This is a genomic window from Kineococcus halophytocola, assembly GCF_041276425.1.
GTDB lineage: Bacteria > Actinomycetota > Actinomycetes > Actinomycetales > Kineococcaceae > Kineococcus > Kineococcus halophytocola.
In genome coordinates this window covers 1-115,343 of sequence record NZ_JBGFTU010000015.1, presented here as the reverse complement: position 1 = coordinate 115,343, position 115,343 = coordinate 1, and the positions used below count along the sequence as shown (strand labels likewise).

Here is a 115,343-nt window from a genome sequence, read left to right as displayed (position 1 = left end):
CACCGCCCGCGCCCGCTGGAGCGTTCCCGGCCAGGACCACCCGGTCGGCCGGGCCGGGGCCGGGCCCGGCTGGACGGGCGCTCGTGCCCGTGCTGCGGTCCCGGCCCGGCGGGCTCAGGTCGTGCTGACCCGGTGGGACCCGGCGGTCAGTTCCCGGTCGTCCTCCCCGGGCAGGCGCAGCACCGCGGTGGTCCCCGCCGGGACCTCCACGTCGACCACCAGGCCCGCTGCCTCCTGCTCCCAGCGCACCGCCAGCCGTCCGTGCGGGGTCCGCAGGGACCCGCGCGCCCAGGTGAGGCCACCGCCGGGCTGCGGGGCGACCAGGGCGCGGCGGTAGCCCGGTTCCAGCGGGGACACCCCGGCCACGACCCGGTGCATCCAGTCCGCGACCGCGCCCAGGGCGTAGTGGTTGAAGCTCGTCATCTGCCCCGGGTTGATGGACCCGTCGGGCAGCATCGAGTCCCAGCGTTCCCAGACCGTCGTGGCGCCCATCGTCACCGGGTACAGCCACGAGGGGCACTCCCGCTCGGTCAGCAGCCGGTAGGCCGCGTCGAGGTGGCCGGTGCCCGACAGCGCCCCGGTGACGTAGGGGGTCCCGGCGAAACCGGTGGAGACGCGGTACCCGGCCTCCTCCACGATCCGGGCCAGCCGCCGCCCGGCCCACTCCCGCCGGTCCCCGGTCAGGAGCCCGAACTCGATGGCGAGGGCGTAGACGGTGGCGCAGTCGGAGCGCACGAGGCCCTGCTCGTCGACGTAGTGCTCCAGGAACGCGGTGCGGACGCGGGCGGCGTCGGCCTCGAAGCGTTCCGCGTCGGCCGCCTCCCCCAGGACGCGGGCGGCGTCGGCGACGGTGCGCAGCGAGCGGAACAGGCAGGCGGTGGCGACGACGCCCTTGTCGGCCTTGGCGTCGGCGGGACGGTCCGGCGGGGCGTCGGGGTCGAGCCAGTCGCCGAACTGGAACACGGTGTCCCACAACCCCTGCGGGGACAGCAGGGTCAGGACCCGTTCGACGTGGGCGGTCATCGCCGGGTAGTGCTCGGCGAGCAGTTCGCGCCGGCCGTAGGCCTCCCACAGCGCCCACGGCAGCCACACCGCGACGTCGGACCAGACGGCGGTGCTGTCGGGGTCGGGGAACGCCCCGATCGGGGGGACGTACTTCAGGACGTCGGGGACGACGAAGGCGACGAGGCCGTCGCGGGCGGCCTGCTCGGCGGCCAGGTCCCGCATCCAGTCGCGCAGGAAGTCCTCCACGTCGTACAGGTACGCCGCGGTGGGGCCGAACACGGCGAGGTCGCCGGTCCAGCCGAGCCGTTCGTCGCGCTGGGGGCAGTCGGTGGGGACGTCGAGGAAGTTCCCCTTCGTCCCCCACACCACGTTGCGGTGCAACTGGTTCAGCATGTCGTCGGAGCACTCGAACTCACCGGTGCGGTCCAGCTCGGAGTGCACGACGACGGCGTGCAGGTCCTGCGCGCGCAGTTCCCCGGGCCAGCCGTCGACCTCGGCGTAGCGGAACCCGTGGAAGGTGAACGTGGGTTCGAACGTGTCGAGACCGCCGGAGAGGGTGAACGTGTCGGTGGCCGCCGCGGTGCGCAGCGGGCGCACCCCCAGTTCCCCGGCCTCCAGCACCTCGGCGTGGCGCAGGGTGATGACCCGCCCCGCCTCGCCCTGCACGGTGAACCGCAGCCACCCGACGAGGTTCTGCCCGAAGTCCACCAGCGTCCGGCCCGACGGGGACGTCCACACCCGCTGGGCGGGCAGCACCTCCTGGCGGCGCACGGGGGGCCCGACGTGCTCGGTGAGCAGCGCGGTGTCGAACTCCAGCGCCCGCACCCCGCCCCAGCCCTCGGCGGCGCCGTCCCGGTCCGCCCACCGCGGGTCCAGACGGCGGGCGTCGACGTCCTGCCCGTCGTAGAGGTCGTTGGCGGTGACCGCGGAGGCGTGCGACTGCCACGCCTCGTCGGTGACGACGGTCTGGACGTGCCCGTCGGCGAACGTCACCTCCAGCTGCGCGAACCCGCCGAGGTCGGCGCCGTAGAACGCGCGCCCCCCGGTCCAGCCGAGCCGGCCGCGGAACCACCCGTTGCCCAGGGCCAGGCCCAGGACGTGCTCGGGACCGCCGGCCAGCGCGGCCGTGACGTCGTGGGTGCGGTAGCGCAGGCGCCACTCGAAACTGCTCCACCCCGGGCTGAGGACGTCCTCGGAGACGGCCCGCCCGTCGAGGAACGTCTCCACGACGCCCTGGGCGGTGACGTGCAGGACGGCGCCGGTGACCTCGCCGTGCCCGTCGTCGAGGGTGAAGCGCCGCCGCAGCAGCGGGGCGCCGTCGCGGTCGGCGTCGCCGTCCGCGGCGATCATGGTGGCCTGCCAGGTGGGCACGGTTCCTCCGGGGATGGGTCTCAGGCCGGCTGCAGCGCGGCGGCGGCAGCCGGGGTGGCGGGCACGTCCGGGACCGCGAAGCGGTGGTGCCCGGCGCCGACCTCGACGACGGGACGACCGGGCAGGTCGACGGTGGCGGTGACCCCCAGCGGGACGTCGACGTCGACGAGGAGTTCACCCCCGCGCCGGTGCCAGGCGACCGCGGCCGGGCCGTGGGGGGTCTCGTGGCGGGCCGAGGCGGCGGTGAGGTCCGCACCGGGGCGGGGCCGCACCAGCAGCCGCCGGTACCCGGGCGCGGCCGGGGCGAGCCCGGCCACGGTGCGGTGCATCCAGTCCGCGATCGACCCGAGCGCGTAGTGGTTGAAGCTCGTCATGTGCCCGGGGTTCACGGTGCCGTCGGGCAGCAGCGAGTCCCACCGCTCCCACGTCGTCGTGGCCCCCATCGCCACCTGGTACAGCCACGAGGGGCAGCCGGTCTCGGTGAGCAGCGCGTGGGCGGTGGCGTCGTGGCCGGTGCCGGTGAGGGCGTCGGCGACGAGGTTCACCCCGGCGAAACCGGTGGCGACGCGGTTGCCGTCCTCGGCGACGAGGTCGGCCAGCCGGCGCCCGGCGGCCTCGCGCTGCGGGCCGTCGAGCAGGTCGAACGCGAGGGCCAGGGCGTAGGCGGTCTGGGCGTCGCTGGACATCCGGCCGTCGGGGTGGACGTGCGCGCGGACGAACGCCTCGCGCACCTCGTCCGCCAGTCGGCCGTAGCGGGCCGCGTCGGCCTCCTCCCCCAGCACCTGCGCGATCCGGGCCAGGGTGCGCGCGGAGTGCGCGAAGTAGGCCGTCGCCACGAGGTAGCGGTCGGTGCGGGCCGCGGCCGGCTCCTCCGGCGGGGCCGCGGGGTCGAGCCAGTCCCCGAGCTGCACGCCGGTGTCCCACAACCGGGTCGGCCCGGCGAGGCGTTCGACGAGGTCGACCCAGGCGCGGGCGGACGCGTACTGGCGACGCAGGACGCCGGTGTCGCCGTACCGCTCGTGCAGCACCGCGGGCAGCAGCACCGCGACGTCGCCCCACACCGCGCCGGGCTGCGGGGGGTCCCAGAACTCCGCGGGGATCATCGGCACGTACCAGGGGACGGTGCCGTCGGGCAGCTGCTCGCAGGCCACGTCGTCCAGCCAGCTCGCCAGGAAACCCCCCACGTCGTACAGGAACGAGGCGGTGGGGCCGAACACCTGCACGTCCCCGGTCCAGCCCAGCCGCTCGTCGCGCTGGGGGCAGTCGGTGGGCACGTCGGCGAAGTTCGAGCGCATGGACCACACGACGTTCTCGTGCAGGCGGTTCAGCCGCTCGTCGGAGCAGGTGAACCAGCCGGTGCGCTCCAGGTCCGAGTGCACGACGCGCGCGACGACGTCCCCCTCGCCCAGCCGCCCGGGCCAGCCGGTGACCTCGACGTAGCGGAACCCGTGCGTGGTGAAGCGCGGTTCCCACTCCTCCCCGGCCGGGTCCCCGGACAGGACGTAGGTGTCGGTCGCGCGGGCGCGCTGCAAGGGGCGGGTGCACAGCTCCCCGTCCTGCAGGACCTCGGCGTGGCGCAGCCGGACGCGGTCCCCGGCGCTGCCGCGCACGCGGATGCGCACCCGCCCGGCGAGGTTCTGCCCGAAGTCCAGGACCGTCGCCCCCGAGGGGGTGGTGAGCACCGTGACCGGCGGCAGTTCCCGGGTGCAGCGCACCGGCGGTCCCTGCGCGGCCACCAGGGTCGCCGGGTCGCGCTCGTACGCGCGGACCCCGGCCCAGGCGGAGTCGTCGAACCCGGCGCGGGAGAACCCCGGGACCGCGAGCCGGGCGTCGAAGTCCTCGCCGTCGTAGAGGCTGGCGGCGGTGATCGGGCCGTGCGCGGCGCGCCAGGTGCCCCCGTCGGCCCCCTCACCGGGGTGCGTGGTGACGACCACGCGCCGGCCGTCGGCCAGGTCGACCTCCAGCTGGGCCAGGAGGGCGGTGCGGGTGCCGTAGAGGTCGTGGTTGCCGCCGTGGGTGCCGTAGCGGCCCCGGTACCAGCCGTCGGCCAGCCACGCCCCGAGGGCGTTCGCCCCCTCGCGCAGGTGCGCGGTGACGTCGTGGGTGCGGTGGCGCAGCCGGTGGTGGTAGCTGGTCCAGCCCGGGGCCAGGACCTCGTCGCCGACGCGGGCGCCGTTGACCTCGACCTCGTGGACGCCGTGGGCGGTGACGTGCAGGCGCGCGCGGACCACGGGGGCGGGCAGGTGGAACTCCCGGCGCAGCAGCGCGGGACGGTGGTCGGTGCCGGGTTCGGCGTCCCAGTCCGGGCCGACGGGGACGGCGGTCCAGTCCCCGGGGTGCAGCAGCCCGGTCTCGACCTCCAACGGGGCGCTCCAGGCGGTGGGTTCGGCGTGGTCCTCGCTCCAGGCGCGGACCTGCACGCGGACCCGTTCGCGGGAGGCGAGGTCGGGGGCCGGCCAGGGCACCAGGACGTTGTCGCCGGAACCGGTGCGCCCGCTGGTCCAGGTGCGCGGCACGGTGCCGGGGACGGCGGGGACGGTGCTGACGCGCACCTCGTGGTCGGTCTGCCGCCACGCGGGGACGGTCGCGCCGGTGGGCCGGGCGGTCCAGGACAGGCGGGGGCGGGCGGTCCCCAGGCCGAGCGCGGGCCGGCCGTGCTCGGCGCGCAGGTCGGTGAGGGTGACGTCGGGGCGGTGGGGCACGGGGAGTCCGTTCACGGGGTCCGGGTCAACCCTTGACCGCGCCGGAGGTCATGCCGGCGACGATCTGGCGGTTGAAGAACAGGTACAGCAGCAGCGGGGGGATGGTGATGAGCAGGATGTCCATGAACAGCAGGTTGTAGGAGGACACGTTCTGGCTCTGGAAGTTGAACAGCGTCAGCTGGACGGTGGCCCCGGCGTCGCCGGGCAGGAAGTACAGCGGGGTCTGGAAGTCGTTGAACACCGTCACCGACTGCACGAGCACCACCGTCACCAGGACGGGGCGCAGCAGCGGCAGCACGATGCGGAAGAACAGCCGCAGCGGCCCGGCGCCGTCCAGGACCGCCGCCTCGTCGAGCTCGCGGGGGATGGTGGAGATGAACGCCCGGAACAGCAGGACCGTGAAGGACAACCCGAAGGCGACCTCGACGAGGATCAGCCCGGGCATGGTGCCGAACAACCCCATGCGCTGCAGGACCCAGATGGTGGGGACGACCGCGGGCGGCATGACGAGCCCGGCCAGGACGAGGAAGTTCACCAGCCCGGTCACGCGGGACTTCCGGCGCTGCAGGACGAAGGCGACCATCGCGCCGAAGACGACCATGATCGTCACGCTGGCCACGGTCAGGACGATGGAGTTGATGAACGCGATGACCAGCAGGTAGTCGCGGGTCTGGACGACCTCGACGAGGTTCTGCCACACCTGCGGCTCGCGCGGCCAGGCGAAGCGGAACTCCCCGGCCTGCCGGGCGTCCATCGCCGCGACGAGCACGATGAACGCGAAGGGGACGACGAACACGACGAGGCTGACGGCGATCGCCAGGCCGCCGACGCCGTAGCGGTACAGGGCGGCGCGGGGACCGCCGACGCGACCACCCCCGCGGCGCACCGGGGCCGCCCCCGCGTCGGGGCGGGAGGAGACGGTGGCGCTCACAGGTCAACCTCCTTGCGGGCCAGCAACCGGGTCAGGGGGAAGACGATCGCGATGACGGCGATGAACAGGATGACGTTGCCGGCGGTGGACAGGCCGTAGAACCCGGCCTGGTACTGCTTGTAGATCACGCTGGCGATGACGTCGGAGGTGAACCCCGGGCCGCCCCCGGTCATGGCCCAGATGAGGTCGAAGGACCGCAGGCCACCGATGAGGGACAGCGTGACGACGGTGGACGTCGCCGGCCACGACAGCGGGAACACGACGTTGCGGAACAGCGTCCACGGCCCCGCGCCGTCCACCTTGGCCGCCTCGTAGTACTCCTTGGGGATGGAGACGATGCCGGCCATGTAGATCAGCGTCGCCAGCCCCACGCCCTTCCAGACGTCGACCATGGCGACGGAGAACAGCGCCAGCGAGGGGTCGGTCAGCCAGCCGGGCCCGTCGATGCCGACGACGCCCAGGGCGGCATTGATGGCCCCCTTGGAGGGGTTCATCAGCACCTGGAACGTGATGCCGACCCCGACGCTGGAGACCAGCACGGGGAAGAACACCACGGCCCGCAGGAACCCGCGCCCGACGATCTGGCTGGTCAGCAGCATCCCCAGCGCCAGGCCGAGGACGACCTTGGCGCCGGAGGTGATCGCGGCGTAGACGAACGTGTTGACGAACCCCTTGGTCAGCGCGGGTTCGGAGAAGAACTGGACGAAGTTCTCGAAGCCGGTGAACTCCGAGGTGAAGATCGTCCAGCGCGTCATGCTGAAGTACAGCGCCAGCAGCGTCGGGACGAGGAACAGCACCCCGTAGACGATCGCGGCCGGCAGGTAGAACCAGCCCGGGTAGGGGCTGCGGCCGCGACGGCGGGCGGGCGGGGTCGAGGCCCGGGTGGGGGGTGCGGACGTCGTGGCGGCCACGGTGTTCACCTTCCTGGACGGGGTCGGGCTCGGGTCACCAGCCGTCGAGGCCGAGCTGGCGGGCCTGCTTCTCCACGTCCTGGTCGTACAGGGCGGCGCCGTCCTGCGCGGAGCGGATGCCCGAGCCGACCTCGACGAGGATCTGCTCCAGCGCCGGGCCCTTGATCGGGGACAGGTACTCCAGCGCCGGGGACTGCGCGCCGGCCTCGAAGTAGGCGTTGACGTCCTTGGTGATCTGCGGGACGTCGTCGGGCAGGTCGCAGCCGTCGACGAGGTAGGGGCCGGTGGGGATGGACTCCTCGGACTGGATGTCGCAGGCGTCCGCGGTGGTCAGGTAGGCGAGGAACTGCTTGGCCGCGTCGAGCTTCTCCCCGGTCGTCGACTTCGGCACGTAGACCCCGCCGGGGAACCAGGCGGTGAGGCCGTTGGTGGCCGGGTCGTCCCCGGGCAGGGCGAAGAAGCCGATGTCGTCGATCTTCTCGGGGGCGACGCTGAGGATGGTGGCGACGTTCGTCGACAGCAGGGGGTAGTGGGCGCCCTCGCCGGCGGCGAGGGTGCGGATGCCGTCCTCGACCTTGGCCGAGGCGTAGTCGGCGTTCTGGAAGCCCAGGTCGTGGACCTGCTGGGTGTGCTCGAAACCCTTGATCGCGGCCGGGTCGGTGGCGTACTTGGCCTCGCCCGCGGTGTAGTCCTCGGCGAAGGAGGGGTTGGCCGCGGCGACGTTGTGGAAGTCGCCGAGGACGAGCAGCTGGGACGTCCACGTCTCGCCGTAGGTCTGGATGACGGGGGCGATGCCGGCGGCCTTGATCTGCTCGTTGTTGGCGGTGAACTCCGCCCACGTCTTCGGCACCTGCAGCCCGAGCTGGTCGTACACGGCGCGGTTGTAGAGGACGCCGCCGCCGAACGCGGTGCCCATCGGCACCCCGTACACGTCGTCGCCGACGCTGACCTGGGGGTCGAAGCTGTCGTCGACGTCGTCGAGGAAGTCCTCCCCGGTCAGCGGGGTGAGGGTCGTGGCGGGGGCGAGCTGCTGGAACAGCGAGCCGCTGTTGTAGGCGAAGAGGTCGGCCATGCTGCCGGTCTGCAGGCGCGTCTTGACGAGGTTGTCGCCCTCGCCGCCCTGCGGACGGGTCTGCACCTCGACGCGGACGTCGGACTGGGAGCCGTTGAACGCCTCGGCGAGGGCCTCGGCGGTGGAGACCGTCTGGGGGGCGTTGTCGACCAGGTACGAGATGGTGGTGGCGTCGCCGTCACCACCGTCGGAGGACCCGAGGCTGCCCGCGCTGCAGGCGGTCAGCACGAGGGGGGTCAGGCTGAGGGCGGCCAGGACACGGAGGGTGCGGGGCGTACGGCCGGTGCGGTGGGCCACGGGGGTCTCCTCGTCGAGACGGTCACGGGTGGGTCGGGCTATTGAGTGAGACGCTTCATTTACGCGTTGGTGGAAACGTACGAGCTGTCGCCCGGGACGTCAACCCCCGCGCGGGCGGGGTCGACGGGATCAGCGCGGGGCGCGCCCGGCGCTGCTCTCGCGCACCAGCAGCGAGGGCTGCACGACCACCCGGCGGTGGACGTGGTCGATCCCCTCCTCGACCTCCGCGGCGAGCAGCCGGACGGCCGCCGCCCCCATCTCCTCGCCCTCCAGGCGCACCGTCGTCAGCGGGACCGCCCCGCCCCAGGCGCGCGCGTCGTGGTCGCAGCCCATGACGGCGATGTCCTCGGGCACCGACAGGCCGGCCCCCTGCAGGGCCTCGACGACGGAGACGCCGAGGATGTCGGTGACTGCGACCAGGGCGTCCGGGCGCCGCCGCGCGGGCAGGGCCAGGACCTCCTCGACCACGTGGTCGCCGTGGTTCTCCCCCACGCCCTCGGTGTCCAGCTCGACCAGGTCCACCCCCCGGCCCGCCTCGCGCACGGCCCGGCGGACCCCGGCCTGCCGCTCGCGCACCGGCTGCAGGTCGTTCAGCTCGCTGACCCACGCCAGCCGGCGCCGCCCCAGGTCGATCATGTGCCGGGCGGCCAGGTACCCGACGCGCTCGTTGTCCACCAGGACCGTGCAGCAGTCCTGACGGCCGTCGTCGTAGTTGACGACGACCAGCGGCGTCCCGTGCCGGCGGACCCGCTGGATCCCCGCGAACGGGTCGCTCAGCGGCGCCAGCACCACCCCCCGCACCCGGGCGCTCTCGAACAGGTCCAGGTGCGCGTCCTGCTGGGCGTCGTCGCGGTCGCTGTTGGTGACCAGCAGGCTCTCGCGGCGGGCGGCGGCCTCGCGCTGGGCCCCGCGGGCGATGTCCACGAACAACGTGTTGCCCAGGTCGACGACCACGAGCCCGATGGTCCGGCTCTCCCCCCCGGCCAGGGACCGGGCGTTGGCGTTGGGCGTGAAACCCAGCTGCTCGATGGCGGCCCGGACCCGGGCCAGCGTGGCCGGGCGGACCTGCTCGGGGTGGTTGAGGGCGTTGGAGACGGTGCCCACCGAGACCCCCGCCACGGTGGCGACCTGCACCATGCTCGGGTTCGTGCGCGCCGGGCGGTTCTCCGCCCGGGAGAACCCGAGCTGCTCGATCGCGGCGTGGACCTTGGCCAGCGTCGCCGGCCGCACCCGGTGGGGGTGGTTCAGGGCGTTGGAGACGGTGCCCACCGAAACCCCCGCCGAGGCGGCCACCTCCACCATGCTCGGTGAACCGTCCCGGCCGCGCGCCGTCCTCATCGATGCCACCGGCGGATCCTATTCACGCTCGGGCCCCGGTGCGGCGCGGAACTCACCCGTTCCAGGCGTTGACCCACAGAAACCGCACAAACTACAGTCCAGCGTGCAATGAAGCGCTCCATCAAAAGTTCTCGACGGAGAGGACGTCATGCCCCGCCCCACCCCCCACCACGCCCACAGCCAGAGCCGGAGCCGGAGCCGGAGCCGGAGCCGGAGCCGGAGGATCGCGACGACGGCGGCCACGACGCTGGCCCTGCTCGCCCCCCTGGTCACCGCCGGCCCCGCGGCCGCGGCCCCGGGCACCCCCACCGCCGCCGCCTGCCGCGACGTCCCGTGGATGGACCGGACCCGCAGCCCCGAGCAGCGGGCCGCGGCGCTGCTGGCCGTCAGCAGTCAGCACCAGAAGTACCGCTGGCTCGTGGAGCAACCCGCGAACAGCCCGCAGCAGACCGACTTCCAGGGTGTGCGCTACCCGGCGCAACTGCCCTGCACCCCCACCGTCGTCTACACCGACGGGCCCGAAGGGGTCCGCAACGTCACCGGCGTCACGGCGTTCCCCGCCGCCATCGCCTCGGCCGCCACCTGGGACGAACGGCTCGTCTACGACAAGCACGTCGCGCAGGCCGACGAGGCGTTCGGCAAGGGCCGGAACGTCATCCTGGCCCCGGGCCTGTCCGGGGGCCGCACACCGCTGGCCGGGCGCACCCCCGAGTACCTGGGCGAGGACCCCGTGCTGTCCGGCGTCCTCGGGGCGGCCGGTGTGCGCGGCATCGAGGCCGAGGGCCGCGTCCTGGCCGACCTCAAGCACTACGTCGCCAACGAGCAGGAGCTCGACCGCGAGGAGAGTTCCTCCAACGTCGACGAGCGGACGCTGCGCCAGATCTACGACCTGCCCTTCGAGATCGCGGTGCGCCGCGGTGACCCCGAGAGCGTCATGTGCTCGTTCAACCAGGTCAACGGCGTCCACGCCTGCGAGGACGAACGCCTGACCACCGTCCTGAAGGACGAGTTCGGGATGCGCGGGTACGTGATGTCCGACTTCGGTTCGGTCCACTCCACGGCCGCCTCCCTGATGAACGGTCTCGACCAGGAGCTGAACCGCCCCGTGTGGTTCACCCCCTACCTGCTCGACGAGGCGCTGACCCGGGGCCAGATCACCCAGGCCCGCGTCGACGAGGCCGCCACCCGGGTGGTCACGGCCTACATCCGTGGCGGGTTGTTCGACAACCCGCTCCCGGCACGGCCCCGGGCGGACGTCTCGCCCCGGGCGCACACGGACATCGCCCGCCGCACCGCCGAGCAGGGCAGCGTCCTGCTCGCCAACGACGGCATCCTGCCCCTGCGACCCGAGCGGGGGCAGAGGATCGCCGTCATCGGCGCCACCGCCTCGGCCCGCGACACCGGCGGGCTCAGCGCGGCCGACGCCTGCGGCATGCCGCTGCCCGCCCGGTTCGGCGGGAACTCCACCATGGCGTGCGAGAACCTCGTCGCCGCCGACACCGCTCTGCGCGACCGGGCCCGCCGGGCGGGGGCCTCCGTCACGTTCACCGACGGCTCCGACACGGCCGAGGCGGCCGCGGCCGCCGCCGCGGCCGACGTCACCGTCGTGTTCGGCTACCAGCGCGCCGGGGAGTTCGCCGACGTCCCCGACCTGCGGCTGGACGCCGACGGGGACGCGCTGGTCGAGGCGGTGGCGCGGGCGAACCCGAACACCGTCGTCGTCCTCCAGACGGGTACCGCCGTCGAGATGCCGTGGCTCCCCGACGTGCGTGCCGTGCTGGAGACCTGGTACGCCGGGGAGCAGCAGGGCCCCGCGATCGCCTCGCTGCTGTTCGGCGACGCGAACCCCTCCGGCAAACTGCCGATGACGTTCCCGAAGTCCCTGGCCGACACCCCGACGAACACCCCCGAGCAGTACCCCGGGGTCTTCGCCGACGGCAGCACCGAACGCCGCGAGGGTTCCACCGAGATCCGGCAGGTCGACTACTCCGAGGGCCTGCAGGTCGGCCACCGCTGGTACGAGGCGCAGGGGATCGAACCGCTGTTCCCGTTCGGGCACGGCCTGTCCTACACGAGTTTCGAGTACGGCGACCTCGAGGTGGTCCCCGCCGCCGGCGGGGCGCGGGACGGGATGACGCTGCGGTTCGCGCTGCGCAACACCGGTGAGGTGGACGGCACCGAGGTCGCCCAGGCCTACCTGTCGCTGCCCGACGCCGCGGGTGAACCGTTCCGGCGTCTCGTGGGCTGGCAGCGCGTGGGGCTGGACGCCGGCGAGGAACGCACCGTCGAGATCCAGCTCAGCGCGGCCGACGTCGCCGACCTGCACCTGCTGGAGCACTTCGACGTGCGCACCGGGACGTGGGTCACGACCCCCGGGACCCACCGCCTCGACGTCGGTGGTTCGCTGCGGACGAGCACCTCGGCGGAGTTCGAGCTGCGCTGAGACCGCCCGGGCACCTGCCGCGGCAGGTGCCCGGGAGCGCCGGTGCGCGGGCCTCAGGAACCCGTCCGGGCCGCCGATGGGACCGCGTGCGGGTACCGGACCTCGAGACGCTGCGCCCCGGGGACTTCGTCAAGGTCCGCGGGAACGCCAACCCCCAGCACACCGGCGGGCGCGCCGTGGTCGTCGCCGTCCACCGCGAACCCGGCCCGCCCTGGCGGGTCGTGGCCCTGGACCTGCGCTACTCCGCGCGCGGGGCCGCCGTGCGCGTCGAGCTGTCCGGCGGCGGGGAACTGGCCCGCTGGGAGACGCCGTGGGCCCCCGAACGCGACGTCGAGCACGACGCGCACCGCGAGCTGATCTCCCCCGGCATCGCCCACGTCGCCTCCCGCGGTTCCCGGCGACGCCTCGTGGTGGCCGGGCTCGCGGCCCTCGTCGCGGTCGGGGCGCTGGCCACCTGGGAGCAGCAGCGGACGCCCCCGAACCCCGTCGTCGTGCAGCGGGCGCTGCAGGAGGGCGTGCGCGGCACGGGCACCGCGAGCGGGACGCCGTCGCCCGCGCCGACCGCGACGAGCACCCGGGTGGCGGCCTCGGCGACGGTCGTGGCGTGGTCGGCCGGACCGGTCCCGGTCGTGGCGGGCCCGGACGGGACCACCGGGCCCACCCCGCTCGCCGGGGTCGTCGCCGCGCCGGGCTGCCGCGAGGCGTTCGTGCGGGACCTGTTCACCCACCTGCCCACCGGTCAGCGCGTGGACGTGGCCGGCGCGGGCTGGTTCCGCACCGACGACGGCCTGGACGTCAACGAGGAACTCGTCCGGACCGGTGTCGCGGTGCCGGACCCGGCCTCGGCGGGGACGACCCCGGCCGACGCCGAGCACCTGCGCACGGTTCAGGACCTGGCGGCCGGCGCCCCCGCCTGCTGAGCGGCGACCTCGGCCAGCGCGGCCTCCACCCGGTCCACGACCGCGGCCGGGGAGAACCGCTCCTGCACGTGCCCGCGCGCGCGGGCGGCGAGCGCGGGACGCAGGTCCAGCCCGCGCAGGACGGCCGCGGCGAGGTCGGCCGGGGCCGTGGAGGCGGCGACGGTGCGGGCGTCCAGGGACCCCGCGACCTCGGGGTTGGCACCCACCGGCGTGGCCACGACGGGCAGCCCGCTGGCGAACGCCTCCACGGTGACCATGCCGAAACCCTCCATCTGCAGCGTCGGCAGCACGAACAGGTCCGCCGAGCGGTACAGCGCGGGCAGGTCCTCCTCGGCGACGAACCCGGGGAAGTCCACCGGCAGCCCGAGCCGGTCGGCGCGCTCGCGCAGCTCCCCGGCGAGGTACCCCGTGCCGCCGACGACGAGCCGCGCCCCGGGGTGGCGGTCCACGACGGCGCCGAAGGCGTCGAGCAGGTTCTCCAGCCCCATCCGCCGCACGAGCCGGCGCACGGTCAGCACGAGCGGGTCACCGCGCAGCCCCAGCCGTTCCCGCTCGCCCGGCCCCGGGGAGAACCGGTCCAGGTCGACGGCCAGGGGGACGACGTCCACGCGCGCGGAGGCGGTGGGGTGGACCTGCTGCAGCAACCGGCGCACGTACCAGCTCGTCGTCAGCGTCCGGGCCGTCCCGTTCACGGCGACGAGTTCGGCCCGCCGGGTCAGGTCGGCCACGACCCGCCCCGCCAGGCCGCCGGCGGCCCGGACCACCGGGTACTTCCCGCCCGCGGCGTCCAGCCCGACCTCCAGGGAGGCGGGGGCGTGGAACCGGAACACCGTGCGCCCGCCCAGCCCGGCCCGCACGGCCGCCGCGGCGTGGAACGCGGAGTGCACGTACAGCGCGTCGAAGCGTTCGCGGGCCACGAGGGAGCGCAACCAGCCCGGAACCCGCGTCAGGGTCGCGGCCGGGTGGGCGTAGTAGGCCCGGCTGCCGCGCGCCGGGGCGGGGTGGCGCAGCAGCCGGTAGGAACCGCGGTCCTCCACGAGCGGGGCACCGGCGTCGTGGCGCCGGGTCAGGAGGGTGACCTCGTGCCCGCGCCGGGCCAGTTCCCCGACCTCGACGAGCACGGAGCTGGCCACCCCGCCGCGGTGCTCGGGCGGGGTTCCGTCGGTGATCACGAGCAGGCGCACGCCCCGAGCCTGCCAGACGCCCCGCCCGGGCCCGGCCCGTGCGCACCGGGGCTCAGCCGGTCCCGGCCCCCGCCGTGCCCGGCACGTGCGGCAGCTCGAACCGCGGCGTCGTCCCGACCCGCTCGAACCCCAGCAGCGCCGCCCCGACGCGCCCGGCCTGCGCACCCCAGCGGGCCGTCCGCAACGGCGGCGGGGACCGCCACGCCAGCAGCGACCGCAGGTCCGCCGCCAACGGGTCCAGCAGCACCGCGCCCGCACGGGAGACCCCGCCGCCCAGGACGATCTCGGCCGGGTCCAGGAGCATCGTCACCCCCTGCAGCCCCAGCGCCAGGGCGCCCACCGCGTCCGCCCACACCGCGTCGGCGTCCGCGTCGGCGTCCGCGTCGCGCCCCACGCGGGCCACGACCTCGGCCGTCGAGCCGGCCCGCCCGCCCCGGGCGCGGTAGCGGCGCAGCACCGCCCCGGCGGCCGCGTACGCCTCCACGCACCCGCGCTGACCGCACGGGCAGGGTTCCCCGTCGGGGTGGACGACGACGTGCCCGAACTCCCCCGCGGCCCCCGAGACCCCGCTGACCGCCGTGCCCCGCACGACGAGGGCGGCGGAGATCCCCGTCCCGATGGGCACGAAGACGAAGCTGTCGCGCGCCCCCGAGGCGAGCTGCTCGGCCCGTCCCGCCGCGCGGGCGTCGTGCCCGACCGCGACGGGCAGACCGGTCGCCTCCTCCAGCAGCGCGCGCAGCCCCAGGTCGCGCCAGCCGAGGTTGGAGGCGTGCACGACGGTGCCGCTCGCCTCGTCCACCGTCCCGGGGGTGCCGACGCCGACGGCCACGGGCCGGTGCGGGCCGGCCAGCTCGGCCAGCTCGGCCAGCAGGGCCAGCAGGTTGTCCAGCGCGCCCCGCCCGTCGAGGGCGGTCGGGCGCTCGCGCCGGACCAGCGCGCGGCCGTGGACGTCGACCACCGCCCCCTTCAGACCGGTCCCGCCGACGTCGACGGCCAGCACGACGCTCACGCGACCCCTCCTCCGACGACCGCTCCCGTGACCCGGGGCCGCACCGCCGCGGGCGGGTGGCGCCTCGACCCTAGCCGGGCGGGCCGGGCGGGGGTCTAGACGGAACCGCCGGGCGGGTGGAGCCTGTGGGCCGAACGGGGGACGGGCGTTCCTGCTCCCGGTGCCGGGAGCCGAAGGACACCAGGTGACGAACGGACCCACGATCCACGACGTCCTGCGCGAGAGGGCCGTCCACAGCGTCTTCCAGCCGATCGTCGACCTCGACTCCGGGGCGGTCGTCGCCTACGAGGCGCTCGCGCGCGGCCCGGTGGGCCCGTTGCAGCGCCCGGACCAGTTGTTCGCCGCCGCGCGCGCGGAGTCCGTCCTGTCCGAGCTCGACCACGCCTGCCGGGCCGCGGCCCTGCGCGGGGCGCTGGAGCACGACGTCGTGGCGCCGCTGACGCTGTTCGTCAACGTCGAACCGGAGATCCTCGACGCGGCCCCCCTGACCGAGCTCATGGCCCTGGCCGACGGCGCCCCCACCGGGTTGCGCGTCGTCGTGGAGATGACCGAGCGCGCCCTGGCCGCCCGCCCGGCCGAACTGCTGCGGACCGTCACCCGCGTGCGCGAACTGGGCTGGGCCATCGCCCTGGACGACGTGGGCGCCGACGCCATGTCGCTGGCGTTCATGCCGCTGCTGCGCCCGGACGTGGTCAAGCTGGACCTGCGGCTGGTGCAGGACCGGCCCGGTCCCGCCGTCGCGCAGATCATGAACGCGGTCAACGCCTACGCCCAGGAGAGCGGGGCCCTGGTCCTGGCCGAGGGCATCGAGGACGAGGGGCACCTGCTGGCCGCGCGCGCCCTGGGGGCGCAACTGGGGCAGGGCTGGCTGTTCGGCCGCCCCTCGGCACCCCCGCCGCCGGCCGCGGTCGTGGCCGAGCTCGCGCTGCCCGCCCCCGCCGCGGTCGCCACCGCCGACCCCACCTCGCCGTTCAGCCTGCTGCCCGTCGGGACGCGGTTGCGCCGGGCGCCCAAGGCGCTGCTCATCGAGCTGAGCAAGCAGCTCGAACGCGAGGCCATGCGCCTGGGCGACACGTGCGTCGTCGCCTCGACGTTCCAGGAGGCCCGGCACTTCACCCCGGCCACCCGCAGCCGCTACCGCGACCTGGCCGACCGCGTCGGTTTCGTGTGCGCGCTCGGGGAGGACCTGTCCGAGACCCCGCTGCCCGGGGTCCGGGGCGCCGCGCTGGACCCCCGCGACCCCGTCCGCGGCGAGTGGGACCTCGTCGTGCTGGCCCCGCACTTCGCCGCGGCGCTGCTGGCCCGCGACCTCGGGGACAACGGACCCGAGCGAGAACGCACGTTCGAGTACGCCCTGACGTACGAGCGGGCCACCGTGGCGGCGGCCGCCCAGTCGCTGCTGTCCCGGGTGGCCCCGCGCACCCCCGACCACGACGTCTCCCCCGCGACCGCGGGGACCGACGCGAGCACCGACGCGGGCACCACGGGTCGCGGGACCGTCCGGCCGCGCCCGGTCCCGCGGCCGGCCGGGGCCGTCGCGGCGGGGTCGGCGGAGGCGTTGCTGCAACGTGCCCTGGGGGCGACGAACAGCGGCATCTCCATCGCCGACATGCTGCGCCCGGACCACCCGCTGGTCTACGTGAACTCCGCGTTCGAGAACCTGTCGGGCCTGCGCGCCGAGGACGTCCTGGGCCGCAACTGCCGGGTGCTGCAGGGCCCGGAGACCGACCAGGTGACGGTGAACGGGATCCGCGCCTCGCTGCAGGCCGGTCAGGAGTGGCGCGGGGTGCTGCTGAACTACCGCGGCCCCGGGCGCGAACCGTGGTGGAACGAGGTCTACCTCGCCCCCGTCGTGGACGCGACCGGCCGCGTCGTGCAGTACATCGGCATCCAGAACGACGTCACCGCCCGCGTCCGGGCCGAGCAGGAGCTGGACCTCGAACGCGAACGTTCCCGCCGGCACCTGCGGCGCATCGAGGAGTTCGCCTACACCGACCCGCTGACGGGGTTGGCGAACCGGCGCCGCACCGAACCCCTGGTCGAGGCGGCGCTGCGCAGCCGGGACACGCGGACGGCGCTGCTGTTCTGCGACCTCGACGAGTTCAAGGTCGTCAACGACGAACTCGGCCACGCCGCCGGCGACGACCTGCTCGTGGAGGTGGCCCGGCGGTTGCGCCAGGCCACCCCGGCCGACGCGGTCCTCGCGCGCCTGGGCGGGGACGAGTTCATCGTCGCCCTGCCCGGTCTGCACCCCGACGAGGCCCCCGACGTCGCCGCCGCCACGGTGGCCGCCCTCGCCGCCCGCGTCGCCGACCCGGTCGACCTGCACGGCGTGCAGCTCTCCCTGGGCGTCAGCACCGGGATCGCCGTGTCCGGCAGGGACGGGGCGACGTTCGAGGAACTCCTGCGGCACGCCGACCACGCGATGTACCGGGTCAAGCGGGGGCGGGTCGTGGTCTGAGTCTGCCTCCTCGTCGTCGGGTGCGGACGGACCCGGGGTGCGGGAGGGTTCTGCGGTCAGTTCCGCGGCCGCAGGCTCAGCACGTCACCGGGCTGGCACTGCAGGGCGTCGCACACCGCGGTCAGGGTGCTGAAACGCACCGCCCGGGCCCGGTCGTTCTTCAGCACCGACAGGTTCACGACCGTGACCCCCGCGCGTTCGGCCAGTTCGACCAGGGTCATCCCGCGCTCGCGCAGCAGCTCGTCCAGGTGGCAGACCACGCGGTGCGGGTCCTCGCCCACCTGATCGGCCCCCTCTGCCGCGCCCGTCCTGCGGTTCCTCACACCAACCCGTCCACCTCGTGCTCCAGGCGTTCCGCGTGCCGGAACGCCTCGGCCAGCAGCAGCAGCGCCACCACGACGGCCGCGACGGGCAGCAGGGGGAACTGCAGGTCCGGGACCGCCAGGGCGGGCGGGTTCCCCAGGCGGTCGAGCACCAGCCGGCTCGCGAGGCGGGGCAGCAGCGGGTGCAGCACCGCGGCGACCAGGACCGTGACCGCCATCGCCGCGAACCGGCGGGAGTTCCGCCGCGCGAAGGGTCTCGGCCCGGCCAGGGAGGTCAGGACCGGTTGCAGCAGGACGGAGACGGCGACCGCGGCCAGCCCCAGGACGAGCCGGTCGCCGCGGGAGAGGAACTGCTCCAGCCGGGTCGAACCCCACGAGGACACCGTGAAGGTCGCGGCGTCGTCGCGGGCGGTGACCCAGATCCCCTCCCCCGCGCCGGCGGGCACCACGTCGTCCAGGCGGCGGCTGCGGTCGGTGAGAGCGAAACCACCGGCCTCGGCCCCCGGGGTGGTCGCGGTGACCGCAACCGGTACCCGCACCGTCGCCGGCGCCTGGGTCGCCGCACCGATGGAGTACGCGAGACCGGACACGAGGAGGTAGAGGCAGACGGCGTGGACGACCCAGCCGAGCAGGCGCAGGGTGGGAGGACGGACGTAGGCCCGGCCCGGCGCGGACGACGGGGTGGGCGACGGGGTGGACGACGACACGTGGCCTCCCGGTGAGGTGCGCACCACCACGCGGTTGCCGGTGGTCAGCCCAGCATGGCATGTCGACAGTCGATAGGTTCGACGTCGGCGGTGACGGGTGTCCCGGTGGCTCCTCGAGGGCTTCCCGAGGGTTACGGTGCCGGGGTGGCCTCGAACCCGCAGACTCCGGTGACCCTGGTGTTCAGGGCGGACTTCGGCGCCGACCCGCTGTGGCGGCACGTCGCCGGACGCGGGCCGGGCATGGTCCGGCTCGACCGGCTGCCGCTGTCCGCGCAGCTCACGGCCGACGTGCGGGCCTGGGCGCGTCGCCACGACGAGCTGCAGGACCCGCCCAACCCCGTCCGCGGCACCCCGGCGGAGCTGGGCGAGTGGGTCAGGACGGGGTCGGAACTCCTCGTCCGGCTGCGTGCCGAGCTGGGACCGCGGTTCGAGGTGGTCGACGGGCGCGGCGGGAGCGGTCACACCGGCACCTACTGACACTTTCATCAAACAGGAGATACGCTCAGTTTTATGAAAGTGTCAGCACCGGCGTTGCTGCCGATCCTGCGCTCGGACGCGGTCGGGGAGATCCTCGCCCGCCTCTACTTGATGCCCGAGCACCGCTGGACCCTCAACGCTCTCGCCGAGCAGGCCGGGGTCTCCCTCCCCACCCTGACCCGGGAAGCGGACCGGATGGTCGCGGCCGGGCTGGTCCTGGAGGAACGCGTCGGGCGGACTCGTCAGTTGCGGTGCAACCGGGCGGCGCGGACCTTCGAGCCACTGCACCGGCTGATGAGCCTCACCTACGGCCCTGTTCCCGTCCTGGAGTCGGAGCTGTCCGGGCTGGCCGGAGTGGCACGGGCCTACGTCTACGGTTCCTGGGCCGCGCGCCACCAGGGCGTGGAAGGCCCTGAACCTGCCGACATCGACGTCCTCGTCGTCGGCGACCCAGACCAGGATGAGGTGTTCGACGCTGGGGAGCGGGCCCGGGTCCGGCTGCTGCGGGAGGTGAACGTCCGCACCGTCACGACGCAGTCGTGGGAGCGGGCCCGACCCCGCGCTGGGACCACTCCTGGGGCGCGCGTGGATCAGGCAGGTGCCGGCCCGGATGACGGTGACCCGTTCCTGCGCCACGTCCTGGCCAACCCCCTGGTGCCTCTCGACCTCGACGCACCCACCACCCATCACGCGGTCGCCTCCCCGCACGGAGCCGGCCAGGAGGAGTGAGTTCATGTCCTGGGACAAGGGCCGCGACCGCATCGACGAACTCGTCGCCCAGCGCGAACTGCAACGGGTGACCCCCTCCAGGCCGGCCGCTCTGCTGCTCATCGAGCAGGCCCGTCGGCACCTGCGTTCCGCAGCCCAGGTCTGCGACACCGATCCGCAGGGTGCTTACGTGTTGGCCTACGACGCAACGCGCAAGGCCATGGCCGCGGTCTACGAGGCCCAGGGGCTGCGCGCTACCAGCACCGGCGGCCACGTGGTTCTCCACGAAGCCGCTCTCGCACAGTTCGAGCCGCCGTTGGGACACTTGTTCAAGCCGTTCAACCGCATGCGGGTCCGCCGCCACCAGGTCGAGTACGCCTCGACCGAGAACCCTGAGGTCACGCCGGAGGAGGTGCGTCGGGACCTGACCAAGGCGCGGGCGCTCATCGAGGATTTCGCCCTGAAGGCCATCGACCTGGTGTCATCATGACGGTCACAGCGGTGTGACGCGCAGGAGCTCACGTCGGGGTGCGTCGAGCCGACGACGCAGCCGAACCAGATCGACGACGGCTCCCCTGACGGCACCGGCGAGTTCTCGACCCCGCGACCTCACCCGCCGGAACCCACCCGCTGGAACCCACCCGCCGGAACCCACCCGCCGGAACCCACCCGAGAGTGCGCAGCGACGCCCCGCCGCCCCCGGGGACGTGGATCGGGTGGCGGCCCCGGCCCGCCGGGTAGTGTCGACGGGTGTTCGGCACCACGAGCCACGTGATCGTCCTCGTCGGGGCGGTCCTGCTCATCGCCCACGTCGTGGTCGGCGCGCTCCGCCGCCGGCGTCGGGGCGAGAAACCGCGGACGGTCCCCGACGTGCTGGTCGTGATCGCCATGACGCTCACCGCCGCGGTCCAGGTCTCCGCCCTCACCTGACGGCCCCTCCCGCTCCGGCGACGGGGTCCGTCCTCGTCCCCGGCCACCACGGCGACCGGGGCGAGGCCGGTCCGGCACCGGTGCCCGGCACGAGAACCGCCGGACCGGTGAGTCCTGCCCCGTCGGCGGGTCCACCCCGTGACGACGCCCCCCGGACCGGAGGCCCCCGTGCTCGACACCCACCCCACCGCGGCCGCCCTGTGGGCGGCCACCCACGCCGAACGCGCCGCCCTCGCCGACGACCTCGCGGCCCTGACCGACCGGCAGTGGGCCACGGCGTCCCTGTGCGCCCGGTGGTCCGTCGAGGACGTCGTGGCCCACCTCAGCGCCGCGGCCGCCACCGGGAGGGTGCGCTGGATCACCAGCGTGGCGCGGGCCCGCTTCCGTCCCGACGTCCACAACGACCGCAGGCTGGCCGAGCAGCGCGGCGCCGGCCCCGCCGGGACCCTTGCCCGGTTCCGCACCCTGGTCCCCAGCACCACCGCCCCGCTGGGACCGGTCGCGGCGTGGCTGGGTGAGGTCGTCGTGCACGCCCAGGACGTCCGGCGCCCCCTCGGCCTGACCGCCGCGCCGCCGGTCCCCGTGGTCACCGCGGTGGCCCGCCTCTACGCCGCCCGCGACGTCGCCGTCGACAGCCGCACCGCGGCGGCGGGACTGTCCCTGCGGGCGAGCGACGGTCCCTTCACCGCCGGTGAGGGGCCGGAGGTCAGCGGGACGACCCTGGCGCTGGTCATGGCGATGGCCGGGCGCGGGGCGTTCTGCGACGAGCTGAGCGGCCCGGGCGCGCGGGTCCTGCGGGAGCGGGCCACCCGGGTGTGAACCCCCGCCGTCAGCCGACCCCGGCCACCTCGCGCGACCGGGCCGCCGGTGCGGCCAGCCGGTGGCGCACGACGACCAGCAGCAGCACGACGACCAGCAGCAGCACGACCCCGGTGCCCCCGACCAGCGAGGCGGCCTGGACGACCAGGGCGAACGGGCCGCCGACCCCGACCCAGCTCACCAGGTGCGTCACGGTCGCCACCGTGACGGCGGTCGCCACCGCCGCCGAGACGGCGACGACGCCCACCCAGCGCCTCGCGCCGGGGTCGAGGGGCCCGCAGTCCCTGCGGCCCCCGAGCACGGCCAGCAGCTTCCACACCCCGACCAGCGCGGCCTGCACGCACGCCAGGACCACGACCGCGGCGACCGCGTACGGCACCGCCAGGTGGGCCAGGTCCGGGGACGCCCGCGCCGCCTCGGTCGCGGCGAGGGGGACGTAGAGGACCTGACCGGCCAGCGCCCCCACGCCGAGGAGGACCAGGCACAGGCGCAGGGCGAGGACGACGGGACCGATCACCCACCGATCGTCGTCCGGTGCCCGCCGCGGGACAACGGGTCCCGGGGGGAGGTTCTGTCGACGGTGCGTGAGGCTCCCACCCGGTTCCGTCACCGGGGCGGGCAGCGCCACCCGGAGACGTCCCGCTGCCCGGCCGCGTCGTCCCCGGCCGACACGACCGTCCCGTCCGCGCGCACCCCCACCGTGTGGGCGGCGCCGGCGGCGACGGCCACGACGTCGCGCCAGTCCCGCACACCGCACTGGCCGTGGTCGTCCGCACCGGTGGCGAGGACACGACCGTCGGCGGTCACCGCGACGGTGTGCCGGCTGCCCGCCGCCACGGCGACCACGTCCCGCCACCCCTGCACCTCGCAGGCGCCGGAACCGCCCCACCCGACGGCGAGCAGCGTCCCGTCCGACCGCAGCCCCACCGTGTGCAGGTACCCCGCCGCGACGTCCACCAGGGCGCGCCACTCCTGGACCGAGCACGCACCGGACCGGTTCACCCCGGCCGCGAGCGCCGTGCCGTCGGCGCGGGCACCGACGGTGTGCCAGTCCCCGGCCGAGACCGCGACCACCTCCCGCCAGCCCGCCACGTCGCAGGCCCCCTCGGCGGTGCGCCCGACGGCGTGGACGCGCCCGTCCTGGCGCAGCCCGAGCGAGCGGCGCCAGCCCGCGGCCACCCCCACGACGTCGCGCCAGCCGGTGACCCCGCACTGCCCGTCGTCGTTCCAGCCGGTGGCGAGCACCGTCCCGTCCGAGCGCAGCCCCAGGGAGTGCGAGCGGCCGGTGTTCCGGGCGGCGTGCACGCCACCGGCGGCGACGGCCACGACGTCGCGCCAGCCGTGGACGGCGCACTCACCGGCGCTGCCCCCACCCGTGGCCGCCACCGTCCCGTCGGCCAGCGCGGCCAGGGAGTGGCGCCGGCCGCACGCCACCGGAACTGCGGAGGACCTGCCCCGCACGACCCACCTCCGACCCGGTCCGCACCCGTCGGCGGGGAGGCTCAGTGCGCCTTCAGCACCGCCGCGACCTCCGGGATCGCCTCGACGTACCCGTCGAGGAGTTTGCGGCCCACGGTCACCGAGTCGACGAGCGGGTGCAGGCTGAACGCCTGCAGCGCCTCGCGCCGGTCCCCGGTCAGGGCCGCGGCGATGGTGTGCCGCTCGACGGCCTTGACCTGCTGCATCAGGCCGAGCTGGTGCAGGTTCGGGGCGGTGGTGGTGAGCGGGTGGACGCCGTTGGCGTCCACCGTCGTCGGGACCTCGACGACCGCGTCGTCGGGCAGGGCGGCGATGGTCCCGCGGTTCCTGACGTTGAGGATCATCGTGGACCGCTCGTTGCGGGTGATGGCCGCCATCACGCCGAGGGCTACCCCGGCGTACCCCTGGTGCGAGGGGTCGGTCTCGACCTGGTCGACGTGGGCGGGTTTGCCCTGCTCCCCGCCCTTGGCCTCGGCCATGTAGCTGGCGCTGCGCGCGGTCACGGTCTCGCGCCAGAACTCCGCCGCCCGCTCGCCCTGGGCGCGGACCTGGCGGTAGAAGTCGTCCTGGGTGGCGACGAGGAACTCCCCCCGGGTCTTGCCGGAGTCGAGGATGCCCCGCACGGCGTCGCGGTTGAAGTAGTAGTAGTACAGGTACTCGTTCGGGATGAGCCCCATGGTGCGCAACCACTCGGGGCCGAAGACGATCCCCTCCTCCAGCACCGACAGCTTCTCGTCGTCGGCCAGCAGGCGCGGCAAGACGTCGACGCCGTCGTGCAGGACCCGGCGCATCCACCCCAGGTGGTTCAGGCCGACGTAGTCCATCTGCACGCGGGTGTGGTCGAGCCCGAGGACCCCGGCGACGCGCCGGCCCAGGCCGGAGGGGGTGTCGCAGATGCCCAGGACCCGGTCGCCCAGGACGCTCTGCATGGCCTCGGTGATGATGCCGGCGGGGTTGGTGAAGTTCAGGAACCAGGCGTTCGGGGCGAGTTCGCGCACCTTGTGAGCGATGTCCACCATGAACGGCACCGTGCGCAGGGCGTAGGCCAGCCCACCGGGGCCGGTCGTCTCCTGGCCGAGGACGTCCAGGTCGAGGGCGACCCGCTCGTCGCAGCAGCGCGCGCTCAGGCCGCCGACCCGGACGGCGGCGAAGATGAAGTCGCTGCCGGCCAGGGCCTGTTCGAGGGAGGTGGTGGGCACCAGCCGGGGCGCGTCGGGGAACTGCGCCGCCAGCTGGGTCAGCACCATCACCATGCCGTCGAGGCGGTCCCGGTCGGTGTCGTAGAGGGCGACCTCCTCGACCCGGGGGTTCCCCTGGTCGCGCAGCAGGGCCTGGTAGACGTAGGGGGTGCGGAAACCGCCACCGCCGAGGATGCAGAGTTTCACGTGATGATCACCTTCCCGCCGGCGTCGCGGCAGCGTTGGAGTGGGACCGGGTCGGCACCCTCGGTCGTGACGAGCACGTCGACGTCGTCGACGGAACACAGGCGCTGGGACCCCGTGCCGGGGAACTTCGTCTCGGTGGCCAGCAGGACGACCTTCTCGGCGGCCTCGATCATGGCGCGCTTGATCGGTTCCTCGACCGCCATGTTGTCCACGACGCGGCCGTTGTTCCGGACCCCCGTGCAGCTGAGCAAGACGAGGTCCGCGTTGAGGTCGCTGAGCATCTGACTGGTCGCCGAGCCGACCAGCGACTGGTAGTTGCGGCGCACGACGCCGCCGAGCAACACCAACCGGACGGCGTCGTCGTCGCGCAGGACGTCGAAGACGGCCAGGTTGGAGGTGATGACCGTGATGTCGCGGCCGCGCAGCGCCTCGGCCACGAGCACAGTGGTCGTCCCGATGTCCAGGATGACCACGTCCCCGTCGTGGACGAGGGTGGCCGCGGCGGCGGCGACGCGTTCCTTCAGGGGCCGGTCCACCGGGGAGACGAGGTCGAACGGGAGCTCGACCGTCGCGTCCGGCGCCCCGGGACCCGCCATGCGGGCGAGGTCGGCCGTGGTCTGCCTGTCCGGCGCCATGGCCCCCCCGTGGGTGCGCAGGAGTTCCCCGTCCTTGTTCAGCACCTGCAGGTCGCGCCGGATCGTGGACTGGCTGACCGCCATGCGCTCGGCGAGGTCCCGCACGCTCGTCGCACCCTCGTGGTGGATCGCCTGGAGGATGCGCCGGCGCCGCTCAGCGGAGATCACCCGCCCACCGTACGACAGGTGCGCGTGATTGACCAGGTTCGCGCAGAAGTGCGCAGCGAGCCGAGAAAGATCCGGTGAATTCTCGACAGCTCTTGCGCGGCTCTGCGCGAAATGCTCATACTCGGCGGATCGTGAGCGCCGCCGCCGATCGGGGCGCGAAACCCACCGCGACCCCCGCCGACCGACCAGGAGCGCCCGTGCCACCCAGCGTCCCCGCCCCCACCGGGCCCGCCGCCCCGACCGGCGCCGAAACCGGCGTCGAGACCGACGTCGTGTTCGGGGGGACCGTGTTCTGCGACCTGGTCATGTCGGGGACCCCGCTGCCCGGGCCCGGCGAGGAGGTCTTCGCCGACGGTTTCGCGCTGGTCCCCGGCGGCACCGCCAACCGGGCCGTGGCCACCGCGCGGCTGGGGATGCGGACGGGGATCTCGGCGGTCCTGGGCGACGACGTCCTCGGTGAGCACGTGCGCACCGTCCTGGACCGCGAGCCGGGCCTGGACCTGCGCTGGTTGCAGCGCGCCCCGGGACGGCAGACCCCGGTCACCGTCGCGGTGACCAACGAGCACGACCGCGGGTTCATCACCTACGAGGAGGACGGGACGGGCGTCCCGCAGCAGTGGCCGGGCGCCCTGCCCAGTGCCCGCGCCGCCCACGTCGGCATCGCCCGCCCGCTCCCGGGCTGGGTCGGGCGGTTGCGCGCCGCGGGGACCACGGTCTTCGGCGGTGTGGGCTGGGACGGGACCGGCACCTGGTCCCCGCAGGTCCTGCGTCACGCCGAGGAGGTCGACGTCTTCGTGCTGAACGACCTGGAGGCGCTGAACTACACCCGGACCGGTTCGGTGGAGGAGGCCGCCCGGGTCCTGACCCGGCACGTCCGCACGGTGGTCATCACCCAGGGCCGCGACGGGGTGACCGCCCTCGACGCCGGCGCCGAGGGGGCCGCGTCCCTGGTGCGCGTCCCGGCCGTCCCCGTCCGCGCCGTGGACCCCACCGGGGCCGGCGACGTCTTCACGGCGGGGTTGATGACCGGGACCGTCCTGGGCTGGGACCTGCGGACCCGGGTGGCGTTCGCCGGCCTGGCCGCCACCTCCTCGGTGCGCTCCCTGGGCGGTTCCCTCAGCGCCCCCCGGCCCGGGGAGCTCCTGGAGTTCCTCGCCGAGACCGCGCCCGAGGGCGACTGGTCCACCGTCCGCGACTGGCTGCAGGGGACCGCGACCCTCCAGCCGACCTGACCCCGCACCCCGTCCTGCCCGCGCGAGCCGCGCACCGCGGACCGCAGCCCACCTCGACCTCAGGAGACCTCGTGACCGTCAACGGAGAACTGGCACTCCCCCGCCGCGGCGTCCTCGCCCTGGCCCTCGGCTCCACCGCCCTGGTCGCCGCCGCGTGCGCGCCGGGCGGTTCCGGCGGGTCCGCCCCCGCCCCGACGAACTCCGAGCCGGTGTCGACCGACGCCGCCTCGCTGGGCGAGGTCACCCTCACGGTGTGGGACCAGAACACCGACACCGGCATCAACGACGCGCAGACCGAGCTCAACGCGCAGTTCATGGCGGCCTACCCGAACATCACGATCAACCGGGTCTCGCGGTCCTTCGCCGACCTCAAGACGACCCTGAAGCTGGCGCTGTCCGGCGACGACGCCCCCGACGTGGTGCAGGCCAACCAGGGGTACCCGGACATGGGCGCGTTCGTGGAGGCCGGTCTGCTGCTGCCCGTCGACGACTGGGCCGAGGCCTACGGCTGGACCGAGCGCTACCCCGAGGACCTGCTGAGCCTGAACACGTTCAGCGCCGACGGCAAGACCTGGCGCGAGGGGAACCTCTACGGCGTCTCCCAGACCGGGGAGATCGTCGGCCTCTACTACGACAAGCAGCAGTTGTCCCAGGCCGGGCTGTCGGCCCCCGTGACCTTCCAGGACTTCGAGGCGGCGCTGCCGGTGCTGCAGGCGGCGGGTCTGCAGCCGATGCAGTACGGCGACGCGGACAAGAGCCCCGGCATCCACCTGTTCGGCGCGACCCTGTCGGCCATCGCCGGTGAGGAGAAGGCCGGCGACCTGGTCAGCGGCAAGGGCGGGGCCTGGACCGACCCGGCGCCGCTGGAGGCCGCGACGAAGCTGTCGCAGTGGGCGGCCCAGCGGTACCTGCCCGAGGGGCACAACGGGGTCAGCAAGGCCCAGGCGGTGACGAACTTCTCCCAGGGCCAGGGCGCGTTCCTGTTCCAGGGCACCTGGCAGCAGGCGATCCTGCAGCAGGCCATGGGCGACCGGGTGGGTTTCGTCGCGCTGTCCGGGGTCGACGACAAGCCCGAGACCCTCGGCGGGGTCGGGCTGGCGTGGGCGATCACCTCCAAGACGGCCAACGCCAACGCCGCGGCCGCCTACATCGAGTTCATCACCAACGCCGCCGCCAGCCAGGTGCTCGTCGACACGGGGAACCTGCCCGTCGTCCTGCCCGAGGGGTACACCGCCCCCGAGGGCACCCTGGCCGGTGACATCGTCGGCCAGTGGCGCGAGGTCAGCACCGGGGGCGGTCTGGTCCCCTACCTCGACTACGCGACGCCGACCTTCTACGACACGCTGACGGCGGGGGTGCAGCAGCTCACCGGTGGCCAGTTCACCCCGGAGCAGTTCACCGAGTCGTTGCAGGAGGACTACGCCGACTTCCTCGAGACCCGCTGATGTCGCCGGCCCCCACCCCGAGCCGGGCCGCGGAACGCACCGGGGCCCGGCCGGTGCCGGCGGCGGTGCCCTCCCGGCCCCGGCGGCAGTGGAAGGCGTTCCTCTACCTCGCCCCGGCGCTGGTGGTCCTGACCGCCTTCATCCTCGTGCCCCTGGCCCAGGGGGCCTGGTACTCCCTGTACGACTGGAACGGGCTGACCGCCGGGTCGTGGGTGGGGGCCCAGAACTACGTCGACATCGTGACCGACCGGGACCTGCGGGCCGCGTTCGGGCACGCCCTGGTCCTCATCCTGTTCTTCGCGGTCCTGCCCGTCACCGTCGCGCTGTTCCTGACCGCCGTCATGTCCCGGGCCCCGCGTCTGCGCGGGCTGGGGTTCTTCCGCGTCGTGCTGTTCCTGCCCCAGGTCATCGCCTCGGTCGTGGTGGCGACCTCGTGGCTGGCGATCTACGCCCCGGACGGGTTGCTGAACCAGCTGCTGCGGGCGGTCGGCCTGGACCTGGTGACCCGGGCCTGGCTGGGGGACTTCTCCACCGCCCTGCCGGCGGTCGGGTTCGTCGGCACCTGGGTCGGGACGGGGCTGTGCCTGGTGCTGTTCCTGTCCGGGGTGGGCCAGATCGACCCGGAGCTGTTCGAGGCCGCGCGCCTGGACGGGGCCGGTCTGCTGCGGGAGTTCTTCTCCATCACCCTGCCCCAGTTGCGCGGGCAGATCACCGTGGCGCTGACCCTGACGGTCGTCGCGGCCCTGAAGAGCTTCGACCTGGTCTACGTCACCACCCGGGGTGGCCCCGGGGACTCCACGACGGTGCCGTCCTACCTCGCCTACGAACGGGCGTTCCAGACGAACCAGGTGGGCTCGGCCTGCGCGATCGGCCTGTCCCTGGCCGTCGTGATCGTCCTGGTCACCGTCCTCATCTCCAAGCTGCAGCCGCGGGAGTCCTGACATGCGCATCAGCCGGTTCGAGGCAGGGGTCAACTACACCCTGCTGGGGGTGTTCGCGATCTTCGCCCTCACGCCCCTGGTGGGGGTCCTGCTCACGGCCCTGACCCCGGTGGCGGAGGCGCGCAGCGGTTTCGGGCTGCCCTCGACCCTGGCCCTGGGGAACTTCGGCGAGGCGTGGCAACGGGGGCACTTCGGCGACTACATGCTCAACAGCGTCGCCGTGACCCTCGGGGTGGTGGCCCTGACCATCGTCCTGTCCGTGCTGGCCGGCTACGCCTTCGCCACCATGCGCTTCCCCGGCCGCACGGTCCTGTTCTACGTCATGCTGCTGGGGCTGATGCTGCCGGTGGAGGCGTTCGTCATCCCCCTCTACTACGACCTGCGCGGGGTCGGGCTGACGAACACGTACTGGGCGCTGCTGCTGCCCCAGACCGCGCAGTCGCTGGCCTTCGGCGTGTTCTGGATGCGCAACTACTTCCTGAGCTTCCCCACCAGCGTCCTGGAGGCCGGCCGGGTCGACGGGGCGACCGACCGGGCGCTGCTGTGGCGGGTGCTGGTCCCCAGCGCCGGGCCCGCGATGATGACGATGGGGCTGCTGGTGGGGATGTGGACCTGGAACGAGTTCCTCCTGCCCCTCATCATGATCTCCGGGGAGGGGCTGCGGACGGCGCCCCTGGGCCTGGCCTTCTTCCAGGGCCAGCACGCCACCGAGCAGTCGCTGCTGGCCGCCGCGGCGACCATCGTGGCCCTGCCCATCGTCGTGGTGTACCTGTTCCTGCAGCGCCGGTTCATCGCCGGGATGCTCGGGGGCGCCGTCAAGGGGTGACCCCACCCCGAGCCCGGACCCCCGCGAAACCCTCCAGACCCCGGACCAGTCAGGAAGTCGCACCCGTGGAAGTCGTCGTCGTCCCCTCCGCCGAGCAGGTCGCCTCCCTGGCGGCCGACGCCGTCTGCCGGTTGCTGCAGGGCGCACCCGGTGCCGTCCTGGGCCTGGCCACCGGGTCCTCCCCGCTGGCCCTGTACGCCGAGCTCATCGCCCGGCACCGCCGCGGGGAGGTGAGCTTCGCCCGGGCCCGGGCGTTCACCCTCGACGAGTACGTGGGGCTGCCCGCCGGGCACCCGGAGAGCTACCGCGAGGTGATCCGCCGGGAGCTGGAGGACCACGTCGACTTCGGGCCCGGTGCGGTCCGCGGGCCGGACGGCACCGCCGCGGACCTGGACCGGGCGTGCCGGGAGTACGAGCAGGCCATCCGGGCCGCGGGCGGGGTCGACCTGCAGGTGCTGGGCATCGGGACCGACGGGCACGTGGCGTTCAACGAGCCGGGTTCGTCGCTGACCTCGCTGACCCGACCCAAGGCGCTGGCGCAGCAGACGCGCACCGACAACGCGCGCTTCTTCGGCGGCCGGGTCCAGGAGGTCCCGTCGCTCTGCCTGACGCAGGGGCTGGGGACCATCGGCCGGGCCGGGCACCTCGTCCTGCTGGCCTGCGGGCAGCAGAAGGCGCAGGCCGTGGCCGCCACGGTCGAGGGTCCGCTGTCGGCCTCGTGCCCGGCGTCGGTGCTGCAACTGCACCCGCACGCCACCGTCCTGCTCGACCCCGCGGCCGCCTCGGCGTTGCGGCACCGCGGGTACTACGACCTGGCGTGGGCGAACAAACCCGCCGGGCAGGGGTTGTGAGCGCGCACCGCTGACCCGGCCGCCGGGTCAGGCCGCACCCCCGAGCCCCACGACGTCGAGCACCGCGTCCAGCGTGGCCACGGCCTCGGCGGGGTCGATGCGGGCGAGGACGAACGCGCTGACCACGGCCGAGGTGCACACCGTCGCCACCTGCTGCGGCGCTGCGACCCCGGCCGCGACCGCGCCCCGGAGCAGGGCCGCGTGCAGTTCGGTGCGGTACTCGTGCACGACCTGCGCGACGGCCTCGTCCCGGCCCACCGGGGCGGTCGCGGCGTTCAGCAGGAGGCACCCGGACTGCACCACCGCCGGCCGGTCGTCGGCCAGCGCCCCGCGCACCCCCCGCAGGTAGTCCTCCAGCGCCCCGGGGGCGACGTCGGGCCCGCGCAGGGGCCGCAGCCGGGGCCGAACGACGTCCTCCAGGTAGCTGTCCACGGCCGCGTCGAACAGGCCCCGCTTGCTGCCGAAGGCGTGGTAGAGGCTGGAGCGGCGGACGCCGGTGGCCTCCTCCAGGTCGGGCACGGAGACGTCCTCGTACCCGCGGTCCCAGAAGAGGGTGCGTGCCGCCCGCACGACGGTGGCGGTCTCGAAGGTCTGCGCCCGGCCCATGCCCGTGAGTATAGTGGAACGGTCATCACACAAAAGGTCGTCGGCCCCGGCGGGGAACCCGCAGGAGGAACGACCGATGCAACGACCGAGAGGAAGTCCCGTGCCCACCAGCACCCAGGTCCAGCTCGTCTCCCGCCCGACCGGCTGGCCGACCCCGGAGAACTTCCGCACCGTGCAGGTCGAGCTGCCCGACCTGGGCGAGGGCGAGGTGCGCGTGCAGAACGAGTTCGTCTCCGTCGACCCGTACATGCGCGGGCGCATGAACGACGCCAAGAGCTACGTCCCCCCGTACGCGCTGGGCGAGACCATGACCGGCGGGGCCGTCGGCCGCGTCGTCGCCACCACCAGCGAGGACCTGCCCGAGGGCACCCTCGTCGTGCACAACCTCGGCTGGCGCGACGTCGCCCAGGGCCCGGCCGCGGAGTTCCGCGCCGTGCCCGAGGTCCCCGGCGCCCCGAACTCCGTGCACCTGGGCATCCTCGGCATGACGGGCCTGACCGCCTACGCCGGTCTCGTCGACGTCGCCCACCTGCAGGAGGGCGACACCGTCTTCGTCTCCGGCGCCGCCGGTGCCGTCGGCACCGCGGTCGGGCAGATCGCCCGCCTCCTCGGCGCGGGCCGCGTCGTCGGCTCGGCCGGGTCGGCCGAGAAGGTCGAGCTGCTGACGTCGAAGTACGGCTACGACGCGGCCGTGAACTACAAGGACGCCCCGATCCGCGAGCAGCTCCCGACCGTCGTCCCCGACGGCGTCGACGTGTTCTTCGACAACGTCGGCGGCGACCACCTCGCCGCGGCGATCGACACCTTCAACCCGCACGGTCGCGCCGCGCTGTGCGGGGCGATCTCGGCCTACAACAGCACCGAGCGCCCGGCCGGCCCGGAGAACATGTTCCAGCTCGTCGCCAAGAAGCTCACGCTGCGCGGGTTCATCGTCGGCGACCACGCCCACCTCGCCGGTGAGTTCCGCGAGCGCATGACCGGCTGGTTCGCCGAGGGGAAGGTCGTCTTCGACGAGACCGTCGTGGACGGGATCGAGAACTCCGTCGAGGCGTTCCTGTCGATGATGCGCGGGGCGAACACCGGCAAGATGGTCGTCCGCCTCTGACGCACCGACCGGGCAGGACGGCGCCGCCCCGCCCGGGGTGGCGCCGTCCTCGCGCGTCAGGGCGTGTGCAGGTGCTCGACGGCGATCGTGACGACGACGCGCGAACCGCACGAGCCGCCGAACCCCGGGTAGGGCCGGCCGAGGTAGCGCTGCGACAACCCGTCGAGGTGCTCGTCCGCGCCGTCGGTGGTCGTCGAGACCACCCGGCCCCGCACGGCCCACGACCGCATCGGGTTCGCCGGGTCGGCGATCCCGACGGCCACCCGCGGGTCTCGGGCGATGTTGCGCGCCTTCTGGTGGGTCTCGACGGTGTTGACGACGACGTGCTCGCCGTCGGTGTCCACCCACGTCTGGCTGACCTGCGGCGAACCGTCCGGCATGAGCGTGGTGACGAAGCAGGTCGCGCGGCCGCGCAGGACCTCGAGCAGGTCGGCGGGGAGTTCGGCGGGACGGGTCACGGGGTTCCTCCGGTGGTGGTGGTGGGCGGGTGGCCGAAGAGGACCTCGACCACGTCGTCGGTGGGGGCGGGACCGGGCAGGTCGGCGTGGCGCAGACCGGCCAGGGCGATGGCGAGCGCCCGTCGCCACAGGTCGGGGGCGTGCTCGCGGGAGGCGTCCAGGACGCTGCCGACCATGCGGTGGACGGCGACGAGGTCGGCGGGGGTGAGCCCGGCGGGCACCTGCCCGGCGTCGGCGGCGCGGGCGAGCAGCCCCCGCACGACGGGGGTCACGTGCTCGTGGGCGCGGCGCACGACGGCGGCGGACCCCGCGTCCCCGCGCATGGCCATCCCCAGGGCGGGGGTGGCCTCCTCGAGCTGGAGCTGGCGCTCGAAGAAGCCGACGAGCCCGCGCCAGGGGTCCTCGTCGGCGGCCGCGTCGTCGGCGAGCGCGCAGACGGCGTCGATGTGCTCGCCGAACACGGCGTCGAACAGGTCCTGCCGGTCGGGGAAGCGGCGGTAGACGGTGCCGATGCCCATGCCGGCCTCGCGGGCCACCTCCTCGTAGGAGACGCCGAGACCGTTGCGGGACATCAGGTCCGTGGCGCACTCGACGAGGCGGCGGCGGTTGCGTTCGGCGTCGCGGCGCAGGGGTCGCTCGGTGGGTGGCACGTCGGCACCGTACCTAAGCGGAAGCCTTCTTCTCAAGTTGAGGATTTCTTCCGCTTGTGGTGCGCTGCCGCCACGACCACCACCACCGACACCGCGGTCGCACCCCACCCGATCGAGGTCCCGGAGTCCGCGCTGGAGGACCTGCGGGCACGACTGGCCGCGACCCGCTGGCCCCGCCCGGAGACCGCACCCGGCCAGGGACCGCGCCTGCGGGCGCTGCAGGACCTCTGCGCGTACTGGGCGGAGGGGTACGACCGGCGACGCTGCGAACGCGACCTGAACTCCCTCGGCAGTTCCCGCACCGTCCTGGACGGCACGGGGATCCACCTGCTGCACGTCCGCTCCCCCGAACCCGGCGCGCGACCGCTGCTGCTGTGCCACGGCTGGCCGGGGTCCGTGCTGGAGTTCCGGCGGATGATCGGGCCGCTCACCGACCCCGTCGCGCACGGCGGCCGCGCGCAGGACGCCGTCCACGTCGTCGTCCCCTCGATGCCCGGTTTCGGCTTCTCCGACGCCCCGAGCGGGACGGGGTGGGGCGTGCAGCGGATCGCCGACGCCTGGATCAGCCTCGTGCACCGCCTGGGCTGCCGGGACGGCTGGTTCGCCCAGGGCGGGGACTGGGGTGCGGCCGTCGTCGACGCCATCGGCCGCACCCCCGACTCCGGTTGCGCCGCAGTGCACTTCAACCTCCCGATGGTCTTCCCCACCGAGGCCGAGGTCGAGGCCGCCACCGAGGACGAGCAGCGGGTGCTGGGGCGGGCCCGGCTGTACGCCACCGAGCAGGACGGCTGCGCGCGCGTCCAGGCCACCCGCCCGCAGACCGTCGGGTACGCCCTGGCCGACTCCCCCGTCGCGCTCGCCGCATGGGTCCTCACGCTCTTCGAGGACGTGACCGACCGCCGGGAACGACCCGCCGCCGGCGGCCCCGGTCCGACACCGGCGGGTTCCAGCGTGTTCCCCGCCGAGGCCGTGCAGGCCTCCCGCCGCTGGGTCGAGCGCCGCTGCGCGACCGTCCTGCACCACGCCCACCTCGACCGCGGCGGGCACTTCGCCGCCCTGGAGCAGCCGGACCTGCTCACCGAGGAGGTCCGGGCGACGTTCCGCGGCCTCCGGCTCGGCTGAGACGACGCGCCGGCCAGGGCCACCGAGCACCCGCGGGCCGGGTGTGGTGTGCTCGGGACGGACGATCGGCAGGAACGGGACCGGGAGATCGGGATGGACGGTGAGCGGTCGGTCTGGCGGGACCTGGCGGACTTCGCCGTCCGGCTGAGCGCGGCCGCCACCCTCGAGGACGTCCTGCGCGCCCTGACCGACCACGGCCTGCGCATCCTCGGCTCGGCCGGCTGCGGGCTGGTCACCCGCGCCGAGGACGGCGGCTGGGAACTGGTGCTGGCCACCTCCTTCAGCGGCGAGCTGCGCTCCCGCTTCGCCCATGAACCCCACGACAGCCCGCTGCCGGCCTGCCGGGCCGCGCGCGAGGGGCGCACGTTCCTCGTCCCCGACCGCGAGGCCGCCCACGCCGTGCACCCGCGGATGGCCGACGTCGTCGACGCCACCGGACGCGCCCGGTGGGCCCTGCTGCCCCTGCGGGTGGCCGAGGAGACGTACGGGTCGCTGGCCGTCTCGTGGGTCGCGCCGGGCCCGTTCGGGGACGAGGAGGAGGAACTGCTCGCGGTGTTCGCCGCGCACTGCGCCCCGTCCCTGCACCGCGTCGTGTCCCGCCACCGCCAGGACCGGGCCACGGCCCACGTCGTCGGGCTGGCCCGGGCGCTGCAGCGGGGGGTGCTGTCCCGGCTGCCCGCCGTCGAGGGCCTGGACCTCGCCGTGGACTACCGGCCCGTGCGGACCGGGGCCTCCATCGGGGGCGACTGGTACGACGTCTTCACCCGGGCCCGCGGCGACCTGCTGCTCGCCGTCGGCGACGTCGCCGGGCACGACGCGCGCGCCGCGGCCGCGATGACCCGGCTGCGCACCATGCTGCGCGCCCTGGCCTGGGACAGCGACGACGGCCCGGCGCGGCTGCTGGACCGGCTCGACGCCGCGGTCGCCGCGCTCGAACCCGACGCGCTCGCCACCGCCGTGCTCGTCAGCGCGACCGTCGTGCCCGGCGGGGGCCTGGACGTGCGGTGGGCCAACGCCGGGCACCCGCCCCCGCTGGTGCGCCACCCCGACGGGCACGTGGAGGTGCTGCGCGAGGACGGCGGCGACGACCTGCTGCTGGGGGTGGACGCCTCGCAGGCCCGCACCGAGCACCGCACCGTGCTGGACGGCGGGAGCCTGCTGGCCCTGGTCACCGACGGCGTCGTGGAGGACCGCGAGTCCGACCCCGAGCAGGCGCTGCTGGCCTTCGGGCACACCCTGCAGGACCCCCGCCGCACCGGTGTGCAGGAGCAGTGCGAGCGCCTCGGTCAGGTCCGCGACCCGGACGTCGAGGACGACCGGACGATCCTGCTCGCCGGCGTCGGGCACACCCCCCTGCCCGCACCCGACGGCCCCGCCGACCTCCCACCGGTCGAGGCCGTCGCCAGCTCCCGCGTCGTCGTGCTGCCCTGCGCGCCGGGGTCCTCGGCCGCCGCCCGCCGCGTCGTGCGGGTGCTGGCCGGCGGCGACGGCTGGGACGAGGACGCCGTCGACACCGCCGAACTGCTCGTCAGCGAGCTCGTCACGAACGCCGTGACCCACGGGCGCAGCGACATCCGGTTGCAGGCGGCGAGCTCACCGGACCGGCTGCTGGTGGAGGTGGGTGACGAGAACGACCGGTTGCCCGAGGTGCTGCCGGCCGACGCCGGCGCCCTGTCCGGGCGCGGGCTGCACCTGGTCCAGGCCGCCGCGCACGCCTGGGGGGCCCACCCGGTCGACGGCACCGGGGTCACCGGCACGGGGACGGGCAAGGTCGTGTGGTTCGCCCTGCACCGCGAGGCCCCCGGCCCCTGAGGATCCGCGCCCACCCGGTCAAGGACGGGCCGGGGCGCGCCGATGCTGTGGCGTGGCCGGTCGAGCGCGTGGGGTTCCCGAGGTGGCGACACCTGGGCTCATGGCGTACACCACCGGCGCCTTCTACGTGACCGGCGGGACGGCCGCGGCCCTGACGACGACGGGCTCCTGGCCCCACCCGGACCCGCGCACGACCGCGGTCCTGGTGCTCGCGGCGATCGCGGTGACGGCCGGCGCGGCGCTCCTGCGCTGGGGGCGGTCGCTGCCGCACGGCGCCTACCACCCGGTCGTGGTGCAGGGGGCACTCCTGGTGGCCACCGCCGTCGTCCTCAGCCGCGACGACGTCACCGCGCTCGCGATCGCGGGCATCTTCGTGTTCTGCGCCATCGACAACCTCTACTTCTTCGCCCGCCGCGCCGCGCTGGCCCACACCGCGCTGCTGCTCGCGGCCGTCGCCGGAAGCCTGCTGTGGCGGCAGATCGACCCGGGGGTGGTCGGGGCGGTCATGATCGTGCAGGTCGCCGTCGTCGCGGTCATCGGCCGGCTCGTCCAGCGCGCCGCGCACGGGACGCGCGACGGCCTGACCGACCTGCTCAACCGCCGGGGACTGGACGAACGGGTCGAGGAACGCGTGGAGGGCGCGCACCGCGCCGGGGCCCCCCTGGCGGTCGCGCTCATCGACATCGACCACTTCAAGCAGGTCAACGACCTCGGCGGGCACGCGGCGGGCGACGAACTGCTCGTCGACCTCGCCGGGCGCCTGTCCGCGCGCCTGCACGCCCTCGTCCCGGCCGCGGCCCTGGCCCGGCACGGGGGCGACGAGTTCGCCGTCGTGCTGCCCGGCACCGACCTGGACGGCGCGCAGGACGTCGCCCAGGCGCTGCGGGCCGAGGCCGCCCCGACGGGGTTGTCCATCGGGGTCGCCCAGCTGCGCGCCGGGGAGGACCCCGCGACCCTCATGCGCCGCGCCGACTCCGCGCTGTACGAGGCCAAGGCCGCCGGCCGGGGCCGGGTCGCGGTGGCCGGGGGCGTGGACGAGGGCCTGCTGGAGGACCTGCGCACGGCGCTGCGCGAGGGGACCCTGCAGGCCGTCCTGCAACCCGTCGTCGTGCCCGGCGCCGGGCCGGGGGCCACGCGCCTGGTGGGGGTGGAGGCCCTGGCCCGCTGGACCCACCCCGTGCGCGGCCCGGTCTCCCCCGCGGTGTTCATCCCGCTGGCCGAGGCCAACGACCTCATCGCCGACCTGGACCGGGTGGTGATCCGCCGGGCCTGCGCCGACGCCGTCGAGCTGCGGCGGGCCGTCGGCCAGGACCTGTTCCTCACCGTCAACGCCTCCGGGCGCCACCTCGTCGACCCCGACTTCCTGCAGGACCTGCTGGCCACCGCCACCGAGACGGGCTGGCCCCTGTCCGGGCTGGTCGTGGAGGTCACCGAGAGCACCGTGGAGTCCGCCTCGGACGCGACCCGCGACACCCTGGAGGAACTGCGCGCCGTGGGCGTGCGGGTCGCCATCGACGACTTCGGGACGGGCTACTCCGCGCTGAGCCAGCTCGACACGATGCCCGCCGACTTCCTCAAGCTCGACGCGCACTTCACCGCCCAGCTCACCGTCAGCGACCGCCGTCGCGCCCTGCTCGCGGGGCTGCTGCGGATGTCGACCGACCTGGGCCTCGTGGTGATCGCCGAGGGCGTGGAGACCGGCGAGCAGGAACAGGCGCTGCTGGCGCTGGGCTGCCCGCTGGCCCAGGGGTACTGGTACCAGCGGCCGCAGCCCGTCGCCGACCTCGTGCGGGCCCTGCACCCGGACACCCCGGTGGTCCGCAGCGCCTGAGGGCCCGCGTCCACCGGGTCGTCCGGGGCGTCAGGCCGCCTGCGGGGCGTGCCCGGCCGGGACGACCTCGGCGGGCACCGGCGGGGGCGGCGGGGTGCCGTCCCCGAACGGGCGCCCGCCCATCTCCTCGCGGCCGTGCGGTTCCAGCCAGCCGGACAGGTCTGGGCCGGCGGGGACGACGCCCGTGGGGTTGATGTCGCGGTGCACGACGTAGTAGTGCGCCTTGATGTGCTCCACGTCGATCGTGTCCCCGAAACCCGGGGTCTGGTACAGGTCGCGGAAGTAGGCCGACAGCACCGGCATCTCCGACAGCTTCTGCCGGTTGCACTTGAAGTGCCCGTGGTAGACGGGGTCGAACCGGGCCAGCGTCGTGAACAGCCGCACGTCGGCCTCGGTGATGGTGTCCCCCACGAGGTAGCGCTGGGTGGACAGGCGCTCGGACAACGCGTCGAGGCGGGCGAACAACCGGTCGTACGCCTTCTCGTAGGCCTCCTGCGTCCCGGCGAAACCCGCCCGGTAGACGCCGTTGTTGACGTCGCGGAACACGTCGCGGTTGACGGCGTCGATCTCGGCGCGCAGGTGCTCGGGGTAGAGCTGCGGGGCCCCCTCGCGGTGGAACCGCGTCCACTCCAGCGACAGGTCGATCGTCATCTGCGGGAAGTCGTTGGTGACGACCTGACCGGTGGGGACGTCGACGATCGCGGGGACCGTGATCCCCCGGTCGTAGTCCGGGACGCGCGCTAAGAACGCCTCCTGCAACCGTTCGATGCCCAGGACCGGGTCACGGCCGTCGGGGTCGAGGTCGAACGTCCACGAGCGTTCGTCGTGGGTCGGGCCGCACACGCCCATCGACAGCGCGTCCTCCAGGCCGAGCAGGCGGCGCACGATGATCGCCCGGTTCGCCCAGGGGCAGGCCCGGCTGACGATCAGTCGGTACCGGCCCGCCTCGACGGGCCAGCCGTCGCGACCGTCCGCGGTGATGCGCGTCTCCAGGTAGCGCTGGTCCCGGCGGAAGTCCCCCGTCGGGTTCACGTACCCCGAGCCTCCCCCGGAATTCGATCCCTCGCTCGCCACCGTCCGGCCTCCCCACCGGCCGGACGGGCGCCGGCCTTCTCCAACACTCAAGCAGGTGCCGGGGCGGGCCGCACGCCGTCACCGGCGGCGGGCGGGCTCACTCCGTGGCGTCGTCCTCGAGCAGTTCGACGGCGGCGTGGGCGCGGTTGAAGAAGTCCACCGACACGATGACCGCGGCCTCGGTCCCGCCGCGCGTCACCACGAGCGGTTTGCGCAGGACACCGTCGATGACGTCGGACAGGTCCACCTCGGTCTCGTCGGCGTGCGGGTAGATGGCCGACGCCGGGTCCTCGGCCGCGTCGCGGCGGAACTCGGCCACCCGTTCCCGGGCCTCGGCGTACTCGGCGGCGATGTCAGCGCTGGTGTCCTCAGTCGTGGGCCCGCTCACCGCTGCACCTCCTCGGGGAGCAGGTTCGACGGGACGGCGTCCTGAGAACCCGGGAGTTCGCAGGACAGGCGGCGTTCGGCGTCCATGGGCCAACGCTAGTCCAGCCCCCCGGCCGGTGCACCACCGGCCGGGACCGTCCGGGATCAGTCCTGGGCGATGGCCCGCCCGAGGGAGGCGTAGGCGGCCGCCGGCACGGACGGCTCGCCGCCGAAGACCACCCCGGTGGTCAGCGGCTTGGCCGCGTTCAGCCCCGCCAGGGCCGAGCGGGCGGCCGGCGCCAGGTCCGGACCGGACGTGAGCAGCAGCGGGCCGCCCAGGAGCCCGACCGCCGCGGAGCCGACGAGGGCGTCGGGCCAGTTGTCCCCGGTCGCCACGCCGACGACCTTCGTACCGCCGGCGGCTGCGGTGAAGCGCCCGGCGACGAGGGCAGCGGTGTCGAAGCGGTCGACCCCGACGATCGCGCGCGCCGCGCTGCCGCCGTCGGCGGGCAGCGCCGTGGCGGCCGCCGCGGCGGCACCGCCGACGGGCACCACGCGCGTGGCGCCGGGGTCCTTCGCCTGCAGGGCCGCCTTCGTGGCCGCCGGCAGGGTCGCGCCGTCGGTGAGCAGGACGACCCCCCCGGTGCGCGCCGCGAGCGCGGACACGGCCAGCCCGTCGGGGAAGTTCACCCCGCTCGCCAGGTAGATCGGCGCGGTGTCCGTACCGGGCGCGCGGGCGGCGACCTCCTCGGCGATGCGGGCCGCCGTCTCGTAGCGGTCCTCACCGGCGATCCGCTTCACCGTGAAGTTCGGCGAGAGCGCCGTGAGGGCGTTCTCGACGGCCGTCGACACCGTGCCGCTGCCGCCGAGGACGTAGATCGTGCCGCCGGGGGCGAGCACGCGCGAGATCTCGGTCCCCGTCGTCGCGGTCAGCTTGTCGGACTCGGTGAGCAGCAGGGGCGCCGCCGCCGCCGACGCCAGCCGGGCCCCGGCGAGGGCGTCGGCGTACTTCGTCGACGCGGACACCACGACGGAACCGGCCGAAGCCGGCGTCGGGAACAGCGCCTTGGAGGAACCCACCGACGTCTCGATGCGGTCCTTGCCGGACAACCGGCTCCGCGGGACGTCGAGGACGGGTTTGCGGACGGTCGCGTACGGGGTCACGGCCGCCGAGGCCGGGGAGTCCGTCCCGGTGCCGAAGGAGTTCTTCGCGGCGACCGTGAACGTGTACTTCGACCCGTTCGCCAGGCCCGTGAGGACCTGGGTGGTGGCCTGGGTCGCGGCGAACGTCACCGGGGTTCCGGGGACGCCGTCCTGGACGGGGGTGACGACGTACCCGGTGACGGGGCTGGGCGTGGCGCCCGCGGTCGCGGCGACGGAGGTGGCGGGTTTCCAGGTGACGACGGCCCTGCCGTCGCCGGCGACCGCGGTCGGGGCGGCGGGAGCGGCCGGCAACGCCCCCACGGTGAGGGTGATGACCTGGTCGTCGTGCCCGCTGGCGTTCGTGGCGCGCAGCGTGAACGTGACGTTGCCCGCAGCGGTGGGGGTTCCGGACAGGACCCCGGTCCCGGAGGCCACCGTCAGCCAGCTCGGGGCGTCGCTGAGCAGGGACCAGGTCGGGGCGGGCGTCCCGCTGGCCTTCGCCGCGTAGGTCCAGAGCTGCTTGACGGCGCCGGTCGCCACGGGTGCGGACGTGAACCGCGGGGCCGCCGGGTCGGCGGTGGAGGTCAGGACCTTGACCTGCGGCGTGACGCCGTCGTCGGCGACCCACAGGGAACCGGAGGCGTCGGTCGCGACGGCCGTGGGGACGTCGAACGTCCCACCCCCGGTGGAGAGGGTGCCGACCACGCCGGCGGGGCTGATCGTGCGGATCGACTTCGCGACCGGATCCGCCGCGTAGACCGTGCCGTTGCGGTCGACGGCCAGGGAGGTCGGGGTCCTGCCCCCGGCCCCGAGCGACCCGAGCACGGCGAGCCTGCCGTCGGCCGTCACCTTCCCGACCGTGCGGTTGCCGGAGTCGGCGACGTAGAGGTTCCCCACCGCGTCGAGGGCCACGGCGGCCGGGGCGTTGAGCGGGACCTTGTTGGCGTCCCCGGCGATCGCCGCGCCCGCGAAACCCGTTCCGGCGACGACGGAGATCGTGCCGCTGCCGGCGGTGACCTTCTCGACCTGGTTGTTCCCGGCGTCGGCGATGAAGACGTTGCCGGCCGCGTCCACGGCGACCCCGGTCGGGTCCTTCAGCGGCGAGTCCACGGCGGGCCTGCCGACGGCGGCCGGCCCCTCGGTCCCGGAGCCGGCCACGGGGCTGAGGGTGGAACCGCTCAGCTTGAGCACCCGGTCCAGGCCGGGGTCGGCGATGTAGAGGGAGCCGTCGGGACCGAACGCCAGCCCTGCGGGGTGGGACAGCTTCCCGGCCGTCGCGTCCACGACGGTGGCCGCGCCGGATGCGTCGATCGTCTTCACGGTGCCGTCACCGGCGTCGGAGAAGACCACCGTGCCGTCGGCGGCGACGGCCACACCGGTGGCCCGGGCCACCGCGCCGGACGTCACCAGGTCGGCCACGGCGTAGGCGTAGCCGGCAGGGGCCGCGTGCGCGGACACCCCACCGGCGACGATCCCGACCGGCAGGGACATCGCGAGCAGCCAGGTGGCGGGACGGCGGAACCGGGAGCCGGGACGGCGCGGGGCGGAGGTCACGTCTGGTCCATCGGCGCGGGCGGCGCGGAGGTGAAGGCGGAGGTGGGTCCCCGGGTCAGGGGGTGCGGGCGCCGTAGATCGTCCGCAGCCAGACGGTGAGCAGCACCTCGACCGCGTCGTCGGCGGCCAGGCCGGGGCGTTCCCCGGCGAACGCGGAGTGCAGGACGCGCTCGTTCATCCAGTTCAGGGCGACGGCCAGGTCCCGCGCCGGGGGGCCGTCGGGGGCGTGGCCGCGGGCCCGTTCGGCCTCGATCTCGGCCGCGGTCTCGGCCACGAACCGTTCCATCACCCCGTTCCACACCTCGCGGACGGCGGCGCTGGTGGCGCGGGCCTCGGCCGCGGCCAGCGTCACCGCGAGGTGGGAGCGGAAGGGCTGGGCGATGGCGCCGATGACGTGGCGCCAGCGGTCCTCCACCCCGGGGGCCGGGGCGGTGACGGCCTCGTCGCGGCGGGCGCGGGCCTCGGCCACGACGCGGTCCAGCAGCGCCAGCAGGACCGCTTCCTTGGACGGGAAGTAGAAGTAGAACGTGGGCCGGGACAGGCCCGCGCCGCGGGCGAGGTCGTCGACGGAGACGTCCGCGTAGGACCGCTCCCCCAGCAGCCGTTCGGCCGTGTCGAGGATGGCGCGCTCGCGCTCGTCGCCCCGGGGCCGGGACGTGCGGCGCCCCCGGGCGACGGCGGTCGACTCGCTCACCGGTCCGACTGTAGTGCGCGGGCCGCTGCGTCGACACCCTGTTGACAGACTCGACACCGCGTTGAACAGTGGTCGTCGTGGACAGCGACGCAGCGACCGAGCACCTCGACGTCCTCGTGGTGGGGGCGGGCCTGTCCGGCGTCGGAGCCGCCTGCCAGCTCGTGCGGCGCCGCCCCGGCAGCACGTTCGCCGTCCTGGAAGCGCGCGGCGCCACCGGCGGCACGTGGGACCTGTTCCGCTACCCCGGCGTCCGGTCGGACTCGGACATGTACACCCTCGGGTACTCCTTCCGGCCCTGGCGCGGCGGCCAGGCCATCGCCGACGGCGCCTCGATCCGGCAGTACGTGCAGGACACCGCCCGCGAGTTCGGCGTGGACGAGCGCACCCGGTTCCACCACCGCGTCGTCTCCGCGGAGTTCTCGACCGCCACGGCCCGCTGGACGGTCCGCGTCGAACGCCCCGCGGCCGGCGGGGGGACCGAGACGGTCACGATGACGTGCGGTTTCCTCCTGAGCTGCACCGGCTACTACCGCTACGACGCGGGGTACTCCCCGCAGTTCCCCGGCCTGGAGGAGTTCACCGGCGCCGGTGGCCGGGTCGTCCACCCCCAGCACTGGCCCACCGACCTCGACACGCACGGGAAGCGGGTCGTCGTCATCGGCAGCGGCGCCACCGCCGTCACCCTCGTGCCGAACCTGGCCCGCGAGGCCGCGCACGTGACGATGCTGCAACGCTCCCCGAGCTGGGTGCTCGCCCTGTCCTCCCGCGACCACCTCGCCGACCGGTTGCGCGGCAAGGTCCCCGAGGGGATCTCCTACCCGCTGGTGCGGGCCAAGCACGTCGCCCTGGCCACCGCCACCTACCAGTTCAGCCGCCGCCGCCCGCAGGCCGCGCGCCGCTGGCTGCGCGCCAAGGTGGCCGAGAAGCTGCCCGCCGGGTTCGACGTCGACCGCCACTTCACCCCCCGCTACGACCCGTGGGACCAGCGCGTCTGCTTCGTCCCCGACGGCGACCTGTTCCGCGCGCTGCGCTCGCAGGCGGCCTCGGTGGTCACCGACGGGATCGACACGTTCACCCCCCGCGGGATCCGGCTCACCTCCGGCGCCGAGCTGGACGCCGACGTGGTCGTCACCGCCACCGGCCTGGACCTGCTGTTCCTCGGCGGCGTGGACCTCGCCGTCGACGGGGAACGGATCGACCCGGCGCAGTCGGTCGTCTACCGGGGGATGATGCTGTCCGGGGTGCCGAACTTCGCCTTCGCCCTCGGGTACACGAACGCCTCCTGGACGCTGAAGGTCGACCTGGTGACCGAGCACGTCTGCCGGCTGCTCGCCCTCATGGACCGGCGCGGCCACCGCGTCGTGCGGCCGGGAACCCCCACCGACCCCGCCCGCCGCCCGCTCATCGACCTCGACGCCGGGTACGTGCGCCGCGCCGCCGGGCGCCTGCCGCAGCAGGGGGCCGCGAGCCCGTGGCGGTTGCGGCAGAACTACCCCGCGGACCGGTGGACGCTGAAGCACCGCCGGGTCGCCGACCGCGCCCTGGAGTTCTCGTGACCCTCCCCCGCCCCCTCGCCGAACCCCGGTCCACCCTGCTGGGCAACGGGATGCGCGTCCGGTACCGCGTCCAGGGCGAGGGCGACCCGGTGCTCCTGCTGCACGGGATCGGGTGCAGCCTGGAGGACTTCGACGAGCAGGTGGAGCTGCTGTCGGGCCGGTACCGGTGCTGGGCGGTCGACCTCGCCGGGTTCGGCGGCAGCGACCCGATGCCGGTCCCGGGCACCGTCGGCCGCCTCGGCGCCTTCGTCGCCGCGTTCACCGACGCGGTGGGCCTGGACGTCCCCGCGCACGTCGTCGGGAACTCCCTCGGCGGGGCCGTCGCGCTGCGGTTCACCGCCGACCACCCCGGCCGGGTCCGCACCCTCACCCTCGCAGACCCCGCCGGTTTCGGTCGCGACGTGACCGTGGCCCTGCGCGCGATCACCGTGCCGTTCCTGGCCCGGCGCCTGCTGGAACCCAGCGCGGAGTCCGCCCGCCGCACGCTGCGGGCGGTGTTCCACGACGGCGACCTCGTCACCGCCGAGCGGGTCGCGCTGGCCGAGCGGCTGAGCCGCCGCCCGCACGCAGCGCGCGTCATGCACGAGACCGCCCGCTCGCTGGGAACCCCGTTCGGGGTGCGGCGGCGCTGGCGCCGGGAGCTGCTGCGCGCGGCCGCCGCGAACCCCGTCCCGACCCTCGTCGTGTGGGGTGAGCAGGACGAGATCCTGCCCGCCACCCACCTGCACGCCGCCCGGCGCGCGCTCCCGCACGCGCGGACCCACCTGTTCGCCGCCACCGGTCACATGCCGCAGATCGAGCGCGCCGGTGAGTTCGCCGACCTGGTGCAGCAGTTCTGGACCGAGACCACCACGAGCCGCCCCGGAGAAAACCCGTGACCCCCACCGCCCTGCCCACGACGCTGCCCACGACGCCGCCCCGGACGATGCGCGCCCAGCGCCTGCACGTCCCGACGAGGACGATGAACGTCGAGGAGGTCCCCGTCCCCCAGCCGGGCCCCGGGGAGGTCCTGATCGACGTCGCCTACTGCGGGATCTGCCACTCCGACCTGGGCCTGCTCGACGGCAGTTTCACCGACCCCCGCGGACCGGAGACCATCACCCAGGGCCACGAGGCGTCCGGGACGATCGCCGCCCTCGGGCCCGGTGTCACCGGCTGGGCCGTCGGGGACCGCGTCGTCCCTGCCGCCGGGCGCCCCTGCCTGCGCTGCGATCGCTGCCGCCGCGGTGACCTCGTGAACTGCGACGACCTCATGCTCATGGCCTTCGCCTACGACGGCGCGTGGGCCGAGTACACGATCGCCCAGGCCGGCGGGCTGACCCGCGTGCCCGACGGGGTACCCCTGGACCAGGCCGCCCTGCTCGCCGACGCCGTCTCCACCCCCTTCGGCGCCGTCGTGCACACCGCCGCCGTCCGCCCCGGCGAGGCCGTCGGGGTGTGGGGCGTCGGCGGTGTCGGCACCCACCTCGTGCAGCTCGCCCGCCTCGTCGGCGCGGTCCCCGTCGTCGCCGTCGACCTCGACCCGGCCGTGCGCGAGCGCGCCCTCGCCGTCGGCGCCGACCTCGCCCTCGACCCGGCCGACCCGGACCTGCGCGGCAAGATCGCCGAGGCCACCGACGGGCACCTCCTCGACGTCGCGTTCGACGCCGTCGGGCTCAAGGCCACGTTCGAGCAGGGCCTGGCGATGCTCGCCCCCCGCGGTCGCGTCGTCGGCGTCGGACTGTCCGGGCAGGAGATCTCCCTCGGGACGTCGCTGGCGTTCAACCTGTCCCGCAAGCAGGCCCTGGGTCACCTCGGGTACCGCAACTCCGACATCGGGACCCTCGCGAAGCTGCTAGCGGCGGGGCGGCTGGACCTGTCGCGGTCGGTCAGCGCCGTCGTGCCGCTGGAGGACGTGCAGGAGGGCATCCGCCGACTGCACGAGCGGGACGGAAACCCCGTGCGGGTGCTCGTGCAGCCCTGACCGGCACCGCGACGCGGGTCGACCCCGCCGCACGGCGGGGGCCGAACGGGTCCCGCACCCCCCGGGCGGCGGACGCGGACCGGGTCCGCACGTCCGTAACGTCGTGGGGTGCTCGAGAGAACCGGCGCTGCGCCGACCCCTGACGCCGGCCCCGCGTCCCGGCCCGCCCCGCGCCCCGGTGCCTCGCGCCTGCACGGCCTCGACCTCGCCCGGGGCCTGGCCGTGCTGGGGATGTTCGCCGCCCACACGGCCATGCCCCCGGACCTCACCCTCGCCGACCCCACCACGTGGGCCGGTGTCGTCAACGGGCGCTCGGCGATCCTGTTCGCCACCCTGGCCGGGGTCTCCCTCGCCCTGATGAGCGGGCGCACCACCCCGCCGCGGGGAGCAGGACTGGCCACGGCCCGCCGGCGCGTCCTGGTCCGCGCCGCGTGCCTGCTCGTCCTGGGCGGTCTCGTGCAGTTCCTCGTGACGGGCGTCGCGGTGATCCTGGAGTTCTACGCCCTCCTCCTGGCCGCCTCGGTGGTGGTGCTGCACTGGCGGGCGCGGCGGTTGTTCCTGCTCGCCGCGGGTCTGGCCGTGCTCACGCCCCCGGTGCGCGCGGCGCTGGTGGGCCTGGAGTCGGCCGGGTTGCTGGGCAGCGGCGGGGTGCTCGGTCAGCTCACCGTGTCCGGGACCTACCCGGCACTGGTGTGGTCGGCGTTCGTCGTCGCCGGTCTCGGCGTGGGCCGGCTGGACCTGACCCGCGCCCGGGTGGGGGCGGGACTGGCGGTGAGCGGTGTCCTGCTCGCGGTGGCCGGGTACGGCGGTTCGTGGCTCATCGCCCCCGTCGCGGGGACACCGGGTCCCGACGGGCCCGGCCTCCCCGGCTCGGCCCCCTACGAGTCGAGCCTGTACCTCGACCCCGGGGACGGGTCCACACAACTCCCCGGGAGTTCCCCCACCGAGGTGCCCGGAGCCGAGGCCGACCTGGACGGCATGGTCTGTTCCGGTGCACCGTCGATCGGCTGGTCCTGCTACGACCCGCTCCCCGGCCCCGCAGCGGACGAGGACGTCGCCGACGTAGCGCCCGAGAAGGCGCCCGAGAACCTGTGGGCCGCGAACTGGGCGGCGGTGCGCAGCAGCCTGGACCTGTGGACGTTCACCACCAGTTCCCCGCACAGCAGCACGACGTTCGAGGTCGTGGGGTCCGGGGGCGTGGCCCTCACGGTGATCGCCGCCTGCCTGGGCCTGGTCCGGTTGCTCGGCCGGCTGCGCTGGCTCGTGCGTCCCCTGACGGCCGTGGGGTCGATGCCGCTCACCGCGTACTGCGGGCACCTCCTCGCCCTCGCCGTCGTCGGGGTCGTGGGCACCGGGGAGGAGTTCGCCGCCTTCGAGGAATCGTCCTTCGGCACCGGCGTCTCGTGGACGCAGTGGTACCTGTTCGCCGCCGTCACGCTGGTGCTGTGCACCGTGTGGGCGCGGGTGCTGGGGCGGGGACCGCTGGAGCGCCTCGTGGCGTGGGTGGTCCGCCGTGCCGTCGCCGAGCGGCCGGTGGCCTGAGCGGCCCCGGAACCCGCTGCGCACCGGGGTGGGTCGGGCCCGGGTGGTCGTCGCGGTTCACCGGGACGGGTCAGAACCCCTCGTCGGGACGTAGAAGAAACCCGCGCCGCGCCGCACGGCCCGCCCGGGCGCGAGGACCCCGTCGGCCTCGAGGTCCTTGAGCACCCGCTGGAGGTTGGTCGGGTGGGCGCCCACGATCCCGGACAGCTCGCTCGAACCGATGCGTCCGCGGTGCTCGGCCCAGGAACGGGCGACGGCCGAGCGGGTGGGGTGACGGCGCTTCGGGGCACCGGCGCGCTGGTCGCGGTCGGCCAGGACCGCGAGCGCGTCGGTGGTGACCGTCCAGGCCGGCGGGGCGTCGGCGGGGGTCCCCTCCACGCGCCCCACGAGGACGGCGCCACCCACACGCACGGTTTCCAACTGCAGCAGCACGTCCTCGGCTTCGGCCGCGGACCGTTGGATGAGCGGGGCCGTGCTCCTGGCACCGGTCCACCAGTGCTCGAGGAGGTGACGCAGGACCAGCAGGGTGTTCAGGTCGTCGGCGGTGCGGGCGGGGTCCATCCTCGCCAGGAACGTCATCCGCCCCTCGTCCAGGCGCGTGCCCAGGAGGACGGCACGGACGAGAGGACCGGCGACCTCCTCGATCGAGGGGGCGGGGTAGCCCAGGCGCACCATGTCCCCGACCATCCGGTCGACGCCGATCCCCTCCAGTTCGGCCACCCGCAGGCGCATGAGCAGGTCGACCAGCGCGCGGTTCCGCGGCTGTGAGGGGTGGGTGATGGTGTTGCTGCTGGTGACCCCACCGATGAAACCGCCCGGTGAGGTGACGACGAGGCGGGACCCGATGTGCTCGACGTGCACGGGGTCGGCGGTCGACCAGTCGCGGTGCGCCGCACCGTTGACCAACGCCTCTCGGGCCGCTCGTGGCGGTAGGGCCCTGACCTGGCGGCTCACGAGCCCCATCGGCAGGTGGCGGACCGGGTTCGCCGCCTCGATCGCCCGGTCGACCTCGTGGAGTTCTTCGAGCAGACCCCGGCCCGCCTCCCGGATGCGCTGCAAGCTGCCCCCGCCGGTCACCTCCCGCCGGACGTGGTCGACGCCGGCCACGTCCCGGCCGACGAAGGCGATGACCCCCGCGTTCGTCAGGGTGCCGTCCGGGGTGACCACCCCAGGCGACGCAGCAGGTCCCCGTCGGTGGCCGTCGCGAGGTCGAGCCCCTTCTCCTCTCCGGCGGCGAGGAGGACGTCCCGGGCTCGCTGCAGGGCGGTGCTGCGGGCCGCGGTGACCGGCACCCCGGAGTCCTGCGCCGACCAGTCCCACCCGTTGCGGCGTCGGCGCAGGTCCTCCCACCGCGTGGCGTCGACCTCGACGCAGCTGTCTCCGACCCTGTGGTGGTACTCGTGCTCGAAGGGGATCGGGTGAACGGCCTCGGGGCTGCGCACGAGCAGCAGGCGGACCCCGCGGCAGGTGACGGGGGTGACGTCCACCGTCAGCCGCCGGTCGGTGAGGTCGTGGATCCGGCGCCGCAGCCACTGCTCGTCGAGCTCGGTGCCGATGAGGGTCCCGTCGTCGGCGACCCCCACGATGAGGGCGCCTCCGCCGGGGGTGTTGGCCATGCACGTCGCCTCCGCCGCCAGGACCCGTGCCGCCGTCGCGTTCTCCGGCGTCCCCGGGAGGATGCTGCGCCCCTGGCGCCGCCCGGCCTCCTCCTCGAGGTCGACGTGCAGCGACTCCAGACCGTGGACGGGGCCGGACGCCCGGTCCAGCACGTCCAGGACGCGGCGGACCTCGTCGGCGACCGGGTCGGGACCGCAGGAAAGTGTCGTCGTGGCCTCTCCACCCGCGCGATCACACTTTTCCGCCCATGAAGGGTGACTGCGGTGGTCGTGGCGCCACCGGCACACTTTCCGGCGCGGGGAGCCGACGCGGGGTCAGTTCGGCTGCGCCGCCCCCACGAAGTAGCGGTCGGCCGGCTGCCGCCGGTCCAGCTCAGCGCGCGTCGCGGCGGGCGTCGTCGTGCGCTGCGTCAGCAGCAGCGGCGCCCCGGTCGCGGCGGCGAAGGGGCCCGCGGCGAGGGCGTCGGGGAAGTCGTCGCCCACGGCCAGCACGACGTGCGTGCTCGTGGGGAAGAACCGGCGACCCACCGCGACCGAGGTCGCGTAGCGGTCCGGGCCGGCGAGTCGCTCGAACGTCGCGTCTTGGAACCCCAGGGCCCTGACCTGGTCGAGGACGGCGCCCGAGACGGCGTTCTCGTCGCCGAGGACGACGAAGCGGCTCGGCCGCAGCGGCAGGACGTCGTCGGTGAGCGCGGAGCGGACCGGGTCGGGCAGGCCGTCGGGACGCACGAGCAGCACGGGGGCGCCGATGCTCCCGGCCGCCGCCGCCCCGGACAGGGCGTCGGGGAAGTTCTCCCCCGTGGCGAGGAAGACGGTGTCGGGGTCGTCGAACAGGATCTGCGCGGCGACGGCCGAGGTGTCGTAGCGGTCCTCCCCGGCGAACCGCAGGACGGTGTGGCCCAGCCGTTCCAGGGTCGTCTGGACCTCGGTGCTGACCGAGGGGGTGCCGCCGACGACGTAGACGGCGGCGGAACGGCGGGCCGCGAGCTCGTCGAGGGTCGACGGCGGCAGCGCGTACCGGCCGGTGAGCAGGACCCGGCTCTGGTCGGCGCCCGCGGCCGCCGCGGCGGCGAGGGCGTCGGGGAAGTTCTCCCCCGTGGCCAGGAAGACGGGCGCGTACCGCGACCCCTCGAAGGCCCGGGAGACGGCCACGGCCGTCTCGTACCGGTCGGCCCCGGCCAGGCGCCCGTCCACGGCCTGGGCGGCCGGGGCGGTGGCCAGGGCCAGGACGGTGGACGCGGCGAGGGCGGTGATCAGGCGGCGGTGCACGTGGTCTCCTCGGGTCGGGCGGCGGGTTGCAGCCTGGCACCCTCCTGTGGATCCGGCGAGGAGAACGGGGTGAGCCCGCCGGGCGGGTCCGCCCGACGGTGGCCCGGTTCGGCGCTGACCCGTTCCCCCCGAGGGTTGTCATCAAAGTATCCGGGACGTATCTTAAAGAGAACGAACCGGTGCGAGGCAGGGACCTCCCCGGGAGGGTCCCCGACCCGGCCGCGGAGCGGAGGAGCAGCGTGTGGGCGTCGTCGTCGCCGCAGGTCCGCCGACCGACGTCGGACGAGGGCCGGCGCGGCGCGGGTGCCGCGCCGGCCGCCCGCAGGTACCGGCCGGGAGCCGTCCCGGCCGTGAAGGTGCGATGGGAAGGAAAGCGCTATGCGCGCACAGGACGTCCGGCTCGAACCCCAGCTCATCGAGCGGCTGCGCGAACGCAGTACCGAGTTGATCCGTCACGCGGACCTGTGGACCGGTGAAGTCGTCGCCGCACCCGCCGAACGGGCCGCGCTGGAGCGTCTGGCCGACCGCCTGGCCAACACCTACCCGTACGGCGACGCGCGCTACGTCGGACAGATCCTCAAACCACCGCACCCCGTGGCCTGGGCCGCCTACGCCACCACGATGCTGCTGAACCCCAACAACCACGCCCTCGACGGTGGGCCCGCCACGGCCGCTCTGGAGAAGGAAGCCGTGGCTCAGGTCGCCGAGATGTTCGGCTACCCCGCCCACCTGGGGCACCTGACGTCCTCGGGCACCCTGGCCAACCTCGAGGCCCTGTGGATCGCCCGGGAACTGCACCCCGGCAAGGTCGTCCTGTCCAGCGAGGCGGCGCACTACACGCACTCGCGCATGTGCGCCATCATCGGCGCCCCGCACGAGAAGGTCGCCCAGGACGCCTTCGGTCGCCTCGACGTCGTCGCCCTGGAGGACCGACTGGTCCGCGGTGACGTCGGCACCGTCGTGGCGACGCTGGGCACCACCGGCATGGGGGCCCTGGACCCCGTCCACCTCATCGCCGACCTGTGTGAGAAGTACGGCGTCCGGCTGCACGTCGACGGTGCCTACGGTGGCTTCCACACGCTGCTGGCCGCCGACCCGGCCCTCGTCGATCCCGCCCCGTTCCGCGCCCTGCCACGTGCGGACTCGATCGTCGTCGACCCGCACAAGCACGGCCTGCAGCCCTACGGCTGCGGCTGCGTGGTGTTCCGCGACCCCTCGGTCGGGCAGCTGTACTCCCACGACTCGCCCTACACCTACTTCACCTCCGACGACCTGCACCTGGGCGAGATCAGCATCGAGTGCTCGCGCGCCGGCGCGTCGGCCGCCGCGTTCTGGACGACGCTGCAGGCTCTGCCGCTGACCCGGTCCGGCCTCGGTGCCGGCCTGGCCGAACAGCGCGAGGCGACGCTGCGGATCACCGCGAGCCTGCGTGCCTCCACGGTCCTCGACGTCGCCGTCACCCCTGATCTCGACATCGTGTGCCCCTTCCCGCGGGCCGCAACCACCTCGGAGGTGAGCCGGCTCTCCCAGGCGGTCTTCGACGCAGCGGCCCAGGAGGGGTGGCACCTGGCCGAACTGCGGGTCTCCAGCCGATGGCTGGCCCGTCAGCACCCGGACCTGACGGTCGACTCCGAGGACACGGTCATCCTGCGCTGCTGCGTCATGAAACCCGAACACGCCCAGGTCGCCGACGCGTTCGTCGCCACCCTGGAACGCGCCGCGTCATCCGCGGTGTGAGCTCCGCGGTGCGGGTCGGCGCGACGTCCCCCTGACCGGACGGGATCGTTCGGGCTGTCCCGCACCGCCCTCGTGGTCCTGGCCGCGCCCACCGCGGCCGACGCACCGGTGGCGCGACGGCACGTCTGGTGGATGACGGCGGCGTGGCGGTGGACAGGGCTTCGGGCGAGCCGGATCGGCTGCACAGCAGATCGACCCGTCGGTGACCAGTCCGGCCGGTCCAGCCCGCGTGGCGGGCTCGCACCGGCCCCCTCCTCTTCCGACAGCGGGAGCCGTCTGCGCGGTGGAACGCGCAGACGTGGCCGGCCGCCCCGGTCGAGGACGATCGTCGGGGTTTCTCCTACCCGCTGAGGGCACCGGCGAGCAGTCGGGGAAACGTGTGGACGATCCACACCCGGGCCGGCTCGTCACCGATGGTCCTCCAGACGTGCGGGCGGTCCACCGGGTAGCTGGCGTAGTCACCCGGCTCGAGCTTCACCTCTTCCCCCACGGGCCCCACCACGATCGACCCGCTGCGCAGCATGACGTGCTCACGCGTACCTTGACCGTGCGAGACCGAGGTCTTGGAGATGCCGGGGTAGAAGCTCTGGTCGTGGATCTCGATGATCCCCGCCGGCAGCAGGCGACTGGTGACGATGAAACCTCGAGACTCGTCGTCGGTGACGTCCTGCCCCTCACCGGCGCGCACCAGTTCGACGAGCGGCTCGGTGGGTAGGGCGATCAACTGCTCGATCGTGATCGACAGGCTCTCGGCGATGGCCGCGAGCGTGTCCAGGGTCGGGTTGGTGCGCCCGCGCTCCACCTTGTAGAGGGTCGCCTTGGCCACCCCTGACCGTTCGGCGAGCTGGGACAGGGACAGTCCCTCGACCTCGCGAAAGCGTTGGAGGTTGTTCGCCACTGCCCTGGCGCGATCCACCGTGGTCATCCCCTCCTCGACGTCGGGTGCACGCCGGATCGTTCGACGGCCTCCGTCGACCGGGTGGCACGGGGTCACGTCGTCGCACCCATCATGGACCACGAAGTCCCGGGACCGTGGGACCCGTTGGCGGAGAGGTCGACGATCTGCCCGTGGACGACGTCGAGGCAACTGGCGCAATCTCTCGACAACCACCCGATCGTGTCGCACAATGAACACGCCGTCTACCGAAGGAGACGGCCTTGGACCCTCTCAACGTCGTGATCGGGGACTGGAACAGTGCGTCCACACAGTGCCGGAGGCGGCCCCGCGGCCGAGACCCCCTCCACCGTGCGGGCCGGCCGGACAAGCCGGTCGATGTCTTCACGACGTTCGACGTCGGTCTGGGCACCGGAGCCGGACGATCGTCCGACCCGGTGCTGCGGACCGAGCAGCGCGAGCCGTGGGAGCAGGACCACGGTCCACCTCGCTCCTGAGAGGTTCGGGGTGGCTCAGCCCGTCCGGCCGCCCGCTCTCGGCGGGGACCCGACGTTCCGGCGGTGCCGGGAGGCCGGCGGAGTCACGGCGGGCGACCACGGTGCGCGGCACCCCCTCGGCTGGTGCGCGAACCGTCGTCGGCGTGCACGGCCCGGGAGCGATGGACGGGACCCGCCGGGGGGGGTGGGCACCGTCGGCCCTCCGGAGGGGTTGCGGAGTGGAACCCGGACACCACCCGCATCACCGCCCGGAGCCTCGTGGTCGTCGAGTCCACCACCCCGTTCGACGAGCAGCGCGCGAACGTCGACCCAGCGGTCGCCGATCCGGTGCACCAGCCGCTCGGCCGCACGGGCTGGCCGCGCTCAGCTGTCAGCGGGAGAACTCCCCTCGGCCACGGCCACCGCCTCGTGCATCCACGACGGTCGCCGGTCCACCAGACGGGTCTCCGGGACGATCTGCGTGGAGGAGCGCCCCGCACCAGGCGTCTGCGACATGGCGTCGAGGATGCGCTGGAGATCCCGGGTCGAACGTGCCGCCGCCCACGCGCCCAGCCGTCCGCTCGATTCGCTGACTCCGATCCCCGGGTCCTCCGTGAGGATTTCGGCGATCTGCGCGTCCAAGCGATCCACCCCGCGAGACCAGCAACATGTTCGGTCGCGTCCCGCGACGAGATAGCTACTCGCACAACCCGTCAGACGGGAACTGTGCGCGTTGACCGCGCCGAACTCGACCTCTAACCTCGCCGCACACCGGTGGCGTCACGTTCCCGCAGCGATGCGAGCAGGATTCGCGGTGTACCCACCGACCCCCGAAAGTCACCGACGACACAGGACGGGTGAACAGATGACGAGACAGGACGTGGCCTCGAAAGAGCCGGGAACGCCCGACCTGCAACGGGTTCTGACCCGTGGGCAGATGTCCATGATGGCGCTGGGCAGCGCGATCGGCGCAGGGCTGTTCGTGGGCTCGGGCCAATCGATCGCCACGGCCGGCCCCGCGGTGCTCGTCTCGTACGCGGTCGCCGGTCTGCTCGCGGTCCTGGTGATGGGAATGCTCGCCGAGATGGCGGCGGCCGAGCCGGCCAGCGGAGCGTTCTCCGTCTTCACCGAGAGAGCCCTGGGGCAGATCCCTGGGGCGACCATCGGTTGGCTCTACTGGGTGCAGTTGATCGTGGTGGTCGCGGCCGAGGCGACAGGCGCCGCATCGATCACGACCGCGCTGGTCCCGGGCGTCCCGCAATGGGTGTGGGTGCTGGTCTTCGTGGCCGGCGTGTCCGTGCTGAACCTCCTCGACGTCCGAGGCTTCGGACGTTTCGAGTTCTGGCTCGCCATCGTCAAGGTCGCCGCGATCGTCGCCTTCCTCGTCGTCGGCGTCCTCATCCTGTGCGGGGTCTTCCCGAGCGTGCCGTCCCCCGGTCTGCGCCACCTGGTCTCGGCCGGCGGATTCGCACCCGCCGGTATCGGCGGGATCTCGGCGGCGATCCTCGTGGTCGTCTTCGCCTTCGGGGGTATCGAGATCGTGGCCATCGCCGCAGCGGAGTCCGACGACCCGGCGCAGAACGTCCGCCGTGCGGTCACGAGCGTCTTGTGGCGCATCCTCGTCTTCTACATCGGGAGCATCGCCCTCATCGTCGCGGTCCTGCCCTGGAACGATCCTGCCGTCGCCGCCGGGCCGTTCGCCGCGGTGCTGAACCTCGTCGGCCTGCCCGGAGCGGACACCGTCTTGTCCATCGTCATCGTGCTCGCGCTGTTGTCCGCGTTGAACGCAACCCTCTACGGCGCTTCGCGGATGATCTTCTCGCTGGGCGAACGCGGCTACGCACCGCGGTCGGTCAACCGCATCGGGGCCAACGGGACACCGCGTGTGGCGGTGCTGGCGTCGGTCAGTTTCGGTTTCGTCACGGTTCTCCTCAACTTCGCCTTTCCGGGGTCGGTGCTTCCTGCACTGCTCAACGTCGTCGGATCGACGCTCCTCGTCACCTGGGGCGCGATCGCGGTGTCCCAGATCGTGCTCCGTCGCCGAGCCGACCGGGCCGGAACCCCGTCGCCGGCGCGGTTGCCCGGTTTCCCGGTCGTCTCGATCCTCGCGCTCGTCCTGATCGCGGGGATCGTCGCGCTGACGATGGGAGACGCAGGAGCGCGGGTGCAGCTGCTGGAGACGTTGGCCCTGACCCTGGTGCTGGTCATCGTCCTGCGCCTGTTCGTCCCACGCCGAGCACCGCGACCCGACGACTCGACCGGTGCCGCCGAGACGACGACCCTCGCCGGCGAATCTCCTCGGTCGTGAGGACCAGGTCGCGCCGGTCGGCGCCGACCGGTGTGACCGTTCGCGGTGCGACCACGGCCAGGTACGGTCACGACCAGGTACGGCCACGACCAGACGTCCGCTCCCCCCGGGGAGCGAGCACGAGCGGTACCTGCCGGCGGTGCTTCTCGGACGTGGTCGCCGTCCTGGCTCATCGGGGAACGGCAGCCGTCCCGTCGCGGTTCCCTCCCCCTGGGAGCCGGACCGCAGCAGACTCCGGTCGGCTCCTCCCCGTTCCGGTCCTTCGATGACATCGCTCCCGACCGGTGGGGCCGTCGCCTCGTCGGGCGTGCCGAGCGCCGCCGCGCGGACGACGACGGTTTCGACGGCCCGCCGGTCGACGGAGCCGACCCTCCTGCTGGGGGTTCGCGACGACCTCCGGCAAGGAGCCCTGCGGGCACTGCTGCTCGCAGGGAACCCACTCCGCGGGAAACGCGCGATCGACGTGCTCGCGGAGGTGCCGACCGCCACCGGCACGTGGCGGACAGCGGCTCGTTCCCACGCTCTGCGGGAGGCGGAGGTGCGACGGACGGCGCCGGCTCCCGACCACGACCAGGTGGAGGCGGCGCGGGAGGTCCGGTACGGGCTCAGCTCTCCGGCACCGGCTCCCCCTCGACGTCACCCGCCGCGACGGCGACGAAGTGCGCGGCACGACCGCGGCCGGGCCCCCGGCGCACGGTGTCCGACGCGTCGGCCAGGACCGACAGGGACTTCGACGCGTTGGCCTGCCACGTGCCGGTCAACCTGGCCACGTCCCCGGAGGTGACCCGGTCGTGGGCACCCAACCACTCGTGGGCCACACGGCGCACGGTGTCCAGCCCGCTGCGGCGGTACCACAGGACGTCTCCGTTCTCCGCGTGCCCGAAGCGGCCGGCGCGGACCACCTCGAGGAGCCCGTCGGCCAGGACGGTGGTGTCCCGGAAACCCTGGAAGACGGGGAGGTCGCCGACCCTGCACTCCGTGACGACCTGCAGCGTCACCCGCGCGGCGTCCACCGACTGCTGCAGCACGGCCGCGGCGCGCTCGAGCGTCAGGAACGGGTGCCGCAGGAGCGCGTCCAGCAGGACGGCCACCCGGACGTCCCGGCGCCGGACCAGCGGTTCGACGGCGGCGAGCACCTCCGGCAGGACCGGGACGAGCGGTTTCCCGGGCAACGTCGTCCGCACGGCAGGACCAGGCCGTTCCTCCAGGACGGGAGCGTGGTGCCCCCCGGCCAGCATCGTCTGGTACATCCGCGGCACACCGACCCCCTGCCGGTCCACCAGGCGCAGCGCCTGGAACAGATCGGCGAGGGCCGGGTAGCGCGGGTGCCGGGTCGTCAACGCGTTGGTCGGGTTCACCCCGCCGGTGAAACCGCCGGGACTGGTGACTTCCAGGGTGTCGTCCGCGTCGATCCACCGGACCGTGGTCGCGCCTGCGTGGAACCAGTCACGATGCGTCAACCCGTTGAGAACCGCTTCTCGCACCGCGCGCGGGGGCAGAGCTCTGCGGGCCTCTTCCACCAGACCTCGGCTCACGGGCCGGACGTCGTTCATGGCGTCCAGGCGCGCCTCGACCTCGCGGAGACCTTCCAGGAGACTCGATCCGGGGACGGGTACGTGGGCAGCGGTCACATCGCCACCGGCGACGTCCAGCCGGGACAGTTCCAGGCAGGCGCGGGGCTGGGGACACAGGACGACGACCCCCGCCTGGCTGAGCGAACCGTCGGGGCGCAGGACACCGATCCGCGTCAGCAGCGCTTCACCGTCGAGGTCCGCCGCTTCCGTGTCGCCGCCTTCCACGAGGTAGGCGCGCACAGCCGTCAGGGCCGACTCCCTGACGTCGGCGAGGCGGCGGGACGTGACCGCTGCCATCGGGTCGACCCCGATGCGCGCGGCGCGTCGGGTCCACCACTCGGCCCGGTCCACGGTGACGCAACGGTCTCCGACCCGCCAGCGCAGGCGGTGGTCGCTGTCCTCCACCGGTCCGTCGGCCTCGCCGACGAGCAGCAGGAGCACCCGCACCCCCCGCACGGAGCGTTCCTCGACCACGGGGGCGACACCGGTCAGCACATGCAGGCGTTGACGCAGGAAGTCCGCGTCCAGGGCGGTCCCGAGCAGGTCGTGGGTCTTGTCGTCGACCCCCAGCACCACGGCACCCCCACCCGGGGTGTTGGCGAAGCAACGGACCTCGGCGGCCAGGTGCTTCTCCGCCTGGGGGTTCCTCGCCTGCCCGGGTTGCACGTCACCGTGCTCGTCGCGCCGCCCGGCCTCCTCCTTCAGGTCGACCGCCTGCGACTCCCACTGCGGGGGCGCCTCCCCCCGCGCGAGGGCTGTCAGGACTGCTTCGGCGTGCTCCCGCGTGCGACGTCGAGCCTCCACCGGGTCGGGAATCATCGCCGTCACCTCGACCTGCCCTTCGACCTATAAGATTGCCGACAAGCCAATCTTATACTTCGTACCCGTGGATGCGGCCCTCACGAAGCTTGGTCAGCACGACGCCGGTCATGGCGATCGGCGCCCCCGTCACCCGGCCCCCGAGGAGGCGTTCCGTGCACCCCGCCGCCACCACGGCGGGAGGACCGATCGGGATCGTTGCCCACCAGCCGACGCCCCCGGTCGTCACCGATCTGCAGCCACCGCAGGTGGCGTGATCGAAGTGGAGGCGCCGATCGCGTCGTCGGCGGGGAGGACCGGGGACGTCCACCCGCCCACGCTGAACGTGGTCTCGTCCCTGAGCATCACGACCTCCGGGCCCACCGGGTTCGGCAGCGTGACGTAGACGGCGCCCCCTCACGAGTGACCTCCCGCCCGGCGACCACCGTGAGCGCAGCCTCCCGCTCGCCGTGCACAGATGCGTGCCGCGCGCTTGGCGACAACCCCGGCCAGCAGCAGCACCCCCACCGCCGCCGACAGGCTGCGGTGCACGAAGAGCACGGGGACCCAGGAGTGGTTGCTCAGCACGTAGCACCAGGCCGGGACCACGAGGGCTGGCGGGGCGATCGCCGCGATCGCAACGACGGGTCGGGCGGCCCCTGGAGCGGGGGATCAGCCCGTTGCTCCAAGGACGAAACGGAGGCTACGCTCCAATTGTAAAGCGATTTACTGTAAATGCGTTTACACCACGGAGGTCGCGTGTCACTGCCCCGCCCCGACGACTTGTTCGACCGGGTGCCGCAGTGGGAGGCGCTCTCCACCCTCGTCGGCCCGCCGCGACACCGGACCGGGCTGCGCCTCGGCATCGTCTCCGGCCGTCGTCGGCACGGCAAGAGCTACCTCCTGCGCCGCCTGGTCGCCGCCACCGACGGGCTCTACCACCAGGCCCGCGAACTGGACAAGGCCCCTGCGCTCGACGTCTTCGCCCGGGACGTGGCCGACCACCTCGGCTACGACCCCGCCGCCGTGCGGTTCGACTCCTGGGAGACGGCCCTCCGGGTGGCCCTGGGCCTGTCGCGCCCCGACGCACGAAGACGCCGGCGCCCGGGCGCCGACGTCCTCGTCATCGACGAACTCCCCTACCTCCTGGCCCACTCCCCCGAGATCCCCTCCGTGCTGCAACTCCTGCACGACGAGGTCGCCGACGACCCGCAGGCCCCGACCCCCACCGTCATCGTCTGCGGGTCGGCGCTGTCGGTGATGAACACCCTGCTCACCGGTTCCCAGCCGCTGCGCGGGCGCGCACAGCTGGAGCTGACGACCCCACCGTTCGACTTCCGGGACTCTCGCGCCTACTGGGGGATCGAGGACCCGCAGGTCGCCTTCGAACTCGACGCCGTCCTCGGTGGCACTCCCGGGTACCGCGCCCTGGTGACCGAACCACCGCCACCGCACCTCGACGACTGGGTGGCCTGGCTGGGCCGCACGGTGCTGAACCCGGCGTCGGCCCTGTTCAACGAGAAGTCGTTCCTCCTGCGCGAGGACCCGCGCAACCTCGACCGCAACCCCTACACCTCGATCGTGCAGGCGGTAGCCGACGGACGCCGTTCGCCCACCGCGATCGGTGCTGCTGTGAGCCGGGACCTCAACACGCTGCGGCACCCGCTGACCGTCCTGGAGAACGCGGGGTTCCTCGTCCGCACCGACGACGTCCTCACGGCCCGACGCCCGTCCTTCTTCCTCGCCGACCCCATCGTGCGTTTCACCCAGGTCGTCGTCGAACCCCACCGCGCCCTCCTGGAGGAGGGAGACACCACGACAGCCTGGGCCGCCGCCGCTCCCGGGTACTCGGCACAGGTGCTCGGGCCCCACTTCGAGCACCTGGCCCGGACGTGGACGGCCCGGTACTCCGCAGACCGTTGGGGCACACCGGTCGGGGAGGTCGGCCCTGCGGTCCTGAACGACCCCGCCGGGCGGACCCGGCACGAGATCGATGTCCTCGCCCTCGCCCGCGGACACCGGCGCCACGACCCGAACGCGCCCGTCATCGTCCTGGGAGAGGCGACGTCGACCCGGCGGCCCCGCACGAGCGCCGACCTGGACCGCCTGGACGCCCTGCGCGGTCTGCTGGCCCGGTCAGGTCGGAACGTCGAGCGGACGCAGCTGGCCCTGTTCAGCCGGGCCGGTTTCGAGGTCAACCTGGTGCAGGCATCGGCGCACCGCGCGGACGTCCACCTGATCGACCTGACCGAGTTGTACGACGGCAGGTCGTGAACCACCGCTGAGCCGGTGCACGTCCTGGCGCCGATCATCGACCGTGCTCGCCTGCACCCGCAGTCGACGGTGGACGTGTTCGACCGGGGGGGACGCGCAGTGGTCGATCGACAGAACCACCAGCCTTCCCCCCCACCACGGCACCTGCTGCGCCAAGGCCGTCGACAGGACCTGCGCGGTGCGGGCGGGGAGCGTGCCGGGTTCGACGAGCAGGACGGGACCTTCGCGCGGAGGACGACCGGGGAGGCGGTGAGGGCGTCGGCGGCGACCGCGGACCCGTACAGGTCGCCACGGACGAGGGCCGCCGTGCCGTAGCGGGTGGTCTCGCCGAGTCGGCCGCCGGCGTCGAACGGCGAGGTCTGCGCCGCCCCGGTGGCGAGGAGGGACGGGCCGACGAGGGCGGCCAGGGCGCCGCCGAGGCGCACGCGGGTGGTGGACACGGGGTTCCCCGTCGACTGCTGCTCCGGTGAGCATCGGCACCAGCCGTCAGGAGTTGAGGTGACACCGGGCCGGTGGACCGGCCACGACACCCGCGCCTGACGGACGAGACCTGCGCCCTGCCCCCGGTAGCGTGACCGGGCCATGACACGGACCCGACGACTGCTGACCGTCCTCGTCGTGCTCGCCGGAGCCTTCGTGTTCCTCTGGCGTCTCGGTGTGGAGTCCTCCACCGGTGACGAACTCGTCTACCGCGACGCGGGGGTGGCCTACGTCCACGGCGACTTCCGGGCCAACCTGGAACACCCGCCGCTGGCGAAGTTCCTCATCGGTCTGGGACACCTGGCGTTCGGTGGGTCCCTCACCGCGGACCGGCTGCCGTCGGCGCTCATGGGGCTGGCCACCGGCGGGGTGCTGTTCTGCGTCGCGCGGCGCATCGGGGGTCCGTGGGCCGGGCTGACCGCCATGCTGCTCTGGTACTTCCTGCCGCTGCACCCCGGCGTGGTCGAGGCGCACGTCGGGCGACAGGCCACGCTGGAGATGCCGTTGCTGTTCTTCACCGCCTGCGCGGTCTGGGCCGCCCAAGTCGTTGCCGCACAACCGTCCTGGTGGCGGTGGGCGGTCTTCGGGGCGGCTGTCGGCGCCGCGACGGCGACGAAGCTCACCGGGGCGAGCGTGGCCGTCGTCGTGCTCGCCGCGTGGGCGGCGCACCCCCGCAAGGTCGGCGGGGCCCTGCTCGCCGGGGTGACGGCCGTGGTGGTGTTCCTGGCCACGTACCTGCCGTTCGGCGCCGAGGCCCCGGACGCGGTGCGGACCGTCGTGCAGTGGCAGCTCGACCACGCCGGCCGCGGTGCCGTGCAGCACATCGCCGGGCAGAACCACCTGTTCCCGCCGTGGTGGTCGGCCTGGTGGTTCCAGTCCCGCTACCTCGGGTGGGCAGCCCTGGTCGCGCTGTGGACCAGTGCGCTGCTCGGGGCCGCGCTGGTCCGACGGGTGTCCACCGCCGTCGTCGCGACCGCCGTCGTCGGGTTCACCGTCGCCGTCGTCGTCTCACCACTGAAACTGCCGCAGTACCACGACGTCCTCGCGCCCCCGCTCGTCGCGCTGGCCGCCGTGGGGCTGACGCGGCTGGTCACCTCCCGCGCCTGGCCCGTGGCCGCGGTCCTCGCACTCCCCCTGGTCGTGGCGTGCGCCGGTCAGCTCGGGACGGTGGCCACGACCCGGACCGCGGACTACGCCCTGCTCGCCCCAAACCTGCGGGACCTGCCCGCCGGGACGACCGTGGTGTCGTGGGCCGACACCGGCACCCTCCAACGCGCCGCGCCACAGGTGACGGTGGTCGGACCGGGCGCGGTCGACTGCTCCGCGGCCCTCGTCGTGGACCCCACCATCGCGAACCGCATCCCGGGCGCGGACCTCGACGGGTGGCTGCGGCAGTGCGGCGGCACCGTCGAACGGTTCGACCGGCTGGAACTCGTGCGGCCCGTTAATCGTTGACGCAGCCCCTCTTCCGCACCGACGGCGGGCTCCCCTCCGCCCCGGCGCCCAAACCGGCCCCGGCACCGCCTTGCCACCACGACCGCCGCGCCCCGACCAGCTTGAGGGTGCCGCCGTTGCTGACTGACGACCTCGACCGCCCGCTGGGCCACGAAGAAGAGGTCACCTCGATCGCCAGCGACGCCGCTCCTGTGATGGCGTCGGTGGATCCGGCGACACTCACCACACCGGACCTCGCAGAACCGTCACGGGACCGAGGCGCTCATCGAGAGGCCGGAATCGCGCAGACGAGAGATCCACCGCCACCCCGGGCTGCGCGATGATACCGAGGTCGTGCGCACCGGCGCCGAGGTCGGCGCGTCCGGGTTCCGGCAGGTGGAGCCGAACCGGCAGAAGCAGGCGGACGTCAGGAGGACGACGTGGGGGTGATGGCACCGTCCGGTGCGACGAGATCACCGGGCGGGCGGTGATCCCCTCGATCAGTCAGCGTGACGGCTCGCAGTCGCGTTCTCATCGGACGAACACCGAACCAGAACTGGTCCTCGAGCGTCGAGCTACGCATCGTCGCGACAGCGGCGACACGCATCGTCCTCCACCTGCTCGACGGTGATCCCGCGGCGAGGAAGCTCTGCCGTGAGGTGCGCCAGGACGTGTGGGGTCCGCAGCGGCTCATCACTTCCGACGACCGTGGTGACGTCACCTCGGCGATTCCACACCGCGAGCGCCGCAGCCCCCGTGTACGACGTCGAGTAGCGCACCCCGTCAGCCCGTCGGCGCAGCGGTTGGTCCTCGTAGAGAGCGCGAGCCCACTCCTGGGTCAGCCCGCGCGGGACGTGACCGCTGCCGATCTGCGGAAGGGCCCCGACGAGGAGGGCCGATCCCGGACCGGCGAGGTCGAGGAGGTGCAGGGGACGCAGTGGTCGCACCCGCGCGACCCGCCACCGACTGCACAACAGAGCTTCCTCCGTCTCGCCGAAGACTTCGCAAGCCCCGGTGACGATGTCTCGCGCGACGTACAGGACGTGGCGGTCGGGATCGACACGCGCTTTGCCCACCGGGTCGGGGCGGTGGTGGTCGAAGCGGTTCGTCGGACCGTAGTCCTTGAACGCATCGGCTGCCGCCGTGAAGCGGTCACGGTGGTAAACACGGCTCCACGTCCAAACGCGCGTACCGGGACGGTACGACCACACGAACTCCCGGCCACCCGAGAGGGGACGATCCGGCCGCTTGAGCGGTCGGGCCATCAGTCGCGGCTCACCGGTCCCGATGCTCCTTGCAGTGCCGCTGCTTCCTGCACGACCCTGTCGACCTCGCCACGACGCAGCAGCTCGGCCGGGCTGTTGCCGTCGAAGGCCGCGGACCGCCGCTCCACCCATCGGGACAGGGCGACGACGCTACCTGGAAAGACGCGGATGAGATCTGCGAGACCGGGCAGGATCGGGTCAGCGGCTTCGAGGTTGAACTGCCACATGGGCAGCCACCACTCCCCGCCGCGGCGCAGCCCGATCAGCCGGCCGGTCGCCAGTCCTCGTTCGAGGTCGTGCGCCGGTGCGCCGATCTCGGCGGCTACTTTCGCCAGCGGCAGGGAACCCCGCTCGACCTGTCGCCGACGCTCTGCTTTCAAGACGAAGTTGGTGACCGCCCCCTCGACGACCGCGTCGACCGAGGTACGTCCGTGGCCGCCGCGGACGGGCACACTGCGCTGGCTGGACTCCAGGAGATCGAGGAGTTTCCGCGTCTCGCTGGCGCTCAAACCGGTACTGAAGGTCTGCGCCAGTTTCCAAGCGGAAGCATTCGGCGCGCCGGGGGCGCTCACGGAGGTTGTCGCCGGCTTACGCAGGGCCACAGTGCCTCGCGTACCCCGACCAACGCCCGCGACGGGACGACGGCGGGTTCGTTGGGGACGAGCCGATGCAGAGTTCACCACTCCAAGTGTAGGCGCGTCATCCCTCACGACAAGCTGCAAATGCGTGGTCTCTCGGTCACCCGGAGTCACATCGCTGCTCTCCACCGAACACGTTCGAGCAAAGTCGCCGCACATGCGAGCCCGGGCGGCCCTCCCGGAGGAAGGCCGCCCGAGCACGTGTCACTGCGTGACGTTCGTGACCGGCGCCTTGTCGATCGGGGCAACGAGAACTCCGTTCACCCCGATCAGCAGAGAGTCGCCACCATAGGTCGTCGTCACCATTTGACCGCTGCCCACCTCGGACCCCATCGGCACGGTGATGACGAGCGTCTTCGCGTCACCACCCCACGCTGTGGCCAAACCGCCGATGGACGATGCACCGTCGACGTAGATGCCGAAGTCGCTGCCGTCCGGCGCGTTCCCGGCCTGGTCGAGGTCAGCGTCGAAGACGAGAGTCAGTTCCCGTCCGTCAATGGTTGCGGAGGTGAGCGAGGGCGCGGTCCTGACGATGTTCTCGGGCGCCGACGTCGGTGCCGACGTCTGCCCGTTCTGGGTCGAGGACACCCGGTAGGTGTACGTCCCCGCAACAGCCGGAGCATCGAAAGTGATGGTCCCCGCGTTGTCCACGTAGTTACGTCCGTTCAGTGCGACGGGGTTGAACCCAGCACCGTTCCAGGATTCTTCGACGCGGGCGGTCGACCCGGCCGGAACGCCCGCCACGGTCACGGTGACCGTCCTTGCGCTCAAGCTCGCCGACGCGCTCGCCGGAGCAACCGGAGCGATCGGGATGGTCGGCGCCGCCGTCACGCTGGACGACGTCTGCCCGTTCTGCGACGTCTGGACGGAGTAGGTGTACACGCCGGGGGTCGTGGGGGCCGTGAAGGAGACAGCTCCCGTTCCGGAATTGACCGCGTAGGCGCGGGTGCCGGTACTCACGACTGCAGCCACTCCACTACCCAGTCGCTCAGACACCACCAGCGAGGCGCCTGCGGGGAGGCTGGTCGGCGTGACCGTGATGGTGCCGGCGTTGTTGGTGACGGTAGCTCCGCCCACCACACCCGGCAGGACGGTGACCGCTCCACTGGCTCCCGTGGGAGCCGAGACCTGCGTCGTCAGACCCGACCTGACCTGGTAGGAGTACACCCCGGGGGTGGTGGGACGGTCGAAGGTCACCGAACCGCCGACGCTGGAGTACTGCGTCTGGATGCCGCGGCCGGTCACCTCGGTGTAGGGGCCGCCGTCACGCGATTCGAAGACCTGCAACGTGGTCCCACCGACGGCGGTCACGACAGCCACGGACACCGTGCCTGCGCCGGTCCCGTTGTCCGTCACCAAGCCGCTCACGGGCGCCACGGGAGATGTGGGCGCGGGATTCGACGGCGTCGAGCTCCCGCCGGCCGAGCTCCGCGCGGTTTCCACGGCCGCGGGAGCGATCGACGTCGAGTCACCGTAGACGGAGGCCAGGGTGAGGGTAGCGGCGTTGTTCTTGAGGTACTGGTCCGTGCCCGCCCCGAGACTGGTGGCCGATTCGGTCAGTAGCAGGGGGAACCCGGAGCGGCCGGCGGCCGGACCCGCCACGAGAGCGTCGATCCTGAAGCCGTTGGCGATCGCGACGCCGACCTTGTTGAACCCGGCGTTCGCGGCGACCGCGGAGTTGGCGATGGCCGCCGCGGTGAGGGTGCGGTCCGCGCCCGCGAGGCGCTGGCTGGCCCCGCCCGCGGCGGTCGTAGCCTGCTGCACGACAGTGTCGCTGACCGCGTTGGCGTTGCCGACAGCGTAGACGTTCTGGAAACCGTTTGAGGCGAGTGCGTCACGGGTGACCGTCGGGAGACTTCCGGTCGCCGTCAGGAGGATCGGGACCTTCGCCCGGAAGGCGACCGGCGAGGCGGCGAGCGCGTCGGCGGCGACCGCGGTGCCGTACACGTCACCACGGGCCAGGAAGACCGAAGTGGGCTTGGCGGAACCCGCCGGGCGGGCCGCTAGGGCGGCGGCCGCGACCTTCGCCGCCGTGTCGTAGCGGTCGACACCGGCGATGCGCTCGCTCGTGGTCCGGCCTGCGGTGAGCTGGGTGAACGTCTGGGCGCTCACGGAGTTCGCGTCACCGAGGACGATCACTTCGGACGGGTTGAGCTGGGCGATGGCCTGTGCGGTGGCCTCCGGCACGCGGTTCGTCTCCGTCAGGAGGACGGGCGCGTCCTTGACGCCGGCCAGGTACGAAGCGGCCAGCGCGTCGATGCCGTTGCCGGCCCCGTTGACGACGATGACGCTGCGGGCCGAGGACCAGTTCTTCGTCGCCGTTAACGCCGCTGTGGCGTAACGGTCGGCACCACCCGTGCGCGCCGCAGCGGCACCAGGGTCGAACCCCGGAGCGGCAACAGCAGCCGTTGCGCCGGCAGTGGAGAGCCCGACCAGGAGGGCGATACCTGCCCCGAGACGCTTGGTCGCCCTCGTGCGCCGTTTGCGATCCATCACCACACCACTTCCTTCGACGATGTTGTCATTGAGTTCAGGTCGGCGAACCTCGACGGCACTGGTGGCCATCCGGCCAGCGAGACAGCAGGGCACGCAGTGCCCGGACGAAGAAGCGGCACCGCCGTGGTTAGGCGGTGCCGCTTCTCTCATGTCGTGCGACTCAGATCAGACGCGAGCCTTCGGGGCGGAGCCGTTGGAGACCAACCCAGTCACACCGTTGGTGGTGTTCTGGTAGGTCACCAGGTAGTCACCGGCCGGGAGGTTGGCGGCCGTCGAGCCACCGGGCGTCGTGACGAGGTTCGTGACACCCGTCGCGTCGTTGGCAGTACCCGTGGTCACGGTGGCGTACGCCTGGACCACACCGTTCGCGTTGTAGACACGGATGAGGTTCGACCCAGCGGGCAGGTTGTTCGTCCCACTGCCCGGCACCGCGATGTCGATGGTGGTGGGCGTGATGGTGATCGCCGAAGCGGGGACCGCCGCGGGGGCGGTTCCAGCGATGGTGCGGTCACCACTACCGGCGACGTTCCAGTTGCCGGTCGCGTTGCCGATGCCCGTCGCCGTCAGGACCTCCACACCCGAGGCGTTACCGCCGGTGAGGACCAGCGGACCGGCACCCGAGGTGACCTGCGGGCTGGCGGTGAGGTTCACGGTGAGCAGGGTGCCCGCCGCGTTCGTCGTCGCCGTGGCGTTGCTGTTGCTGATCGTCGCGGCGTTGTTCGCGCCGTCGATCAAGTTGATCGCCCAGGTCGAGCCCACGGTGACGGCCTGGTCGAAGGTGACCGTGACGACGTCGCCGGAGTCGAGGCGCCCGTTCGCGTTGCCGTCGTTGTAGGCGATGCTCGACGAGCGAGGGGTGGTGGCTGCCGCGACCGGGTCAGTCACCAGCTCAGTCGTCGGGGTGAACGCGCTGCCTTCCTGACCAGACGAATCCACCGAAGTCACCGCGTAGAAGTAACGCGTGGCGGCAGTGAGGCCGTTGTCGGTGAAGGTGACCGCCGCACCGTTGGTAGCGTTCGGGGTCGCGTCGTTGACCGAACCCACCCTTGTGTAGGACGAGAGGGCGGTCGGCGCCGTGTTGGGCGTAGCCGTAGTGGGAACGGCGGCGCGGTACACGTTGTACGAAGCCACCGACGTCGTGGTGGAGTCCGAGATGGACACCACGGCCGAGGTCGTAGACGGAGTGCCCTTGGCGGCGGTCACGGTGGCGGGCGCCACCGGGGCGAGGTCGGTCAGGATGAAGTTGCTGGCACCCGTGGTGCTGTAGCTACCAGCAATCGCGTCACCCGCAGAGATGCGCTCGAGGAAGTCACCCTGCGAGGTGTTGATGATGTTGGTGGCCGTAGGAGCCGTGTTCAGGTCCCGCTGGAAGGTGTCTCCAGTCTTCCAGCGGAACACCCGGGCGTCATTCCCTGAACCAGCCACGAAGTACCCAGCGGTCTTGTCTACCGCAGTAATACCGAGGGGCGAGGTACCACCAAAGTTGCCTGCCTCAGCGGCGGTCGGCAGCCAGGTGATCTGCCCACCCACGCCATAAGCCTCGCTGGCGATACCCGCACTCGAGACCGAGAGAGTGGCGTTGTTGTCAGCCGCGCTGAACACCACCGGGACGGCCGAGCCGGCGGTGTCGCTGGTGACCGTGAAGGTGACGGACCCGTTGACCGGGGTGATGTTCGAAGCGGTCTTACCACTGGTGTTACCGACACCGTTCACGACGGTGATCGCACCGACGGCGGACGGAGACAGAGTGGCGGTGGAGGCACCGGATGCCACAGCGAAGGTGCCGTCAGCACGGACGGACTCCGGAGTCACGAGGGCGAGGTTCACACGGTCAGTCCCGAGGCCGCTCACCGTGTACTGGGTGACACCAGCGTTGTTGTTGTTCTCGGAGATCGTCTTGATCTGCGGACCGGTCGGGGCGAACGTGTACCGCTGGTTGGTGTTGGTAGACCCACCGTCGGCAGCCGTCGTGGCCGCAGTGGCGATCGTCGGCGTCACGCTGTTGGCGTCACCGAAGACCCACGCCCGGGTCAGCGTCGAGGCGTTGGCCCGCAGGTAGGACTCGGTGCCGACGCCCAGGCCGACGGTGCCCTCGGTCAGCAGGATCGGGGACCCGGCGCGACCGGCGACCGGGCCGGCCGCCAGGGCGTCGATGCGGAAGCCGTTGGCGAGAGCGGCACCGGTGCGGTTGAAGCCGAAGTCGGCCTCGTTGGCGATCGCGGCCGCGGTGGCGGTGCGGTCCGAGCCCTGGATGCGCTCGATGTCGGTGACGCTGGCCAGGTTGTCGACCTGGGTGTAGACCGCGTCCGAGACGGCGTTCGAGTTGCCCAGGACGTAGACCTTGGTGACACCGGCGGTGTTCAGCGCGGCCAGCGTCTCGGCGGGCAGCGAGTCCTGGTTGGTCAGCAGGACCGGGATCCGGTTCTTGAACGCGGCCGGGCCGGCAGCGAGGGCGTCGGCGGCGACCTGGCCGGCGCCGTACTGGTCACCACGGGCGAGGAAGACCGTCTTGGGCGGGGTCACACCGGCCTCGGTCATGACGTCGACCGCGGTGGCGAAACGGTTCGGGCCGTCGATGCGCTGACCGGTCTTGGAGCCGACCAGGGAGGAGTACGTGCTGGCCGAGACCGCGTTCGTGTCACCGAGGACGATGACGGTCGACGGGTTCAGCGACGCGATGGCGGCGGCCGTCTGGGACGGCACCGAGTCGCGCTGCGTCAGCAGGATCGGAGCGTCCTTGACGCCCGCGAGGTACGAGGCGGCGAGGGCGTCGATGCCGGTGACCTCACCGTTGGCGACGATGACGGTGGACGAGGTGGTCCAGCCGGCCAGCGCGGCCTTGGCGGCGGTGTCGTAGCGGTCGACGCCCGCGAGGCGAGCCGAAGCGGAAGAAGGATCGAAGCCAGCTGCAGCCTGGGCCGGCATGGCGGCGAGGCCAAGGCCGGACAGACCAACAAGAGCCGCGACGCCGGCCCCGATACCACGCCGGCGCAACCGGGAGGTTGCTGCGGTCACGATTGCCTCCAAGGCATGTGAAAGTGATGTTCCCCCCCGTGAGGGGCCGGCCCGATTTCGAGCCTGCGACACCCGCCGCTCCACTACTCAGCGGAGTGACTCGGTGACAGATCTGAACGTACACGAGAGTCACACCAGCAACACGGGGAGTAACGGAAGATCTCGCAGGCCGGCGGCGTGTCGAGTGGCGCAGATGGCCCGTGACCTGCGGTTTTACGTCTCAGGGCCGTTTGTCACATTTTGGTAACGGGCAGCATCGCCCGAGTGACTGGCCCCGAGTAACCCGTCTGGAGTAGTCACACAGGATGGGGTCACCATCCCCGTACGGGCCATGACGGTCTGTGACTCATGTGGGTGACCCGGTTCGGGCCACCCCCGGGTAGCTCCAACGGGTGGTCGTCGCTGGGTGTGACGGAGACGATCACGGGACGGCTCCCTCCCCGCCGGACTCCCACGGGCCCCCCCGGACCCCTCCCAGCCCCCTCCCGGCCCCCGTAGGCCCGGCGTCACGCGGTCGGCCCATCCAGCCGCCCGGCTCACGGCCCGATGCCTGCCCCATGACGTCTCCCCGGCACGCGTGGCGTGCGGCCCTGTCGGCCGTCGTGCTCGCCGTGTCCGTGCCGCTGGTCGCGACCGCGGTCGCGCGGTGGGACGAGGGGCGGCCGGTGACCCTGGCGGCGGGCCTGGGCTGGCTCGTCGTGTGCGTGCTCCTGCCCCTCGTCGTGCGCAAGGGCTCCCGGCCCGGCGTCACCCGCTTCACCACCGCGGCCACCGTCTGGGGGGCCGGGACCGTCCTGGCCGGCGCCTTCCCCGCCGCCACCGCCGGGCCGCTGCCCTTCCCGCTCCTGGCCCACGCGGCCTCCCTCACCGGGCTCGCGGCCGTCTCGGCCCTGCAACTGCGCAGCGCGCGGGTCGCCGGGGACGACCAGCCCCTCGCCGTCGAGGTCGCCCTGTTCGGCACCGTCACGGCCGCCCTGAGCTGGGACGCCCTGGCCCGCACCGGCCACGGCGGCGACGGCTGGTGGGCCCTCGGCGTCTGCCTCCTGCTCGTCGTGGCCGCCTTCGTCGCCGCCTCCGCCGTCGTCCTGGCCGTCGAGCACGCCAGCCTGCGCCTGGCCTGCGCCGGCCTGGGCCTGGGCGCCGCCGCCACCGCGCTCACCGCCGTCACCGCCCCCACCTCACCGCACACCGCCGACGTCGCCGTCGTCGCGGCCGTCGTCGGCGGGCTGGTACTGCTCACCTTCCAGCCCCGCGGCGGGCACGTCCGCCACGGCGGCACCGCGGTGACCCACGCCACCCGGCGCCTGCGGGTGGCCGTCGTCGTGCCCGGGGTCGCCGTCCTGGCCGACATCGCCCTGGACATCGCCTCCCCCCGCGCCGACGGGGTGCTCTCGGCCTTCTTCGGCGCCGCCATCGTCGCCGCCGCGCTGCGCCAGGCCGCCACCGCCCGCGCCATCGACCGCACCCGCCGCACGCTGTCCTTCCAGGCCCGCCACGACCACCTCACCGGCCTGCGCAACCGCACCGCCCTGGCCGACGCCCTGCTCGCCCCCGACCGCGTCCAGTCCCTCGTCATCCTCGAGCTCAGCGGCCTGGACGACGTCACCGACGTCCTCGGCGTCGGCGTCGGCGAGGACGTCCTGCGCGCGGCCGCCGCCAACCTGCGCCAGCACGTCACCGGCCTCGGCGGCACCACCTACCGCGTCCGCCACGACGAGTTCGCGCTGCTGCTGCCCGGCAGCCCCGAGGAGACCGTCCGGCACCTGCCGCACGTCTTCGACGCCGTCGCCGCCGCCCCCCTGCAGGTCCCCGGGGCCGGCCGCTTCCCCGTCGCCGCCGTCGCCGGGGTCGCCCGCGTCGAGCCCGGCGCCCGCGCCGCCGCCGACGCGACCCTGCCCCTCGTGCACGCCGACCTCGCCCTGCGCGACGCGCGCACCCACCCCGGGATGCTCGGCTGGTCGGTGTACTCCGGCACCGTCGCCGCCCAGCACGCCCGCCGCCTGCTCGTCCGCGAGCGCCTGACCGCGGCCGTCGCCGAGGGCTGCATCGACGTCCACTTCCAGCCGATCGTCGACTTCGCCACCGGCCGGGTCGTGAAGTTCGAGGCCCTGGCCCGCTGGGACGACCGCGAGCTCGGGCGGGTCTCCCCCGTGGAGTTCGTCACCGTCGCGGAGGAGTCCAACCTCGTCGTGGCGCTCGGGGAGCACGTGCTGCGCCGGGCCGTCGGCACCGCCCACGCCGCCGGGGTGTTCGACGCCGGTGCCCGCCTGGCCGTCAACGTCTCCGTCGTGCAGCTGCAGTCCCCCGGTTTCGCCGACGTCGTGCGCGAGATCCTCACCGACTACCGCATCCCGGCGCACCTGCTGACCCTGGAACTGACCGAGTCGGTGTTCCTGGACCCCGACTCCCCCGCCGAGCGCGTCGTCACCGACCTGGCCCGGCTGGGCTGCCAGATCGCCATCGACGACTTCGGCACGGGCTACTCGGCGTTCGGCTACCTGGACCGGCTGCCCGTGCACGTCCTGAAGATCGACCGCTCCCTGACGCAGTCCCTCACCGGGGAGGGCAACGGCCGTTCCGTCGTGACCGCCGTCGTCGACCTCGCCAACCGCCTGGGCCTGACCGTCGTCGTGGAGGGCGTGGAGACCGAGCAGGAGGCCGCGATCTGCCGGTCCATGCGCGCGGGCCTGGGCCAGGGGTGGCTGTACTCGGCGGCGGTCACCTCCGACCGGATCGTCGACGAGCTCGACCGCGAGTACCCCGTCTCCCCCGAAGCGGTGCGCTGAGGGTCACCAGACGTCCCCGGAACGCCACTCGCACACCAGGTCCTGCTCCACGTCCCACGTCCGGTCGGGGTCCAGGACGCGGACCCCGCCGTCCTCCTCCTCGGGCGTGCGCCGCACCCCCTCGACCGTGAGCACCGACAGCGGACCGCGCCAGACCCGCCACCCCCGCCGCTCGTAGAGGGGCGCGCCCTCCGCGGAGGCGGCGAGGAACCCGGCGCCGTGCCCGGCGAGGACGACCCGTTCCAGCTCCCCCATCACCGCCGAGCCCAGCCCGCGCCGGCGGTGCGAGACCGCGACGGCGACGTTCTCCACGTACCCCACGGGCAGCGCGCGGCCCCCGAGGAGGAACTGGCGCCGCACCACCGCCCCGTGCCCCACGAGCACGCCGCCGTCGTGGACCAGGACGTGCCAGCCGCCGAGGCCGTGCTCGAAGTCGGTGTCGTCGTACCCGCCCTCGTGGTCGGCGAAGACGGTGTCCAGCAGGGCGCGCAGCTCGGCGCGGTCGGCGGCGGACAGGTCGGCGGTGTGGCGGGCGGTGAGGATGGTCACGCAGGACAGGGTGGCGGGACCGGTACGTCCCGACCCACTCGTTTCCTGTGAGCGGGTCGGAACGTACCGGTCAGCGGACGACCCGCCACGTCCGCGGCCCTGGCCGCTCCAGGCCCCGTCGCCGGGCATCGAGCAGCCGCCACACCGTGCGGCGCACGTGCGCCGGCCGCACGTCGAGGGAGGTGAAGCGCACCACGACCAGTCCGTTGCGCTCCAGACCCTCCTGGCGCACGTGGTCCACGGTGGACACCTCGAGGGCGAGGTGGTCCCGGCCGTCGAACTCCGCGACGACACCCGCCTCCTCGTCCAGGAGGTCCGGACGGCCGAGGTGGTGACCCGCCAGGTCCACGACACGGTGGTTGACCAGCGGGACCGGCAGGCCGGCGTCGAACCGCCAGAGCATCCGCAGCTCGGTCTCCTTCGGGGACCGCACACCCGCCGCGGCCAGGGCCGCCGCCTCCCGGGCGACGGGCGTCCCCCGCAACCGCGGTCGTTCCTCGAGGTGGGCCAGCAGCGCCGGTCCCGTCGTCGCCCCGGCGGCCCACAGGGCGTCGACCGCGACGACCCCGCGCCGCGGGGATCCCGAGAGGCGGGCCAGGTCCAGGGCCGTGCGCACCGCGCTCGTCACCGGCACACCGAAGACCTCGGCGACGTCGTCGTCCCGCAGGTCCGACCGCACCACCCGCAGGCCGGGCCGGGCGCGCACCCGCCTCGTCCCGGGGACGCAGACGAGGACGGGGAGCTCCGCGGCACCGGCACGCCCGTCGAGGCAGCGAGCGCCGTGGAGCCAGGCCGCGGCCCACCCGCCGACGACGCCGTCCGGCGGCAGGAGGGGGACGACGTCGCGGATGCGCCGCAGGACCCCCGGCGGCACGGTGGCGTCGGCGTGGACACCGCGGAAGGGCCGGCGCACCGCCTGGGACCGCAGCCGGCTGTCGCTGACCCCGAGCCTGCGGAGGTCACCCCGACGCATCGCCGCGCCGGTCAGGACGTCCGGTACCTCACTGCGCACCGCGGCAGGGTGCCCCAGGGGACCGCGGTCACGCTCCGTCCCTGTGGAGGACGACGGACCGGTACGTCCCGACCCTCGGCCGAGCCGGCGACGGGTCGGGACGTACCGGTCCAGGAGCCGTCAGCGGCGGGTGTCCTCCACCACGAACCCGCGGTCCAGCCCGTAGTCGGACAGGTAGTCGCGCACCGCGCGGATCTGGGTGGACCCGACGCCGTCGACGCTGAGCAGGATCTCGGTCACCTCGCGGCGGAACTCGCGCAGCGAGACGGGGCGCTGCTGGTTGGCCGAGGCGGGGCGGCGCTGCTCCGGCGGCGGGCCGCTGCGGCGGGACTCCACGCGCACGTCGGAGGCCTTCGGGCCGCGCTCGCCCTCCCCGAGGGTGAACTCCACGACCGCGCCGTCCAGGGGGCCGTCGTCGGTGCCGCCCACGACGTCCTTGAAGTGGAAGAAGACGTCGTCGGACGCCTCGGGGCTCCGGATGAAGCCGAACCCGCGCTCCTCGTCGTACGAACGGACCTTGCCCTTGGCCACTGCACCCACCACTTCCAGCTCTACGAGACCGTGCGGGTCCATCCTCCCGCACCCCGGGAGTGCTCGGGTCCACGTCAAGTCCGCGGCGGCGGACGCCGACACCTGCACCATGCCCTCCCCGCTCGCCCCGACGCGCCCCACCGCGGGCCGCGTCGTCGGCGGGCTGGGGCTGCTGGCGCTCGCCGCCGCGCTGACGGTCCTGACCCTGCACCTGCCCGGCCCCGTGCACGGCCCGCTCGCGGTGACCGGGACCGCCGCCGTGGCCGTCACCGCCCTGGTCCTCCTCCTGCTGCCCGGGGGCTGCAACTCCGGCGCGTACGTGGGGGCCGCGACGCTGTGGGGGCTGGGGGCCGTGACCGCGGGGCTGTTCCCCACCACCTCCCTCGGCCCGTTCCCGCTGCCGCCGCTGGCCTTCGCCGCCGGGCAGGTCGGGCTGCTCGTGGTGCTGCTGCAGCTGCTGGTGCGCGCCCGCGCCGGCAGCGACGACCCCCCGCTCGTCGTGGACGCCCTCATGCTCGGCAGCGCCCTGGCCACGGCCGGCTGGGACGCCTTCGCGCGCACGGGGCACCACGGGCCGGCGGGCTGGCAGGCCGCCGTCGTGGCCGTCCTCGTCGTCAGCTCCGTCGTGACGTGCTCGGGCATCGCCCTGGCCGTCGAGCAGCCGCGGTTGCGCCGGGCGGCCGCGGGCCTGGCGGTCGCCGGGGTGGGGACGGCGCTGGCCGCGGTGTGCTTCCACCACGACGCGCTCACGGCGTCCGTGGCGTGCGGGGCCGCGGCCGCCGGCGGGGCCGTGGGCATGCTGCACCTGCCCCGCACCGGTGTCGTGCGGCACGGCGGGCAGGCCGCCGAGCGGGCCGCCCGGCGCCTGGAGACCGCCTCCCTGGTGCCCGGCCCGATCCTGCTCGTGGACCTCGTGCTGCTGGTGATCGACCCGCGCGCCGACTCGGTCCTGTACGGGTTCTACGTCACCGTCCTGGTGACGTTCACCGTCCGGCACGCCGCGACGGCGCGCTCGATCGACCGGACCACGACCCAGCTCACGTTCCAGGCCCTGCACGACGACCTCACCGGGCTGGGCAACCGCGGGCTGCTCGAACGCACCCTCACCGAACCCGACCGCGCCGCCTGCCTGGTGCGGGTCCAGCTCGTCGGTCTGGAGGACGTCAACGACGTCCTGGGCGTCGGCGCCGGGGACGCCGTCATCGCGGCCGCGGCCCGGGAGGTCGGGGCCGTCGCCGCCGACCTCGGCGGCGACGCGTTCCGCACCGCCGGCGACGAGATCACCGTCGTGCTGCCCGGGGCGAGCGACCAGGTCGTGCGGCACGCCGGGCGCGTCGTGGCGGCCGTGGGGGCCGCCCCGGCGGCGGTGCCCGGGGCGGGCGGGTTCACCCTGTCCGCCGTCGCCGGCCTGGCGAGCTGCCCGTTCGGGGACGACTACGACGGGTCCGACGCGATGAAACCCTTCGTGCACGCCGAGATCGCCCTGCGCGAGGCCCGGTCCCTGGGCCCGGGGTCGGTCTCGGTGTACTCCGGGGCCGTGGCCGCCGGGCACGCCCGCCGCACCCTGCTGCGCGAGCGGTTGTCCCTGGCCATCCGCGAGGGCACCGTCGACGTGCACTTCCAGCCGGTCGTCTCCTTCACCACCGGCCGCGTCGCCAAGTTCGAGGCCCTGGCCCGCTGGGAGGACCCCGTCCTGGGCCGGATCTCCCCCGTGGAGTTCATCGCCGTCGCCGAGGAGTCCAACCTCGTCGTGGCCCTCGGCGAGCACGTCCTGCGCACCGCGGTCCACTGCGCCGCCGAGGCCGGGGTGTTCTCGGCCGGCGTCGGGCTGGCCGTGAACGTCTCCGTCGTGCAGCTGCAGGCCCCGGGGTTCGCCGGCACCGTCGTGGAACTCCTCGACCGGTACCGCCTCGCCCCGCACCTGCTGACCCTGGAACTCACCGAGTCGGTGTTCCTCGACGAGGACTCCCCCGCCGAGCGCGTCGTCACCGACCTCGTCCGGCTCGGCTGCCGCATCGCCATCGACGACTTCGGCACGGGGTACTCCGCGTTCGGCTACCTCGGCCGGCTGCCCGTGCACGTCCTGAAGATCGACCGGTCCCTGACCCGGTCCCTCACCGACGACGCCACCGGCCAGTCGGTCGTCACGTGCGTGGTCGACCTGGCCACCCGCCTCGGGCTGACCGTCGTCGTGGAGGGCGTGGAAACCGAGCAGCAGGCCGCGATCTGCCGGTCCATCTCCGCCCCGCTGGGCCAGGGCTGGCTGTACTCCCCCGCCGTCCCGCGCGGGCTCCTCGGCGAGCAGCTGGCCCGCGTGCACCCCGTGCCGGACGCCGTCGCCGCCGAACGCTGACGGGCCGGACGTCGAAAACCCGCCCCGCCGGGGCTGTTCCCCGGGCCCGGGGGTGCCGATGAGCACAGGGTGAACCCGCACACCGCCGTCGCCGGGGCCCGTGCCGCGCTGCCGGTCCGGAGCCTGGTGTTCGCGACCCTGTACGCCGCAGCGCTCCTCCTGGGCCGGCTGACCACGGTGGACGGCACCGGCCTGGTGCTGGTGTGGCCGGCCGCGGGCGTGGCGGCCACCTGGATGTCCCGGGGCCGGCACCGCTGGTTCGACGCCGCCCTCCTCGTCGCCGCGACCGTCGCCGTCGACGCGGCCGTGTCCGGCACCGGCCCGCTGCTGGCGGGTTTCCTCCTGGCCGACCTGGGCCAGGTCCTCGTCCTGGTGACCCTGCTGCGCCGCTGGTACACCCCGCAGGAGGGGTTGAGCACGCGGCAGCTGGCCGTCCTGCTCGGGACCACCGCCGTGGCCTGCACCGTCGGCGCGGTCGCGGCGACCCTGGCCGTCGTCGCCGCCGACGGCGACCCGAGCTGGCTCGGCTCGGCCCTGTGGTTCACCCGCAACGCCGCCGGCATCATGCTGCTCGACCCGATCCTGCAACGCCTGGAGGCCCGCGCCCGGATCGGCTGGCCGGAGACCGGACGCGGCCGGGTGGAACTCGCGGCCGCCGTCGCGACGTCCTGCGTGGCCTACGCCCTGGTGTTCTGGGGCCCGGCCGGTCTGCCCGTGTCGTTCCTGCCGCTGGCCCCGACGATCTGGCTGGCCCTGCGGTTCGACACCAACGTGGTCGTGGGCACCACGCTGACCGTGACCTCGATCGCGGCCCTGGGGACCTTCCACGGCACCGGCCCCTTCGCCGACATCACCGACGACGCCGTGCGCACCCTCGTGGTGCAGGTGCACGCCGGGTTCGTCGCCGCCCTCGGGATGATGCTGGCCGTCGGCCGCGACGAGCGGAACCAGCTCCTGGCCCGGCTCTCGACCGCGACCGCGCAGGCCCAGCGGGCCCGCACCGAGGCCGAGCGCAGCGCCCGGTTCTCCGACGCCGTGCTCGCCAGCGTCGGGTCCGGCATCGTCGTCTCCGACCCCGACGGCCGCCTCCTGCTGTTCAACGACACCGCCCGCGCCTGGCACGGGCTGGAGGCCGACGACAGCCTCGACCCGGCCCTGCACGCCGACAACTACCACCTCTACGGGCCCGACGGCACGACCCCGCTGGCGGCCGCGCAGATCCCGCTGCTGCGCACCCTCGCCGAGGGCGCCGTCAGCGGCGCCGAGATCGTCATCTCCCGTCCCGGGGCCGGCGCGGTGCCCGTCGCGTGCAGCGGCCGCACCGTCACCGACGAGGACGGCACCGTCCTGGGAGCGGTCGTGGCCATGCACGACCTGACCGAGGTGCGCGCCCGCGAGGCCCAGCTCGCCCGCGCCAACGCCCAGCTCGGGCTGCACGCCGCCCGCGTCGAACGGCTCGCGGTCGCCTCCCGCGCCGTCCTGACCGCCGAGGACCCCCGGCAGGCCGTCTGCGAGGCGGCCGTCGAGATCGCCGGCGCCCAGGCCGTGTTCCTGGCCCAGCCCACCGGGGAGGGCCGGCTCGTCGCGACGGCGAGCACCGGGCTGTCCGCGGACTTCCACCTCGACCTCGACGTGCACCGGGACACGAGCCTGACGCTGACCAGCTACCGGTCCGGCGAACCGCTGTTCGTCCCCGACGTCGCCGCGCACCCGCTGGCGAGCCCGCTCCGGGTGGCCACCGGCCGGCAGGTCTCCGGGGCCTGGCAGCCCGTCGCCGACGCCGACGGCGGGGTCGTGGGCGTCCTGTGCGTCATCTGGCGCGAGCGCGTGGACCACCTCGACCCGACCACCGCGGCCGTCCTGGCCGGGCTCGCGGCGGAGGCCTCGCACGCGTTCACCCGCGCCGACCTCCTGCACCGCCTGGCCCAGGCCGCCGACCACGACCCCCTGACCGGGGCCGTCAACCGGCGCCGGTGGGACGACCTGGCGCGCCAGGAGATCGCGCGCGCCACCCGCGCGCGCACCCCGCTGACCTTCGCCCTGCTCGACCTGGACCACTTCAAGCGCTACAACGACACCCGCGGCCACCTCGCCGGGGACGACCTGCTGCGCGCCTTCACCAAAGCGGCTGCGGCGCACCTGAGGGAGGTCGACACCCTGGCCCGCTGGGGCGGGGAGGAGTTCGCCGTCATGCTGCCGGACTGCACCGCCGAGGACGCCGTCGCCGTCGTGGACCGCATCCGCGCCGCGGTCCCGGACGGGCAGACCTGCACCGTCGGGGTGTGCCAGTGGGCGCCGGGCCTGGACGCCCTCACCGTCGTCGCGGCCGCCGACCGCGCCCTGTACACCGGCAAGGCCACGCGCAACACCACCGTCGTCGGCACGGCCGAACCGGTGACGCCACCCGCCGGCGCCTTCAGTCTCTAGAAATCCCGCCCGAGGACATGGTCATGCGTCGTGCGTGGCTGGGGTACCTGCTGGTGGGGACGGCCCTCACCGCCTGGTGCGTGAGCCTGCCCGTGGGTCTGACGCGGGCCGTCGTCTACGAGGTCGTGCCCCTGTCGGCGGCGCTCGCCCTCGTCGTCGGCGTCCTCGTCCACCGCCCCCCGGACCGGCTGCCCTGGTTCCTGCTGGCCGCCGGTCAGCTGTGCTCCGCGGCCGGGGACCTGGTCTACTCCTGGCTCCAGGTCGGGCTGGGCGTCGAGCCCTACCCCTCGGTCGCCGACCTCTGGTACCTGGCGGCCTACCCGCTGCAGGCCGCCGCGCTCGTGCTGTTCACCCGGGGACGTCGCCTCGACCGCGCGGGCCGTCTCGACGTGGCCCTGGTGACCGTGGCGATGGCCCTGCCGCTGTGGATCTTCCTCGTCGAACCCGCCCTGGACGCCGCCACCACCCCGCTGCTGCACCGCGCGGCCGACCTGTCCTACCCGTTGGCCGACCTCGTCCTGCTCGTCCTGCTCGTCCGGCTCGGGGCGCTCGCCGGGGGGTACAACCGCTCCTCGCGCCTGCTGGCCGCGGGCGCGATCGTCCTGCCGGTCGCGGACGTGACCTTCGCGCTCGCCGGCAGCGGGGGCGGGCTGCTCGTCCTGAACGCGGCCTGCTGGCTGCTGGCCTACCTGCTCTGGGGTGCCGCGGGGCTGCACCCGTCGATGCGCGAGGTCGCCGACCCCGCCGTCCGGCCCGACCCCACGGGCCGCCGGCGCCTGGCGCTGGTCGTGCTGGCCATGCTCGCGGTGCCCGGGGTCCTCGCGCTGCAGGCGGCCGGGCTGACCGGACAGCACCTGCTCGACACCGCGCTGGCGGCGCTGCTGATCATCGCCCTGGGCACCACCCGCACCCAGCTCGCCATCACGTCCGCGCTGCGGTGGGCGCGGCGCTCGGAACGGCTGCGCGCGGAGGTGGAGCACCGGGCCGCGCACGACGCGCTCACGGCGCTGCCCAACCGGGTCACCGCGCTGGACCTGCTGCGCCAGGCCCAGGAACGGGCCGGGCGCAGCGGCGCCACCACCGGTGTCCTCGTCGTGGACGTCGACCGCCTCGCCCACGTCAACGACACCCACGGCGACGAGGTCGGCGACGGCGTGCTGCGCGCGGTCGCCCGGGAGCTGGAGCGCGTCGCGGGCCCGCGCGACCGGGTGGGGCGCCTGGGCGGTGACGAGTTCGTCGTCGTCGTCGAGGACGTCGAGGACGACAGCGCGCTGGCCCGCGTCGCCGGGCGGCTGTCCCGCTTCCCCGTGGCCACCGCCGGGCACGAGCTGGACCTCACGTGCAGCGTCGGCGTCGCCGTCCAGACCGCCGACCGCCGCACGGGGGCCGCCGACCTGCTGCACGAGGCGGTGACGGCCGCCGCCCGCGCCAAGGCCGCCGGCGGGTCGCGCACCTGGTTCTTCGACGACGCCCTGCGCACCGAGCTCAGCGCGCAGGCCGAGCTGGAGGACGCCGTGCGGGCCGGGCTCGGCGCCGGGCAGTTCTGCCTGCACTACCAGCCCGTGGTGGACCTGGGCTCGGGGTGCACGACGGGCTTCGAGGCGCTCATCCGCTGGCAGCGGCCCGGCCACGGCCCGGTCCGGCCGGACGACTTCATCCCCGTCGCCGAGCGCAGCGACCTGATCTGCGACGTCGGCCGGTGGGTGCTGGGCGAGGCCGCGGGCCAGCTCGCCCGGTGGCGCGCCGAGGGCACCGTGGGGCTGGACGTGCGCGTCGCGGTCAACCTGTCCGGCCGGCACCTGGCGCAGGCCACGCTCGTGGCGGACGTGGCGCAGGCGCTGGCGGTCAGCGGACTGCCCGCGAGCGCCCTGATCGTGGAAGCCACCGAGACGGTCGCCCTGGACAGCACCGCGGTCCTGCCGAACCTGCACGCGCTGCGCGACCTCGGGGTCGGCCTGAGCCTGGACGACTACGGGACCGGGTACACGTCCATCGAGCAGTTCCGCACGCTGCCGCTGGACACCCTGAAGATCGACCGCAGCTTCCTGGCCTCCGAGGCCCCGCAGGACGAGGCCCTCGTGGGGCTGATGGTCCACGCGGCGCACACGTTCGGGCTCGGGGTCGTGGCCGAGGGCGTGGAGCGTCCCGAGCAGGTCGCGCTGCTGCGTTCCCTGGGCTGCGACCGGGCCCAGGGCTACCTGTTCTCCCGGCCGGTGCCGGCCGGGGAGGTCGGGGCGCTGCTGGGGCGGGGGGCCGTGGGGGTGTGAGGCGGGCCGGACCGGACCAGACCGAGTCAGGTCGGATCGGACCGGGTCGGGTCGGACCGGGTCAGAGCGGGGTGGGGACGGGGGCCCGGGTGACGAGGCGCTCGCGCAGGAACGTCTGCAGGTTGGCCCCGAGCGGGTCGCCGGGCTGGGCCTTCTCGGGGTCGTCCAGACCGCGCTCGCGGCGCGAGATCGTCGGACCGTCACGGCGCAGCGACTCCAGCAGCCGCCGGGAGTACGTGCCGGACAGCAGGCAGTGCACCGCTTCGGCGCGCAGGGTGTCGTCGAGGCCGTCGAGCCACTCGTCGTGCGAGGCGATCACGTGAACAGTGTGCCCTGCCCGCGTTCACACGGACGACACCCGTCGGACTCCTCGCCCGGACATCACCCGGTGTGACGAAGCCTTGACACGGGAATCACCCGAACGGCCCGGCCGGGGGCCGGGTGGTCACGCAGCGCACCGTCCGGCGACCGGCGGCGACGGTCGCGGGGGCACCCCCGTCCGGCTAGGCTCGGGGTGATGGACGGGACGAGCGCGGCCGTGGCCGGTGGGGTCCTCGGCGACGGCCTGCCCCAGGTGCTGCACGGCCAGCCCGGGGCGGTCCTGCTCGTGCGGGTCGAGGACGCGACGGTGCTGTTCGCCAACCCGCTGGCCGAGCAGCTCGCCCCCGGGGTCCGGCTGCCCTGCCCGATCGACGAGTGGTCCCGTCGCGCCGGTCTGCAGAGCTCCGACGGCGACGACATCAGCGACCCGGCCAACGACGCCTCCCCCCTGTCGCGCATCGCCCACGGCGAGCCGGTCCACGGCGAACGCGTCACCGCGGCCCGCTCCTCGGACATGTCCCACGAGCGCGAGGCGCTGTGGGTCATCGGCCTGCCGCTGACCGACGCCCCCGTCGACGCGCTGACCAGCCTGGCCCTGGTGGCGCTGCTGCCGCTGCGCGAGACCGGCATGGTCCACGACGCCCAGCAGTCCGCCGAGCGGCTGCACTCCCGGGCCGTCCTGGCCAGCGACCTGTCCTTCACGATCTCCGACCCCACCCAGCCCGACAACCCGCTGGTGTGGGTCAACCCCGCGTTCGAGAAGGTCACCGGGTACGGCCGGGAGGTGCTCGGGAGCAACTGCCGCTTCCTGCAGGGCCCGGAGACCGACCGCGAGGCCGTCCGCCGCATCCGCACGGCGCTGCAGACCGGGGACACCGTCACCGAGCTGCTGCTGAACTACCGCAAGGACGGGACCGCGTTCTGGAACGAGGTCGTCATCTCCCCCGTGCGCGATGCGGACGGGCACGTCACCCACTTCGTCGGCGTCCAGTCCGACGTCACCCTGCGGGTCCAGGCCGAACGCGAACGCGACGAGGCCCTGGCCGTGGCCCGCGACGTCCGGCGCCGGCTGGAGTTCCTGTCCGGGGTCACCGACCAGCTCTCGCAGGTGCTCGACCCCGACGCCGCCCAGGACCTGCTGCCCTCCCTCGTCGTCCCCGAGTTCGCCGAGTGGGCGTTCGCGACGCTGCTGGACACCACCGGCCGCACCCGGCACATCCGCGCCTCGCACGCCAACCCCGACCGCGCCGGCGACGCGGCGCGGTTCCAGGAGCTGCGCGACGGCCTCGCCGACGACTCCATCTCCATGCGGGTCCTGCGCGGTGACCTCGGGCCCACGCTCGTCTCGATCGAGGACGACCACGCCGAGACCGTGACCACCACCCGCGAGACCGCCGACGTGCTGCGCCGGCTCGGCCTGGGCAGCGCCGTCGTCGTGCCGCTGCGGGCCCGCGGGGCCGTCACCGGGTCCCTGACCCTGCTGTCCGGCCCGGACCGGCCCCCGTTCACGGTCGACGACCTCGCCACCGCCACCGACCTCGGCGCCCGCGCCGGTCTGGCCCTGGAGAACGCGCGCCTGTACGCCCAGCAGCGGACGTCCTCGGAGACGTTGCAGCGCAGCCTGCTGACGCCGCCGACGCCGTCACCGGGGTTGTCCATCGCCACGCGCTACCACCCGGCGGCCGAGGCCGCGCAGGTCGGCGGGGACTGGTACGACGCGTTCACCCAGCCGGACGGGTCGACCGTCGTCGTCATCGGCGACGTCATGGGCCACGACGTCCTCGCGGCCGCCGCCATGGGCCAGTTGCGCACCCTGGTGCGGGCCCTGGCCTACGACCGCTCGGCCCAGCCGGCCGAGGTCGTGCGGCGCCTGGACGAGCTCCTGGAGGGCCTGGGCGTCACCACGCTCGCCACGGCCGTGGTGCTGCAGGTCGACGCCGGTCCCGGCCCGCGCCGGGTCCGCTGGTGCACCGCCGGGCACCTGCCGCCCGTCGTCGTCGGCCCCGGCGGGGAGGTCCGGGTGCTGCAGGGCGAGGGCATCGTGCTCGGCCTGGGCTCGGGCCAGCAGCGCGACCAGCACGAGGACACCCTGGACCCCGGGGCGCTCCTGCTGCTCTACACCGACGGGCTCGTCGAACGCCGCGACCGGCCGATGGAGGACCGCCTGGCCGAGCTGCGGTCGGTGGTGGGCGACCTCGCCGGCCTCGACGTCGAGGACGTCAGCGACGCCCTGCTGGAGCGGATGCTGCCCGAGGGCAGCGACGACGACGTGGCGACCGTCGCCGTGCGGGTCGGCTGACCCGGCGGGTCACCCGCCCAGGTCGCACCAGACCGTCTTGCCGGGCCGCTGTCCGGACCCGCCCCGGCGCACGCCCCAGTCGGCGGCCAAGGCCGCCACCAGCCCGACCCCCCGGCCGGACTCGGCCGACGGCTCCGGGGAGGTGCACCGGGGCAGCGCGGGACTGCCGTCGCTGACCTCCAGGTGCAGGACGCCGCCACGGCAGTCGACGTGGGCGCGCACCGGCGGGGCACCGTGCTCGACCGCGTTGACGGCCAGCTCCGAGACCGCCAGCAGCGCCTGGTCCAGGACGTCACCGCCGTGCTCGGGACAGGAGCGGTCGCGCAGGAAGGTCCTGGCCCGGCGGGCGGCGCTCAGGTCCGCGGGCAGGTCCAGGTCGGCTCCCGCACTGTTCTCGCACACCAGACCATCGTGCGGCTCCGGCGCCCCGACCGCGTCTGGTAGAAGGCGCAACGACCCCGGACGGCGGCGGCGCAGGCGCCGGGTTAGCGTGGTGGCCCGGCGCAACGGAGCGCATGTCCCCCACCGACCACCCCCAGGGAGATGACGTGCCCACCACCGTCAAGGCCTACGCCGCCACGTCCGCCACCGAACCGCTCACCCCGTTCGAGGTCGAACGCCGCGACGTCGGGCCCAAGGACGTCCGGATCGACATCAAGTTCGCCGGCATCTGCCACTCCGACATCCACACCGCCCGCAGCGAGTGGGGCCCGGCGACCTACCCCGTCGTCGTCGGCCACGAGATCGCCGGGACCGTCGCCGAGGTCGGCTCGGAGGTCACGAAGTTCTCCGTCGGCGACCGGGTCGGCGTCGGCTGCATGGTCGACTCCTGCGGGGAGTGCAAGAACTGCCTCGCCGGTGACGAGCAGTTCTGCGTCGAGGGCAACGTCGGCACGTACAACAGCGTCGGCAAGGACGGCGAGCCGACCCACGGCGGGTACTCCCAGGCCATCGTCGTCACCGAGGGTTTCGTCTGCTCGATCCCCGAGGGCATCGACCTCGACGTCGCCGCACCCCTGCTGTGCGCGGGCATCACCACCTACTCCCCGCTGAAGCAGTGGGGCGCGGGCCCGGGCAAGAAGGTCGCCGTCATCGGCCTCGGCGGGCTCGGCCACATGGCCGTCAAGCTCGCGCACGCCATGGGCGCGGAGGTGACCGTGCTGTCGCAGTCGCTGAAGAAGCAGGAGGACGGTCTGCGCCTGGGCGCCGACCACTACTACGCGACGTCCGACCCGGACACCTTCCAGGCCCTGCGCGGGCAGTTCGACCTCATCGTCAACACCGTCAGCGCGATGCTCGACTTCGACGCCTACCTCTCGCTGCTCGACGTGCGCGGCGCGATGGTGAACGTGGGCCTGCCCGAGGAACCGCTGTCGCTGCGGATGTTCTCGGTCGTGGTGGGCAACAAGAGCTTCGCCGGCTCGAACATCGGCGGGATCGCCCAGACCCAGGAGATGCTGGACTTCTGCGCCGAGCACGGCATCGGTTCCGAGGTCGAGGTCATCGCCGCGGACAAGGTGAACGAGGCCTACGAGCGCGTCCTGGCCTCCGACGTGCGGTACCGGTTCGTCATCGACATCGCGACGCTCTGAGGACCCGCCCGCCTGACCGCTCCCTCCGGGGGCGGTCAGGTGGGCGCGGACGTAGCGTCGTGCGCATGGACATCGGCATCGTCGGCGCCGGCAACATCGGCGGAAACCTCACCCGCGCGTTCACGCGCCTCGGCCACACCGTCAAGGTCGCGAACTCCCGGGGCCCGGAAACCCTGGCCGACCTCGCGCAGGAGACGGGGGCGACCGCGGTCACCGCCCAGGACGCCCCGCGCGGGGTGGACCTCGTCGTCGTGACGATCCCGCAGAGCCGGGTCCCCGACCTGCCCGCCACCCTGCTGGACCCGCTGCCCGACGGCGCGGTCGTCGTCGACACCGGCAACTACTACCCGCGGGAGCGCGACGGCCGCATCGACGCCCTCGAGGACGGGACGCCGGAGACGGTGTGGACCGCGCAGCACCTGGACCCCCGCGGCCGGCTGCACTGGGTCAAGGCGTTCAACGGGATCACGGCCGAGCACCTGCTGACCGCGGGCCGTCAGGACGGCGACCTGGAACGGCGTGCCCTGCCGATCGCGGGCGACGACGCCGGGGCCAAGGACGTGGTGTCCGGCCTGGTGCGCGAGATGGGTTTCGACGTCGTGGACGCCGGGCCGCTCGCGGAGTCCTGGCGCCAGCAGCCGGGCACCCCCGTCTACGGCGCCGAAGCCGGTGTCGAGGGGATCACGCAGGCCCTGGCCGACGCCCCGTCGCAGCGGCCCGCGCAGTTCCGCGCCTGAACCACCCGGTCGCAGCAGCCCTCGCCGTCGCGGGGGGCAGGCCCGGGCGATCGCCCCTACGGTGAGCGCGTGAGTACCGACATCCGGCGCGTCGTCGTCGTCCTGAACCCCAACAGCACGGGTGACGGCCCCGCGAACGCCGAACGGCTGCGCGCGGACCTGGACGGGGTGGTGCGCGTCGACCTGGTCGAGACCGAGTACGCGGGCCACGCCGAGGAGATCGCCCGGGACACCGTGCGCGAGGACGGCGGGACCCTCGTCGTGTCGGCCAGCGGCGACGGCGGGTACCACGAGGTCGTCAACGGCGTCGTCACCGCCGGCCGGGGGCTGGCCGCGGTCCTGCCCTCCGGCAACGCCAATGACCACGCCTCCGCGACGCAGGACCGTCCCCTGGCCCAGGCGGTCCGCGACGTCGTGGCGGGGGCGCCGACGACGCGCATCGACCTGCTGCAGGTCACCGGTGGGGGCCGGTCCCGGGTCGCGCACTCCTACGCCGGGGTCGGGATCACCCCCGTGGCCGCCGCCGCCCTCAACGAGCACGACCTCGACGCGGTCAAGGAGTCCTTCCTCGTCGTGCGCGCGTTCTGGCGCTACCGGCCCATGACGATCACGCACGAGGGCCGCCAGATCGACCTGGACAGCCTGGTGTTCGCCAACATCGACCGGATGGCGAAGTACGCCCAGCTCTCGGAGGAGTCCGCGCCCGACGACGGCCGGTACGAGACGCTGCTCATCCCGCACCGCAGCAAGCTGCGGCTGCTGGCCGACTTCACCCGCGTCCTGCGCGGCAAGCACCCGGTGACGTCCCGGGCCGAACCCTTCGAGTTCCTCACCCACTCCCCCATGCCCCTGCAGCTGGACGGGGAGGTCTTCCACGTCGACGGCGGGGTGGACGTCACGGTGCGCTGCCTGCCGCTGGCCCTGCGCACGGTCGCCTGAGCCCGGGGCGGCCCCTCAGCCCAGGAACGCGCGCAGGAGCTCGGCGGTCCGCGCCCGGAACTGCGCGGGGTAGCCGTGCCGGGCACCGTCGAGGACCACGAGCTCGGCGCCGGGGACGCGGCCGGCGAGCAGGCGGCCGTTCGCGGGCGGGGTCAGGCGGTCGTCCCCGCCGTGCACGACGAGCGTGCGGGCGGCGATGCGCGGCAGCAGGTCCCAGCCGTCGTGACCGGTGCTGGCGCCGTGGTGCGCGCGCCGCACCGACGGGGAGCCGGTCGGGGCGAACCGGGCCGCGGTCCCGGGGTGGCGGGCCGACCACCCCGGGGTGAAGAACAGGTCGGCCAGCCCCTGCCGGCCCGCGGGCGAGGCCGCGTGCCGCAGGGTGCGGGCGACGTCGGCCTCGCAGCGGACCTCGTGCGCCCCACCGGGTCCGCTCGCCCCGAGCACCAGCCGGTCGACGCGGTCGGGGAACCGGGCCGCGAGCACCTGCGCGACGCGCCCGCCCATCGAGAACCCGTGGACGTGCGCCCGCGCCACCCCGAGCGCGTCGAGGACGGCCACGGCGTCGGCCGCGAACGTGGCCGTCGTCCAGCCGCCCGGGCCGGGGCCGCCGGTGCTGCCTCCCGTCCCGCGGGTGTGGACGACGACGACGCGGAACGCCCCGGCGAGGTCGGCGGCCGTGCCCGTGGCGGTCTCCGGGCCCAGGCTCTGACCCGCCAGGAGCAGGACGGTGGGGCCGGTGCCGGTCACGTCGGCCGCCACCTGCACGGCACCGTCCGCACCGAGGGGGTCGACGGGCACGAGGACGCGGTCGCGGGCTCCGGGCGGCACCGCCCGACCGTACCTACCGCCTCGCGCCCACGGACCCGCGGTGGGACCGCTTCACCCCGTACATGCGGGCGTCGGCCGCGGCCAGCAGCGCCTCGACGACGGCGGGCACGACGTCCGCGCCGGCGGGCCGGTCCGCGGCGAGTGCCCGCGGCTCCTCCCGGACCGCGCCGATGCTGGCCGAGGCCTGCACGACCGCCCCCCCGAGGGTGAACGGTTCCGCGAGCGCGGCCCGCAGCCGCTGCACGACGGCCTCCGGGGGCACCTGCGGGTCGGTGACGAGGACGGCGAACTCGTCCCCGCCCCAGCGGGCGGCACAGTCCTGCTCCCGCACGCACGCCAGCAACCGGGCCGCGACACCGCGCAGCAGGTCGTCACCGGCCGCGTGCCCGAGGGTGTCGTTGACGGCCTTGAACCGGTCGAGGTCGACGAAGGCGACGACGAGGGCGTCCCCGGTGCCGAGGGCGTCGCGGACCGCCTCGGCCGTCCGCTCGGAGAACCGGCGCCGGTTCTCCAGGCCTGTGAGCGGGTCGACGTGGGCCAGCAGGTCGAGCTGGTGGCGCTGCCGCTCGGTCGTCAGCAGCAGGCGCCGGTGCTCGTCGAGGGCGAGGAACTGCCGGCCCACGCCGAGGACGACCATGGCCAGCAGCGCCACGAGGACGAACCGGTCCGACGTCGCCCACAGCCGGATCGCCCCGAGGACCGTCGCCGGGCCCAGCGCCAGGTAGGGGACCAGCCAGCTCACCGACCCGGTGGCCGGGGGCCGCGACGACGACGGGCGGCCCGAGGACTGGCGCGAGCCGATCGCGAAGACGCCGAAGGCGACGATCCAGGCGTAGTCGGCCACCCCGCCGGTTTGGTAGCCCGCCGTGGCCAGGAACCCGTACGCGTGGACGACGTCACCGACGGTCTGCGAGGTCGCCGCCAGCAGGCACAGGACCCCGACCCGGGAGAGCCCGAGCCGCGCCGTCTGGATGAGCGTCGTGGTGAGGAAGACCACGTCCAGCAGCGGGGAGGCCAGCGGCACGACGAGGTCGGCCGAGAGGAGGGAGGAGTGCCGCACGGCCTCACCGAGCCAGCCGACCCACAGGACGGTCAGCAGCGCGGTGCCCAGCAGCAGGCCGTCCAGGAGGGTCGCCAGGCCGACGTGGGACCGCGTGCGCCCCCACAGGTGGACCATCCCCGCGGTGACGAAGGTCACCGAGAACCCCAGGAAGGGCACGTCGGCCCACGTGGTGGCGTCCTGGATCAGCCCGAGGACGTCCTGCCCGGTGGAGACGAGCTGGCCCGCGCCCCACGACCCGCAGGCCGTCGCCAGCAGTCCCCAGCTGCGACGCGGCCACCCCGCCGGGGCCCGCCGCCACGCCGACCAGCCGAGCAACCCCGCCGCCAGGAACGCCACCGCGGCCTCCCCCAGCCCGAAGATCAGGAGCGAGGCGGTCGTGCCGCGGCCCAGGAGGGACTGGGCGAGGGCCAGACCGGCCAGGACGGCGACGAGGACGGCGACGTCCGCGCCGAGGCGACCGGTCGCCCTCAGCGCGTCCCACCCCCGTCTCGACCAGGTCCGCACGTCCTGGTCATCGTCACCGCGGCGGGGTGACTGGACGGTCCCTCACCCGCCGGCGGCGGGCTCTCACCCGTCCGGCGGCACGGGCGGGCCTCAGTCGCGGTCGGTCTCGTCCCGGTCGGTCTCGTCCTGGGCGGTCTCGGGGACGTCGGCGGCGCCGGGCGGGCGCATGAGGCCCAGCAGCGGCGCCGTGGTCAGCCGCTGCCGGACGAGGGCCGCGGAGACCAGCAGGACGACCAGGCCCAGGAGGGCCAGCGGCCAGGAGTTCGCCAGCAGCGCACCGGCGAGCAGCACCAGCACCACCACGACGGGCACGACCAGCGGCACGCGGTTGTACCAGCGCGGTTGCAGGACGGCGGCGGCGTACCACCACGCGACGGCCGCGACCCGCTCGTCGGGGTGGCGCCGGCCCTGCCGGGCCAGGGCGATGGCGTCCTGGCGGTCCTCCCGGGGCAGCGTGTGGAAGGCGCGCAGCGCCGTCGCCCGCCGCTGGGGGGTCAGCTCGGGCCCCACGACCGCGCTCATCGTCCTGCTCCTCGCTCCTGGTCCTCCCGGAGCGTGGCGTCCGGGGGTGGCGGAGGGCATGGGATTCGAACCCATGAGGAAGGAGTGGGTACCTCCCTAGCGGTTTTCAAGACCGCCGCCTTCAACCACTCGGCCAGCCCTCCCGGCCGCGCCCGGTCCCCGCGGGGTCCGGGCGCGGGCACCAGTCTGCCAGCTCCCCCGCCCGCCCCGGCCGGCCCGCCGCACGGGGTGGGGTAGCGTCGGGCGACCCGTCCGCCGATCACCCGAGCGAGTTCCCGTTGGCCGAAGCCCTGCGCTGCGTCGTCGTCCTGCCCACGTACGACGAGGCCGACAACATCACCGGCATGCTCGAGCGGATCCTGGGGTCGGCCGTCGCCCCCGACGTGCTGGTCGTGGACGACTCCTCCCCCGACGGCACCGGCGCCCTCGTCGAGCAGGCCGCGGCGCGCTACCCGCAGGGCCGCGTCCGGTTGCTGACCCGCACGACGAAGGACGGCCTCGGCGCCGCCTACCGGGCCGGTTTCGCGCACGCCCTGGCCACCGGCGACCACGACGTCGTCGTGCAGATGGACGCCGACGGCTCGCACCCCGTGGAGGCGCTGGAGCGGATGCTGGCCGAGATCGCCGCCGGCGCCGACCTCGTCCTCGGCGCCCGGTACGTGCCCGGCGGCGCCCTCGACGACGCCTGGCCCTGGTACCGCAAAGCGCTCTCGCGCGGGGCGAACGTGTACGCCCGGGTCCTGCTGCACGCCCCCGTGGCCGACCTCACCGGCGGGTTCAAGGCCTGGCGCGCGGACCTGCTGCGCCGCCTGGACCTGTCGGAGCTGACGGCGGCGGGGTACGCGTTCCAGATCCAGACGACGCTGGCCGCGCTGCAGCAGGGTGCGACGGTGCGCGAGGTGCCGATCCTGTTCACCGAGCGCACGCACGGCACGTCGAAGATGTCGAAGGCGATCATCCGCGAGGCGATGGTCGCGGTGCTGCGGATGCGCCGGCACGGCCCCACCGGCCGTCCCTGACCCGTCACCCCCCGTCTCCCACCCCTCCCTCCGGCGTCACCGCCCCCCGCCCCCGTGTCCGTGTCGTTGACGCGAAGCGCCGATAGGTTCGGCGCGTCGCGTCAACGACACGTCCAACCGGGCGCCCGGCGCGGCGGTCAGGAGGGCGCGGCGGGGGCGGACAGGTTCACCATCCAGTGGATCCCGTAGCGGTCGACGAGGGCGCCGTACTCGTCGCCCCACATCTGCGGCTCCAGCGGCGTCTCCACCGTCCCGCCCTCGGCGAGGGCGGTGAAGGCCGGGCGCAGGACGTCGCCGTCGTCGCCGGTGAGGGCGACGGTGATGCTGGAGCCGGGGGTGAGGTCCATGCCGGGCGGGACGTCGGAGCCCATGAGCCACCACCCCTGCGGCGTCGTGAGCTGGGAGTGCATGACGAGTTCGGGGTCGACGCCGGGTGGGGCGCCGAACTCGCCGAACGTCGTGAGGTCGAGGGTGCCGCCGAGGACGTCGCGGTAGAAGGTCATCGCCTCCCTCGCCTGGCCGCGGAAGCTGAGGTAGGGCGTCAGGTGCGTGGACACGGCTTCCTCCTGGGACGGTCCGAGCCGGATGCCGGAACGGTAGTGCGGCCCGCGGCCGGGGACCAGACCCGGACCACCCGGAACTGCGCACAGTCACCGATGCTCACTGTGACCTGTTCGTGATTGTGCGGGCCCGGTCGTTCTGGAAAGGTCGAGGAGACAGCAGTGTCACGAGCAGGACGCACCGTTCCCGCGCGGTGCGACCCTCGGCCCGCGGAACGGCCGCGCGCGACACGACGAGCGAGGACGGCACGGCCGCGGGAGGTCCACCGGTGCGAGGTCACGGGCAGGACGACGACGCCGTCGCCCAGCTCCTGGACCTGGCGCGGGACGTCTTCGGGACCCCGGTCGCGGCCCTCACCCGCGCCACGCGCACCACCCCCCACCACGTCGAGCAGACCAGCAGCGTCCTGGACCCGCACACCACCGTCCGGTTGCTGGCCGACACCGACCTGGCCACCGCCCCGCTGACCGTCGACGTCGTCCGGCCCGACGGCGTCCCCGGTGGCCGGCTCGTGGGCGTCGGCGCGCCCGAGGACGCCCGGCCCGGTCTCGCCTCCCGCCAGCTCGAGGCGTTGCACGTGGTGGCGGCGCTGGTCGCCGGGGTGCTGCACCACCGGGACCGCCGCCGCGCCGAGCGGGACGACCGGCTCGCCTCCCTCGACGCCTTCGTCGCCGGCACCGGCCGCAGCACCGTCCTGCAGCCCATCGTCGACCTGCGCACGGGCGCGACGGCCGGGGCGGAGGCGCTGAGCCGGTTCACCGGGCCGGAGGGGGCACCGCGCCGGCCCGGGCAGGTGTTCACCGACGCCCGCACCTCCGGCGTCGGGGTCCAGCTGGAGCAGGCGGCGATCGCCTCGGCCCTGCCGCTGCTGCGCACCGTCCCCACCGGGGCCTACCTCAGCGTCAACGCCTCCGCCGAGGCGCTGCTGGACACCACCACCCACGACCTGCTGCTGTCCGCGGCCACCGACCGCCTCGTGGTGGAGATCACCGAGCACGACCCCGTCGAGGACTACGACGCGCTCACCGGGGTGACCGCGCGGCTGCGCCGGCACGGGGTCCGCATCGCCGTCGACGACGCGGGAGCGGGGTTCGCCAGCCTGCAGCACGTCCTGCACCTGAACCCGGACATCGTCAAGCTCGACATCGCCTTCGTCCGCGGCATCGACGCCGACCCCGCACGCCGGGCCGTGGCCCGGGCCCTGGTGGGGTTCGCCTCCGAGCTCGGTTCGACGATGGTGGCCGAGGGCGTGGAACGGCCCGACGAGCTGGCCGTGCTCGGCGAGCTCGGCGTCGACTGCGGGCAGGGGTACCTGCTGGGTCGGCCGGCCGTCGCCCCGGTGTGGGGCGGTGGCCCGGGGGCGACGACGGCCGTCGTCACCGGTTGAGCGGCCCCGGGGACGACGAGGACCCCCCGCCCGCGGGGGCGAGGGGTCCTGCAGGACGTGCGCGTCAGAACGTGACGATGCTCAGCGCGCCCTTGCCGTAGCGGGCCACCGTGACCGCGAGGTCCAGGCGGCTGCCCGTGCGGGTCGCCCAGTCGGCCACGTCGGGGCGCAGGGCCTCGCCGGGGACGTAGGACGCGTACAGCTTCAGGTGCGCGGCACCCTCGACGTTGAACAGGGACGCCATGATGTTGAGGACCTCGCGCGAGTTCACCGCGAGGTTCTCCGGCAGTTCCTTGTCGTCGATGGCGTCCTCGCTGGCCCCGGGGGGCAGCAGGCCGATCGCGGCACCGGCGTGGGCGGCCAGCGCGAAGTCGAAGACCACGACGGCCTTGGACTTCAGGTGGTCGTCCACGTAGAGCCCGACGAGGGAGCCGGGCTTGCCGCCGACGGGCAGCGGACGCCCGTCGGACAGGTCGACGTCACGGTTCAGCAGGTCCGAGAGCAGGTTGCGGATCGCCAGGTTCGACGGCAACGGGTTGACGTCGAACTTCACCTCGCCCTGCGCCACCGACGTCTCGACGGCGCCGGAACCGGCGTCACCGCCGAGGACGGGGGCCAGGGCCGCGGCGAACGCCTCGGGGGTGAAGGGCTTGGCGATGAGGAACAGGGCGCCGGCGGCCGCCGCCTTCTCCCGCATCTCCTCCGACCCCTCCGAGGTCACGAAGCCGAACGGCACGTCCAGGCCCGAACCGCGCAGGTTCTGCAGCATCTCGATGCCGGTGGCCTCGGGCATGTTCCAGTCGGACAGGACGATGTCCGGGTTCTCCTTGCGGACCGCGTCGAAACCCTCCTTGCCGTTCTCGGCCTGGACCACCTCGACCCAGTCGTACCCGGCCTGGCGCAGCGTGCGGATGACGATCTGCCGCATCACGCGGCTGTCGTCGACCACGAGGGCCTTCACGTCCTCAACCCCCCACGTTCTCGGGACCGTTGCCGCCGGCCAGCCACACCTCGAACGTCAGCCACTGACCCTGCCAGTTGGCGTCCAGCCGGGCCGCGAGGCGATCGGAGGCGCCGTGCAGCGGCTTGGCGGTCGAGACGACGGGCAGGCCCAGGGGCCCGGCGTCGGGGACGAGGGCCTTGATGTTGCCGCCGACGATGTTGGCGACCTCGCCGAGGGAGTCGTAGACGTCCTCGTCGGTCAGCTCGCCGTCGTCCTGCAGCAGGGCGGCGGCCAGCGGCAGACCGAGGGCGCGCTCGACGCTGACGGTCACGATGCCGGGACGGGCCCCGGAGATCGTCACCGAGGCGGCGAGGATGTCGCCCTCGATGTCGTGCTGGTCGAACGACGGGAGCAGGAACTCGGTGTGCGCGAAGTACGACGCCCACATCGCGTCGACGATCTGGCCCAGGGCCTCGTCCTCGACGTAGTCGGTGGGTTCGTCGTAGAACTCCTCGACCAGTTCGGTCATGCCTGAGCCCCTTCCGGCAGCAGGCCGAGCAGGGAGAGCTTCTCCTCCAGCGACTCGACCGTGAACGGCTTGATGAGGTACTCGTGGGCGCCGGCGGCCAGCGCCCGGACGATCTGCCCGTGCTCGGCCTCCGTCGTCACCATCATGAGCGTGAGCGCGCGGTAGTCGCGGTTCGCCCGGACCTGGGTGACGAACGTGAGCCCGTCCATCACCGGCATGTTCCAGTCGACCGTCGCGAGGTCGGGCAGCGGGCCCGACTCGAGGACCTTCAGCGCCTCGGCGCCGTCGGCCGCCTCGACCGTCTCGTACCCGAGCTTGCGCAGTGCACCAGCGATGATCTTCCGCATGGCGCGGGAGTCATCCACGACCAGAGCCTTCATGCCTGACCTCCGTTCTTGGGACGGTGGACCGAAACCCGTCCGATGAGTTCGCGGTCCCAGTTCTCATCGACGCCCAGCGTCGTTTCTGCACCCCCGAGGAACATGTATCCCCCGGGCTTGAGCACCTTGCGCACGCGGGACAGGATGTCGCGCTTGGTCTCGAGGTCGAAGTAGATGAGCACGTTCCGCAGGAACACCACGTCGAACTGGCCCAGGGCCGCGTACGAGCTCGTGAGGTTCAGCTGCTGGAAGCGGACCATCCGCTTGATGTCGTCGTTCACCTGCCACTGCGTCCCGACGCGCGTGAAGTGGCGCACGAGCATCGGGGCCGGTAGCCCGCGGTTCATATCCAACTGCGAGTACCGGCCGGCCTTGGCCTTCTCCAGCACCTCGCTGGACAGGTCGGTGCCGATGATCTCGGCCCGCCACCCCTCGGCGATCAGGCTGTCCTGCAGCGAGATCGCCAGGCTGTAGGCCTCCTGGCCGGTGGAGCTGGCCGCCGACCAGATGCGCAGGGACCGCGTCGCGGCCCGCGCCTGCTTCAGCGTGGGGACCACCGACGTCGAGAACGCCTGGAACGGGGCGCCGTCGCGGAACCACGACGTCTCGTTCGTGGTGAGCGCCTCGACGATCGCGGTCTGCGCGCGGCGGTCGGGGCGCAACCGGATGCCGTCGACGTAGGCGGAGACGTCGCTGGCTCCAGCGGCCCGTGCCAGCGGCACGAGCCGGGACTCCACGAGGTACTCCTTGCCCTTCTCGAGGACGATCGCACTCTCCTTGCGCACCAGGGTGCAGACCCAGTCGAAGGCTGTGGTCGTGAGTGCCATGTCACCACCTGCCTTGGGAGGGACGGGCCGCGGGGGCGGCCGGACGGAACGCCGGCGGACGGGCCGGCGGGAGGGGACTGGTGCGGGTGGAGCTGGGGGTGGTTCCGAGGGTGGATCTGGGGGTGGTGCCCGCCGGGGTGGCGGTGGTGCCGAGCCCGGGCCGGACACCCGGCCCGAGCCGGCGCTGGATCGCGTCGGCGATGGACCCCAGGGGCAGGACCTCGTCGGCGATGCCCTCGCGGGTCACGGCTCCGGGCATGCCCCACACGACCGAGGTGGCCTCGTCCTGGGCCAGGACCTGCCCCCCGGCGGCGGCCACGGCCTTGCAGCCGAGCTTGCCGTCCGACCCCATGCCCGTGAGGATCACGGCCAGCAGTTCCCCGCCGTAGGCGGCGACGGCCGAGCGGACCATCACGTCGACGGCGGGTCTGCAGAAGTTCTCGGCAGGTCCCTGGTGCAACTTGATCACCGTCTGCGGGCCGCGGCGGGCGACCTCCATGTGGAAGTCCCCGGGGGCGACGTAGACCGTGCCGGGCACGACGGCGTCCCCGTCGGCGGCCTCGACCACCCGCAGCGCGGAGGCCTTGTCGAGCCGCTGGGCGTAGAGCCGGGTGAACACCGGCGGCATGTGCTGGGTGACGAGCACGGGCACCCCGAGGCCGGCCGGCAGCTTGGCCAGGACGGCCGACAGGGCCTCGGGCCCGCCGGTGGAGGAACCGATGACCAGGGCCCGCGGGGCCTTGGCGGCCGAGGTGCGGGTCCGGGTGGTGACCGGGGTCGCCGGGCGCACCGGCGCCGGCGCGGCCGCGGCGGCCAGGTGCGGGACCAACGCCTTGATCTTGGGGATGAGCTGCTCGCGGACGGAGTCCATGGACTCCTGGACCGACCCGACGTTCGCCGGCTTGGTCACGTAGTCCGAGGCGCCGGAGGACAGGGCCTCCAGGGTGGCCGTCGCACCGCGCTCGGTGAGCGTGGAGAACATGATGACCGGCAGCTTCCGGTCGATCCTGCGGATCTCCTTGATCGCCTCGAGGCCGTCCATGACAGGCATCTCGATGTCCAGCGTCACCACGTCGGGCTTGAGCTGGACGATCTTGTCGAGCGCGATCTTGCCGTTGGGCGCGGTGCCGACGACCTCGATGGCCGGGTCGGACGCCAGCACGTCGGTGACGATCCGGCGGACGACGACCGAGTCGTCCACCGTGAGCACCCTGATGCGTGGGCCCACGTCGCACCTGACCTTCCTCGCTGCCGGCGCGCCGCGCCGTGGGGCACCACCCGGGAGCGGGTGGCTCCTTGTTCATCGGCGTCTGGACCGGAACCTTGAACCCGGGCCGGGCGCGTCGTGACCGTCAGCTTGATCGTCGTCGCTATCCGTGAATCACCACTCTGGCCCGCACCGTCGCGGGCGTCGACCGGACCCGCGTCGCCCCGGGCACCACGCCCCTCCCCCGGCCCCGTCCACGACCCCGTCCACGACCCCGTCCACGACCCCGGCCGGGTCCGGCGGGACGGAACCGCGATGATGCCCCCGTGCGCCGCCTGACCGCCGAGGACATGCCCAGCGGGCTCACCGTCCGCATCGACCGGGTCCGGCACGGTGACGTGTGGCTGCGCACGTGGACGATGTGGATCGCCGAGACCGACGACGTGCCGCCCGAGCACCGCCACGACGTCGTCCTCGTCCACGGCCTCGGGGTCTCCTCGGCCTACTTCCAGCGCCTGGCCGTCCTGCTCGCCCGCTTCGGCACCGTCCACCTCGTCGAACTGCCCGGGTTCGCCGGCATCCCCCACCCCCACCGGCCGCTGTCGATGCCGGAGATGGGCGCGCTCGTGGCCGACTGGGTCCGCGAGCAGGACCTCACCGCCGTGCTGCTCGTGGGGCAGTCGATGGGGACGCAGGTCGTCCTCGAGGCGGCGCTGGCCGACCCCGGCGCCGTCGCCCACGTCGCCCTCGTCGGACCCACCGTGGACGCGCGGGAGCGGACGGTGCCGCGCCAGGGGCTGCGGCTGCTGCGCTCGGCCCTGTTCGAGCCCGCCGTCGTGCGGCGGATGTCGCTGGAGGGGTACGCCACGTGCGGGTGGCGCTGGTTCTCCCACACCCTGCCGTCGATGATGACCTACCGCATCGAGGACCGGATCCGGGAGCTGCAGGTGCCCGTCCTCGTCCTGCGCGGGCGGCACGACGCCCTCGCCCCCGTGCCGTGGGTGCGGACGCTCGCCGAGCGCGCCCCGCACGGCCGCTGGGCCGAGGTGCCCGGGGCGCACTCGGTGGTCTTCGACCACGCCCGCGAGGTCGCCGAGCAGTTCGCCGACCTGGTGCGGCGGTGAGCGCCCGGTGGACCTGAGCGCCCGGCTCGCCGACTACGCCTGGCTCGTGCGGGCCCAGCTGCGCCCCGGCCGCCCCGACTGGACCGGCGGTGCGGGCTGCCCCGTCGTCCTGGTCCCGGGGATCTGGGAGACCTGGCGCGTGCTGCGCGACCTCGGCGACGCCCTGCACCGCGCCGGGCACCCCGTGCACGTGCTGCCGGGGCTGGGGACCAACTCGGCCGAGCTGGCCGTCGGCGCGCAGGTGCTGCGCCGCACGGTGACCGCCCTCGACCTGCGCGGCGCGGTCGTCGTCGCCCACTCCAAGGGCGGTCTCATCGCCAAGACCGCCCTCGGGCTGCCCGGGGTCACCGACCGGGTGGCCGGCCTCGTCGCCGTCGCCACCCCGTTCGCGGGGTCGCGGTACGCGACGTGGTTCCCCGCCCGCCCGGTGCGGCGGCTGTCCCCGCGCGACCCGGCGATCCGCCGGCTGGCCGCCGACCTCAGCGCCCACCCGCGGATCGTCGCGATCCGTCCCCGGTTCGACCCCCACGTGCCGCGGGCCGCGGACGCCGCCGCCCTCGCCGGGGCCGTGGAGGTGGAGGTCCCGCTGGAGGGGCACTTCCGCCCCCTCGGCGACCCGCGGCTGCACGAAGCCGTCCTCCACGCCGTCGCGGGGTTGAGCGCGTGACGGCTCGCTCCACCTGGCGGGCGGTGCCGGGACCGGTCCGCCTGCTGCTGTTCAGCCAGTTCGCCTTCAACACCGGCTTCTACCTCGTCGTGCCGTTCCTGGCCGTGCACCTGTCCGGTGGCCTGGGCGTGGCGGGCTGGGTCGTCGGCCTCGTGCTGGGGCTGCGGACCTTCAGCCAGCAGGGGTTCTTCGCCGTCGGCGAGCGCCACGTCGGGGCGCACTACGGCGTCCTGGCCTCCTTCGGGGGCGTGGCCGTGCTCCTCGGCTCGGCCGTCGTGGGGGCCGTGCTGGAACCGGGGGCGGCCTCACCGTGGGTGCTGCTCGCGGTGCTCACCCCGGCCTCCGGCGCGGGGCTGGCGACGCTGTCGCGCCGACTCTCCCCCGCCCCCGTCCACGCCTGACCCAGCGCCCGACCCGGGGTCTGGACCGGGGGCAGGACCGGGGGCAGGACCGGGGGCAGGAAGGTCACCGTCAGGCGGCCGTGCGGGCCGGTGGCCACGTGCGCCTCGACGCCGTAGACGTCCCGCAGCAGCTCCGGGGTCAGGACGTCCCGGGGTGGCCCGGCGGCCACGACGGCCCCGGCGCGCAGGACGACGAGGACGTCGCAGAACGTCGCGGCGAGGTTGAGGTCGTGCAGGGCGATGACGCTCGTGACCGGCAGCGCCGCCACGAGGGCCAGCAGCTCGAGCTGGTGGCGCACGTCGAGGTGGTTGGTCGGCTCGTCCAGCAGCAGCTCGGCCGGTTCCTGCGCCAGCGCGCGGGCGATGTGGGCGCGCTGGCGCTCCCCGCCGGACAGCGTGTGCCAGGAGTGCGACGCCTTGGCGCTCAGGTCCACCTGCGCCGGCGCCGCGTCCACGACGGCCTCGTCGCGCGGGCCCGGCCCCCCGAGCGGGCGCCGGTGCGGGGTGCGCCCGAGGCGCACGACGTCGCGGACGCTGAGGTCGACGTCGGTCTCGGCGTGCTGGGTCACGGTGGCCACGCGGCGGGCCACCTCCCGGCGCGGGGTGCGCTGCAGGTCGCGCCCGTCGAGCAGGACGGTCCCGGCGTCGGGGCGGGCGGCGCCGTGCAGCAGGCGCAGCAGCGAGCTCTTGCCGGACCCGTTGGGCCCCAGCAGACCGACGGTGGACCCCGGCTCCGGGCGCAGGCTCACCCCGTCGACGACGACCCGCGTCCCGCGCCGCCAGGTGAGCCCGTCGGCGTGCAGGGTCACGACGCCCGCCCGCGGCGGACCAGGAGCAGCGCGAAGACGGGCACGCCGACCAGGGCCGTCCCCACGCCCACGGGCAGCGGGGTGGGGGCGAACGCCACGCGGGAGGCGGCGTCGACCCAGACCATCGCGACGGCGCCGACGACGATCGTGGCCGGCACCGTGCGGGTGTGGGCGTGCCCGACGAGCAGGCGCGCCACGTGCGGCAGGACGAGCCCGACGAAGCCGACGGCCCCGGTGACGCTGACGAGGGTCGCGGTGACCAGGGCCGTCAGCAGCAGCAGGACGGCCCGGGTGCGGGCGACGGGGATGCCCAGGGAGGAGGCGATGTCCTCCCCGAAGGCGAAGGCGTCGAGGCGGCCGGCGTACCCCAGGCACACCGCGGCCCCGACGGCCACGACCGCCCAGCACAGGACGACGTCGTCCCAGCGGACGCCCTCCAGGGACCCCAGCAGCCAGAACATCACCCCCCGCGTCTCGTCGGAGTCGGCGACGGCGAACACGACGAGGGAGGTGAGCGCGGAGAACAGGTGGGTGCCGGCCAGCCCGGCCAGCAGGATCCCCGCGGTGCCGCCGCGGGTCGCGCGGGCCAGGGCCAGGGTGAGGGCGAAGGCCAGGCAGGCCCCGGCGAAGGCACCGCCGGACAGCCCGATCCCGCCGACGCCGAGCACGGCGACGGCCACCGCCCCGGTCGAGGCGCCGGAGGAGACCCCGAGGACGAACGGGTCGGCCAGCGGGTTGCGCAGCAACGACTGCAGCACCAGCCCGCACAGGCCCAGACCGGCGCCGGCGGCCGCGGCGACGAGGGCGCGCGGCACCCGGTCCTGCCAGACGATCGCGTCCTCGGAGACCCGCACGGGCACGTTCGCCAACCCGAGGTGGTTCAGCAGGACGTCGCGGACGTTGACGAGGGAGACGTCGGCCGCGCCCAGGGTGGCGGCCACCCCCACGGACAGCACGAGCGCCACGACACTACCGGCGAGGAGGACCGCGGGGTGCACCCGGCGCCGCTGCGGGGCCCGTTCGCGCGCCCGCGCCGGGGCGGGGGCGCTCAGAGCTCGCTCCCGTGCTCGCGCCACCACGCCCCCAGCTTCGCCAGGCCGTCGACGTAGCGGATCGAGGGGTTCAGCTCCGCGCCGTGCAGGGCGACGTACCGCTGCCCCTGCGCGGCGGACAGCACGCCCGCCACGGGGTCGGTGCGCAGGAACTCCTCCTTGTCCGGCAGCCGGTCGCCGGGGAAGCGGTCCCGGCGCAGGTCCCCCAGGACGAGGACGTCGGGGTCGGCGGCCACGACGTACTCCCAGGACACCGACGGCCAGTCCTCGGCCTGGTCGGCGAACACGTTGCGCAACCCGGTGGAGGTCGCCAGCAGCGACGCCGCCCCGCGCCCGCCCGCGACGTAGGGCGTGTCGAGGTTGGCGAACCAGAACGCGACCGTGCGCCCGCCGAAGTCGACCCCGTCGACGGCTTCGGCCGCGCGGCGCTGCAGGTCCGCGACGAGCGCCTCGCCGCGCTGGGTGACGTCGAAGACCTGCGCCAGCTCGCGGATCTCGGTGAACAGCGCGTCGACCGTCAGCGGCGCCGTCCGCGTCTTCGTCACGCCGTTGACGCTGCGCCCGTCGTCGAGGTCGGTGGGTGAGAGGTAGCTGGCGATCCCCGTCTCGGCCAGTCGGTCGCGGGTGACGACCCCGCCCTGCTCGGCGAAGTGCCGGCCGAAGGAGGCGGTGACGAGGTCCGAGTCGGCCCCCAGCACCACCTCGTACGTCGGGGCGTTGTCGGCCAGCCGCGGCACCCGCTCGTTCTCGGCGGCCACGGAGTCCAGCACCGGGTCCGTCCACGACGCCGTGCCGACCACCCGGTCGGCCAGGCCCAGGGACAGCAGGATCTCGGTGGAGCCCTGGTCGAGGGAGACGACGCGCTCGGGGGCCTTCTCGAACCGGACCTCGCGCTCGCCGTTGCGCAGGACGAGGGGGTACCGCGTCCGGCCCTCCCCGGCGGTGGCCGTGCTCTGCGCCGGGACGGCTTCGGAGGCCCCGCACCCGGCGAGGGCGAGGGCGGCGGCCCCGGTGAGGGGACCGAGGGCGCGGCGGGACAGGGGGCGCATCGACGACTCCAGGGCGGGCGAGGGGAACCCTCGACGGGTCCCCGGGCGCCGATGAGGGTAGCCTACCCTATTTTGGGTGTCGGTTCCGTCGGGCCGGGTGCGCGGCGGGGTTGGCCCCGTTGGCCCCCCGAGGCCGATCAACGACCCCGGTGGGCCAACGAGGCCGCCCCCCGAGCCCGTTGGCCCCCCGAGGCCGATCAACGACCCCGGTGGGCCAACGAGGGCGGACGGGCCGCCGGGCGTCAGGCGCGGCGGCGGCGCACCAGGACGAGGACGAGCGCGGCCAGGCCCAGGACGAGACCGCCACCGGCCAGCCCGCGCGCGAGGGGGTCGGCCCCGGACCCGTCCGCCGACGTCGTCGCCGACACGGCCTGCGTCGCGTCGTCGGCCCCGCCCGCCGCGTGGGCGCCGTGGTCGTGCCCGTCGCCGCCGGCCGTCGTCGTGAACTCCGGCGCGGGGTGCTCCGGTTCGGCGGCCCCCGGGTCGGCGACGTCCGTCCAGTTCGCCACCTCCCCGTCGGCGTAGGTCTGCACGGCGGGCAGCACGACGCGGGTGCCCTCGTCGGGCAGCGGCCCGACGTTGACCTCGAACTCCTCGAACTGGCCCACGCCGATGCCGCGGGATCCGGGTTCGGCGGTCCAGGTGACCGACAGCGGGGCCTGGGTGAGGGTCACGCCGTCGGCCTCGACGGGCTGGGGCAGCGCGCCCTCGGTGACGGTGGCGACCCAGCCGGGGACGGGCCTGGTCGCGACGTAGCTGAACGGGTGGTCGGTCGGCAGCGAGACCCGCACGGACGTCGTGGCCGAGGAGTCGGACTCGTTGGGGACGCGGAACGTCACGACGCTGTAGCCGCCGGCGGCGGTCGTCGCGGGGTCGGCGTGGACGTGCGCGGAGGCCGGCAGGGCGGTCAGGAGCAGTGCGCCGCAGGCGGTCACGCCGGTCGTCAGCGTCACGGCGAGGGCGCGGGTGGGCAGGGTGGAGCGCTTCACGGAGGTCTCTCCAGGGTTCGGTGGTGTCGTCAGGACGTGGTGGCGAGGGCGGGGACCCCCGGTGGACCACGCCTGCGCACCCGCCGCGCGACGACCGAGCGCGGCCGAGCCGGCTCGGGAGCGGGCACGACGGGGCGCGGGGCGACGGTGCGGACCAGCCGCACCAGCAACCGCACCACGGGCCGCAACCACGCCCACACCGACCACAGCAGCGACTCCCCGTGCAGCAGCGCCCCGAGCGCGAGCGCCGTCGCGGCGACGTGCGCGCATGTCATCGCGGCACCGGGGTCGGCGGAGGCCGCCGTCGCGCCGGTGAACGCCAGGCTCTGGTGGTGCCCCGTCCCGACGACGGTGGCCGCGGGCCCGCTGCACGCGGCGAAGACCGTGTGCAGCGCGACCTGCCCGCCACCGAGCAGCGCGGCCAGGACGGGCCAGGAGAACCGCCGGCCCGCCAGCAGCAGGCAGACCGCGACGAGGACCAGGCCCACGGCCAGCAGCAGGAACGGGCCGGGCAGGTGCCCGCCGGCGCTCAGGTGCGCCCCGGCGGCCAGGCCGAGGACGGTGGCCGCCACGGCCCCCGCCCGCACCCGGCGCCACGTCCCGCGGACCGGGCCGGCGGGGCCGGTCGTCGGCAGCGGGGTGGGCACCGGGCCACGCTACAAGCCGTGACGGGGTGCCCCGGACCTCGTCAGTCCGTCCCGAAGGCGGCCTCCCACGGGCGCAGCAGGACGGCGCGGGCGTCGGAGCTGAGCAGGTCGGCGACGACCTCGGCGTGCACGACACCGCTGACGACGTTCCACAGGCCGTCGGCGCCGTCGGCGGCCTCCAGCCCCCCGGCGCGGAAGGCGCGCACGGCCAGGAGTTGGGCGACGGCGGCGGTGCGGACGCGGTCGGACAGGTGCACGGCCCAGGAGGCGTCGTGGACGGCGCCCGCCCACTCCCCCGCCGACGGGCGGCTGGTGGCGGCGACGGCGCGCAGGCACGCGCGGTCGGTCCCGTCCAGGCGGCGCAGGGTGTCCAGGACGCGGGCGACCCCCGCCTGCTCCGGGCCCAGGCCGGTGGGGTGCTCGGGCAGCGGCGCGAGGTCGCGGGAGGCCTGCAGGTACGGGTGGGCCAGCACGCGGCGGACGTGGTCGGGCAGCCGGTCGCCCAGGTAGGCCGAGACGGCGGCGTCGGCGAGCACGTCGGCGGCGCGGCCGGCGTCCTCGGTGCGCAACCGCGGGCCGCCGTCCACCGGGGCGGTCCAGGTCCAGTCGAAGACGTCGTGGTGGACGAGGCGGACGAGGGCGTCGGCGTCGGCGATGGTGCTGGTCTGCAGGACGCGCACGACGCCGGACTCGACGCGGGCGGCGGTCTGCTCGTCGGTGCGCTCGCCCGTGAAGTCGCCGTGGGCCAGGCCGTTGGCGACCTGGTGCAGCACGTCGGTGATCTGCGGGACGTTGCCGGCGGCGTGGCGGACCGTCTCCCACGCCCCGGCGCGGGCCGCGGCGTCGTGCCGGCGGGCCAGGACGTCGATCTCGCGGGGGCCGCAGTCGAGGGCGCGGAGCAGGACCTGCGCGGTGGAGTCGCCGTGGGGCAGGCGCACGAGGTCGAACCCCAGCACGGGGGAGCTCACCAGGGAGTAGTGCACGGTCGTCGCCTCCAGGCCTGGAACCACCACCGCCCGGTCCGGCGGAGTGCTTCCACCCTGACACTGCGTGATGCCGGGGGCGAGGCAACGTCCACCGTCCGGCCCTGCGGCGGCGTGTCGGACCCTCCACCCGGCCCACCCGTCGCGACGGCGCTGGGCCGTCCGGGCGACGTGCCCGGGGCCGGGTCGTAACGTCGGGTCGTGAGCGGGGACGGGCACGGCACCGACGAGGTCACGGGTGCAGGCACCGACGGGGGCACCGACGGGGGCACCGACGGGGCCGGGCGCGGCGGCCGGTGGCCGTCCTGGGTGCTGGTGGCGGGGTGCCTCCTGCCGCCGCTGCTGCTGGCCGAGGCCGCCCGCCGGGTGCTGGGCGGGGACCACGACGAGGAGTTCTACGGCGCCTACCCCTCCGGTACCGGCGCCTTCGACGGGGTCGCGCCGCAGATCTCCACGAGCCGGCGGTTCGGCGTCCTGTGGGTGCTCGTGGGGGCGCCCGCCCCGTTGTGGGGCGGGGTCGTCGCCGCGCTGCTCGTCCTCGTGCTCGTCCTGGCCGGCCGGCCCGCGGCCCTGGTGCCGGACCGATGGGGCCGGCGCGTGGCTGCGGTCGGGGCGTGGCTGTCCTGCGCCCTGGCACTGGGGGCCCTGGTCGGTGTGCTGGAGCACGTGAGCGCGTCCGCCGGGGCGGCGGGGCCGGGGTCGTTGCGGTTCCTCCTGCGCACCGGGGTGCCCGAGGACCTGCCCGGGCTCGCCGGGGTCCTGGCCGTGCTCGTCCCGGCGCTCCTCGTGCCCGCCGTCACCGGGGTGGTGCTGTGGCACGGGCCCGGCACGTCGAGGGCACCGGACCCCCCGGGCGACCCCGGCGCGGGACCGGCGGGGAACCCCCGGGAGGAACCGGCGGGAGGACCCGGCGGGGAACCCGTGGGGCGCTCCCCCGGGGACGCCCCGGCGGGGACCGGACCCGCGGCGCCGGCCGGACCCCCGGCCGTCCCCGACGACGACCGGCACCTCTACCGGCGCCCGGGGTGAGACGCACCGAGGGGGTGGGACCGGCCGGTCCCACCCCCTCGTCGTGCGTCGTGGCTCAGGCCGCGCTCTCCGCGCCCTCGATCTCCAGCGCCTTGTCGACGTCCAGGACCAGCAGCAGGGCCCCGTCGAGCTTGTAGGCGCCGCGGATGAGTTCGCGGATCGGGCCCGACAGCGTGTCCGGCGGCGGCTCGAACGTGGAGTCGGTCACCTCGATGACGCCCCCGATGGAGTCCACCAGCAGGCTCCAGACCTCCTCGGCGGCCCGGACGACGACGTTCATCGCGACCTTGCCCTCCTCGCGGTCGGGCATGTTCAGCCGGCGGCGCAGGTCCAGGGCCGTCACGACCTGACCGCGCAGGTTGATCAGGCCCGCGACGGCGTGCGGGGCCAGCGGGGCGGGCGTGCGGGGCTGCTCGGTGAGCACCTCCTGCACGCGCCGCACCTCGACGCCGAACAGGTGCCCGGCGAGGTGGAACGTGGCGTACTGCGTGGACACGTCAGACCCCCAGTCGCTTGGAAGCTTCGGCCAGCTCGTGCTGAGCCTGCTCGCTGAAGAAGTTCGGGTCGGCCGCCAGGATCGCCGACCGCACGTCGAGGAGTTCGGTCACGCGGTCGCGGATGACCGCCGAACCGACCAGACCGGCGTCGTCGATGTCGCTGTGCGCGTCCTGGCCCGAGACGATGTCGACGATCTCGTCGACGACGATCGCGACGGAGCGGCCGCGGGCGGAGTACACGACACCCGGCAGGGACGCGACCTCCTGGCCCCCGTACGAGCCGCGGGACCCGCCGCCGAGGTGGTGGGACAACCGCACCAGCGGCAGGATCTCGCCGCGGTAGCGGACGACCTCGCGCCGGCCCACGCGCTCGATGGACTCGGTCTTGAACTCCTCCAGGCGGGTGACGACGTCCAGCGGGATCGCGACCCGGCGGTTGTCGCCCAGGCCCACGACCAGCAGGCGCTGGCCGTCGCCGGTCGCGGCCTGCTGCGTCGCCGCCTCGTCCGTGGCGTGCTCCAGACCGTCCGAGCGCATCGTGCGCCGGGCCAGCGACTGCACGTCGAGGATGAGGGACACGCGCCCGTCACCGAGGATCGTGGCCCCGGCGTACGCGCCGATCGCCTTCAGCGCGCCCGAGAGGGGTTTGACGACGATCTCCTCGGTGTCCAGGACGCGGTCGACCAGCAGGCCGAACCGGCGGCCGTCGCACTCCAGGACGGCGATGACGAGGTTCGTCGGCAGTTCCACGTCGGCCGGGCGCCGCAGTTCCAGCGCCTCCTCCAGGCGGATCAGCGGCAGCAGCGCACCGCGCAGGCGGTACACCTTGGCGCCGCCGACGTCCTCGATCGCCTTGCTCATGCGCTCGGTGTCCAGGCTGACCAGTTCCAGCAGGTTCACCTGCGGCATCGCGTAGCGCTGGCCGGCGCACTCGACGGTCAGGGCCGGGACGATGGCCAGCGTCAGCGGGATGCGCAGGCGCCAGACGGTGCCCTGGCCGTTGACGGACTCGACGTCGACGGACCCGCCGATGCGCTCGATGTTCGTCTTGACGACGTCCATGCCGACGCCGCGGCCGGAGACGTTGGTGACCTTGGCCGCGGTGGAGAACCCGGGCAGGAACAGGAACTGCAGGATGTCGTTGGGGGTCAGCGACTCCAGCTTGACCGGCGACACCAGGCCCTTCTCGACGGCCTTGGCCCCGATCACGGCCGGGTCGATGCCCTTGCCGTCGTCGCGGATCTCCACGACGACCTGACCACCCTCGTGCGCGGCGCGCAGCTTCAGGGTGCCGACCTCGTTCTTGCCGGCCGCGCGGCGGACCTCCGGCGGTTCGATGCCGTGGTCGACCGCGTTGCGGACGATGTGGGTCAGCGGGTCCTTGACCGCTTCGAGCAGGGTGCGGTCGAGCTCGGTCTCCCCACCCTCCATCTCCAGCTTGATCTTGCGGCCCAGCATGTTCCCGAGGTCGCGCACGACGCGGGGCAGCTTGGACCACAGGTGGTCGATGGCCTGCATGCGGGTGCGCATGACCGATTCCTGCATCTCGCTCGCGACGAGGTTCAGGCGGTGGCAGGCGCGGGTCAGGTCCTCGTCGCGCAGGGCGCCGGCGCGCTGCAGGATCTGGTTGCGGGCCAGGACCAGCTCGCCGGCCTGGCGGACGAGGGACTCCAGGAGTTCCACGTCGACGCGGATGGTGGCCTCGGCGGCGGACGCCTTCTCCGACGGCGCGGCGCCGGCGGGGGCCGCGGCGGCGGGGGCGGCGGCGGGTGCGGGGGCCGCGGCGGGGGGTGCGGCGGGCGCCGGGGCGGGGGCCGCCTCCACGACGGGTTCGGGAGCGGACTCCACGACGGGTTCGGGGGCGACCTCGGGTTCGGGCTCCGGCGCGACCTGGGGCTCGGACTCGACGACGGGCTCGGGCTCGACGACGGGTTCGGCGACGGGCTCGGCGACGGGCTCGGCGACCGCGACGGGCTCGGGGGCGGGGGCCTCCTCGGCACCGGCCCCGTCCGACGGCGGCAGGACGGGCTCGTTCCCGTCGAGGACGGCGCGGATCGCGGCGACGACCTGGGCGACCTCGACCGGACCCTCGGAGTGGGACTCCTCGATCGCCGACAGCAGGGCGCGGATGGTGTCGACCATGCGCAGCAGGACGTCGGTGGTCGAGGGGGTCATGACGAGCTGGCCGTCGCGCAGGCGGGCCAGCAGGTTCTCCCCGACGTGCGCCACGGACTCCAGCTTGGAGAAGGCGAGGAAGCCGGAGGTGCCCTTGATCGTGTGGATGGTGCGGAAGACGCTGGCGAGCAGCTCGCGCGAACCGGGCTGCTGCTCCAGCGCGACGAGGTCGGAGTCCAGCTGGTCCAGGTTCTCGTAGCTCTCGACGAGGAACTCTTGGACGATCTCGTCCATGTCGTCCACGTGGCGCTCCCACTTCTCGCGTCGGACGGCCCCGGCTGTGGGACCGCTTCTTCTCATGCTCTGCAGGACTCATCGGCAGGTGACGGGCAGAGCTGAAACGGGCCCGCCCGGCGCCTCGACCCAGCCGGTGTCGAGGTGGTGGACGACCCCGACCTGAAAGCCGCCGCCACCTGGGCGCTCTCCCCGTGCCCGTGACGGGGTTGCCCGGCGTCCCGGTGACGGTGGTGCGTCGGTCGGGCGGACCGGCTGCACGGCGGTGGGCGGAACGGCGGTGCGACGACGAACGCCGGCCCCCGTGGCGGGGGCCGGCGTCCTGCTTCGTGCGAGGGCGCTCAGGCGCCGGCGTTGAGCCGGGCCAGAGCGGTCTGCACCAGCGTGATGAGGCTGTGCTTGGTGGCGGCCTTGGACCGCGCGTCGGTGTAGACGAGCGGCACGTGGTCCGGCACCGCGAGCGCCTCGCGGACGGAGTCCAGGTCGTGCTGGGCGACGCCGTCGAAGCAGTTCACGGCGACGACGAACGGGATGCCGCGGGACTCGAAGTAGTCCACGGCCGGGAAGCACTGGTCGAGGCGGTCGGTGTCCACCAGGACGACCGCGCCGATCGCGCCCTTGACCAGGTCGTCCCACATGAACAGGAAGCGGTCCTGGCCGGGGGTGCCGAACAGGTACAGCCACAGGTTGCCCGGCAGCGCGATGCGGCCGAAGTCCATGGCGACCGTGGTCGAGGTCTTGCGGTCGGAGTTCTGCCCGGCGTCGTCGACACCGACGGAGTGCTCCGTCATGGCGGCCTCGGTGCGCAGCGGTTCGATGTCGGAGATCGAGCCGATGAAGGTCGTCTTGCCGACCGCGAACCCGCCGGCGACGACGATCTTGACGACGGTGGGTGGCGCTTGGACGTCGGTCCCCGCGGGCGCTCCGGCTCCGGCGGGGTTCACGTCAGAGCGAGGAAATGCCATTGAGAACACTCTCCAGGACGCTGATGGTGGTCGCGGGTTGGGGGGCGGAGGTCATGGTCAGGCCGTGGATGCGGACCTTGCCCGACTGGGCCAGGTCGCTCACCACGACCCGCACGACTCCGACCGGCAGGTGGACGTGGGCGGACAGTTCCGCGATCGACAGGTAGGACGTGGTCGTGAGTTCGAGGATCCTGCGCCGTTCGGGGGTCATCCCGATCTCCGGGGTGGCCGTGGCCTCCACGAGCGCCTCGACCGGCAGGTCGGCGTTGCTCGGGCGGGTCCGGCCACCGGTCACGGTGTACGGGCGGACGGTGAACTCCTCGACGTCCTGGTCGTCGTCGTCGGGCCAGAGGTCCGCACTACCAGGTGCTGTCACTGGACGTCACCACCGCGCTGCGACCGGCGTCGACGTGGGCAGGGCCGCCCGCATCTCCGACACCAGCTGCGGGGTGAGGACGGTCTCGGCGCGCTGGACCAGCATCGCCATCTCGTAGCCGATGAGCCCGACGTCGCAGCCGGCCTCGGCGGCGACGGCCAGGACGGACCCGTCGGAGATGTTGACGAGGAAGAAGAACGCGTCGTCCATCTCGATGATGGCCTGGCGCACGTCACCGGACTGCAGCTGGTTGGCCGCGCCGCGGGCCAGGCTGGAGACGCCGGAGACGATGGCGGCGAGCTGGTCCCCGGCCTCGCGGTGCAGCTTGTCGGACATGGCCATCAGCAGACCGTCGGCGGAGACGACGACGGTGTGGGTGACGCCGGGGACGCTCTTGACGAAGTTGTCGAGGAGCCAGCTGAAGTCGGCGGCCTCGGAGCTAAGCGCGGTCACAGTGGGGTTCCTCTTCTCGGGGCGGTCTGCTGGTGGTCGGTGCGGTGGCTGGTGCCGGTGGTCGTGGTGGTGCGGGCCCGGGATCCCTCCCGGGAGTTCTGGTCAGGCCTCACCGGCGGCTCCGCTCTCGGGAGCGGCCGGTGCGGTCTGCGGGGCGGCCGGAGCCTCGGCCCCGGCCTCGCCGGCGCGGCCGCGGGACACCCCGGCCTGGAAGCCGGAGAGCATCGAGCGGACGTCGGCGGGGGCGCGGCGCTGGCGGTTGACCGCCGCGCGGGCCGGGGCGGGCTTGGCCGCGGCCGCCGTGGCGCCCGCCTGGCGGCGGACCAGCGGCGCGGAACCGGCACCCCGGGTGGGGGTGAAGTTCTGCCCCTCGGTGAGGGCGTTCAGCGCCTCGGCCGCGAGGGCGTTGCGCTGGCGCAGGGCCTCCCCCACGGTGCGGCCCGCCGCGGGAGCCTCGACCTCCGGGGTCGCGGCGACCGGAGCCGGCGCGACGGCCGGAGCGACGGCCGGAGCGGCGGGGACGACCGGGGCGACCGGGGCCACGGGGACCTCGACGACCGGGGCCGGCGCCTGGACGACCGGGGCCGGCGCCTGGACGACCGGCGCGGGCGCCTCGACCACCGGGGCCGGCGTCTCGACGACCGGGGGCTCCGGGGTCTCCGGGGTCGCGGCGTCACCGCGGGTGGCCTCCAGCGCGTCCAGCGCCGAGCCCTTGAGCTCGCCGGCGGTGCGCTTGCGGGAGGTCCAGAAGGCCTCGGCCGCGGTCTTGGGCGGAGTGGCCGACTCGCGGACCTGCCGCGGCTTCTTCCCGGCCTTGGGCAGGATGTCCTGCGCCGCGGTCAGGGCCGTGGGCGTGGGTTCCTTGCGCTCACGCTTGGGCATGGCCGCCGCGCCGGTCGGGGCCGGGGCCGCGGCGGGCTTCCAGTCGCTCTCGGGGACCGGGACGACCGGGACGACCGGGGGCGCGAGGGGGTCCGCCGGGGCGGGCGCCGCGACCGCGTCGGCCTTGGCCTGCGCCTGCGCCTGCGCACCGCGCCTGCGGGTGGGCAGCTGACGCCCCTCGACCTTCGCCTTCGGCGAGGTCACGCCGACCTCGGAGCTGGCGGCCGCCTCGGCCGCCGACTTCGACAGCGTCTCGGACAGGGCGTCCCCGAGGCCGGAGGCGGCCAGCGGGTTGGCGACGATGCTGTTCGGTCCCGCCGGGGCGGGCGTGCGGGTGGGCAGGCCACCGGCCGCGGCACCACCGCGCGGGGCCTCCGGCAGCGCCGAGACCTCCGGCAGCGCGGAGACCCCCGGCAGCGCGGACACCTCGGGCAGGGCCGGGGTGCCGCCGGGCTGCGGCAGACCGGAGTCCAGCGCGGCGAGCTCGGGCTGACCGCCCTTGACGCTGCCCGGGGTGAACAGGGCGGCGGGCAGGACGAGGGTCACGGTCGTGCCCCGGCCCTCGCCGGTGGTGAACTCGACCTCCACGTCCAGGCGGCCGGCGAGGCGGCCGACGACGTAGAACCCGAGGCGCTGGGCGCCGACGAACTCCGAGGCGCGGCCACCGGAGATGCGCTGGTGGGCGGTCTCGACCTCCTCGTCGTTCATGCCCAGGCCGGTGTCGGCGATGGTGACCTCGACGCCGCGGTCGGTCTCGGCGGTGCCGACGACGACGCGGGTGCCGGGGTCGGAGAAGTTCGTAGCGTTCTCGAGCAGTTCGGCGATCAGGTGCGAGGCCGACAGCGCGAGGTGACCGACGACGGGCGGGTCCACCTGCAGGGCCAGGTCGACGCGGTCGTAGTGCTCGATCTCCCCGGCGGCCGTGCGGACGACGTCCGACAGCGGCAGCGGACGGCGCAGGCGACGTCCGGTGTTGATGCCGGCCAGCACGAGCAGGGACTCGGCGTTGCGCCGCATCCGGGTCGCGAGGTGGTCGAGGGTGAACAGGTCCTCGAGGGTGTCGGGGTTCTCCTCGGTGCGTTCGAGCTGGTCGAGGAAGGCGAGCTGGCGGGCCAGCAGCGTCTGGTCGCGGCGGGCGACGTTGACGAACATCTCGGCGATGGAGGCGCGCAGGGCGGCCTGCTCACCGGCGATCCGGAAGGTCGTCTCGTTGAGGTCGTTGATGACCTTGGTGACCTCGCCGATCTCGTCCTGGCTGCTGATCTCCAGGGGGGTGAACTCCACCCCGGGGCCCTCGCCGGGGGTCTGCATCCGCTCGACCATGCGCGGCAGCTCGTCGCGGACCTCGGTGGCGGCGGTGGTCAGGGCGGACAGGCGGCGGCCGATGCTGCGCGCGGTGCGGAACCCCAGGACGCCGACGCCGGCGAACAGCAGCAGGGCGACGACGAGGACCACGAGGGTCTGGACGGTGCCGCGGGTGGCCTCGGCCGCGGCCTCCTCGGCGACGTCGGCGGCGCGCTCGACGACGGCCTGCTGGTAGGCGGTGATGACCTGGCCGGTGGTGTCCTGCCAGTCGGGCACCGTCAGGGACGGGGTGCTGCTGGCGGCGAACAGGTTGCGGTCCTGGTTGAGGAAGGCGAGCGCGGAGGTCGTGGCGCCCGTGCTCAGGGCCGCGTCGAACTCCTGGACGTCGTCGGCGCGCAGGCGGTAGCGGGCCTGCTGCTCGAAGTAGGCGCCGCGCTCGATCGCGGTCTCGCGCAGCCCCTGCACGGTGCCGGTCTGGGTGCCCTCCAGGACCAGCGTGCCGGCGGCCTGCTCCAGGGCGAGGGCGTCGATGCGCTTGAGCAGGTACCCGAAGGCGCCGATCTCCTGGGCCATCTCGCGGTCGTCGGCCTGCTCGGCGACGGCGACGGTGAGGTCGGTGGCGACGGAGCTGACGTCGCTGTAGGTCGACAGGGCGGCGACCGGGGTGGTGGAGGCGTTGTCCACGGCGGCGCGGACCTGCGGCAGCGTCTGGCCCAGGGCCGTCTGCACGGCGCCGTAGACGGCGCCGACGGTGCCGGAGGTGACGTCGACGCCGCTGTCGGCCACGGCGGCGGTCACCTTCGCGACCGCCGCGTCGGTGGCGGCGCGGTCGCCGTCGACCGTCGCCTTGCCCCCCTCGCTCGGCGCGGCCAGGTACTCGACGGTGTCGCGGCGCTCGGTCTGCAGAGCGGTGAAGAACTCGTTGATCGTCGCCGTGGACCCGGCGTACGCGGCCAGCTGGCGACGCTCCGCGGTGCCGACGGCCTCCCGCGCGGTCGTGGCGACGACGGCGACGAGCAGCAGCACGAGGGGCACCACCAGGAGGACCGCGAGCTTGGCTCGGATGCTCAGGTTCCGCAGCATGTCAACCTTCCGTACACGTGGTGAGCGGTCGAAACTGCTCACCGTGGGTCGAGCAGACTCGTGAGTGATCGGAACGCCGGGCCGCCGGGTGTACCCCGCGGGGGCGAGACCCCTCGTTCAGCCCATCGGCCGTTCGGCGCGCCGCTTGACCTCCCCGGTGAAACGTGCAACTCCTGCGGGGTGGGCGCAGCGGGTGGACGGGTGGCGGTCGTGGTCGTCGCGGGCGGGTCGGGGACGCGCTTCGACCCGTCCGGGACGCCCCCGCCACCGGGGGCGCCGGCCGCCAAGCTCACCGCCCCCCTGGGGGGTTCGACCGTCCTGGGCCTGCTGCTGGAGGGGCTGCGCGGGTGGTCGGCGTCCCTGCCCACCCCCTGCCCGGTCGTGCTCGTCGGCCCGGGGGGTGTGCGCGAGGACCCCCCCGGCGGGGGTCCGCTGGCCGGGTTCGCCGCGGGCCTGGACGCCCTGGGCGAGCCCGCCCCGGAGCTGGTCGTGCTGCTGGGGGGCGACCAGCCGTTCGCCGCGAGCGCCGTCCCCCGGCTGCTCGCGGCGCTGGAGGGCGACCCGTCGCTGTCGGCGGTCGTGGGCCTAGGCCCGGACGGGCGCCGGCAGCCGCTGCTGTCGGCGCACCGCGTCCGCGCGGTGCGGGGCGTCCTGGCGGGGTTGCCCACCGTCCGGCACCAGCCGCTGCGCGCGCTGTTCGGCGGTGCCGCGGGCGGTGT

The 115,343-nt window shown here is 74.2% G+C and carries 94 protein-coding genes, 1 tRNA gene and 3 pseudogenes; 40 read left to right on the top strand and 58 right to left on the bottom strand.

The features are described 5' to 3' along the window. Positions 1 to 114 precede the first annotated feature (114 nt). The 6 genes from AB2L27_RS14000 to AB2L27_RS13975 form a co-directional block, all read right to left on the bottom strand. Positions 115 to 2,355 (bottom strand): family 78 glycoside hydrolase catalytic domain, encoded by a 2,241-nt coding sequence (locus AB2L27_RS14000; protein WP_370442096.1) that lies wholly within the window; start codon positions 2,353 to 2,355, stop codon positions 115 to 117. Positions 2,356 to 2,396: 41 nt separating this feature from the next. Continuing rightward, the gene (locus tag AB2L27_RS13995; RefSeq protein WP_370442089.1) at positions 2,397 to 5,093 is read right to left on the bottom strand and encodes a family 78 glycoside hydrolase catalytic domain; all 2,697 of its coding nucleotides are present in this window, start codon (positions 5,091 to 5,093) and stop codon (positions 2,397 to 2,399) included. Between the two features lie 10 nt (positions 5,094 to 5,103). After that, on the bottom strand, positions 5,104 to 5,922 hold the full coding sequence (locus tag AB2L27_RS13990; RefSeq protein WP_370442095.1) for a carbohydrate ABC transporter permease: 819 nt from the start codon (positions 5,920 to 5,922) through the stop codon (positions 5,104 to 5,106). An 83-nt stretch (positions 5,923 to 6,005) separates the two neighbouring features. Further along, on the bottom strand, positions 6,006 to 6,929 hold the full coding sequence (locus tag AB2L27_RS13985) for a carbohydrate ABC transporter permease (protein WP_370442088.1): 924 nt from the start codon (positions 6,927 to 6,929) through the stop codon (positions 6,006 to 6,008). A gap of 25 nt (positions 6,930 to 6,954) precedes the next feature. Further along, the gene (locus tag AB2L27_RS13980; RefSeq protein ID WP_370442087.1) at positions 6,955 to 8,289 is read right to left on the bottom strand and encodes an ABC transporter substrate-binding protein; all 1,335 of its coding nucleotides are present in this window, start codon (positions 8,287 to 8,289) and stop codon (positions 6,955 to 6,957) included. A 129-nt stretch (positions 8,290 to 8,418) separates the two neighbouring features. Further along, positions 8,419 to 9,627 carry a LacI family DNA-binding transcriptional regulator gene (locus AB2L27_RS13975; protein ID WP_370442094.1) on the bottom strand — a complete coding sequence of 403 codons (1,209 nt, stop codon included), beginning with the start codon at positions 9,625 to 9,627 and terminating at the stop codon, positions 8,419 to 8,421. 148 nt (positions 9,628 to 9,775) lie between these two features. Here AB2L27_RS13975 and AB2L27_RS13970 point away from each other — a divergent pair, with 148 nt between their 5' ends. Both AB2L27_RS13970 and AB2L27_RS13965 read left to right on the top strand, forming a co-directional pair. Beyond that, positions 9,776 to 12,070: a beta-glucosidase gene (locus AB2L27_RS13970; protein WP_370442086.1), complete on the top strand. Its 2,295-nt coding sequence runs from the start codon at positions 9,776 to 9,778 to the stop codon at positions 12,068 to 12,070. Between the two features lie 86 nt (positions 12,071 to 12,156). Further along, positions 12,157 to 12,990 (top strand): hypothetical protein, encoded by an 834-nt coding sequence (locus AB2L27_RS13965; RefSeq protein ID WP_370442085.1) that lies wholly within the window; start codon positions 12,157 to 12,159, stop codon positions 12,988 to 12,990. On the opposite strand, the gene AB2L27_RS13960 is transcribed toward AB2L27_RS13965, so the two are convergent. Continuing rightward, positions 12,957 to 14,174, bottom strand: a complete 1,218-nt coding sequence (locus AB2L27_RS13960; protein WP_370442084.1) for a glycosyltransferase family 4 protein — start codon at positions 14,172 to 14,174, stop codon at positions 12,957 to 12,959. The two genes, AB2L27_RS13965 and AB2L27_RS13960, sit on opposite strands and share 34 nt — an antisense overlap. A 52-nt stretch (positions 14,175 to 14,226) precedes the next feature. After that, the gene (locus tag AB2L27_RS13955) at positions 14,227 to 15,183 is read right to left on the bottom strand and encodes an ROK family protein (RefSeq protein WP_370442083.1); all 957 of its coding nucleotides are present in this window, start codon (positions 15,181 to 15,183) and stop codon (positions 14,227 to 14,229) included. A gap of 184 nt (positions 15,184 to 15,367) precedes the next feature. Between AB2L27_RS13955 and AB2L27_RS13950 the strand changes: the two genes are divergently transcribed. After that, positions 15,368 to 17,644, top strand: coding sequence for a diguanylate cyclase domain-containing protein (locus AB2L27_RS13950; RefSeq protein WP_370442082.1), 2,277 nt, complete (start codon positions 15,368 to 15,370; stop codon positions 17,642 to 17,644). Between the two features lie 56 nt (positions 17,645 to 17,700). On the opposite strand, the gene AB2L27_RS13945 is transcribed toward AB2L27_RS13950, so the two are convergent. Both AB2L27_RS13945 and AB2L27_RS13940 read right to left on the bottom strand, forming a co-directional pair. Then, positions 17,701 to 17,865, bottom strand: a complete 165-nt coding sequence (locus AB2L27_RS13945; RefSeq protein ID WP_370442093.1) for a helix-turn-helix domain-containing protein — start codon at positions 17,863 to 17,865, stop codon at positions 17,701 to 17,703. Positions 17,866 to 17,963: 98 nt separating this feature from the next. Beyond that, positions 17,964 to 18,674 (bottom strand): hypothetical protein, encoded by a 711-nt coding sequence (locus AB2L27_RS13940; protein WP_370442081.1) that lies wholly within the window; start codon positions 18,672 to 18,674, stop codon positions 17,964 to 17,966. A gap of 144 nt (positions 18,675 to 18,818) precedes the next feature. Here AB2L27_RS13940 and AB2L27_RS13935 point away from each other — a divergent pair, with 144 nt between their 5' ends. The 5 genes from AB2L27_RS13935 to AB2L27_RS13915 all read left to right on the top strand — a co-directional run bounded on the left by AB2L27_RS13935 (position 18,819) and on the right by AB2L27_RS13915 (position 21,608). After that, complete coding sequence (locus AB2L27_RS13935; protein ID WP_370442080.1) at positions 18,819 to 19,151, top strand: hypothetical protein; 333 nt, start codon at positions 18,819 to 18,821, stop codon at positions 19,149 to 19,151. A 33-nt stretch (positions 19,152 to 19,184) separates the two neighbouring features. Then, complete coding sequence (locus AB2L27_RS13930) at positions 19,185 to 19,880, top strand: ArsR family transcriptional regulator (protein WP_370442079.1); 696 nt, start codon at positions 19,185 to 19,187, stop codon at positions 19,878 to 19,880. A gap of 4 nt (positions 19,881 to 19,884) precedes the next feature. Further along, positions 19,885 to 20,349, top strand: coding sequence for a hypothetical protein (locus tag AB2L27_RS13925; RefSeq protein ID WP_370442078.1), 465 nt, complete (start codon positions 19,885 to 19,887; stop codon positions 20,347 to 20,349). A 260-nt stretch (positions 20,350 to 20,609) separates the two neighbouring features. After that, on the top strand, positions 20,610 to 20,789 hold the full coding sequence (locus AB2L27_RS13920; protein WP_370442077.1) for a hypothetical protein: 180 nt from the start codon (positions 20,610 to 20,612) through the stop codon (positions 20,787 to 20,789). Between the two features lie 138 nt (positions 20,790 to 20,927). Then, a complete protein-coding gene (locus AB2L27_RS13915; RefSeq protein ID WP_370442076.1) occupies positions 20,928 to 21,608 on the top strand; it encodes a maleylpyruvate isomerase family mycothiol-dependent enzyme in 681 nt (226 codons plus the stop codon). A gap of 10 nt (positions 21,609 to 21,618) precedes the next feature. On the opposite strand, the gene AB2L27_RS13910 is transcribed toward AB2L27_RS13915, so the two are convergent. The 4 genes from AB2L27_RS13910 to AB2L27_RS13895 all read right to left on the bottom strand — a co-directional run bounded on the left by AB2L27_RS13910 (position 21,619) and on the right by AB2L27_RS13895 (position 25,275). After that, positions 21,619 to 22,125, bottom strand: a complete 507-nt coding sequence (locus tag AB2L27_RS13910) for a DUF2975 domain-containing protein (protein ID WP_370442075.1) — start codon at positions 22,123 to 22,125, stop codon at positions 21,619 to 21,621. Between the two features lie 89 nt (positions 22,126 to 22,214). After that, on the bottom strand, positions 22,215 to 23,042 hold the full coding sequence (locus tag AB2L27_RS13905; RefSeq protein WP_370442074.1) for an RCC1 domain-containing protein: 828 nt from the start codon (positions 23,040 to 23,042) through the stop codon (positions 22,215 to 22,217). 68 nt (positions 23,043 to 23,110) lie between these two features. Further along, a complete protein-coding gene (locus AB2L27_RS13900) occupies positions 23,111 to 24,472 on the bottom strand; it encodes a 6-phospho-beta-glucosidase (RefSeq protein WP_370442073.1) in 1,362 nt (453 codons plus the stop codon). Beyond that, entirely contained in the window at positions 24,469 to 25,275 is an 807-nt protein-coding gene (locus AB2L27_RS13895) for a DeoR/GlpR family DNA-binding transcription regulator (protein ID WP_370442072.1), read from the bottom strand. Before AB2L27_RS13895 ends, AB2L27_RS13900 begins: the two co-directional genes overlap by 4 nt. Positions 25,276 to 25,472: 197 nt before the next feature. On the opposite strand from AB2L27_RS13895, the gene AB2L27_RS13890 reads away from it, so the two are divergent. From AB2L27_RS13890 to nagB, 5 genes are all read left to right on the top strand, one after another. Next, positions 25,473 to 26,507: a carbohydrate kinase family protein gene (locus tag AB2L27_RS13890; protein WP_370442071.1), complete on the top strand. Its 1,035-nt coding sequence runs from the start codon at positions 25,473 to 25,475 to the stop codon at positions 26,505 to 26,507. A gap of 71 nt (positions 26,508 to 26,578) precedes the next feature. Continuing rightward, entirely contained in the window at positions 26,579 to 27,952 is a 1,374-nt protein-coding gene (locus tag AB2L27_RS13885) for an extracellular solute-binding protein (RefSeq protein WP_370442070.1), read from the top strand. After that, complete coding sequence (locus AB2L27_RS13880; RefSeq protein WP_370442069.1) at positions 27,952 to 28,893, top strand: carbohydrate ABC transporter permease; 942 nt, start codon at positions 27,952 to 27,954, stop codon at positions 28,891 to 28,893. Before AB2L27_RS13885 ends, AB2L27_RS13880 begins: the two co-directional genes overlap by 1 nt. A gap of 1 nt (position 28,894) precedes the next feature. Further along, positions 28,895 to 29,719: a carbohydrate ABC transporter permease gene (locus AB2L27_RS13875; protein WP_370442068.1), complete on the top strand. Its 825-nt coding sequence runs from the start codon at positions 28,895 to 28,897 to the stop codon at positions 29,717 to 29,719. A gap of 65 nt (positions 29,720 to 29,784) precedes the next feature. Next, on the top strand, positions 29,785 to 30,570 hold the full coding sequence (gene nagB / locus AB2L27_RS13870; protein WP_370442067.1) for a glucosamine-6-phosphate deaminase: 786 nt from the start codon (positions 29,785 to 29,787) through the stop codon (positions 30,568 to 30,570). A 27-nt stretch (positions 30,571 to 30,597) separates the two neighbouring features. On the opposite strand, the gene AB2L27_RS13865 is transcribed toward nagB, so the two are convergent. Next, positions 30,598 to 31,176, bottom strand: coding sequence for a TetR/AcrR family transcriptional regulator (locus AB2L27_RS13865; RefSeq protein WP_370442066.1), 579 nt, complete (start codon positions 31,174 to 31,176; stop codon positions 30,598 to 30,600). A 100-nt stretch (positions 31,177 to 31,276) separates the two neighbouring features. On the opposite strand from AB2L27_RS13865, the gene AB2L27_RS13860 reads away from it, so the two are divergent. Beyond that, on the top strand, positions 31,277 to 32,281 hold the full coding sequence (locus tag AB2L27_RS13860) for an NADP-dependent oxidoreductase (RefSeq protein WP_370442065.1): 1,005 nt from the start codon (positions 31,277 to 31,279) through the stop codon (positions 32,279 to 32,281). Positions 32,282 to 32,337: 56 nt separating this feature from the next. Here AB2L27_RS13860 and AB2L27_RS13855 read toward each other — a convergent pair whose 3' ends face one another. Together AB2L27_RS13855 and AB2L27_RS13850 are read right to left on the bottom strand one after the other, a co-directional pair. Beyond that, positions 32,338 to 32,739, bottom strand: coding sequence for a TIGR03618 family F420-dependent PPOX class oxidoreductase (locus AB2L27_RS13855; RefSeq protein ID WP_370442064.1), 402 nt, complete (start codon positions 32,737 to 32,739; stop codon positions 32,338 to 32,340). After that, a complete protein-coding gene (locus AB2L27_RS13850) occupies positions 32,736 to 33,389 on the bottom strand; it encodes a TetR/AcrR family transcriptional regulator (protein WP_370442063.1) in 654 nt (217 codons plus the stop codon). The genes AB2L27_RS13855 and AB2L27_RS13850 overlap by 4 nt, the downstream gene beginning before the upstream one ends. A gap of 54 nt (positions 33,390 to 33,443) precedes the next feature. On the opposite strand from AB2L27_RS13850, the gene AB2L27_RS13845 reads away from it, so the two are divergent. The 3 genes from AB2L27_RS13845 to AB2L27_RS13835 all read left to right on the top strand — a co-directional run bounded on the left by AB2L27_RS13845 (position 33,444) and on the right by AB2L27_RS13835 (position 38,154). Next, the gene (locus tag AB2L27_RS13845) at positions 33,444 to 34,511 is read left to right on the top strand and encodes an epoxide hydrolase family protein (protein WP_370442062.1); all 1,068 of its coding nucleotides are present in this window, start codon (positions 33,444 to 33,446) and stop codon (positions 34,509 to 34,511) included. Positions 34,512 to 34,604: 93 nt separating this feature from the next. Then, entirely contained in the window at positions 34,605 to 36,323 is a 1,719-nt protein-coding gene (locus AB2L27_RS13840; protein WP_370442061.1) for an ATP-binding SpoIIE family protein phosphatase, read from the top strand. A 100-nt stretch (positions 36,324 to 36,423) separates the two neighbouring features. Next, complete coding sequence (locus AB2L27_RS13835; protein ID WP_370442060.1) at positions 36,424 to 38,154, top strand: putative bifunctional diguanylate cyclase/phosphodiesterase; 1,731 nt, start codon at positions 36,424 to 36,426, stop codon at positions 38,152 to 38,154. 30 nt (positions 38,155 to 38,184) lie between these two features. Here AB2L27_RS13835 and AB2L27_RS13830 read toward each other — a convergent pair whose 3' ends face one another. From AB2L27_RS13830 to AB2L27_RS13815, 4 genes are all read right to left on the bottom strand, one after another. Then, entirely contained in the window at positions 38,185 to 39,186 is a 1,002-nt protein-coding gene (locus tag AB2L27_RS13830) for a glutathione S-transferase family protein (RefSeq protein ID WP_370442059.1), read from the bottom strand. 139 nt (positions 39,187 to 39,325) lie between these two features. After that, positions 39,326 to 39,616, bottom strand: coding sequence for a hypothetical protein (locus AB2L27_RS13825; RefSeq protein ID WP_370442058.1), 291 nt, complete (start codon positions 39,614 to 39,616; stop codon positions 39,326 to 39,328). Positions 39,617 to 39,759: 143 nt separating this feature from the next. Then, the gene (locus AB2L27_RS13820) at positions 39,760 to 42,291 is read right to left on the bottom strand and encodes a cell wall-binding repeat-containing protein (RefSeq protein ID WP_370442057.1); all 2,532 of its coding nucleotides are present in this window, start codon (positions 42,289 to 42,291) and stop codon (positions 39,760 to 39,762) included. A 55-nt stretch (positions 42,292 to 42,346) separates the two neighbouring features. Then, positions 42,347 to 42,985: a TetR/AcrR family transcriptional regulator gene (locus tag AB2L27_RS13815; RefSeq protein WP_370442056.1), complete on the bottom strand. Its 639-nt coding sequence runs from the start codon at positions 42,983 to 42,985 to the stop codon at positions 42,347 to 42,349. Between the two features lie 77 nt (positions 42,986 to 43,062). Here AB2L27_RS13815 and AB2L27_RS13810 point away from each other — a divergent pair, with 77 nt between their 5' ends. The 4 genes from AB2L27_RS13810 (at position 43,063) to AB2L27_RS13795 (ending at position 48,046) form a co-directional block, all read left to right on the top strand. Next, positions 43,063 to 44,541: a flavin-containing monooxygenase gene (locus AB2L27_RS13810; RefSeq protein ID WP_370442055.1), complete on the top strand. Its 1,479-nt coding sequence runs from the start codon at positions 43,063 to 43,065 to the stop codon at positions 44,539 to 44,541. Then, a complete protein-coding gene (locus AB2L27_RS13805; protein ID WP_370442054.1) occupies positions 44,538 to 45,419 on the top strand; it encodes an alpha/beta fold hydrolase in 882 nt (293 codons plus the stop codon). The genes AB2L27_RS13810 and AB2L27_RS13805 overlap by 4 nt, the downstream gene beginning before the upstream one ends. A 47-nt stretch (positions 45,420 to 45,466) precedes the next feature. After that, positions 45,467 to 46,504, top strand: coding sequence for a zinc-binding dehydrogenase (locus tag AB2L27_RS13800; RefSeq protein ID WP_370442092.1), 1,038 nt, complete (start codon positions 45,467 to 45,469; stop codon positions 46,502 to 46,504). A gap of 108 nt (positions 46,505 to 46,612) precedes the next feature. Beyond that, entirely contained in the window at positions 46,613 to 48,046 is a 1,434-nt protein-coding gene (locus tag AB2L27_RS13795) for a DUF418 domain-containing protein (RefSeq protein WP_370442053.1), read from the top strand. A 57-nt stretch (positions 48,047 to 48,103) separates the two neighbouring features. On the opposite strand, the gene AB2L27_RS13790 is transcribed toward AB2L27_RS13795, so the two are convergent. The 3 genes from AB2L27_RS13790 to AB2L27_RS13780 all read right to left on the bottom strand — a co-directional run bounded on the left by AB2L27_RS13790 (position 48,104) and on the right by AB2L27_RS13780 (position 50,931). Continuing rightward, a complete protein-coding gene (locus tag AB2L27_RS13790) occupies positions 48,104 to 49,213 on the bottom strand; it encodes an ATP-binding protein (RefSeq protein WP_370442052.1) in 1,110 nt (369 codons plus the stop codon). Next, positions 49,189 to 49,815 carry an AlbA family DNA-binding domain-containing protein gene (locus AB2L27_RS13785; RefSeq protein ID WP_370442051.1) on the bottom strand — a complete coding sequence of 209 codons (627 nt, stop codon included), beginning with the start codon at positions 49,813 to 49,815 and terminating at the stop codon, positions 49,189 to 49,191. Before AB2L27_RS13785 ends, AB2L27_RS13790 begins: the two co-directional genes overlap by 25 nt. 162 nt (positions 49,816 to 49,977) lie before the next feature. After that, on the bottom strand, positions 49,978 to 50,931 hold the full coding sequence (locus AB2L27_RS13780; RefSeq protein WP_370442050.1) for a cell wall-binding repeat-containing protein: 954 nt from the start codon (positions 50,929 to 50,931) through the stop codon (positions 49,978 to 49,980). Between the two features lie 378 nt (positions 50,932 to 51,309). On the opposite strand from AB2L27_RS13780, the gene AB2L27_RS13775 reads away from it, so the two are divergent. Continuing rightward, positions 51,310 to 52,668, top strand: coding sequence for a pyridoxal phosphate-dependent decarboxylase family protein (locus tag AB2L27_RS13775; RefSeq protein ID WP_370442049.1), 1,359 nt, complete (start codon positions 51,310 to 51,312; stop codon positions 52,666 to 52,668). 340 nt (positions 52,669 to 53,008) lie between these two features. On the opposite strand, the gene AB2L27_RS13770 is transcribed toward AB2L27_RS13775, so the two are convergent. Both AB2L27_RS13770 and AB2L27_RS13765 read right to left on the bottom strand, forming a co-directional pair. Next, on the bottom strand, positions 53,009 to 53,593 hold the full coding sequence (locus tag AB2L27_RS13770) for a helix-turn-helix domain-containing protein (RefSeq protein ID WP_370442048.1): 585 nt from the start codon (positions 53,591 to 53,593) through the stop codon (positions 53,009 to 53,011). Positions 53,594 to 54,423: 830 nt separating this feature from the next. Further along, positions 54,424 to 54,681 (bottom strand): hypothetical protein, encoded by a 258-nt coding sequence (locus AB2L27_RS13765; protein ID WP_370442047.1) that lies wholly within the window; start codon positions 54,679 to 54,681, stop codon positions 54,424 to 54,426. Between the two features lie 223 nt (positions 54,682 to 54,904). On the opposite strand from AB2L27_RS13765, the gene AB2L27_RS13760 reads away from it, so the two are divergent. Continuing rightward, positions 54,905 to 56,347 (top strand): amino acid permease, encoded by a 1,443-nt coding sequence (locus AB2L27_RS13760; RefSeq protein ID WP_370442046.1) that lies wholly within the window; start codon positions 54,905 to 54,907, stop codon positions 56,345 to 56,347. A gap of 605 nt (positions 56,348 to 56,952) precedes the next feature. Here AB2L27_RS13760 and AB2L27_RS13755 read toward each other — a convergent pair. Continuing rightward, entirely contained in the window at positions 56,953 to 58,740 is a 1,788-nt protein-coding gene (locus tag AB2L27_RS13755) for a DUF5635 domain-containing protein (protein WP_370442045.1), read from the bottom strand. A 738-nt stretch (positions 58,741 to 59,478) separates the two neighbouring features. Between AB2L27_RS13755 and AB2L27_RS13750 the strand changes: the two genes are divergently transcribed. Then, positions 59,479 to 60,993 (top strand): AAA family ATPase, encoded by a 1,515-nt coding sequence (locus AB2L27_RS13750; protein WP_370442044.1) that lies wholly within the window; start codon positions 59,479 to 59,481, stop codon positions 60,991 to 60,993. Positions 60,994 to 61,575: 582 nt separating this feature from the next. Continuing rightward, complete coding sequence (locus AB2L27_RS13745; protein ID WP_370442043.1) at positions 61,576 to 62,928, top strand: ArnT family glycosyltransferase; 1,353 nt, start codon at positions 61,576 to 61,578, stop codon at positions 62,926 to 62,928. Between the two features lie 554 nt (positions 62,929 to 63,482). On the opposite strand, the gene AB2L27_RS13740 is transcribed toward AB2L27_RS13745, so the two are convergent. From AB2L27_RS13740 to AB2L27_RS13725, 4 genes are all read right to left on the bottom strand, one after another. Continuing rightward, entirely contained in the window at positions 63,483 to 64,172 is a 690-nt protein-coding gene (locus tag AB2L27_RS13740) for an RES family NAD+ phosphorylase (protein ID WP_370442042.1), read from the bottom strand. Beyond that, positions 64,172 to 64,744: a hypothetical protein gene (locus tag AB2L27_RS13735; RefSeq protein ID WP_370442041.1), complete on the bottom strand. Its 573-nt coding sequence runs from the start codon at positions 64,742 to 64,744 to the stop codon at positions 64,172 to 64,174. Before AB2L27_RS13735 ends, AB2L27_RS13740 begins: the two co-directional genes overlap by 1 nt. Before the next feature lie 270 nt (positions 64,745 to 65,014). Continuing rightward, on the bottom strand, positions 65,015 to 67,375 hold the full coding sequence (locus AB2L27_RS13730) for a cell wall-binding repeat-containing protein (protein ID WP_370442040.1): 2,361 nt from the start codon (positions 67,373 to 67,375) through the stop codon (positions 65,015 to 65,017). Between the two features lie 96 nt (positions 67,376 to 67,471). Continuing rightward, positions 67,472 to 70,321 carry a cell wall-binding repeat-containing protein gene (locus AB2L27_RS13725; RefSeq protein WP_370442039.1) on the bottom strand — a complete coding sequence of 950 codons (2,850 nt, stop codon included), beginning with the start codon at positions 70,319 to 70,321 and terminating at the stop codon, positions 67,472 to 67,474. A gap of 557 nt (positions 70,322 to 70,878) precedes the next feature. Here AB2L27_RS13725 and AB2L27_RS13720 point away from each other — a divergent pair. Further along, positions 70,879 to 73,107, top strand: coding sequence for a putative bifunctional diguanylate cyclase/phosphodiesterase (locus AB2L27_RS13720; RefSeq protein WP_370442038.1), 2,229 nt, complete (start codon positions 70,879 to 70,881; stop codon positions 73,105 to 73,107). Positions 73,108 to 73,110: 3 nt separating this feature from the next. Here AB2L27_RS13720 and AB2L27_RS13715 read toward each other — a convergent pair whose 3' ends face one another. The 3 genes from AB2L27_RS13715 to AB2L27_RS13705 all read right to left on the bottom strand — a co-directional run bounded on the left by AB2L27_RS13715 (position 73,111) and on the right by AB2L27_RS13705 (position 75,208). Beyond that, positions 73,111 to 73,656 carry a GNAT family N-acetyltransferase gene (locus tag AB2L27_RS13715; RefSeq protein ID WP_370442037.1) on the bottom strand — a complete coding sequence of 182 codons (546 nt, stop codon included), beginning with the start codon at positions 73,654 to 73,656 and terminating at the stop codon, positions 73,111 to 73,113. Between the two features lie 70 nt (positions 73,657 to 73,726). Continuing rightward, positions 73,727 to 74,668: a hypothetical protein gene (locus AB2L27_RS13710; protein WP_370442036.1), complete on the bottom strand. Its 942-nt coding sequence runs from the start codon at positions 74,666 to 74,668 to the stop codon at positions 73,727 to 73,729. 120 nt (positions 74,669 to 74,788) lie between these two features. Next, on the bottom strand, positions 74,789 to 75,208 hold the full coding sequence (locus tag AB2L27_RS13705) for a cold shock domain-containing protein (RefSeq protein ID WP_370442035.1): 420 nt from the start codon (positions 75,206 to 75,208) through the stop codon (positions 74,789 to 74,791). Between the two features lie 100 nt (positions 75,209 to 75,308). Here AB2L27_RS13705 and AB2L27_RS13700 point away from each other — a divergent pair, with 100 nt between their 5' ends. The 3 genes from AB2L27_RS13700 to AB2L27_RS13690 all read left to right on the top strand — a co-directional run bounded on the left by AB2L27_RS13700 (position 75,309) and on the right by AB2L27_RS13690 (position 82,246). Continuing rightward, positions 75,309 to 77,552: a putative bifunctional diguanylate cyclase/phosphodiesterase gene (locus AB2L27_RS13700; protein WP_370442034.1), complete on the top strand. Its 2,244-nt coding sequence runs from the start codon at positions 75,309 to 75,311 to the stop codon at positions 77,550 to 77,552. Positions 77,553 to 77,621: 69 nt separating this feature from the next. After that, positions 77,622 to 79,979 carry a diguanylate cyclase domain-containing protein gene (locus AB2L27_RS13695; RefSeq protein WP_370442033.1) on the top strand — a complete coding sequence of 786 codons (2,358 nt, stop codon included), beginning with the start codon at positions 77,622 to 77,624 and terminating at the stop codon, positions 79,977 to 79,979. Between the two features lie 23 nt (positions 79,980 to 80,002). Beyond that, positions 80,003 to 82,246 (top strand): putative bifunctional diguanylate cyclase/phosphodiesterase, encoded by a 2,244-nt coding sequence (locus AB2L27_RS13690; protein ID WP_370442032.1) that lies wholly within the window; start codon positions 80,003 to 80,005, stop codon positions 82,244 to 82,246. A 61-nt stretch (positions 82,247 to 82,307) separates the two neighbouring features. On the opposite strand, the gene AB2L27_RS13685 is transcribed toward AB2L27_RS13690, so the two are convergent. Then, on the bottom strand, positions 82,308 to 82,565 hold the full coding sequence (locus AB2L27_RS13685) for a hypothetical protein (protein WP_370442031.1): 258 nt from the start codon (positions 82,563 to 82,565) through the stop codon (positions 82,308 to 82,310). A gap of 198 nt (positions 82,566 to 82,763) precedes the next feature. Here AB2L27_RS13685 and AB2L27_RS13680 point away from each other — a divergent pair, with 198 nt between their 5' ends. Continuing rightward, positions 82,764 to 84,866, top strand: coding sequence for a SpoIIE family protein phosphatase (locus AB2L27_RS13680; RefSeq protein ID WP_370442030.1), 2,103 nt, complete (start codon positions 82,764 to 82,766; stop codon positions 84,864 to 84,866). Between the two features lie 9 nt (positions 84,867 to 84,875). On the opposite strand, the gene AB2L27_RS13675 is transcribed toward AB2L27_RS13680, so the two are convergent. After that, positions 84,876 to 85,268: an ATP-binding protein gene (locus tag AB2L27_RS13675; protein ID WP_370442029.1), complete on the bottom strand. Its 393-nt coding sequence runs from the start codon at positions 85,266 to 85,268 to the stop codon at positions 84,876 to 84,878. A gap of 113 nt (positions 85,269 to 85,381) precedes the next feature. Here AB2L27_RS13675 and AB2L27_RS13670 point away from each other — a divergent pair, with 113 nt between their 5' ends. The 3 genes from AB2L27_RS13670 to AB2L27_RS13660 all read left to right on the top strand — a co-directional run bounded on the left by AB2L27_RS13670 (position 85,382) and on the right by AB2L27_RS13660 (position 88,134). Beyond that, the gene (locus AB2L27_RS13670) at positions 85,382 to 86,458 is read left to right on the top strand and encodes an NAD(P)-dependent alcohol dehydrogenase (RefSeq protein WP_370442028.1); all 1,077 of its coding nucleotides are present in this window, start codon (positions 85,382 to 85,384) and stop codon (positions 86,456 to 86,458) included. Positions 86,459 to 86,523: 65 nt separating this feature from the next. After that, on the top strand, positions 86,524 to 87,195 hold the full coding sequence (locus AB2L27_RS13665; protein ID WP_370442027.1) for an NADPH-dependent F420 reductase: 672 nt from the start codon (positions 86,524 to 86,526) through the stop codon (positions 87,193 to 87,195). A 69-nt stretch (positions 87,196 to 87,264) separates the two neighbouring features. Beyond that, positions 87,265 to 88,134 (top strand): diacylglycerol/lipid kinase family protein, encoded by an 870-nt coding sequence (locus tag AB2L27_RS13660; protein WP_370442026.1) that lies wholly within the window; start codon positions 87,265 to 87,267, stop codon positions 88,132 to 88,134. Positions 88,135 to 88,149: 15 nt separating this feature from the next. Here AB2L27_RS13660 and AB2L27_RS13655 read toward each other — a convergent pair whose 3' ends face one another. The 4 genes from AB2L27_RS13655 to AB2L27_RS13640 all read right to left on the bottom strand — a co-directional run bounded on the left by AB2L27_RS13655 (position 88,150) and on the right by AB2L27_RS13640 (position 91,194). Further along, positions 88,150 to 88,962, bottom strand: coding sequence for an alpha/beta fold hydrolase (locus tag AB2L27_RS13655; protein ID WP_370442025.1), 813 nt, complete (start codon positions 88,960 to 88,962; stop codon positions 88,150 to 88,152). 13 nt (positions 88,963 to 88,975) lie between these two features. Beyond that, positions 88,976 to 90,529, bottom strand: coding sequence for a diguanylate cyclase domain-containing protein (locus AB2L27_RS13650; protein ID WP_370442024.1), 1,554 nt, complete (start codon positions 90,527 to 90,529; stop codon positions 88,976 to 88,978). Positions 90,530 to 90,619: 90 nt separating this feature from the next. Beyond that, positions 90,620 to 91,051, bottom strand: a complete 432-nt coding sequence (locus AB2L27_RS13645) for a hypothetical protein (RefSeq protein ID WP_370442023.1) — start codon at positions 91,049 to 91,051, stop codon at positions 90,620 to 90,622. Between the two features lie 47 nt (positions 91,052 to 91,098). Continuing rightward, positions 91,099 to 91,194: transfer RNA gene (locus AB2L27_RS13640), tRNA-Ser, on the bottom strand. Between the two features lie 135 nt (positions 91,195 to 91,329). On the opposite strand from AB2L27_RS13640, the gene AB2L27_RS13635 reads away from it, so the two are divergent. Beyond that, positions 91,330 to 92,070: a polyprenol monophosphomannose synthase gene (locus tag AB2L27_RS13635; protein WP_370442022.1), complete on the top strand. Its 741-nt coding sequence runs from the start codon at positions 91,330 to 91,332 to the stop codon at positions 92,068 to 92,070. 137 nt (positions 92,071 to 92,207) lie between these two features. Here the strand turns inward: AB2L27_RS13635 and AB2L27_RS13630 are convergent, their stop codons facing one another. Continuing rightward, positions 92,208 to 92,627, bottom strand: coding sequence for a VOC family protein (locus AB2L27_RS13630; RefSeq protein ID WP_370442021.1), 420 nt, complete (start codon positions 92,625 to 92,627; stop codon positions 92,208 to 92,210). Positions 92,628 to 92,899: 272 nt separating this feature from the next. Between AB2L27_RS13630 and AB2L27_RS13625 the strand changes: the two genes are divergently transcribed. Continuing rightward, positions 92,900 to 94,018 (top strand): EAL domain-containing protein, encoded by a 1,119-nt coding sequence (locus AB2L27_RS13625; RefSeq protein ID WP_370442020.1) that lies wholly within the window; start codon positions 92,900 to 92,902, stop codon positions 94,016 to 94,018. A gap of 604 nt (positions 94,019 to 94,622) precedes the next feature. Here AB2L27_RS13625 and AB2L27_RS13620 read toward each other — a convergent pair. The 5 genes and pseudogenes from AB2L27_RS13620 to AB2L27_RS13600 all read right to left on the bottom strand — a co-directional run. Continuing rightward, positions 94,623 to 94,979 (bottom strand): annotated as a pseudogene (locus tag AB2L27_RS13620) (response regulator); the annotation flags it as partial. 4 nt (positions 94,980 to 94,983) lie between these two features. Next, positions 94,984 to 95,490: a chemotaxis protein CheX gene (locus AB2L27_RS13615; protein WP_370442019.1), complete on the bottom strand. Its 507-nt coding sequence runs from the start codon at positions 95,488 to 95,490 to the stop codon at positions 94,984 to 94,986. Then, positions 95,487 to 95,870, bottom strand: a complete 384-nt coding sequence (locus tag AB2L27_RS13610; RefSeq protein WP_370442018.1) for a response regulator — start codon at positions 95,868 to 95,870, stop codon at positions 95,487 to 95,489. The genes AB2L27_RS13615 and AB2L27_RS13610 overlap by 4 nt, the downstream gene beginning before the upstream one ends. A gap of 83 nt (positions 95,871 to 95,953) precedes the next feature. Further along, a pseudogene (locus AB2L27_RS13605) lies at positions 95,954 to 96,697 on the bottom strand (CheR family methyltransferase); the annotation flags it as partial. A 1-nt stretch (position 96,698) separates the two neighbouring features. Then, positions 96,699 to 97,925, bottom strand: coding sequence for a protein-glutamate methylesterase/protein-glutamine glutaminase (locus tag AB2L27_RS13600; protein WP_370442017.1), 1,227 nt, complete (start codon positions 97,923 to 97,925; stop codon positions 96,699 to 96,701). Between the two features lie 305 nt (positions 97,926 to 98,230). Here AB2L27_RS13600 and AB2L27_RS13595 point away from each other — a divergent pair, with 305 nt between their 5' ends. Genes AB2L27_RS13595 through AB2L27_RS13585 form a run of 3 tightly spaced genes read left to right on the top strand, consistent with a single transcriptional unit; the run spans position 98,231 to position 100,096 of the window. Further along, a complete protein-coding gene (locus AB2L27_RS13595; RefSeq protein ID WP_370442016.1) occupies positions 98,231 to 99,028 on the top strand; it encodes an alpha/beta fold hydrolase in 798 nt (265 codons plus the stop codon). A gap of 7 nt (positions 99,029 to 99,035) precedes the next feature. After that, positions 99,036 to 99,695 carry an esterase/lipase family protein gene (locus AB2L27_RS13590; RefSeq protein WP_370442015.1) on the top strand — a complete coding sequence of 220 codons (660 nt, stop codon included), beginning with the start codon at positions 99,036 to 99,038 and terminating at the stop codon, positions 99,693 to 99,695. Further along, entirely contained in the window at positions 99,692 to 100,096 is a 405-nt protein-coding gene (locus tag AB2L27_RS13585; protein WP_370442014.1) for a hypothetical protein, read from the top strand. The genes AB2L27_RS13590 and AB2L27_RS13585 overlap by 4 nt, the downstream gene beginning before the upstream one ends. Before the next feature lie 56 nt (positions 100,097 to 100,152). Here the strand turns inward: AB2L27_RS13585 and AB2L27_RS13580 are convergent. The 6 genes and pseudogenes from AB2L27_RS13580 to AB2L27_RS13555 form a co-directional block, all read right to left on the bottom strand. After that, positions 100,153 to 100,905 (bottom strand): annotated as a pseudogene (locus AB2L27_RS13580) (ABC transporter ATP-binding protein); the annotation flags it as partial. Then, positions 100,902 to 101,981, bottom strand: a complete 1,080-nt coding sequence (locus AB2L27_RS13575) for a FecCD family ABC transporter permease (RefSeq protein ID WP_370442091.1) — start codon at positions 101,979 to 101,981, stop codon at positions 100,902 to 100,904. The pseudogene AB2L27_RS13580 and the gene AB2L27_RS13575, both read right to left, overlap by 4 nt. Next, entirely contained in the window at positions 101,954 to 103,006 is a 1,053-nt protein-coding gene (locus AB2L27_RS13570; protein WP_370442013.1) for an ABC transporter substrate-binding protein, read from the bottom strand. Before AB2L27_RS13570 ends, AB2L27_RS13575 begins: the two co-directional genes overlap by 28 nt. A gap of 242 nt (positions 103,007 to 103,248) precedes the next feature. Beyond that, positions 103,249 to 103,995, bottom strand: coding sequence for a YcnI family copper-binding membrane protein (locus AB2L27_RS13565; protein WP_370442012.1), 747 nt, complete (start codon positions 103,993 to 103,995; stop codon positions 103,249 to 103,251). A gap of 29 nt (positions 103,996 to 104,024) precedes the next feature. After that, positions 104,025 to 104,642: a hypothetical protein gene (locus AB2L27_RS13560; protein ID WP_370442011.1), complete on the bottom strand. Its 618-nt coding sequence runs from the start codon at positions 104,640 to 104,642 to the stop codon at positions 104,025 to 104,027. Positions 104,643 to 104,683: 41 nt separating this feature from the next. After that, on the bottom strand, positions 104,684 to 105,652 hold the full coding sequence (locus AB2L27_RS13555) for a hypothetical protein (protein WP_370442010.1): 969 nt from the start codon (positions 105,650 to 105,652) through the stop codon (positions 104,684 to 104,686). Positions 105,653 to 105,826: 174 nt separating this feature from the next. Here AB2L27_RS13555 and AB2L27_RS13550 point away from each other — a divergent pair, with 174 nt between their 5' ends. Further along, on the top strand, positions 105,827 to 106,654 hold the full coding sequence (locus AB2L27_RS13550; protein ID WP_370442009.1) for a hypothetical protein: 828 nt from the start codon (positions 105,827 to 105,829) through the stop codon (positions 106,652 to 106,654). A gap of 55 nt (positions 106,655 to 106,709) precedes the next feature. Here the strand turns inward: AB2L27_RS13550 and AB2L27_RS13545 are convergent, their stop codons facing one another. From AB2L27_RS13545 to AB2L27_RS13520, 6 genes are all read right to left on the bottom strand, one after another. Then, positions 106,710 to 107,150, bottom strand: a complete 441-nt coding sequence (locus AB2L27_RS13545) for a chemotaxis protein CheW (RefSeq protein ID WP_370442008.1) — start codon at positions 107,148 to 107,150, stop codon at positions 106,710 to 106,712. A gap of 1 nt (position 107,151) precedes the next feature. After that, a complete protein-coding gene (locus tag AB2L27_RS13540) occupies positions 107,152 to 109,569 on the bottom strand; it encodes a chemotaxis protein CheW (protein ID WP_370442007.1) in 2,418 nt (805 codons plus the stop codon). 332 nt (positions 109,570 to 109,901) lie between these two features. Continuing rightward, positions 109,902 to 110,525: a GTP-binding protein gene (locus AB2L27_RS13535; RefSeq protein ID WP_370442006.1), complete on the bottom strand. Its 624-nt coding sequence runs from the start codon at positions 110,523 to 110,525 to the stop codon at positions 109,902 to 109,904. Beyond that, the gene (locus AB2L27_RS13530) at positions 110,506 to 110,901 is read right to left on the bottom strand and encodes a DUF742 domain-containing protein (protein ID WP_370442005.1); all 396 of its coding nucleotides are present in this window, start codon (positions 110,899 to 110,901) and stop codon (positions 110,506 to 110,508) included. Before AB2L27_RS13530 ends, AB2L27_RS13535 begins: the two co-directional genes overlap by 20 nt. A gap of 6 nt (positions 110,902 to 110,907) precedes the next feature. After that, positions 110,908 to 111,354 carry a roadblock/LC7 domain-containing protein gene (locus AB2L27_RS13525; protein ID WP_370442004.1) on the bottom strand — a complete coding sequence of 149 codons (447 nt, stop codon included), beginning with the start codon at positions 111,352 to 111,354 and terminating at the stop codon, positions 110,908 to 110,910. 102 nt (positions 111,355 to 111,456) lie between these two features. Continuing rightward, positions 111,457 to 114,624 (bottom strand): sensor histidine kinase, encoded by a 3,168-nt coding sequence (locus AB2L27_RS13520; RefSeq protein ID WP_370442003.1) that lies wholly within the window; start codon positions 114,622 to 114,624, stop codon positions 111,457 to 111,459. Positions 114,625 to 114,825: 201 nt separating this feature from the next. Between AB2L27_RS13520 and mobA the strand changes: the two genes are divergently transcribed. Further along, positions 114,826 to 115,343: molybdenum cofactor guanylyltransferase (gene mobA, locus AB2L27_RS13515; protein ID WP_370442002.1), on the top strand; the 518-nt coding region annotated here is incomplete at its 3' end.

What these genes read in the sequence shown, in the direction of transcription:
- AB2L27_RS13570 (WP_370442013.1), bottom strand. Translation starts at nt 103,006, where the DNA reads ATGCGCCCCCTGTCCCGCCGCGCCCTCGGTCCCCTCACCGGGGCCGCC.
- AB2L27_RS13865 (WP_370442066.1), bottom strand. Translation starts at nt 31,176, where the DNA reads ATGGGCCGGGCGCAGACCTTCGAGACCGCCACCGTCGTGCGGGCGGCA.
- AB2L27_RS13680 (WP_370442030.1), top strand. Translation starts at nt 82,764, where the DNA reads ATGGACGGGACGAGCGCGGCCGTGGCCGGTGGGGTCCTCGGCGACGGC.
- AB2L27_RS13755 (WP_370442045.1), bottom strand. Translation starts at nt 58,740, where the DNA reads ATGATTCCCGACCCGGTGGAGGCTCGACGTCGCACGCGGGAGCACGCC.
- AB2L27_RS13760 (WP_370442046.1), top strand. Translation starts at nt 54,905, where the DNA reads ATGACGAGACAGGACGTGGCCTCGAAAGAGCCGGGAACGCCCGACCTG.
- AB2L27_RS13925 (WP_370442078.1), top strand. Translation starts at nt 19,885, where the DNA reads ATGTCCTGGGACAAGGGCCGCGACCGCATCGACGAACTCGTCGCCCAG.
- AB2L27_RS13520 (WP_370442003.1), bottom strand. Translation starts at nt 114,624, where the DNA reads ATGCTGCGGAACCTGAGCATCCGAGCCAAGCTCGCGGTCCTCCTGGTG.
- AB2L27_RS13670 (WP_370442028.1), top strand. Translation starts at nt 85,382, where the DNA reads ATGTCCCCCACCGACCACCCCCAGGGAGATGACGTGCCCACCACCGTC.
- AB2L27_RS14000 (WP_370442096.1), bottom strand. Translation starts at nt 2,355, where the DNA reads ATGATCGCCGCGGACGGCGACGCCGACCGCGACGGCGCCCCGCTGCTG.
- AB2L27_RS13970 (WP_370442086.1), top strand. Translation starts at nt 9,776, where the DNA reads ATGCCCCGCCCCACCCCCCACCACGCCCACAGCCAGAGCCGGAGCCGG.
- AB2L27_RS13730 (WP_370442040.1), bottom strand. Translation starts at nt 67,375, where the DNA reads ATGGCCACCAGTGCCGTCGAGGTTCGCCGACCTGAACTCAATGACAAC.
- AB2L27_RS13930 (WP_370442079.1), top strand. Translation starts at nt 19,185, where the DNA reads ATGAAAGTGTCAGCACCGGCGTTGCTGCCGATCCTGCGCTCGGACGCG.
- AB2L27_RS13720 (WP_370442038.1), top strand. Translation starts at nt 70,879, where the DNA reads ATGACGTCTCCCCGGCACGCGTGGCGTGCGGCCCTGTCGGCCGTCGTG.
- AB2L27_RS13800 (WP_370442092.1), top strand. Translation starts at nt 45,467, where the DNA reads ATGCGCGCCCAGCGCCTGCACGTCCCGACGAGGACGATGAACGTCGAG.
- AB2L27_RS13700 (WP_370442034.1), top strand. Translation starts at nt 75,309, where the DNA reads ATGCCCTCCCCGCTCGCCCCGACGCGCCCCACCGCGGGCCGCGTCGTC.
- AB2L27_RS13690 (WP_370442032.1), top strand. Translation starts at nt 80,003, where the DNA reads ATGCGTCGTGCGTGGCTGGGGTACCTGCTGGTGGGGACGGCCCTCACC.
- AB2L27_RS13975 (WP_370442094.1), bottom strand. Translation starts at nt 9,627, where the DNA reads ATGAGGACGGCGCGCGGCCGGGACGGTTCACCGAGCATGGTGGAGGTG.
- AB2L27_RS13835 (WP_370442060.1), top strand. Translation starts at nt 36,424, where the DNA reads ATGGCGTACACCACCGGCGCCTTCTACGTGACCGGCGGGACGGCCGCG.
- AB2L27_RS13945 (WP_370442093.1), bottom strand. Translation starts at nt 17,865, where the DNA reads ATGACCCTGGTCGAACTGGCCGAACGCGCGGGGGTCACGGTCGTGAAC.
- AB2L27_RS13535 (WP_370442006.1), bottom strand. Translation starts at nt 110,525, where the DNA reads ATGGCATTTCCTCGCTCTGACGTGAACCCCGCCGGAGCCGGAGCGCCC.
- AB2L27_RS13770 (WP_370442048.1), bottom strand. Translation starts at nt 53,593, where the DNA reads ATGACCACGGTGGATCGCGCCAGGGCAGTGGCGAACAACCTCCAACGC.
- AB2L27_RS13840 (WP_370442061.1), top strand. Translation starts at nt 34,605, where the DNA reads ATGGACGGTGAGCGGTCGGTCTGGCGGGACCTGGCGGACTTCGCCGTC.
- AB2L27_RS13775 (WP_370442049.1), top strand. Translation starts at nt 51,310, where the DNA reads ATGCGCGCACAGGACGTCCGGCTCGAACCCCAGCTCATCGAGCGGCTG.
- AB2L27_RS13645 (WP_370442023.1), bottom strand. Translation starts at nt 91,051, where the DNA reads ATGAGCGCGGTCGTGGGGCCCGAGCTGACCCCCCAGCGGCGGGCGACG.
- AB2L27_RS13615 (WP_370442019.1), bottom strand. Translation starts at nt 95,490, where the DNA reads ATGACCGAACTGGTCGAGGAGTTCTACGACGAACCCACCGACTACGTC.
- AB2L27_RS13665 (WP_370442027.1), top strand. Translation starts at nt 86,524, where the DNA reads ATGGACATCGGCATCGTCGGCGCCGGCAACATCGGCGGAAACCTCACC.
- AB2L27_RS13745 (WP_370442043.1), top strand. Translation starts at nt 61,576, where the DNA reads ATGACACGGACCCGACGACTGCTGACCGTCCTCGTCGTGCTCGCCGGA.
- AB2L27_RS13875 (WP_370442068.1), top strand. Translation starts at nt 28,895, where the DNA reads ATGCGCATCAGCCGGTTCGAGGCAGGGGTCAACTACACCCTGCTGGGG.
- AB2L27_RS13740 (WP_370442042.1), bottom strand. Translation starts at nt 64,172, where the DNA reads ATGGCCCGACCGCTCAAGCGGCCGGATCGTCCCCTCTCGGGTGGCCGG.
- AB2L27_RS13610 (WP_370442018.1), bottom strand. Translation starts at nt 95,870, where the DNA reads ATGAAGGCTCTGGTCGTGGATGACTCCCGCGCCATGCGGAAGATCATC.
- AB2L27_RS13880 (WP_370442069.1), top strand. Translation starts at nt 27,952, where the DNA reads ATGTCGCCGGCCCCCACCCCGAGCCGGGCCGCGGAACGCACCGGGGCC.